The organism is Pseudomonas sp. 13B_2.1_Bac1, from assembly GCF_025466155.1.
In the GTDB taxonomy this organism is placed as follows: Bacteria; Pseudomonadota; Gammaproteobacteria; order Pseudomonadales; family Pseudomonadaceae; genus Aquipseudomonas; species Aquipseudomonas aylmerensis.
Genome location: NZ_JANLOH010000016.1, coordinates 1 through 81,570, shown reverse-complemented (window position 1 = coordinate 81,570; position 81,570 = coordinate 1). Strand labels below are relative to the sequence as shown.

The 81,570-nt window shown below is 61.3% G+C and carries 80 protein-coding genes and 1 tRNA gene; 51 read left to right on the top strand and 30 right to left on the bottom strand.

All coding sequences use genetic code 11. The features are described 5' to 3' along the window. Positions 1–549: 549 nt before the first annotated feature. Positions 550–2,667, bottom strand: coding sequence for a TonB-dependent receptor family protein (locus NTD80_RS03795; RefSeq protein WP_262132195.1), 2,118 nt, complete (start codon positions 2,665–2,667; stop codon positions 550–552). A gap of 249 nt (positions 2,668–2,916) precedes the next feature. Here NTD80_RS03795 and NTD80_RS03790 point away from each other — a divergent pair, with 249 nt between their 5' ends. Next, complete coding sequence (locus NTD80_RS03790) at positions 2,917–3,075, top strand: hypothetical protein (protein ID WP_168167070.1); 159 nt, start codon at positions 2,917–2,919, stop codon at positions 3,073–3,075. Between the two features lie 5 nt (positions 3,076–3,080). Beyond that, positions 3,081–3,707, top strand: a complete 627-nt coding sequence (locus NTD80_RS03785) for a helix-turn-helix domain-containing protein (RefSeq protein WP_106803462.1) — start codon at positions 3,081–3,083, stop codon at positions 3,705–3,707. A gap of 55 nt (positions 3,708–3,762) precedes the next feature. Here the strand turns inward: NTD80_RS03785 and NTD80_RS03780 are convergent, their stop codons facing one another. From NTD80_RS03780 to NTD80_RS03765, 4 genes are all read right to left on the bottom strand, one after another. Beyond that, positions 3,763–4,275, bottom strand: a complete 513-nt coding sequence (locus NTD80_RS03780; RefSeq protein WP_262132191.1) for a hypothetical protein — start codon at positions 4,273–4,275, stop codon at positions 3,763–3,765. Positions 4,276–4,544: 269 nt separating this feature from the next. After that, the gene (locus NTD80_RS03775; RefSeq protein ID WP_262132190.1) at positions 4,545–4,814 is read right to left on the bottom strand and encodes a hypothetical protein; all 270 of its coding nucleotides are present in this window, start codon (positions 4,812–4,814) and stop codon (positions 4,545–4,547) included. A gap of 130 nt (positions 4,815–4,944) precedes the next feature. After that, positions 4,945–5,421, bottom strand: coding sequence for a GAF domain-containing protein (locus NTD80_RS03770; RefSeq protein WP_065907414.1), 477 nt, complete (start codon positions 5,419–5,421; stop codon positions 4,945–4,947). A 79-nt stretch (positions 5,422–5,500) separates the two neighbouring features. Further along, positions 5,501–6,250 carry a hypothetical protein gene (locus tag NTD80_RS03765; RefSeq protein WP_213553219.1) on the bottom strand — a complete coding sequence of 250 codons (750 nt, stop codon included), beginning with the start codon at positions 6,248–6,250 and terminating at the stop codon, positions 5,501–5,503. An 893-nt stretch (positions 6,251–7,143) separates the two neighbouring features. Between NTD80_RS03765 and NTD80_RS03760 the strand changes: the two genes are divergently transcribed. From NTD80_RS03760 to NTD80_RS03745, 4 genes are all read left to right on the top strand, one after another. After that, positions 7,144–7,527 carry a DUF1090 family protein gene (locus NTD80_RS03760; RefSeq protein WP_262132189.1) on the top strand — a complete coding sequence of 128 codons (384 nt, stop codon included), beginning with the start codon at positions 7,144–7,146 and terminating at the stop codon, positions 7,525–7,527. Between the two features lie 305 nt (positions 7,528–7,832). After that, entirely contained in the window at positions 7,833–8,390 is a 558-nt protein-coding gene (locus tag NTD80_RS03755) for a hypothetical protein (RefSeq protein WP_201145130.1), read from the top strand. A 150-nt stretch (positions 8,391–8,540) separates the two neighbouring features. Next, positions 8,541–8,975, top strand: a complete 435-nt coding sequence (locus tag NTD80_RS03750; protein WP_315419418.1) for a hypothetical protein — start codon at positions 8,541–8,543, stop codon at positions 8,973–8,975. Positions 8,976–9,247: 272 nt separating this feature from the next. Continuing rightward, positions 9,248–9,487: a helix-hairpin-helix domain-containing protein gene (locus NTD80_RS03745; protein WP_262132186.1), complete on the top strand. Its 240-nt coding sequence runs from the start codon at positions 9,248–9,250 to the stop codon at positions 9,485–9,487. Between the two features lie 168 nt (positions 9,488–9,655). Here the strand turns inward: NTD80_RS03745 and NTD80_RS03740 are convergent. Next, a tRNA-Ser gene (locus NTD80_RS03740) sits at positions 9,656–9,746 on the bottom strand. 152 nt (positions 9,747–9,898) lie between these two features. Here NTD80_RS03740 and NTD80_RS03735 point away from each other — a divergent pair. Further along, positions 9,899–10,570 (top strand): Bax inhibitor-1/YccA family protein, encoded by a 672-nt coding sequence (locus tag NTD80_RS03735; protein ID WP_065907428.1) that lies wholly within the window; start codon positions 9,899–9,901, stop codon positions 10,568–10,570. Positions 10,571–10,633: 63 nt separating this feature from the next. Here the strand turns inward: NTD80_RS03735 and murB are convergent, their stop codons facing one another. The 8 genes from murB to NTD80_RS03695 form a co-directional block, all read right to left on the bottom strand. Beyond that, the gene (gene murB, locus NTD80_RS03730; protein ID WP_262132184.1) at positions 10,634–11,653 is read right to left on the bottom strand and encodes a UDP-N-acetylmuramate dehydrogenase; all 1,020 of its coding nucleotides are present in this window, start codon (positions 11,651–11,653) and stop codon (positions 10,634–10,636) included. Beyond that, positions 11,650–12,114: a low molecular weight protein-tyrosine-phosphatase gene (locus NTD80_RS03725; protein WP_106803449.1), complete on the bottom strand. Its 465-nt coding sequence runs from the start codon at positions 12,112–12,114 to the stop codon at positions 11,650–11,652. The genes murB and NTD80_RS03725 overlap by 4 nt, the downstream gene beginning before the upstream one ends. After that, positions 12,114–12,878, bottom strand: a complete 765-nt coding sequence (gene kdsB, locus NTD80_RS03720) for a 3-deoxy-manno-octulosonate cytidylyltransferase (protein WP_106803448.1) — start codon at positions 12,876–12,878, stop codon at positions 12,114–12,116. The genes NTD80_RS03725 and kdsB overlap by 1 nt, the downstream gene beginning before the upstream one ends. Next, positions 12,875–13,060: a Trm112 family protein gene (locus tag NTD80_RS03715; RefSeq protein WP_003174668.1), complete on the bottom strand. Its 186-nt coding sequence runs from the start codon at positions 13,058–13,060 to the stop codon at positions 12,875–12,877. The genes kdsB and NTD80_RS03715 overlap by 4 nt, the downstream gene beginning before the upstream one ends. 23 nt (positions 13,061–13,083) lie before the next feature. Then, entirely contained in the window at positions 13,084–14,094 is a 1,011-nt protein-coding gene (lpxK, locus tag NTD80_RS03710; protein WP_065907436.1) for a tetraacyldisaccharide 4'-kinase, read from the bottom strand. After that, the gene (locus NTD80_RS03705) at positions 14,094–14,522 is read right to left on the bottom strand and encodes an ExbD/TolR family protein (RefSeq protein WP_065907438.1); all 429 of its coding nucleotides are present in this window, start codon (positions 14,520–14,522) and stop codon (positions 14,094–14,096) included. The genes lpxK and NTD80_RS03705 overlap by 1 nt, the downstream gene beginning before the upstream one ends. Continuing rightward, positions 14,519–15,154 carry a MotA/TolQ/ExbB proton channel family protein gene (locus tag NTD80_RS03700; protein ID WP_065907440.1) on the bottom strand — a complete coding sequence of 212 codons (636 nt, stop codon included), beginning with the start codon at positions 15,152–15,154 and terminating at the stop codon, positions 14,519–14,521. Before NTD80_RS03700 ends, NTD80_RS03705 begins: the two co-directional genes overlap by 4 nt. An 87-nt stretch (positions 15,155–15,241) precedes the next feature. After that, positions 15,242–17,467, bottom strand: a complete 2,226-nt coding sequence (locus tag NTD80_RS03695; protein WP_262132182.1) for a DNA internalization-related competence protein ComEC/Rec2 — start codon at positions 17,465–17,467, stop codon at positions 15,242–15,244. Positions 17,468–17,602: 135 nt separating this feature from the next. Between NTD80_RS03695 and NTD80_RS03690 the strand changes: the two genes are divergently transcribed. Continuing rightward, positions 17,603–18,118 carry a DUF2062 domain-containing protein gene (locus NTD80_RS03690; protein WP_262132181.1) on the top strand — a complete coding sequence of 172 codons (516 nt, stop codon included), beginning with the start codon at positions 17,603–17,605 and terminating at the stop codon, positions 18,116–18,118. A 3-nt stretch (positions 18,119–18,121) separates the two neighbouring features. Here NTD80_RS03690 and NTD80_RS03685 read toward each other — a convergent pair whose 3' ends face one another. Together NTD80_RS03685 and NTD80_RS03680 are read right to left on the bottom strand one after the other, a co-directional pair. Continuing rightward, positions 18,122–19,492 carry a sensor histidine kinase gene (locus tag NTD80_RS03685; RefSeq protein WP_262132180.1) on the bottom strand — a complete coding sequence of 457 codons (1,371 nt, stop codon included), beginning with the start codon at positions 19,490–19,492 and terminating at the stop codon, positions 18,122–18,124. Further along, on the bottom strand, positions 19,479–20,207 hold the full coding sequence (locus NTD80_RS03680) for a response regulator transcription factor (RefSeq protein WP_262132178.1): 729 nt from the start codon (positions 20,205–20,207) through the stop codon (positions 19,479–19,481). Before NTD80_RS03680 ends, NTD80_RS03685 begins: the two co-directional genes overlap by 14 nt. Positions 20,208–20,412: 205 nt before the next feature. Here NTD80_RS03680 and NTD80_RS03675 point away from each other — a divergent pair, with 205 nt between their 5' ends. From NTD80_RS03675 to NTD80_RS03660, 4 genes are all read left to right on the top strand, one after another. Then, positions 20,413–23,166 (top strand): response regulator, encoded by a 2,754-nt coding sequence (locus NTD80_RS03675; protein ID WP_106803445.1) that lies wholly within the window; start codon positions 20,413–20,415, stop codon positions 23,164–23,166. 144 nt (positions 23,167–23,310) lie between these two features. Then, the gene (locus NTD80_RS03670; RefSeq protein ID WP_262132177.1) at positions 23,311–24,300 is read left to right on the top strand and encodes a 2-hydroxyacid dehydrogenase; all 990 of its coding nucleotides are present in this window, start codon (positions 23,311–23,313) and stop codon (positions 24,298–24,300) included. Between the two features lie 71 nt (positions 24,301–24,371). Then, a complete protein-coding gene (locus tag NTD80_RS03665) occupies positions 24,372–24,812 on the top strand; it encodes a hypothetical protein (protein ID WP_032880639.1) in 441 nt (146 codons plus the stop codon). After that, positions 24,809–25,213: an META domain-containing protein gene (locus NTD80_RS03660; protein WP_065907455.1), complete on the top strand. Its 405-nt coding sequence runs from the start codon at positions 24,809–24,811 to the stop codon at positions 25,211–25,213. The genes NTD80_RS03665 and NTD80_RS03660 overlap by 4 nt, the downstream gene beginning before the upstream one ends. Before the next feature lie 140 nt (positions 25,214–25,353). Here NTD80_RS03660 and NTD80_RS03655 read toward each other — a convergent pair whose 3' ends face one another. Beyond that, the gene (locus NTD80_RS03655) at positions 25,354–25,815 is read right to left on the bottom strand and encodes a TlpA disulfide reductase family protein (RefSeq protein WP_106803443.1); all 462 of its coding nucleotides are present in this window, start codon (positions 25,813–25,815) and stop codon (positions 25,354–25,356) included. A 115-nt stretch (positions 25,816–25,930) separates the two neighbouring features. Between NTD80_RS03655 and arsC the strand changes: the two genes are divergently transcribed. The 3 genes from arsC to NTD80_RS03640 are packed head-to-tail and all read left to right on the top strand — an operon-like array spanning position 25,931 to position 27,298. Then, positions 25,931–26,284 (top strand): arsenate reductase (glutaredoxin), encoded by a 354-nt coding sequence (gene arsC / locus NTD80_RS03650; protein ID WP_065907458.1) that lies wholly within the window; start codon positions 25,931–25,933, stop codon positions 26,282–26,284. After that, complete coding sequence (gene wrbA, locus NTD80_RS03645; protein WP_065907460.1) at positions 26,281–26,895, top strand: NAD(P)H:quinone oxidoreductase; 615 nt, start codon at positions 26,281–26,283, stop codon at positions 26,893–26,895. Before arsC ends, wrbA begins: the two co-directional genes overlap by 4 nt. Beyond that, on the top strand, positions 26,879–27,298 hold the full coding sequence (locus tag NTD80_RS03640; protein ID WP_065907462.1) for a DUF2069 domain-containing protein: 420 nt from the start codon (positions 26,879–26,881) through the stop codon (positions 27,296–27,298). The genes wrbA and NTD80_RS03640 overlap by 17 nt, the downstream gene beginning before the upstream one ends. 94 nt (positions 27,299–27,392) lie before the next feature. Here NTD80_RS03640 and NTD80_RS03635 read toward each other — a convergent pair whose 3' ends face one another. Both NTD80_RS03635 and ttcA read right to left on the bottom strand, forming a co-directional pair. Next, positions 27,393–28,064, bottom strand: coding sequence for a DNA-3-methyladenine glycosylase I (locus tag NTD80_RS03635; protein WP_010209632.1), 672 nt, complete (start codon positions 28,062–28,064; stop codon positions 27,393–27,395). Positions 28,065–28,131: 67 nt separating this feature from the next. After that, positions 28,132–28,956, bottom strand: coding sequence for a tRNA 2-thiocytidine(32) synthetase TtcA (ttcA, locus tag NTD80_RS03630; RefSeq protein ID WP_065907464.1), 825 nt, complete (start codon positions 28,954–28,956; stop codon positions 28,132–28,134). Between the two features lie 342 nt (positions 28,957–29,298). Here ttcA and NTD80_RS03625 point away from each other — a divergent pair, with 342 nt between their 5' ends. Further along, on the top strand, positions 29,299–29,901 hold the full coding sequence (locus tag NTD80_RS03625) for a Yip1 family protein (protein ID WP_065907465.1): 603 nt from the start codon (positions 29,299–29,301) through the stop codon (positions 29,899–29,901). Between the two features lie 128 nt (positions 29,902–30,029). Beyond that, on the top strand, positions 30,030–30,524 hold the full coding sequence (locus NTD80_RS03620) for a SprT family zinc-dependent metalloprotease (protein ID WP_065907486.1): 495 nt from the start codon (positions 30,030–30,032) through the stop codon (positions 30,522–30,524). A gap of 103 nt (positions 30,525–30,627) precedes the next feature. On the opposite strand, the gene NTD80_RS03615 is transcribed toward NTD80_RS03620, so the two are convergent. Beyond that, positions 30,628–31,809 (bottom strand): CaiB/BaiF CoA transferase family protein, encoded by a 1,182-nt coding sequence (locus NTD80_RS03615; RefSeq protein WP_262132173.1) that lies wholly within the window; start codon positions 31,807–31,809, stop codon positions 30,628–30,630. A gap of 157 nt (positions 31,810–31,966) precedes the next feature. Here NTD80_RS03615 and tusD point away from each other — a divergent pair, with 157 nt between their 5' ends. From tusD to NTD80_RS03585, 6 genes are all read left to right on the top strand, one after another. Next, positions 31,967–32,359 (top strand): sulfurtransferase complex subunit TusD, encoded by a 393-nt coding sequence (gene tusD, locus NTD80_RS03610; RefSeq protein WP_262132172.1) that lies wholly within the window; start codon positions 31,967–31,969, stop codon positions 32,357–32,359. 1 nt (position 32,360) lies between these two features. Further along, positions 32,361–32,711 (top strand): sulfurtransferase complex subunit TusC, encoded by a 351-nt coding sequence (gene tusC, locus NTD80_RS03605; protein WP_262132171.1) that lies wholly within the window; start codon positions 32,361–32,363, stop codon positions 32,709–32,711. Then, entirely contained in the window at positions 32,711–32,989 is a 279-nt protein-coding gene (gene tusB, locus NTD80_RS03600; RefSeq protein ID WP_106803439.1) for a sulfurtransferase complex subunit TusB, read from the top strand. The genes tusC and tusB overlap by 1 nt, the downstream gene beginning before the upstream one ends. Continuing rightward, the gene (locus tag NTD80_RS03595) at positions 32,986–33,321 is read left to right on the top strand and encodes a TusE/DsrC/DsvC family sulfur relay protein (protein WP_213553233.1); all 336 of its coding nucleotides are present in this window, start codon (positions 32,986–32,988) and stop codon (positions 33,319–33,321) included. Before tusB ends, NTD80_RS03595 begins: the two co-directional genes overlap by 4 nt. Before the next feature lie 14 nt (positions 33,322–33,335). After that, complete coding sequence (locus NTD80_RS03590; RefSeq protein WP_410017404.1) at positions 33,336–34,319, top strand: glycosyl transferase family protein; 984 nt, start codon at positions 33,336–33,338, stop codon at positions 34,317–34,319. Positions 34,320–34,407: 88 nt separating this feature from the next. Beyond that, on the top strand, positions 34,408–35,403 hold the full coding sequence (locus NTD80_RS03585) for a glutathione S-transferase family protein (protein ID WP_262132168.1): 996 nt from the start codon (positions 34,408–34,410) through the stop codon (positions 35,401–35,403). A 552-nt stretch (positions 35,404–35,955) separates the two neighbouring features. Here NTD80_RS03585 and cysG read toward each other — a convergent pair. Genes cysG through NTD80_RS03555 form a run of 6 tightly spaced genes read right to left on the bottom strand, consistent with a single transcriptional unit; the run spans position 35,956 to position 43,458 of the window. Next, a complete protein-coding gene (cysG, locus tag NTD80_RS03580; protein ID WP_106803435.1) occupies positions 35,956–37,350 on the bottom strand; it encodes a siroheme synthase CysG in 1,395 nt (464 codons plus the stop codon). Then, on the bottom strand, positions 37,351–38,631 hold the full coding sequence (gene serS / locus NTD80_RS03575; RefSeq protein ID WP_262132167.1) for a serine--tRNA ligase: 1,281 nt from the start codon (positions 38,629–38,631) through the stop codon (positions 37,351–37,353). It lies immediately after the preceding gene. Between the two features lie 16 nt (positions 38,632–38,647). Next, positions 38,648–39,022 carry a fluoride efflux transporter CrcB gene (gene crcB / locus NTD80_RS03570; protein ID WP_065907493.1) on the bottom strand — a complete coding sequence of 125 codons (375 nt, stop codon included), beginning with the start codon at positions 39,020–39,022 and terminating at the stop codon, positions 38,648–38,650. After that, the gene (locus NTD80_RS03565) at positions 39,022–40,344 is read right to left on the bottom strand and encodes a replication-associated recombination protein A (RefSeq protein ID WP_065907495.1); all 1,323 of its coding nucleotides are present in this window, start codon (positions 40,342–40,344) and stop codon (positions 39,022–39,024) included. Before NTD80_RS03565 ends, crcB begins: the two co-directional genes overlap by 1 nt. 27 nt (positions 40,345–40,371) lie before the next feature. After that, complete coding sequence (lolA, locus tag NTD80_RS03560) at positions 40,372–40,995, bottom strand: outer membrane lipoprotein chaperone LolA (RefSeq protein ID WP_065907498.1); 624 nt, start codon at positions 40,993–40,995, stop codon at positions 40,372–40,374. A gap of 54 nt (positions 40,996–41,049) precedes the next feature. Beyond that, positions 41,050–43,458, bottom strand: coding sequence for a DNA translocase FtsK (locus NTD80_RS03555; protein WP_065907501.1), 2,409 nt, complete (start codon positions 43,456–43,458; stop codon positions 41,050–41,052). Between the two features lie 496 nt (positions 43,459–43,954). Here NTD80_RS03555 and aat point away from each other — a divergent pair, with 496 nt between their 5' ends. From aat to infA, 3 genes are all read left to right on the top strand, one after another. Beyond that, the gene (gene aat / locus NTD80_RS03550) at positions 43,955–44,635 is read left to right on the top strand and encodes a leucyl/phenylalanyl-tRNA--protein transferase (RefSeq protein WP_065907502.1); all 681 of its coding nucleotides are present in this window, start codon (positions 43,955–43,957) and stop codon (positions 44,633–44,635) included. Between the two features lie 55 nt (positions 44,636–44,690). Further along, complete coding sequence (locus tag NTD80_RS03545) at positions 44,691–45,398, top strand: arginyltransferase (protein WP_065907503.1); 708 nt, start codon at positions 44,691–44,693, stop codon at positions 45,396–45,398. A 100-nt stretch (positions 45,399–45,498) separates the two neighbouring features. Then, positions 45,499–45,717: a translation initiation factor IF-1 gene (infA, locus tag NTD80_RS03540; RefSeq protein WP_002553999.1), complete on the top strand. Its 219-nt coding sequence runs from the start codon at positions 45,499–45,501 to the stop codon at positions 45,715–45,717. A gap of 705 nt (positions 45,718–46,422) precedes the next feature. On the opposite strand, the gene clpA is transcribed toward infA, so the two are convergent. Together clpA and clpS are read right to left on the bottom strand one after the other, a co-directional pair. Beyond that, the gene (gene clpA / locus NTD80_RS03535) at positions 46,423–48,693 is read right to left on the bottom strand and encodes an ATP-dependent Clp protease ATP-binding subunit ClpA (RefSeq protein ID WP_065907505.1); all 2,271 of its coding nucleotides are present in this window, start codon (positions 48,691–48,693) and stop codon (positions 46,423–46,425) included. A 29-nt stretch (positions 48,694–48,722) separates the two neighbouring features. Next, positions 48,723–49,091 (bottom strand): ATP-dependent Clp protease adapter ClpS, encoded by a 369-nt coding sequence (gene clpS / locus NTD80_RS03530; protein WP_010567912.1) that lies wholly within the window; start codon positions 49,089–49,091, stop codon positions 48,723–48,725. A gap of 219 nt (positions 49,092–49,310) precedes the next feature. On the opposite strand from clpS, the gene cspD reads away from it, so the two are divergent. Then, positions 49,311–49,574 (top strand): cold shock domain-containing protein CspD, encoded by a 264-nt coding sequence (gene cspD, locus NTD80_RS03525; protein WP_315974917.1) that lies wholly within the window; start codon positions 49,311–49,313, stop codon positions 49,572–49,574. A gap of 80 nt (positions 49,575–49,654) precedes the next feature. On the opposite strand, the gene icd is transcribed toward cspD, so the two are convergent. Beyond that, positions 49,655–50,911 carry an NADP-dependent isocitrate dehydrogenase gene (gene icd / locus NTD80_RS03520; RefSeq protein ID WP_201145170.1) on the bottom strand — a complete coding sequence of 419 codons (1,257 nt, stop codon included), beginning with the start codon at positions 50,909–50,911 and terminating at the stop codon, positions 49,655–49,657. Between the two features lie 493 nt (positions 50,912–51,404). Between icd and NTD80_RS03515 the strand changes: the two genes are divergently transcribed. From NTD80_RS03515 to nuoN, 23 genes are all read left to right on the top strand, one after another. Further along, complete coding sequence (locus NTD80_RS03515; RefSeq protein WP_262132162.1) at positions 51,405–53,630, top strand: NADP-dependent isocitrate dehydrogenase; 2,226 nt, start codon at positions 51,405–51,407, stop codon at positions 53,628–53,630. Between the two features lie 162 nt (positions 53,631–53,792). Then, positions 53,793–55,010 carry a serine hydrolase domain-containing protein gene (locus NTD80_RS03510; protein ID WP_065907510.1) on the top strand — a complete coding sequence of 406 codons (1,218 nt, stop codon included), beginning with the start codon at positions 53,793–53,795 and terminating at the stop codon, positions 55,008–55,010. A 70-nt stretch (positions 55,011–55,080) separates the two neighbouring features. Beyond that, positions 55,081–55,527 carry an NUDIX hydrolase gene (locus tag NTD80_RS03505; protein ID WP_065907512.1) on the top strand — a complete coding sequence of 149 codons (447 nt, stop codon included), beginning with the start codon at positions 55,081–55,083 and terminating at the stop codon, positions 55,525–55,527. 59 nt (positions 55,528–55,586) lie between these two features. Beyond that, positions 55,587–56,711: a tRNA 2-thiouridine(34) synthase MnmA gene (mnmA, locus tag NTD80_RS03500; RefSeq protein WP_106803428.1), complete on the top strand. Its 1,125-nt coding sequence runs from the start codon at positions 55,587–55,589 to the stop codon at positions 56,709–56,711. After that, positions 56,708–57,331 (top strand): high frequency lysogenization protein HflD, encoded by a 624-nt coding sequence (gene hflD, locus NTD80_RS03495; protein WP_058425015.1) that lies wholly within the window; start codon positions 56,708–56,710, stop codon positions 57,329–57,331. Before mnmA ends, hflD begins: the two co-directional genes overlap by 4 nt. 125 nt (positions 57,332–57,456) lie before the next feature. After that, positions 57,457–58,827 (top strand): adenylosuccinate lyase, encoded by a 1,371-nt coding sequence (gene purB, locus NTD80_RS03490; protein WP_010209589.1) that lies wholly within the window; start codon positions 57,457–57,459, stop codon positions 58,825–58,827. Positions 58,828–58,911: 84 nt separating this feature from the next. Continuing rightward, positions 58,912–60,078, top strand: coding sequence for a cupin domain-containing protein (locus tag NTD80_RS03485; RefSeq protein WP_065907517.1), 1,167 nt, complete (start codon positions 58,912–58,914; stop codon positions 60,076–60,078). Beyond that, positions 60,071–60,493 carry a GNAT family N-acetyltransferase gene (locus NTD80_RS03480; protein ID WP_106803426.1) on the top strand — a complete coding sequence of 141 codons (423 nt, stop codon included), beginning with the start codon at positions 60,071–60,073 and terminating at the stop codon, positions 60,491–60,493. The genes NTD80_RS03485 and NTD80_RS03480 overlap by 8 nt, the downstream gene beginning before the upstream one ends. Positions 60,494–60,724: 231 nt before the next feature. Then, entirely contained in the window at positions 60,725–61,462 is a 738-nt protein-coding gene (locus NTD80_RS03475; RefSeq protein ID WP_120448970.1) for a secretin N-terminal domain-containing protein, read from the top strand. 491 nt (positions 61,463–61,953) lie between these two features. Further along, positions 61,954–63,279: an isocitrate lyase gene (gene aceA / locus NTD80_RS03470; RefSeq protein ID WP_025858968.1), complete on the top strand. Its 1,326-nt coding sequence runs from the start codon at positions 61,954–61,956 to the stop codon at positions 63,277–63,279. 1,022 nt (positions 63,280–64,301) lie between these two features. After that, positions 64,302–64,715 (top strand): NADH-quinone oxidoreductase subunit A, encoded by a 414-nt coding sequence (locus NTD80_RS03465; RefSeq protein WP_003219575.1) that lies wholly within the window; start codon positions 64,302–64,304, stop codon positions 64,713–64,715. Positions 64,716–64,725: 10 nt separating this feature from the next. Next, positions 64,726–65,400 (top strand): NuoB/complex I 20 kDa subunit family protein, encoded by a 675-nt coding sequence (locus tag NTD80_RS03460; protein ID WP_003174719.1) that lies wholly within the window; start codon positions 64,726–64,728, stop codon positions 65,398–65,400. A 72-nt stretch (positions 65,401–65,472) separates the two neighbouring features. After that, positions 65,473–67,257 carry an NADH-quinone oxidoreductase subunit C/D gene (gene nuoC / locus NTD80_RS03455; protein ID WP_025858969.1) on the top strand — a complete coding sequence of 595 codons (1,785 nt, stop codon included), beginning with the start codon at positions 65,473–65,475 and terminating at the stop codon, positions 67,255–67,257. 2 nt (positions 67,258–67,259) lie between these two features. Beyond that, entirely contained in the window at positions 67,260–67,757 is a 498-nt protein-coding gene (gene nuoE, locus NTD80_RS03450; protein ID WP_003174721.1) for an NADH-quinone oxidoreductase subunit NuoE, read from the top strand. After that, entirely contained in the window at positions 67,754–69,109 is a 1,356-nt protein-coding gene (nuoF, locus tag NTD80_RS03445; protein ID WP_099587018.1) for an NADH-quinone oxidoreductase subunit NuoF, read from the top strand. The genes nuoE and nuoF overlap by 4 nt, the downstream gene beginning before the upstream one ends. 134 nt (positions 69,110–69,243) lie before the next feature. Beyond that, a complete protein-coding gene (gene nuoG / locus NTD80_RS03440; RefSeq protein WP_262132156.1) occupies positions 69,244–71,958 on the top strand; it encodes an NADH-quinone oxidoreductase subunit NuoG in 2,715 nt (904 codons plus the stop codon). Beyond that, entirely contained in the window at positions 71,955–72,962 is a 1,008-nt protein-coding gene (gene nuoH, locus NTD80_RS03435; RefSeq protein ID WP_003219563.1) for an NADH-quinone oxidoreductase subunit NuoH, read from the top strand. The genes nuoG and nuoH overlap by 4 nt, the downstream gene beginning before the upstream one ends. Before the next feature lie 11 nt (positions 72,963–72,973). Continuing rightward, positions 72,974–73,522 (top strand): NADH-quinone oxidoreductase subunit NuoI, encoded by a 549-nt coding sequence (nuoI, locus tag NTD80_RS03430; RefSeq protein ID WP_003174725.1) that lies wholly within the window; start codon positions 72,974–72,976, stop codon positions 73,520–73,522. A 9-nt stretch (positions 73,523–73,531) separates the two neighbouring features. Beyond that, a complete protein-coding gene (nuoJ, locus tag NTD80_RS03425; RefSeq protein WP_065907526.1) occupies positions 73,532–74,035 on the top strand; it encodes an NADH-quinone oxidoreductase subunit J in 504 nt (167 codons plus the stop codon). A gap of 2 nt (positions 74,036–74,037) precedes the next feature. Continuing rightward, the gene (gene nuoK, locus NTD80_RS03420) at positions 74,038–74,346 is read left to right on the top strand and encodes an NADH-quinone oxidoreductase subunit NuoK (protein WP_003219560.1); all 309 of its coding nucleotides are present in this window, start codon (positions 74,038–74,040) and stop codon (positions 74,344–74,346) included. Next, positions 74,343–76,196, top strand: a complete 1,854-nt coding sequence (nuoL, locus tag NTD80_RS03415) for an NADH-quinone oxidoreductase subunit L (protein ID WP_065907528.1) — start codon at positions 74,343–74,345, stop codon at positions 76,194–76,196. The genes nuoK and nuoL overlap by 4 nt, the downstream gene beginning before the upstream one ends. A 39-nt stretch (positions 76,197–76,235) precedes the next feature. Further along, positions 76,236–77,768 carry an NADH-quinone oxidoreductase subunit M gene (gene nuoM / locus NTD80_RS03410; RefSeq protein WP_065907529.1) on the top strand — a complete coding sequence of 511 codons (1,533 nt, stop codon included), beginning with the start codon at positions 76,236–76,238 and terminating at the stop codon, positions 77,766–77,768. Between the two features lie 7 nt (positions 77,769–77,775). After that, entirely contained in the window at positions 77,776–79,239 is a 1,464-nt protein-coding gene (gene nuoN, locus NTD80_RS03405; protein WP_003192122.1) for an NADH-quinone oxidoreductase subunit NuoN, read from the top strand. 90 nt (positions 79,240–79,329) lie between these two features. Here the strand turns inward: nuoN and NTD80_RS03400 are convergent, their stop codons facing one another. Then, positions 79,330–80,367 carry an AraC family transcriptional regulator gene (locus tag NTD80_RS03400; RefSeq protein ID WP_262132155.1) on the bottom strand — a complete coding sequence of 346 codons (1,038 nt, stop codon included), beginning with the start codon at positions 80,365–80,367 and terminating at the stop codon, positions 79,330–79,332. A 204-nt stretch (positions 80,368–80,571) separates the two neighbouring features. On the opposite strand from NTD80_RS03400, the gene NTD80_RS03395 reads away from it, so the two are divergent. Next, positions 80,572–81,513: a transporter gene (locus tag NTD80_RS03395; protein ID WP_262132153.1), complete on the top strand. Its 942-nt coding sequence runs from the start codon at positions 80,572–80,574 to the stop codon at positions 81,511–81,513. Positions 81,514–81,570: the final 57 nt, after the last annotated feature.

Here is an 81,570-nt window from a genome sequence, read left to right as displayed (position 1 = left end):
CTTCGCCACCCAACGCGGGGCAAGCCCGCTCACCACAACAAGCCTGGCAGCCACAACAAGCCAAGCACGTCATCACAATGAGCCTATGGCGGCGGTCGCTGCAGGTTGATGCTAGGTTCACGCTCCGCCTGTGCCACGGCGCGCTGCCGAGAGCAAGTGGGCCAGGCCCCGCCCCTTGTGGTGAGCGGGCTTGCCCCGCGTTGGGCTGCGAAGCAGCCCCTGTCACTGCTGGCGATGAGTGTCAGGTTTATTGCGTTGGGTCTTAATGGGGCGGCTTCGCCACCCAACGCGGGGCAAGCCCGCTCACCACAACAAGCCTGGCAGCTACAACAGGCCAGGGCCTTTATCACAATGAGCTCGGTCAGCACAACAAGCCCAACCTCCACAACAAGCCTGGCAGCTACAACAAGCCAAGCCCGTCATCACAATGAGCTCGGTCATCACAACAAGCTCGACCTCCACAACAAGCTCGACTTCCACAACAAGCCTGGCAGCCACAACAAGCCCATTCATCACGACAAGCTCACCACGGGGGGCGGTCGCGGCGGGTTAACGCCAGCTCCACGAGACGCCGGTGTAGATGCCGCGACCGTCTGCCGGGGTCGAGCGGGCCGTGTCCAGGCCTTTGTCGTCGTAGCCGGGGGTGACGGTGTTGGCGTAGCGCCGGTTGGTGAGGTTGCGCAGGTCGACCCAGGCTTGCCAGTCCTGCTTGGGCGCGTCGTAGCCGAACGTCGCCCCAAAGGTCGTGTAGGACGCGGCGTAGTACGAGTTGGCGTAGTCCACCGCCACACGCGAGGAATACTCGGTGTTGAGGCTGGTGTAGAAACCGGTCGGGTGGCTGTAGCGCAGTTGGGCCTGGTAGTAGTGCTTGGGAATGCCCGGCAAGGTGTTGTCGCCGAAACGGTCGTCGTCGCGGTAGTGGAAGTCACTGAAGGTGTAGGCCTGGCGCAGGGCCACCTGGCCGTTGCGGCCGCCTTCCCATAACGAGCTGAGCAGGCTCAGCTCCACGCCCTGGTGCACGGTGGGGCTGGCGTTGGATTCGGCAATGATGGCATTGCTGGAAGAGGTCTGGGCCTGGGTTTCCACACTGAGCAGCTCGTGGCGCACTTCTGAACGGTACAGCGCGAGGTCCCATTGGCCGATCCACGCCTCGCCCCGACTGCCGACTTCCAAGGTGGTCGCGGTCTGGTTTTTCAGGCTGACGCCTTCACGCTGCAGGCCAGTAGCCGGGCCGCTGCCTGGGCCGAAGTATTTGTTGGAACCCCAGATCATCGACCAGGCGTGCGGCGGCTCGACCGAACGGCTCAGGTTGCCGTACACCTGCAATTGCGGGGTGAAGTCATAACGCAGGCCGATGCGCGGGGCGTAGTCCCAGTCATGCTGGCTCAGCGGCGCCTGGCCTTCGGGGTAGGTCACCTGGGTTTCGCGGCGGGTGTAGATCGCCGCCAAGCCGGTGGTCAGCCAAAGGTCCGGGACCAGCTCCAGGTCGTTGCCGATATGCAGCACGGTGTCGGAGCCCAGGTAGCTGTAGTCGCGGGTCTTGGTTCCGGGTGCGTAGGTGGCCGTATTGCCGGCGGGCGTGCGTACATATTCCGACGCGCCGTTGTTGGGCATCGCCTGGGTGGTGCGCAGGCCGACTGTGGTGGTGCTGTCGTGGCCGAACAGCGTGTCTTGGCGGATGTAATTGAGGGTGCTGCTGATGTCGGTGTAGGCAACCTTCAGGCGGTTGGTGCCTTCACGCAGGTCCATCGGATAGTCGTGGTAGGCCAGTCCGACTTCGACGCGGGAGCTGTCGTCCAAGTGCAGGGTGGTCTTGTTGGCGATCCAGGTCGAGCCCGGTTGCAAGCGCTTGGAGTCGCGGGCGGCGTTAAGGCTGTTGGCCGCACGCGGGTCGTGGCTGATCTGCGCACGGGTAAGTTTGCCGGGGGTGTCGTTGGTGGTTTCGCGGTAGCGGAAATAGAAACGGGTTTCCAGGTCCGGGTTGAAGCGGTAGCCGAAGTTGGCCGCCACGCCCTTGCCCGTAGCGGCGCTCTGGCGTTGGTAGCCGTCGGACTCGGAGTCGGTGAGGCTGATGTAGTAGTCGGCATCCCCCAGCACTTGCCCGGAGCTGATCTCGCGCTGGGCGTAGCCACGGCTGCCGGCCTCATAGCGCAGCTGCAGTTTGGGCGCATCGTAGCCGGTGCGGGTCACATAATTGACCGCGCCGCCCAGGGCCAATGCGCCCTGGTCAAAGCCATTGGCACCGCGCAGCACCTCGACGCGGCTTTGCCACAAGGGGTCCTTGAGCTCATAGGGGGTCCCGCCGGGGCCGGTCAGCGGCAAGCCGTCGAACATTTCATACAGCCCCGAGGCATGCGAACCCGGGCTGCGATTGAGGCCGGAACCGCGAATCGACAGCTTCACCCCTTCATTATTCGCCGCCTTGGCGTACACCCCAGCCTGGTACCTGAACACATCTTCGTTGGTGCTCACCCGCCCCTGCTGCACGCTGTTCATGTCGATGAAATTGGTGCCGCCGGGCACGCTCTTGAGTTGTGCCTGGGCGACTTCACCAGCACTCGCCTCGCTGCTGGTGACTTCGACCGGGGCCAGTTGCAGGTCTTCGGCTTGCACCAGCGAACTTAAGGTCAGGGCGGCAAAAAAGAGCGGGGGTTGGCGCAGCAGCATCGAGGCAGATCCTTGGAATTCGGGGGCGTGGCAGGCTGGGCCTGGCACGCGAACAGTGTTGGGAAGGCAGGCGCGCCCGCCAGGTCACGCCTTATTAACGGACCAGACGCTTCCCACAACAGTGTCGGACCCAATTTATGGGTTAAGTCCAAAATCGAATTACCACATGCAAACTCAGTATTTAAAGAAATAACCGGCAGGCATTACTGTGGAGCCACTGAACCAACCACGCCGCACGAGACTGCCCCCATGCAAACATCCGCCACCGTCATCGACTTCACGCTCCACCGCAAACGCCGCCAGGCGCGTGCCGCGGCTGAGCTGATGTGGGCGATGTACGCGGCGCGTGCCGGGCTGGCGGTGTTTACCGCACAGGCCACGCCGTCCAGCGATACTCGCCGGGCGTAAGGCCGATGAATTTCCTGCACGTGCTCCCCGAACCACCCGAACCCCTGCCCAAACCCACTGTTGACGACGACGTGATCAGCTTGTGCGTCGCGCATAACCTGCAACGCCTGCGCAGCAAACGCCATCTGTCACTGGATGGCCTGGCGCGTGTGTGCGGGGTCAGCCGGGCGATGCTGGCGCAGATTGAATCCGGGCGCAGCGTGCCGTCGATCAAGGTGCTGTGCAAGATCGCCAAGGGCTTGAAGGTGTCGGTCGCGGCGTTCCTGGAGGACCGCGCGTTCGAAGGCGTCGAGGTGCTGCCGGCACACCAGAGCAAACGCCTGGTGAGTGCCGACGGCGCGTTTACCAGCCGCGCGTTGTTTCCCTACGATACGGCGCGCCAGTCGGAGTTCTACGAGATTCGCCTGCGTGCGCTTGGCGAGGAAGTCTCCGAAGGCCACGGCCCCGGCATCCAGGAGAACCTGGTCGTGGCGCAAGGTGTGCTGGAGGTCAGTGTCAACGATGAGCGCTACCTGCTCTCCACCGGCGACTCGATCCTGTTCTATGCCGACCAGCCCCACCGCTACCGCAACCCGGCGGACAGCGAAGCCGTGGCGTTCCTAGTGATCACCTACCCCGAACGCCTGGATTAATCCCGGCAAAAAAAAACGCCCCGAATCATCGGGGCGTTTTTTATTGCGCTACCTGTCAGCAGGTGCAGCACATCATCGGCATGCCGTTGCAGCTCATCATCATCGGCATGGCGCAGTCGTTCATCATTTTGCTCATGAGCATGCAGCAGTTTTTCATCATGTCCATGCTCATGCCCGGCATCGGCATCATTTTGCACATCATGCCGTCAGCCTGCAGGGTGCATTCCATCACGCACTTCATCATCGGCATCATCATGCCCATCGACATCATCGGCATGTTCATCGGCATATTCATGCCCGACATCATCGCCATGGTCTCGGCGGACATGCACATCATCGACATGTTGGCGCACTGCATCATCATCGGCATGCCGCAGTTCATCATCATCGCCATCATTTCGGCGTTGGTCTTGAACTGAGCCATGTCCATGCCCGCCGCCGGCTTCATGGTGCACATCATGGCGTCAGCGGCCATTTCGCATTTCATGGTGGCCATCATCATCGGCATGCCCATCATCGGCATCATTGGCATGGAAGTGTTCATCGGCATCTGCATTGCATTCATCATGTTCGAAACTCCGTAATCGACAGGAAATGAGTAAGTTCTGGGGCCGATTCTAGAGACGCCAGGCGGCGGCGCAAGACGGCGACAGAGCAGCAGGATCGGATGTTCGGAGGGAAGCTTAGTCGATCAAGACAGCTGTGCCGGCTGTGATCATGGGCATTTCGTTGCTATCGCGTCGTGGATGTCCGTGACACGCGCCAATTCGACGTCATGGATATTCGATCTATGCATGTCGTCCAATCTTATGGAAATAAACGGTCTAACCACGGCGTTCAATCGCTAGACTGCGCCAGTAAGTCCAGCAATTCTTGCGCTTCTGATCCCGGCGCAAACCTGAACCCGTACATTTCTTCGGCGCCGAGGATTTCAACCAGGGCGCCCAGCAGCTGCGCTTCGGTTGGCGAACCTTGCAGCAATGCGTGCGCGGGCAGTAACAGCTCCGCAGTAACACCCTGGACACTCGCGGCATCGATCACGGCAAAGAGCATAAAGCGCAGGCGTATTTCGCGGTCTGTCGGCCAAACCGTTTTTCGCTTACCCAAGGGAGGGCCTCATTTTTTCGGAAAAGTCCGAGGCTATTGCGCACTGAGGGGTGATTCAAGCGGCGGGATGCAAGACAGGCCGTTTCCTACAGAGAAAACAGACATAACCCAGCAAACCACCTTGATGGACTCAGGCTCTGCTGCGCTGCAATTCCAGTGTCGTGCCGATGAGCCGCGTGAAGATGCTCAGGATTTCGAGCATTTGGGTGTTTTCAAACTGCCTGGGCAACACGTCCAACGCGCACAAGGTGCCAAAAAAAGTGCCGTCGGAGAACACGATGGGCAACGAGATATAGCTCTCGAAACCATGCTCCTTGGGCAACGGGTGCTCCCAGAATACCGGGTCGCGACTGGCATGCTCGATGACGATCGATTTGCGATTGGCGCGTAACTGGTTGCACAACGTGGCCTCCACGAGCAACTCGTCGCCGGCCTCCAGCCCGAACTGCAACTCGTCATGAACCGCACACGCCACCCAGTGCGTGTCCGTCATCTTGGAAATGGCTGAAAAGCGCATTCCGGTCAAACGCGAAGTCAGTCGCAAGATATTTGAAGTGGTTTCGATCTCTGTGATCGCGTCCAGCTCTTCAATGGTTAGATGTTTGATGACACGCTCCTCACATGACAGGTCTCACCCCTGCATCGGCCATTGGCGATGAGGCTTAAATCCACGCCGACGAAATGCATCACTGCACCGGCAGGAAATTCATCAGCAACAGGCTCTGCGCGTAATTGAGTCCAATGCGCCGGTAGCGTTCATCCAGCATCTGGGTCAACAGGTCGAGGCGCGCGACGATCTTGCCGAACTCCACGGCGAAGCTGAGGTTGCTGCCCTCCTCCGAAATTTCGTTGGAAAACAGCAGCAGCACGCCATTCGCATCCTGGCGCTTGCCGAGCAGCCAGGTGGCCTTCTCGATATTGCGCGCGGCGTTGCTGACGAACTGCGGGTTGATCGAGTCGGTGATGTAGAACTCGGTGCGGCCACCGTGGGCCGTCACAATCATGCTGCCGATGGCATAGATAAAGGCGCCGACCCGGTCGCCTTTGAACTCCGGACTCAGGGAATAACTCAACGCGGCCAAATCGCGGCGGTCGCCAAGGGCCGGCAGTGTTCGACGCTGTTCAATGGCCTGGCGAATTTCCCGCGCGGCGCTCACCGCATCCGGGTAACCCGACTGGCGCCACTGGTTGGGGTTACGCAGGTAGAGCTTGTTCATCAGCAAATACAGGCTCTGCAAGTTGTCGCGCATGCCCAGGGTGGCCATGCGATCGACACTCGTCTGGAAAAACTCATCGGGTTTACCATTGCTGAACTGCTTGGCGATATCTTGCCCTTGCTGTTGCGTACACCCGCCAACACAGAGCATTAACACTGCCGCCAGCCACAGTGGCTGGCGCCTCCATCGAATCTTGAATAACAGTAACGTGCGATCCATCGGCACCCGATCTGGTTCTCATGCCCCGCGCGGGGGATCGGCGGGGCTGCGACAAAGATAGATAGGAGAAATGCAAAAAAGTGCAATAGGGGCCGGCAGATAGTTGTAAACCGTACGCCTGGGGATCAAACGTGAAGAATTCGGCGCAGGCACTATACTCAGAGGAACAGTTGCGAGTGATTTTGGCGAGCCAAGGAAGATTGACAACACCCATCTCTCTCTTAACAGCAACTGTACTGGAGGGTCGCGGCGATGAAACACCCCATTAGAGCTCAAATCTTTGTTCAGGTAATTTGCTTGCTTTCGGTGGCTCAGCTTTTCTGCTGAGCAGTGCGTCACTGCCTTTTAACTCTGCTGCCGGTGCGGCGTGGAGGGCTGTTGCCGTTTACCTGGAATCGCGCCGATTTCGCCCGCCAGGCAAACTGGCGCGTAGTGTGGCCCAAAGGATGTTAAGAACATGCACGCCAACCGCAGGCCCCGTTGAAGATTGCCCAATGGCGCTGGACTCAAACCAGCCCCGGGCAAGCGTAGACACCACTTTAGCGTCGCGGGGCTCGGAAGCCATGGTTTAGATAAATTGCCGGGGTTCCTCGGATGAAGCCGAAACCCTTTTCAGGCATCAAACTTCGAACGACTCCGTCACTGCGAGGAGAACTTTCTCCGCTTTGATAAGGCAGTCACAGGAGCCCTCTTTCGATAGTGGCGTAATGACACTCCTGCAGCCATGCGTCGTGAACAACGTGAAAGGATTCACACTTATGGAACTTCAGCGTTGAAGGCCAATAACCGACCCAATAGTATTTTCCCGCCCGGGCGCACCTCTTATACGGATATTGTTCTGCGCCAGCTCGGGACTTCTGCGTTGCGCAGGCAATAAAACATTGAGGTTTGCCATGCGTCTTTCCAAACTCGCACCCGCCGCCGCCCTGTTCAGCCTGTTCACCCTGCCCGCCCACGCCGCCGACCTGAGTGCCCTCACGGGTGCGCTGTCGTCTGCCCTCGGTGGTGCCAACAACAGCACCGTCAACGCCAATAACAGCAACAGTGCCTCCTGCCAGCAGCAGGTTCGCGACCTGCAGGCAAACATCAATGCCGCCAATGCCAAGGGCGACACCTTGCGCGCAACCGCTTACCAGGCGGCGCTCACGCAAACCAACAAAAGCTGCAGCAACTCGACCTACAATACCCAGGCGCAGGTCGACACCAACCCGCAACGCCAGCAGAACGTCAACAAGGCGGCGGATGCTATCAACGCCATTGGCGGATTGTTCAAGTAGTCCGTAACACACAATGAAAAAGGCCCGCGAATGCGGGCTTTTTCATATGTATCCGTCCACCCCAGGCACTGTTGGAAGCGATAAATCAGGCGCGCTGTAGTGCGATTTGGAAACTTGGCCTGCCGGCGACCAGCGTTCTGGGGCTGCGTAGATGCCTTGGCCAAACGGACGTGATCGGCGCATCCGTCACCCCTAGGTATCAACATGCCACTAGCACATCTGTTCTATGTTACTGCCCCCATCATGATGCTAGCTTCTTGACCCCTTAGATAGCCACTTCGCAAGTTCAAGGAGTTGAACAGCAGATGTCTTTTTATTCTGGGATCAATCAACGTCGTCTCCTATTGGTTGCGCTCCTATCAGTATTTACTTGCGCATGGGCCAATGACTCAAGTCCCACCGGAGATTGGTGGATCATCTACGGTGATGGCGCGCCCGGGAAGAATGTGACCTATGTCGCAGACCGAACTTCCGTGACGCCCTCTAAAAAAACCAAGGGAGCCCAGTTAGTCGCCGTTACTTTAGTTTATGAAGAACTGGGCAAGCCCATGATTGATGTCTACAACATGGAGGTCCAGTGCCCAACGCATAAGTTTCGATTTATCAATGGTCAATCTGTCTCGCGCATGGGTAGCCTACGGCACTTGAAAGTATCGGAAAAATGGCAGGACGTGAAAGACCCCTGGGTCCAGCGCAGTGCTGAGTTCGTCTGCTCGCCGAAGAGCAAAGATATGATTGCGATGGGCAAGATGGAATATATGCAGATGATTAATATTACCCAGCAGATGTTCTTTAAGCTGGCGCCCATCCGCGAGAAAAGTCAGATGATGGAGGACCTGGACTCGATACTTGGCAATAAATAGCAAATCGATCCGTACGCTGAGGGCGATGGACACTTAGGGATTGCGAGCGCGTCAACTTGAACGGGGCGTCGCGATGGATAAGTCTTCGCTCGACCCCAAGACATGCATCAGATGTGGTTTTTTACTTTTAGCGAGACAGAGGGCGTCAGGATGGAGAAGTTGGCTAAAGCAGTATTGCTGGGGGTAGTCATTTCATCAGTACTGCTTTTGAATGGTTGTAGCACTATTGCCCAGTCCCGCTGGGAAGGGCGAGACCTCCAAGAGGCACTGGATTTATTTGGCAAGCCCGATTCAATGAAAAAGCAAACAGGCCCGAACGGTGAGGCGCTCGCGGTACTGACTTGGTATAAGTCCTCAAGTTGGACCAATACTGAAGCAGCAGGAACCTCGATGAACCACACGGGCAATGGCATGGTGTACACGGAACACTATCAAACGGTCGGACATAGCTCTTCTTGCAAACTTGAGGCGACGGTCAACAAAGCCAAAAAAATCGTACTTTTCAGAATCGAGGATGGGCGTATCCTCCATGGCAAGTGCACGAACGTCCCTTACGTACCTGGGTATATCCCCCCAGGCTTTTAAAACTGAGCCATCCAATGATAGATGGCTCCCGCGAGCTTCTAAGCGCCTCACCCAATTTATAGAGTGTGAGTCTGTCGATCTGAATGAAGCCCTTACAAGCTTCCATAGAGAAGATAACTGCAACTGCGTTTGGGGTTTCGCCACCCACAGGTCCTGAGTATCCAAGCTAAAAATCCAGTCCGTCCTCCTTATAACGAGGATGCCGGCCTATTGAGGCACTCTCTAGCGTCGGGCACACTCACGTGGACTCATCGGTAAAAAAGGAATTTACAGTGCCGTTTTCATTGGATGAAAGAACCGCTCTGCTCGCACTCAAAGGTGTAGGGCCAACCGTAATGACTCGACTTGAGCAAATGGGTATCGAATCGCTCGCCGAACTTCGAAAATCAGATGTGGGTGACATCCTGGCTCGAGCATCCGCGGAATTAGGCTCGACTTGCTGGAAGAACAGCCCTCAAGCCAGAGCAGCCATCACCGCCGCAGTGGAGCTTGCGAAGAGCTCTACAGATTAAATCCCGGCCCGGTACAGACGTGTTGGGGGAGCCCCTGAAACCGACTCGCTGACATCGAGTTGCGGAAACTGCCTGAGACGATGCGCAAACGATCGGGGCTTTAACTAAAAGAGCCGCCAACCGCCAGAAACGCAAAAGCCCCGCATTGCGGGGCTTTCGTTTGAATCTTGGCGGGAAACCAGGGATTCGAACCCTGGAGACGCTATTAACGTCCGCCGGTTTTCAAGACCGGTGCATTCAACCACTCTGCCAATTTCCCTTGTGCATCACAGGATTATAGTAGCCTATCCCGTCTCAGCGGGCGCCATAATACCCGAATGAAACACACTGTCAAACTCTCGCCATCGCTTGTTACAGAGCGTCTGTTATGATCTTTGCGACTGAACGTTTCAAAACCGAAGGAGTGTCGCCATGCGCGAACAGAATTACGCAGTGAATGGTAACGCGCAGGCTGAGCAGCTTGAAGTCAGCCGCGTGTTGCGCAACACCTATGGCTTGCTTGCCCTCACCCTCGCCTTCAGCGGCGTGATGGCGTTCGTGGCCCAACAGATGCGCGTCGGCTACCCGAACATCTTTGTCGTGCTGATCGGCTTCTACGGTCTGTTTTTCCTGACCAACAAGCTGCGTGACTCGGCCTGGGGCCTGGTGTCGGCGTTTGCCTTGACCGGTTTCATGGGCTTTATCCTCGGCCCGATCCTCAACCGTTACCTCGGCATGGCCGGCGGTGCGGAAGTGGTCAGCTCGGCGTTTGCCATGACGGCCCTGGTGTTTGGTGGTCTGTCGGCCTACGTGCTGATTACCCGCAAGGACATGAGCTTCCTGGGTGGCTTCATCACCGCGGGCTTCTTCGTGCTGCTGGCGGCCGTGCTCGCCAGCATGTTCTTCCAGATCAGCGGCCTGCAACTGGCGATCAGCGCAGGTTTTGTGCTGTTCTCCTCGGTGTGCATCCTGTTCCAGACCAGCGCCATCATCCACGGCGGTGAGCGCAACTACATCATGGCGACCATCAGCCTGTATGTGTCGATCTACAACCTGTTTATCAGCCTGTTGCAGATCTTCGGCATCATGAGCCGCGATGACTGATTCACCCGCGCAATAAAAAATGCCCCGTATCGAAAGATACGGGGCATTTTTGTTTTCAGCGGTTCAGTACTGGTTGGGTTCCATTTCCAGGTCGACCTTGAAGCGCTCGGCGATATCCTGCTGGATACGCCTGGCCAGGTTGGCAATGTCTTGCCCCGACGCAGCGCCATAGTTGACCAGCACCAGCGCCTGCAACTTGTGCACGCCCGCATCGCCTTCGCGAAAGCCCTTCCAGCCTGCCTTGTCGATCAGCCAGCCGGCAGCGAGTTTCATCTGCCCATCGGCCTGGGGATACGCCACCAGGTCCGGGTACAGCTCCTGCAGCTCCGCAGCCAGCGCCTGGGACACCAACGGGTTCTTGAAGAAGCTGCCGGCATTGCCAAGCTCCGACGGGTCCGGCAGTTTCTCGCGACGAATGCTGCAGATTGCCCGGCTGACATCACTTGGCGTCGCCTCGGTGATGCCCTGCCCGGCCAGGCGCTGCTGCACCGGGCCGTAGTCGAGCTTGAGGTGGCTGGCGCGACTCAGGGCAAAGCGCACCCGCAGGATCAGCCAGCGCCCGGTCTCGTGCTTGAACAGGCTGTCGCGGTAGGCAAAGTTGCACTCTGGCAGGCTGAAATCGCGCAGCTCGCCCGTGTGCCGGTCCAGGGCAGTCAGGCCGGCGAATACATCCTTGATCTCTACACCGTAGGCACCGATGTTCTGCATGGGCGCAGCGCCCACCGTACCAGGGATCAGACTGAGGTTTTCCAGGCCGCAGAAGCCCTGCGCCAGGGTCCACAGCACGAACGGGTGCCAGGCTTCGCCCGCCTCGGCTTCAACCACCACCTGCACGCCGTCATCGCTGAGCACGCGGATGCCTTGGGTGGCCATACGCAGGACCAGTGCAGGAATATCCTGGGTCAGCAGCAGGTTGCTGCCGCCACCGATGACCAGCACCGGCAATGCCTTCGCGGCGCCGTAGGCCAGGGCCTCGCGCACGTCGTCATCACTGTGCGCTTCGGCGAACAGTTGGGCACGCACATCGATGCCAAAGCTGTTGAATGGCTTGAGCGATACCTGCGCAAGCACCTGCAAGGTCATAACCGCCCCTTCAATTCGATCACCAATAAGTCACAGGCGCGCTCGATCAGGTCCAGCACCCGCTCGAAGCCTTGCTCGCCTTCGTAGTAAGGGTCCGGCACTTCGTCGACTTCAGCCTCAAAGCGGCGCAGGAACAGGTCCAGCTCGGCCTTGCCCTGCGCTGGCTGCAGGGCCTTGAGGTTGCGCAGGTTGCTGTTGTCCATCGCGAGGATCAGGTCATAGCGCGCAAAGTCGGCACGTGATACTTGCTGGGCACGTTGCGCCGACAAGTCGTAGCCGCGAACCAACGCTGCACGCTGGCTGCGCTGGTCGGGCGGGTTGCCGATATGCCATTCACCGGTACCGGCCGAGGCCACTTCCACCTGCCCCGCCAGCCCGGCTTCGCGCAATTTATGGCGCAGCACACCTTCGGCAGTCGGCGAGCGGCAGATATTGCCCAGGCAGACAAACAGAACTTCCATCAAGCCCCCAGCAAGCGCCGGACGCGCTCAAGGTCTTCCGGGGTATCGACGCCGGCAGGAGGCGCTTCCAGGGCATCGCCCACGTGGATACGCACGCCGTGCCACAGGGCACGCAGTTGCTCCAGCGATTCGGTGTTTTCCAGCCAGCACGGGCCCCAGCTGACGAAGTCATGCAGGAAGCCGGCGCGATAGGCGTAGATGCCGATATGGCGGCGATACGGCACGCCTTGCGGCAACACGTCAGGCTGCTTGGCAAAGGCATCGCGGGCCCACGGCAAGGTCGAACGGCTGAACGTCAGCGCCAGGCCATTGATGTCACTGACCACCTTGACCACATTGGGGTTGAACAGTGTGTCGATGTCTTCGATCGGCTCGGCCAGCGTGGCCATGCGCGCTTCGCCATGGGCGGCCAGGTTGGCGGCCACCTGATCGATCACGCTCGGCGGGATCAGCGGCTCGTCACCCTGCACGTTGACCACGATCGCATCAGGGGCCAGGCCCAGCTGGGTGGCCACTTCAGCCAGGCGGTCGGTGCCGGAGTTGTGGTCCTCGCGAGTCAGCACCGCTTCGGCGCCGAAACCTTTGCAGGCGTCGATGATGCGTGGATCATCGGTAGCCACCACCACACGCTCGGCGCTGCTCTTGCAGGCCTGTTCCCACACCAGCTGGATCATCGGCTTGTGGCCGATCAGCTGCAGCGGTTTGCCCGGCAGACGGGTCGAGGCGTAGCGCGACGGAATGACAACGGTAAAGGCTGTGGTCATTTATCCAGACGCTCGTCGGTGGTCAGGGTGCGGGCTTCGCTTTCCAGCATCACCGGGATGCCATCACGGATCGGGTAAGCCAGGCCGGCGCCTTTGCTGATCAGCTCGGTTTTGTCGGCGCTGAGCTTGAGCGGGCCTTTGCAGATCGGGCAAGCGAGGATGTCGAGCAATTTGGTGTCCATGAATGTTTCCTGGATAGCAGCGTTTAAGGCAAGAGACGAGCGGGCAGCAGACGCATCAACTGCGTGTCGAACCAAGCGACGAACGCTGGCGACGGCACGGCATCCACTGCAAGGTACCACCAGTCTGGCCGGGCAAAGGCGCGGCACTTCACCGCGTCCTTCTCGGTCATGACCAGCGGCAATGACGGCGTAAAGTTCAGGACCTCGGCGCTGTAGGGCGCGTGGTCGGCAAAAGCATGGGGTATTGGCTGCCAGTGTAGCGTTTCAAGGGTATTGAAGAAACGTTGCGGGTTGCCGATGCCGGCGACCGCGTGCACCTGCTGGCCCGCCGGGAAGTAATCGACCGGCTGGCGCTCGCCGCTCTGCAGGTTGACCAATGCGCTGGGTTGCAGGCGAAAGGCGAAGCCGTCCTCACGGTCCGAGACGGCGCCGTTGTACAGCAACGCATCGACACTCTGCAGGCGCTCCACCGGCTCGCGCAACGGTCCGGCCGGCAGGCAGCGGCGGTTGCCCAGGCCACGGGCGGCGTCGATCAGTACCAGTTCCAGGTCACGGGCCAGGCGGTAATGCTGCAGGCCGTCGTCGGAGAGGATCAGGTCCAGGGTTTCACTCGCCAGCAGGGCCCGGACCGCGCGACTGCGGTCGGGGTCGATCATCAACGGGACACCGCAGCGCTGCACGATCAACAGCGGCTCATCACCTGCCACGTCGGCGCTGTGGCTGGCCTCGACCCGCCACGGCAGCTGCGGCGGCTTGGCACCATACCCACGACTGACCACGCCAACGCGCAAACCGCTGCGCCGGCAGTGTTCGATCAGCCACAGGATCAACGGCGTCTTGCCGGTGCCACCCACTGTGATATTGCCGACCACCACCACCGGCACAGGCGACTGGTAGATCTCGCCCTCGCCCGCCAGGAATCGCGCACGCTTGCGCTGCACCACGCGGCGATACAGGGATTCCAGCGGCCGCAACAGGGCGAGCGCCGGATGGCCGGTGTACCAGGCCTTGAGCAAACGATCGGACATGGCCATCAGGGTTGGCTCGCCGCCTCGACGGTGGTCATGCGCAGATGGCTGAAGCCGAGCTTGCCGGCCGCGTCCATGGCGGTGATCACGGCCTGGTGCTGGGTCTTGCCGTCTGCACTGATCGACAGCGGCATCTTGGTATCACCGCCGGATTCCTTCTGCAGCGCGTCCATCAGGCTGTTGAGGTCGTTTTTCTCAAGCAACTGGTTATTCACCGAGAACACCCCGTCGGCGCTGATGGCGATGTCGAGTTGCTTGACTTGCTGGTCTTCGGCCGGCGAACCGCTCACGGCTTCCGGCAGGTCGACACGCAGCTGGGTTTGCCGGGTGAACGTGGTGGTGACGACAAAAAACAGCAGCAGGATGAACACCACGTCGATCAGCGACGCGAGGTTGATATCGACATTTTCCCGTTGCTTGCGGCGAAATTTCACGCTCTGCCCTCGACCAGGTCCACATCACGGTCGCCCTGCACCACTTCCACCAACTTGATGGCTTCCTGCTCCATGCCAACTACCAGTTCATCGATGCGGCGTTGCAGGAAGCGATGGAAGAACACCGAAGGAATACCGACCATCAGGCCTGCGGCCGTGGTGATCAAGGCCTTGGAAATACCACCGGCCAGCACCGCGGCGTTGGTGGTCATGCCCGAGCCCATGAACGAGCTGAAAATATCGATCATGCCCAATACCGTGCCCAGCAGCCCCAGCAACGGCGCCATGGCGGCGATGGTGCCGAGGGCGTTGATATAGCGTTCCAGTTCATGGATGACGCGGGCCGCGGCTTCCTCGATGCACTCTTTCATGATCTCGCGACCATGCTTGGAGTTGGCCAGGCCTGCGGCGAGGATCTCACCCAGCGGTGAGTTGGCCCGCAGTTCCTTGAGCTTGTCCTTGTCCAACTGTTTGTTCTTGATCCAGCCCCAGACCTGCCCCAGCAGATGCTCGGGGGTGACGCGACTGGCGCGCAGGGTCCACAGGCGTTCGGCGACGATGCCGAGTGCGGCGATGGAACTCATGATGATCGGCAACATCATCCAGCCGCCGGATTTGACCAATTCCCACACAGTGAATGTCCCCTCGAAAAAGTGCGCCACTTTACCATATAGGTTCGCCGGCGGGGTCCGCCGGCCATGCAGCGGTCGACGGTACGATCAGGGTAACCACTCGCGCCAGAACCGGCGTTGACTGCGCGCAACAACCGGTGCTGCAAAGGCCCCCAGCTGCAGGCGCACGGCCCCCTGCTCGGCACTGTCGTAGACCTGGCTTCCCAGCGCCTGATAACGCTGCAGCACCTGCGGATGGGGATGGCCGAACGCGTTGCCACGCCCACGCGATATCAGCACCGAACCGGGCGACAATCGTTGCAGGAAGGCCTTCGACGACGAACTACGGCTGCCATGGTGGGGCGCTTGCAGCCAATCGGTCGGCACGGCCAGCGGCGAAACCAGGAAAGCCTGTTCGGCGGCGCGATCAATGTCGCCGGTGAGCAACAGGCGCTCGCCATTCGCCTGCACCTGCAGCACGCAGGACTTCGCATTACCGTTGTCGGCGCCTGGCCATTGCCACAGTTCGAATGAAACACCGTCCCACTGCCATTGCTCACCGCTGACGCAAGGCTGGGTGCCGAGGAACGCTGGCAGGCCTTCGACTTCACCGCCCACCACACGCTGGATCGGCATGCCCCTGGCAATCGCCGCCGCGCCGCCCGCGTGATCCGCATCGGCATGGCTGAGCAACATCATGTCGAGCCTGTCGACCCCGAACTTTCGCAGCGACGGCAGCACCACCCGCGCACCGAGGTCAAATGTTCCGGTACGCGGGCCGGCATCGTAGAGCAAGGTGTGATGGCGGGTTCGCAGGATCAGGGATTGCCCCTGCCCGACATCCAGCTGAATCACGTCCACCTGCCTATGGGGCACCCGCTCCTGCGGCGGAAAGACGGCAAGCAGCAGCATCGGCAACCCCAGCAGGCGCAACGGCACACCGTTGGGCAACAACAGCAGCACCGTGCCCAGCAGGCTCAACCACCAGTAACCCAGCGGCACCTCGGCCGGGACCCACGCCGGCTGCAGTCCGGCGAGCCAGGCAAGGCCCTCGAACAGCCCGGCCAATGCACCGCCGGCCAGCCACAACAGGCTCTCCCCCAACCACGGCAACGGCAGCAAGGCCGTCCCCAGCAAGGCCAGCGGCAATACCACCAGGCTGATCCAGGGCACCGCCACCAGATTGGCCAACGGTGCACTCAGGCTGATCGGCAACCCCAGCACCAGCAATACCGGAAACAGGCCGATGGCGATCAGCCACTGCGGTCGGGTCCATGCCTGCCACACACTCCAGGGCCCCAGCCGCCCGGCGAAGGCCAGGATCAGCACCGCCACCGCGGCAAAGGACAACCAGAAGCCTGGCTGCAAACTGGCCAACGGCTCCAGGATCAGCACGCCATTAAGCGCCAGCAACAATGGCCACCACACCCCCAGGTGACGAAAGCGCAAACGCCACACCAGCACCAATCCGACCATCACACAGGCACGCTGGACCGGTACGCCGAACCCTGCCAGCAGGCCGTAACCCAGGGCTGCGCCGAATGCCAGGCCGCACGCCCATGGCAGCCACGGCCAGGCGCGCGGCCAGCACCCGTAGCGCGCCAACCCGGCGATCAGTCCGTAGACCAGCCCCGCCAGCAGGCCGATATGCTGGCCGGAAATCACCAGCAGGTGCACGGTGCCAGTAGCCTGCAAGACCTGCCAATCTTCGGCCGCCAACCCCGAACCGTCGCCCAGCACCAACGCAGCCAGGCCCGCCTCGCGACCTTGGGCATCCACCGCCATCAGGCGTTGGCGCACGCTGTCGCGCCAGGCATTGCGCGCCGGCGCCAGGCGCTCGCCGTCCTTCACCGACGCGGTGGCACCGATGCGCTGGGCCAACAGCCAGGCCTCTTGATCGAACCCATGAAAATTCAGCAGGCCCGAGGGCCGCTTGAGGCTGACTGCCAGGCGCCAGCGCTCGCCACTGCGCACCTCGGGCCCGCCCCGCCAGGACACGCGGATACGCTTGGGCAGCCGCGCCTTTCGCGAGCGGCTGTCGGTCAGTTCAAAACGTACGCCCTCGCCGGTTCGTTGCGGTAACCCGGTGATCCGCCCTTCGACCCAGCGGGTCTGCCCGTCCAGCGCCGGGTCGAGACGATCATCCAGGGCCGATTGCGCGCTGAGGCAAGCCCAGCTCAAACCGAACAGCAAGAACGCCAGCGGGTAGGTGCGAAACGGCAACAGCATCAGCGCCACCACCAGCAGCGTCACCAGCCATCCCGTCGACGGCAACGCCGGTAACCAACGCAAGGCCAGTAACCCCAGCGCCAGCGCAAACATCCCTGTCTTCATGAATCATCCTTTGCAAGTGATCCACTCAGTCTTAGCGGGTTGCCGGGCAGCGCCTATGATGTTTTGTCACAAAGTCTGAATTTTCTGTTTATAGAATGCGGGCATACTTGCCCCTCGAACTGACCTGGACCCCTTATGCCCCGGCGCTTATTCAAACGGTACATGCCCGACCCGACCAGTATCAGGGAACACAAGTCATTACAGTTTCTCGGCACGCTGCTGCATGACCCGAACCTCTGGCACCTGAACCGGCACTCGGTGGCCCGGGCCATGGCGGTCGGCCTGTTCGCGGCCTTTATCCCGATCCCGTTGCAGATGCTGCTCGCGGCCATCCTGGCGATTAAGGTGCGCGGCAATATGCCCATCGCCGTCAGCCTGGTGTGGCTGACCAACCCGATCACCATGCCGGTGGTGTTTATCTGCACCTACCTGACCGGCGCGTGGCTGATGAATGTACCGCCACGCAGCCTGCCCGATGACCTCACCTGGGAATGGATCAGCAGCCAACTGAGTACCTTGTGGCAGCCCTTCCTGCTGGGTTCGGTGGTATTGGGGCTGGTGTTGGGGGCGCTGGCCTATTGCCTGACCATGCTCTATTGGCGCTGGTGGGTGGCGCACCAATGGAAGAAACGCAAACAGCGTCGCGCGTGAGGGTCAGCGCGCCCGCAGACGCAGGTGCACGCGCAGGCCGCTGCCGGTGTTTTCCGCCCACAGGCTGCCTTCCTGGCGCTGCACGGCGTTGCGCGCAATGCTCAAGCCCAGGCCGAAGCCACCGTCGCCGGGGCGTGAACCGTCCAGGCGGGTAAAGGGCGCGAAGATTCGCTCCAGGTCCTGCTCATCGATCCCCCCGCCCTGATCTTCCAGCCAAAGGTGCCAGTACTCGCCATCACGCAGCCCGTCCAGGCTGACAATACCGTCCACTGGCGAATGCCGGATGGCATTGCGCAGGATATTTTCCAGGGCCTGGGCCAGGGTATTCAGGTTGCCACGCACCCAGCAATCGGCGCCCAGCAGGCACGGCAGGCGCGACGGCGACCAGTCACTTTCAAAGCATGCGTTTTCGCGCAACATGTCCCACAGCGCCTGGAGCTGGATGTCTTCCTGCGGCAACGGCGCCCGCTCGGTGTCCAGCCAGGCCAGTTGCAGGCTGTCTTCCACCAGGCGCTGCATCGCGTCAATCTCGCGGCCGAGTCGCTCGCGCAGTTGCGCCAGGTCCTGCTCACTGTCACAGGCCACGCGCAGGCGGCTTAACGGGGTGCGCAGTTCATGGGACATGTCTCGCAGCAATTGCTGCTGCAGTAGCACGGTCCCTTGCAGGCGCTCGGACATCTGGTCGAAAGCCCGGCCCAACTCGCCCAGTTCATCCTGACGGCTGGTGGCCGCGTGGGACAACCGCGTATTCAACTGATCGGCACGCCAGGCGTTCGCCTGCTCGCGCAGTTGGTTGAGCGGCATGATCAACAGCCGGTACAAGCCCACACACAGCAACAAGGTAAACAGGCCGGGGATCACGCCGTTGGTCACCACCCGCCAGAACAGTTGATAACGCCCCGGCATGAAGCGCTGCGGCAACTCGATCACCAGCGAGCCAGCGTTGGGGTCCACGGGGAATGGGATCTTCAACCACGGCAGGCCTTTGACATGCCGGCTGACCGGCCATTCCAGGCCACGCAGGAAAGTCAGGCGCTGGCTTTCCTTGACCGCCAGCGGCTTGCTGCTCAGCGATTGCAAGTCGTTGCCGATCACACCGATCCAGGTCGACTCGCGCTTGGCCATGACCTGCAACCATGCGTCCACTCCGGCACGTCCCTGGGTACTCCACGCCAGCTCGGCGCCTGCCGCGTAGCCCTTGAGGATCTCGCGGGGTTCCTCGGCCAGATAGGCGTTCTGCTCTTCCATGTAGCGGCCCCAGGACCAACTGAGCCAGATCATCAGCAGACAGAAGGCGATCAGCAGGCAAGCCAGCTTCCAGAATAACGAGTGCTTGCCCGGCAACCGCTTCAACGGACGATCAAAGTCCGTCATCAAGAGCACTCAGCACATAACCCTTGCCCCACACCGTGCGCACTTCGCGCTCGGCATAGCCGATGGCCTTGAGCTTGCGGCGGATCTGGCTGATATGCATATCGAGGCTGCGGTCGTGAGGCGCATAGCCACGTTGCAGCACATGCTGGTAGAGGAAGGCTTTGCTGAGCACTTCGTCGCCATTGCGGTGCAGGGTTTCGAGCAGGCGGTATTCGCTGCGGGTCAGCCCGGCCCAGTGTTGCTGGTAGAAGACGTCGCACAGTTCATCGTCAAAACGCAGCGTGCGTGCGTCATCGCGCGCCAGGGTGAGGCTCGGCAATGGACGCCGATCCAGGGCCACTCGACGCAGGATGGCTTCGATGCGCACGCGCAGCTCGATCATGCTGAACGGCTTGGGCAAGTAATCGTCGGCGCCCAGGCGAAAACCACTGACGCGGTCGGCTTCGGCGCCCAGGGCCGACATCAGGATCACCGGGATCGAATGGCTCTGGCGCAGATGGGTCAGGATCGACAGGCCATCCAGCCCCGGCAGCAGGATATCCATCAACACCACGTCGAACGCCTGGTCGCGGGCCATCTGCAGGCCTTGCTGGCCGTTCTGGCACCAGGTGACCTGGAAACCATAGCGGCCCAGGTGCTCATGCACGTAGGCACCGAGCACGGGGTCGTCTTCGATGGTCAGGATACTGGGTAGGCCAACTGCTGCGGGATTCATTAGCGTCTGCAAGTCATTCTCAATGACTGATTATTCAAGATTACCCCGCGCCAGGCAATCGCCACCCGGCGCCAAATGGCGCGAAGATTGCCGTATGTCATTAATTTGCAAGATTCCTCGCCGTGCAAATGGCTACACTGCGCAAGTGGTGCGGGCCGGATGCCCGGGCAGAAATTCGATAACACTGTGGTAGCAGGAGAGTGGCGTGCTTAGAAGAATGGGGATAAAGGGTCGCGTACTGTTGCTGACCTTATTACCGACCAGCCTGATGGCCTCTTTGCTGGGGGGCTATTTCACCTGGATGCAGCTCTCGGAACTGCAGTCGCAATTGCTGCAGCGCGGCGAAATGATCGCCGAGCAGCTGGCACCGCTGGTGGCACCCGCCTTGAGCGCGCGCAACACGGATCTGCTGGAACGCATCGCCACTCAATCCCTGGAACAGCCGGACGTACGCGCCGTGTCCTTCCTCGCGCCAGACCGCGCGTCCCTCGCCCACGCCGGCCCGACCATGCTCAATCAGCCGCCGGTCGGCAACAGCTCGCACTTGCTGCAGCGCACCGGCAATGACGCCACGCGGTACCTGCTTCCAGTGTTTGGCCGCCATCGCAACCTCGCCGGCGACCTGATTCCCGATGAAGCCGACCGCCTGCTTGGCTGGGTCGAGGTGGAGCTGTCCCACAACGGCATGTTGCTGCGTGGCTACCGCAGCCTGTTCGCCAGTCTGCTGCTGATCGCCATCGGACTGATCTGCACCGCGGCCCTGGCGCTGCGGATCAGCCGCACGATCAACTCCCCGATCGGCTTGATCAAGCAAGCCGTGGCCCAGCTCAAGGACGGTAACCTGGAAACCCGTCTGCCCGCCCTCGGCAGCCAGGAACTGGACCAGCTCGCCTCGGGCATCAACCGCATGGCCGAGACCCTGCAGAACGCCCGGGAAGAGTTGCAACACAGCATCGACCAGGCCACTGAAGACGTGCGCCAGAACCTGGAAACCATTGAAATCCAGAACATCGAGCTGGACCTGGCGCGCAAAGAGGCGCTGGAAGCCAGCCGCATCAAGTCCGAGTTCCTGGCCAATATGAGCCATGAAATCCGCACGCCGCTCAACGGCATCCTCGGCTTTACCCACCTGCTGCAAAAAAGTGAATTGACCCCGCGCCAGCTGGACTACCTGGGCACCATCGAAAAATCCGCCGACAACCTGCTGGGCATCATCAACGAGATCCTCGACTTCTCGAAAATCGAAGCCGGCAAGCTGGTGCTCGATAGTATCCCGTTCAACCTGCGCGACCTGCTGCAGGACACCCTGACCATTCTCGCCCCCGCCGCGCACGCCAAGCAGCTCGAACTGGTCAGCCTGGTGTACCGCGACACCCCGCTGGCACTGGTCGGCGACCCGCTGCGCCTCAAGCAGATCCTGACCAACCTGATCAGCAACGCGATCAAGTTCACCCGTGAAGGCACCATCGTCGCCCGAGCGATGATCGAGGACGAGCAGGAAGACAGCGTGCAACTGCGCATCAGCGTGCAGGACACCGGCATCGGCCTGTCCAGCCAGGACGTGCGAGCGTTGTTCCAGGCCTTCAGCCAGGCCGACAACTCGTTGTCGCGCCAGCCCGGTGGTACTGGGTTGGGCCTGGTGATTTCCAAGCGCCTGATCGAGCAGATGGGCGGTGAAATCGGCGTCGACAGCACGCCTGGCGAAGGCTCGGAATTCTGGATCAGCCTCAACCTGCCCAAGACCCGCGACGATGTCGAAGACCTGCCGTGTGCGCCGCTGCTGGGCCATCGCGTGGCCGTCCTGGAAAACCACGAACTGGCGCGCCAGGCCTTGCAGCACCAACTCGAAGACTGTGGCCTGCAGGTCACGCCGTTCAACAGCCTCGAAAGCCTGACCAACGGCATCACCAGCGCGCATCAAACCGAACAGGCCATCGATCTTGCGGTGCTCGGCGTGACCGCCAATGACATTCCGCCGGAACGCCTCAACCAACACCTGTGGGACCTCGAACACCTGGGCTGCAAAGTGCTGGTGCTGTGCCCCACCACCGAGCAGATGCTGTTCAACCAGTCGGTGCCCAACCCCAACAGCCAGTTGCAGGCCAAGCCGGCTTGCACGCGCAAGCTGCGCAGGGCGCTGTCCGACCTGATCAGCCCGCGCCCTTCGCGCAGCGAACCTGGCGAGCCGCTGTCCAGCCGTGCACCGCGCGTGCTGTGTGTGGATGACAACCCGGCCAACCTTTTGCTGGTGCAAACTCTGCTCGAAGACATGGGCGCACGGGTGCGTGCCGTGGAAAGCGGCTATGCGGCCGTCGACGCGGTGAAGCAGGACACCTTCGACCTGGTGCTGATGGACGTGCAAATGCCCGGCATGGACGGTCGCCAGAGTACCGAGGCGATTCGCCAGTGGGAAAGCGAGCGGCACGGCACGCCGTTGCCGGTGGTCGCCCTCACCGCCCACGCCATGGCCAACGAAAAACGCGCGCTGCTGCAAAGTGGCATGGACGATTACCTGACCAAACCCATCAGCGAGCGGCAACTGGCGCAAGTGGTGTTGAAATGGACCGGCCTGGCCCTGCGCAACCAGGGCCCGGAACGCAGCGCCGATGGCCTCGGCCCTCGCGAGCAACTGCCGGTGCTGGACCACGAAGAAGGCCTGCGCCTGGCCGCCGGCAAGACCGACCTCGCGGCCGACATGCTTGCCATGCTGCTGGCGTCGCTGGAAGCCGACCGCCTGGCCATCAACGTCGCCCGTGATGCCAATGACAACAACGCCCTGATCGAACGCGTCCACCGCCTGCATGGCGCCACTCGCTATTGTGGCGTGCCACAGCTGCGCGCGGCCTGCCAACGTGCCGAAACCCTGCTCAAGCAGGACGACGCCAAAGCCATGCACGCGCTGGACGAACTGGACATGGCTATCGCCCGGCTCGCCAGTGAAGCGCGGGTCAGCGCCTGAACACCGCTGTAGGACCACGATTGCTGTGACAAGGGAGGTGGCGAGAGCGCTTGCTCGCCACGACACCCCCTCTGCAACACACTTGCTGCAGCAAGTCGCGCCTACTAGCAACGCAACCATTCTACGATCGCAGGGAGCTATTCAATGCGCGTGATTCTTTTCAGCAGCCAAACCTACGACCGCGACAGCTTTCTCGGCGAGCCCTTGCCCGATGGCCTGGAGCTGCAGTTCCAACCGGCCCGGCTCAACCTCGACACCGTGGCCCTGGCCGAACATCACGACGTGGTCTGCGCGTTTATCAATGACGACCTCAGCGCGCCGGTGCTGGAGCAATTGGCCAAGGGCGGCACACGGCTGATCGCCCTGCGGTCGGCCGGCTATAACCATGTGGACCTGCCGGCCGCCCAGCGCCTGGGCCTGACCATCGTGCGTGTGCCCGCCTACTCGCCCCATGCGGTGGCCGAACATGCAGTGGCGCTGATCCTCGCGCTCAATCGCCGCCTGCACCGCGCCTATAACCGCACCCGCGATGGCGATTTCAGCTTGCACGGCCTGACGGGTTTCGACCTGGTGGGCAAGACCGTCGGCGTGGTCGGCACCGGGCAGATCGGCGCCACGTTCACCAAGATCATGGCTGGCTTCGGTTGCCAGTTGCTCGCCTTCGACCCCTTCCCCAACCCGCAGGTCGAGGCCCTCGGCGCCCGCTACGTGAGCCTGCCCGAACTGCTCGCCGAAGCGCAGATCATCAGCCTGCATTGCCCGTTGACTGCCGACAGCAAACACCTGATCAACGCGCGTTCGCTGGCACAGATGCAACCCGGCGCGATGCTGATCAACACCGGTCGCGGTGGCCTGGTCGACACGCCGGCACTGATCGAGGCGCTCAAGGACGGCCAGCTCGGCTACCTCGGCCTGGATGTGTATGAGGAAGAAGCCCAGTTGTTTTTCGAGGACCGCTCTGACCTGCCGCTGCAGGACGATGTACTCGCGCGCCTGCTGACCTTCCCCAACGTGATCATCACCGCACACCAGGCTTTCCTCACCCGCGAGGCCCTGGCGGCGATTGCTGGCACGACCCTGGCGAACATTGCAGCGTGGGCCGATGGCCGCGCCCAGAACCGCGTCGAAGGATGATCAGCGGTCATATACCAGGCGCATGATCGGCAGGCACCCGTGATAGGATGCCGCGCCTATTTGGAGGATCCATGGCCGAACACGATTTCCGCTTCAGCTTGCTGAGCCCGCAACACACCCTGATCGAATGCCGCGCCCTGGTGCCGGGCCGTTACCAGGTCACCGGCAACGGTGGCTCGATCAAGCACGGCGACGTGCTGATCGTCACCCTGCGAGGCAGCAAAACCCTGTCGATGCGCCTGACCGTCGAAGGTGACGCGCGCTACTCCATCCGCCCGGCAGGCCAGTGGGTCGCCATGGCCCAGGGGCCGAAATTCGGCGAACTGGAAATTCACACCTGGAAGGTCAACTGCGACAGCTGCGACGCCGTGCTGGAGTTTGAATTCGCGGTGGAAACCAAGCTGACCAAAGAGCCGCTGCAACCGGCCGCCAATGCGCGCATCAAGGAACTGGGTTGGGCCAGCGAGGGCGACAAACACCGCTGCCCGAAATGCCAGCAGGCCGCGCAATGAAAGGCCTGCTTCTGCTCGCCGCCCTCGGTGCGGCCCTGACGGGTTGCGCCGGTGACGCGGTCCGGCTCAAGCAGGATCACAGCTACGTGGTGGAGTGGATTGGTGAGCGGCCGCTGATGGATTACGCGCACCTGACCGTCACCCTCGGTGCCGACGGGCGCGCCTACGGCAATGGCGGTTGCAACCACTGGTTTGCGCCGTACACCGTCGACGGCGACAAGCTCAGCTTCGGCAAGATCGGCAGTACCCGCAAACTCTGCGCCGAGGCGCTGATGGAGCAGGAACACCGCTTCTTCCAGGCCCTGCAAGGGGTGCAGCGCTGGGACATCTCGCCGATCGAACAGACGCGCTTCTGGCCAGCCGAGGGCCAGCCCATCCGCCTCTGGCTGGAAGAAGGCTGACCCATTCCATCCAGAGATGGCTGAGGTCTAAATGTGGGAGGGGGCTTGCTCCCGAAGGCAGTGTGTCAGTCAGCACGTGTATTGGCGGAGCCACCGCGTTCGGGAGCAAGCCCCCTCGCACATTTGATCGGGGCCCGCCTTTAGCCGCGCAGGGCCTTGAGCTTGGCCAAAACGCCTTCTGCAGTCTGCTCACCCATCAACTGCTCGCGCACCTTGCCCTTGTCATCGATGATGTAGGTCACCGGCAATGCTTCGCTGCGCGGAATATCGAAGATCCCGTCCGGGTTCTGCGCCAGCACTGTGAACTTGATGCCCAGCTTGTCGCTGGCTTCCTTCAGCTCTGCGCCTTGCACATTGTCGAAGTTGACCCCGAACACACCCACGCCCTGCCCCTTCAACTGCTCCGCCAGGGCGTTGAGTTCAGGGATTTCCGTGCGGCACGGGCCACACCATTCCGCCCAGTAGTTGACCACCAGCCATTGCTTGTCCAGGCGCTCGGCCGCCACCTTCTGGCCGTTCTGGTCAACGCCGTAGTCATTACCGCAGCCGCTGAGCAGCAGAGTTGTGATGATCGCCAATGCACCGATCAGTCGCCTAGTCATGGGGTAATCCTTCGCAAAAATGAACGTAGGCTGCGACCTATCGCCTCTAACGGTTTAAGGACCGGGCGCAGCGCAGGTAGAATACCTGCCACCTTACGCAAGATGCGACCCGCACATGACCGATCTGACGCTTTATCACAACCCGCGCTGCTCGAAATCCCGCGGTGCGCTCGAACTGCTGGAAGCCCGTGGCCTCGCCCCGACCGTAGTGCGCTACCTGGAAACCCCGCTTGACGCCGCGCAATTGCAGGCCTTGCTGGCCAAGCTCGGCATCAGCGCCCGGCAACTGCTGCGCACCGGTGAAGACGAATACAAGGCCCTCGGCCTGGCCGACGCCAGCCTCAGCGAAGCGCAATTGATTGCCGCCATCGCCGCGCACCCGAAGTTGATGGAACGCCCGATCCTGGAAACCGCCGACACAGCCATCATTGGCCGCCCGCCGGAAAACGTGCTGGAGATCCTGCCGTGACGTCGCCGTATGTGCTGGTGTTGTATTACAGCCGCAATGGCTCGGTGAGCGAAATGGCCCGGCAGATTGCACGGGGCATCGAGCAAGGCGGGATGGAGGCGCGCTTGCGCACCGTGCCGGCGATCTCCACCGAGTGCGAAGCCGTGGCGCCGAGCATCCCGGAGGAAGGCGCGCTGTATGCCAGCCTCGACGACTTGAAACACTGTTCCGGCCTGGCCCTCGGCAGCCCGACGCGCTTCGGCAATATGGCCGCGCCGCTCAAGTACTTCCTCGACGGCACCAGCAACCTGTGGCTCACCGGCGCGCTCGTCGGCAAGCCGGCCGGGGTGTTCACCTCCACCGCCAGCCTGCACGGCGGCCAGGAAACCACGCTGATGTCGATGCTGCTGCCGCTGCTGCACCACGGCATGCTGATCACCGGCCTGCCGTACAGCGAACAAGCACTGCTCGACACCCAGGGTGGCGGCACTCCGTATGGCGCCAGCCACCATGCCGGGCCGGATGGCAAGCGCCTGCTCGATCAACACGAAATCAGCCTGTGCCGCGCCCTCGGCCTGCGCCTGGCCACCACCGCCACGTTGCTGGAGAACGGCCGTGGCCAGAAAGCCTAAGGTCCTGCCGCCCCAGGCGTGGCTGGAGCCACGGGTCAAGCTCGCGCGCACGCTGAGCCTGCTGGCGTTTTTCGCCCTGGTAGGGTTGCTCTGCGTGTACTACCTGTTCATCGCCGACCTGCACGGCGCCCGCCCGTGGGTGATCCTGCTGATCGAACTGGTGCCGCTGCTGATCCTCGCGCCGGGCATGTTGCTGGGCAGCGCGCGCGGACATTCGTGGATGTGCTTTGTGGTGAACCTGTATTTCATCAAGGGCGCGCTGGCGGCGTATGACCCGAACCGCCAGTGGTTCGGGGTGCTGGAGATGCTCGCGAGCCTGGCGGTGTTCTGTACGGCGTTGCTGTATGTGCGCTGGCGGCATCAGTTGAATCGAAGACTGGCAGCAGAACCTGTGTCTACCTGAGGTCCGCTATCGCAGGCAAGCCAGCTCCCACATTTTGACCGCGGCGCCGATCAAATGTGGGAGCTGGCTTGCCTGCGATGGCCTCACCACAGCCTCAGTGATTCACGGTGTAAGCCAGCATCATCGACAACTGGCACATCGGCCGGCCGCTCTCGGCATGCCATTGGTTGAACGCGCCCTGCACCGTCGCCAGGTCCCGCAGGCTGGTCGGCGCCTTGTCGACGATCTTCTGCGCATTCAGCGCGGCCACCACGTCATAACTCGGCACAAACGTATCCTTGCCGACCATGCGCAAAAAGCGCGGCGCCGACAGGCCGCCCAATTGGTGGCCGTGCTTGCTCAGGTACTTCCACAACCCAACGATATCGGTCACCGGCCAGTCGGCGACAAACGCACCAAAGCTGCCCTTTTCCTGCTCGATGTCGAGGATCATCTGCGCGTTGCGCGGCACGCTCTTGAGCTTGCCCAGGTGGCGGATGATGCGCGTGTCCTGCATCAGCCGCTCCAGGTGCTCGGCGCCCATCAACACGACTTTTTCCGGATCGAAGCCGAAGAATACTTGCTCGAACGCCGGCCACTTGGCGTCGACCACGCTGTGTTTCAAGCCAGCGCGAAAGACCCGCAGCGCCAGGGTCGACAGGTAGCGGTCATCACTGATTTTGCGCAACTGCGCCGGGGTCTTGGGTACAGGCAGGTGGGCTTCCAACTCGGCCGCTGAACCGAAGCGGTTCAGACAATATTCGTGCAGCCACTTGTAATCGCGCATGCCCTCTCCTGGCAATGGAATTGAAAACGGCGCTCGCAAGCGCCGTGTGTCAGAGCGTTGAATCGGCTCAGAGGTTCACAACATTGACGAAGCGCGACGCGGCGGTTTCATCAATCTTCAGGCTGGTGAAGTCAAACAGGTTGCGGTCGGCCAGCTGTGACGGGATCACGTTCTGCAGGCTGCGGAAGATGCTCTCGGTACGGCCTGGGGTCTTGCGCTCCCAATCCACCAGCATCTCCTTGACCACCTGGCGCTGCAGGTTTTCCTGGGAGCCACACAGGTTGCACGGGATGATCGGGAATTGCTTGAAGTCGGAATAGGCCTGGATGTCCTTCTCATTGCAATACGCCAGCGGGCGAATCACCACGTTGCGCCCGTCATCGGCACGCAGCTTGGGCGGCATCGCCTTGAGAGAGCCGTTGAAGAACATATTCAGGAAGAAGGTCTCGACGATGTCGTCACGATGGTGCCCCAGGGCCATCTTGGTCGCGCCGATCTCATCGGCGAACGTGTAGAGCGTGCCACGGCGCAGGCGCGAGCAAAGCGAGCAAGTGGTCTTGCCTTCCGGGATCAGCTCCTTGACCACCGAGTAGGTGTCTTTCTCGACGATGTGGTACTCGACGCCCAGCTCCTTGAGGTAGGCCGGCAGCACGTGCTCAGGGAAACCCGGTTGTTTCTGGTCCATGTTGACGGCGACGATCTCGAACTGGATCGGCGCGACCTTTTGCAGGTGCAGCAGCACGTCAAGCATGGTGTAGCTGTCCTTGCCGCCGGAGAGGCAGACCATGACCTTGTCGCCGTCCTCGATCATGTTGAAATCGGCGACCGCTTCACCGGCCAGGCGACGCAGGCGTTTTTGCAGTTTGTTCTGATTGACCGTAAGAGTGCCCATGGCGCTTGGATCCGCTAGAGGTGTGTGACGAAAAGCGCGGTATTTTACCGATAAGCACCACCGAGTTCCATTGTAGGCGCTGGCTTGCCGGCGATAGCGGTGGTTGCCGTTCCGTGGCAGCCCGTTATAGCGCAATCGCCGGCAAGCCTACGCCTACACAGACCTCACCGCGATTAGGGCCAATGTTTACAGCGCGATTTGCTCTAAAGCCCTACAGTTTTTCCGGTCATCCCTTCCTATACTGCGACTTGAGGTCGCACATCACTATCCAGACCTTTCAGGCCAATTGGCCGGTGGGCGCTCCGATGGGGGGCGATGGTAATAACGACAGGAGTGACTGGCATGATCCATCACGTCGTGGGGCTGTTTACCCATCCCGACCAGGAATGGCGGGAAATTCGTGGCGATAAAGAAGAAAGCATCAGCCACATGTACCTCACTCACACCTTGATTCTCGCGGCGATCCCCGCCGTGTCCGCCTTTATCGGTACCACCCGGGTCGGTTGGGTGATCGGCAGCCGCGCGCCGGTCATGCTGACCCAGGAAAGCGCGTTGTGGATGACCATCATGTCGTACGCGGCCATGCTCGGCGGCGTGGCAGTGATGGGCGCGTTCATTCACTGGATGGCCCGCACCTACGACGCCAACCCCAGCATGGCGCGGTGCGTAGCCTTTGCCACCTACACCGCGACCCCGCTGTTTATCGGCGGGCTGGCGGCGCTCTACCCACATATGTGGCTGGGCATGGTGGTCGGGACGGCGGCGATTTGCTACACGGTGTACCTGCTGTATGTGGGGCTGCCCACCTTCATGAGCATTGATCCCGACGAGGGCTTCCTGTTTTCCAGTTCGGTACTGGCCGTGGGCCTGGTGGTCCTGGTGGCAATCATGGCGTTTACCGTGATTGTCTGGGGGCTGGGCGTCGGCCCGATCTATACCAACTGACCGGTCAAAGGGGTAGGCAAAGCCGCCGCAAGGTGGCTTTGTGCGTTATGCATGACCATTCGGCGCCTGACAGATTCGGAAACACCCGGTTTTGCGGCATACTGGACGTCTCTGGAGATATGGTCAGCATGCCCGAGCAACTCAATACCCGCGTCGAAGATTGTTTCCTGCAAGCCGAATCCTTTTTCAAACGAAGCTTCAAACGCCCCCAGGTCAGCCTCAAGCTGCGGGGCCAGAAGGCCGGTGTCGCGCATTTGCACGAGAACCTGCTGCGCTTCAACCCACAGCTCTACCGCGAAAACAGCCAGCACTTCCTGAAGCAGACCGTGGCTCATGAAGTGGCGCACCTGATCGCCCACCAATTGTTTGGCGAGCGCATCCAGCCCCATGGCGAGGAATGGCAACTGATCATGCGCGGGGTCTACGAACTGCCGCCGGACCGTTGCCACACCTATGCAGTCAAGCGCCGCCAGGTGATGCGCTACATCTACCGTTGCCCGTGTGCGGACAGTGATTTTCCGTTCTCGTCACAGCGCCACGGGATGGTGGCCCAGGGGCGGCGGTATTTGTGCAGGCGGTGCCGGCAGACTTTGGTGTTTACCGGCGAAACCCGGGTGGAGTGAGGGCCTCTTCGCAGGCACGCCCACCCCCTCATTTGAATGCATTACGAGGATAGTGCGCGGTCAAAATGTGGGAACGGGCTTGCCCGCGAAAGCGCCTGTTCAGTCACCCCACAACTTTGGCCTGCCGCAAATCGGCTATCCGCTGCGCACTCAAGCCCAGCTCCGCCAGCACTTCATCACTGTGCGCCCCTACGGCGGCGCCAATATGCCTAGGCTGCGGCAACGCCTCGGAGAACTTCAACGGGCAGGCAATCTGCGCCTGGGTCGAGCCATCGCCCCGTGGCACCTGGGTGACCAACGCCCGTGCCTTCAACTGCGGATGCTGCACCGCCTCACTCAAAGCGAGGACAGGCTCCACACACGCGTCCACCCCGGCAAACAACGCGCACAGCTCATCAAAACTACGCTTTTCGAACTCGACCTGCAGCGCCAGCTTCAAGGCTTGCTGCGCCTGCGGCTGGGGTGACAAGCCTTGCGCCGCCAGCTCCGGGCAACCCAATGCCGTGCAGAGTTGTTGCATAAACCCGGGCTCCAGGCTGCCCACTGACATCCAGCGCCCATCCCGCGAGCGGTAATAATCGTAGAAACTGCCGCCATTGAGCACATGCCCCTCCCACGCCGGCTCGACGCCACAGGCCAGGTAACCGGCGCCAGCCATGGCATTCAGGCTGAACGAACAGTCGGTCATGCTCACATCCAGGTACTGGCCGAGGCCACTGGTTTGCCGGGCAATCACTGCCGCCAGCAGCCCCACCACCGCATGCAGCGAACCGCCGCCCACATCCGCCAATTGCACGCCCAAGGGCAGCGGCCCGCTGTCCTGGCGACCGGTGTAGCTGGCGACGCCGGCCAGGGCGAGGTAATTGATGTCATGCCCGGCACGATCCTTGTAGGGGCCGGTCTGCCCGTAACCCGTGATGGAAACGTAGATCAGCCGCGGGTTGATCGCCTTCAACGCTTCATACCCCAGGCCCAGGCGCTCCATCACCCCGGGGCGGAACTGCTCGAGCACGATGTCGTACTCCTTGACGAGCGCGTGCACGATCTCCAGCGCTTCGGCTTGCTTGAGGTCCAGCGCCAGGCTGCGTTTGTTGCGATTGAGGTAGGCGTGGCTCGCCGATGTGCCGTGATCGTGCGGCGGCAATACCCGCAGCAGGTCCATGCGCGTGGGCGATTCGATACGCAGCACCTCGGCGCCCATGTCGGCGAGCATCAATGACGCAAACGGGCCGGGCAGCAAGGTGGAAAAATCCAGCACTTTGAGGGACGCCAAGGGACCTGACATGAACACTCCAGTTGTGTTTCGGGTTCCCACAGACTAGGCAGCCTGGCGCCGACCGGCAATCGTCAGAACGATCAGCGGGGGTGACCGTTTTGATCACGGCGGGCTTTTTCGTGCAGGCGGCTTTATCATTGGCCCACGTTTGCTTGCAGAGTGTTCCATGAAGTTTGCGATTGCAGTGTTTTCCGCCGCCCACGCGCCCTCCTCGCGCCGCGCCCTGCGCTTTGCCCAGGCGGTGCTGGCCGGTGGGCATGAGATTGTGCGGCTGTTTTTCTATCAGGACGGCGTCTACAGCGCTGCCAATAACATCGTCGCGCCCCAGGACGAGCAGGACATCGCCCGCCAGTGGCGCGAGTGGGTCAGTCAGCACCAACTCGACGGCGTGGTCTGCATCGCCGCCGCGTTGCGCCGTGGCGTGCTCAACACCGAGGAAGCCACGCGCTATCAACGCAGCGCAGTGAACCTGGGTGCGCCGTGGGTGCTGTCGGGCCTGGGGCAATTGCACGACGCCGCCCAGGCCGCCGACCGCCTGATCTGTTTTGGAGGGCCGTGAGATGTCCAAATCCTTATTGGTGATCAGCCGCCAGGCACCGTGGTCCGGGCCGGGCGCGCGCGAAGCACTGGATATCGTGCTGGCCGGCGGCGCGTTTGATCTGCCGATCGGCCTGCTGTTCCTCGATGACGGCGTGTTCCAGCTGGCGCCTCATCAAGACGCCAAGGCCGTGCAGCAGAAGGACCTCAGCGCCAACCTGAAGGCACTGGGCCTGTTCGGCGTCGATGATGTGTTCGTCTGCAGCCACAGCCTGGCCGAGCGCGGGCTTATCTCCCCGGCCAGCGCCCAGCCATTGGACAGTGCCGCCATTTCCACGCTGATTGAGCGTTACGACCAGGTGATGACCCTCTGATGTCGACTTTACATGTGGTTTCCCACTCGCCGTTCACCGACAGCCGCCTCGCCAGTTGCCTGCGCATCTGTGGCGCCGACGATGCAATCCTGCTCTGCGGCGACGGCGCCTACGGGCTGCACAACCCGGCCCTGCAGGCCAAGGGTGTGAAGGTCCTGGTGCTGGCCGAAGACCTGCTGGCGCGCAATCTGCCGCTGCCGGATTGGGCCGACAGCGTCGACTACCCGGGTTTCGTGCAACTGTCGATCGACTACGACAAGGTCAACACCTGGCTATGAACACCCTGACCGTCGGCGCACGCACCCTGGAACTGGACAAGGACGGCTACCTCGTCGACCTGAACGAGTGGTCGACGGAGGTGGCCCACGCCCTGGCCGTCGCCGAAACGCTGGAGTTGACTCCGGACCATTGGGAAATCCTCACGCTGCTGCGCCAGTTCTATGCCGAATTCCAGCTGTCCCCCGCCACGCGCCCGCTGATCAAGTACACCGCCTTGAAGCTGGGCCCGGAAAAGGGCAATAGCCTGCACCTCAACAAACTGTTCAACGGCACTCCCGCCAAACTCGCCGCCAAGCTGGCGGGCCTGCCCAGGCCGACGAATTGCTTATGACCGATTTTGCCCCGCTGACCCTTGAAACCCCTGCCGAGCACCCATTTGCGCAATTCGTGCGCATCCTGGGTAAAGGCAAGCGCGGCGCGCGCAACCTCACCCGTGAAGAAGCCCGCGAAGCCATGGGCATGCTGCTCGACGAAAAAGTCGAAGACACCCAGCTCGGCGCCTTCCTGATGCTGCTGCGCCACAAGGAAGAAAGCCCGGAAGAACTCGCCGGCTTCACCGAAGCCGTGCGCGAGCGCCTGCACGCCCCGGCCTTGAACGTGGATGTAGACTGGCCGACCTATGCCGGCAAGAAGCGCCACCTGCCGTGGTACCTGCTGGCGGCCAAGTGCCTGGCGCAGAACGGTGTGCGCATCCTCATGCACGGCGGCGGCGCACACACCGCCGGCCGCCTGTACACCGAGCAGTTGCTGGAGGGCTTGCAGATCCCGCTGTGCCGCAACTGGCAGCAGGTCGGCGCCGCGTTCGAACGAGGCAACCTGGCATTTATTCCCCTGGGCGACTGGGCGCCGCAACTGCAGCGCATGATCGACCTGCGCAACACCCTGGGCCTGCGCTCGCCGATCCACTCCCTGGCACGCCTGCTCAACCCGCTGAATGCACGCTGCGGCCTGCAAAGCATCTTCCACCCCGGTTATCAGGGCGTGCACCGTGATGCCAGCGGCCTGCTCGGCGACAATGTGATTGTGGTCAAGGGGGATGGCGGTGAAGTCGAGATCAATCCCGACACCATCAGCCACCTGTACGGCACCACCGGTGGCGAAAGCTGGGACGAAGAATGGCCCGCCCTCTCCGCCCAGCGCCACGTCAAACCCGCGAGCCTTGAGCCGCAACATTTAAAAGCCGTGTGGCGCGGCGACGCCGAAGACAGCTACCCGCAACTGGCGCTGATCGCGACCATGGCCCTGGCGCTGCGTGGCCTGGGCCACTCACGGGAACAGGCGTTCACATTGGCCCAGCAGTACTGGGATGCGCGAGATAAATCGATTTAATCGATGATTCACGCCCGGTCTTTGCGCTTTTAGTTCGAACTCATCCCTTTAGACTGGGCTCCAACGCTTATTAGCCAAGGAGCCAGTCATGGGTTTGCTGATCGAAGGGCACTGGAAGGACCAGTGGTACGAAAGTAGCGCCGACGGCGCTTTCCAGCGTGAACAGGCGCAACGCCGAAACTGGGTGACCGCCGATGGCGCGCCCGGCCCCAGCGGCGAAGGCGGCTTCAAGGCCGAAGCCGGTCGCTATCACCTCTACGTCTCCCTTGCCTGCCCTTGGGCGCATCGCACGCTGATCCTGCGCAAGCTCAAGGGCCTGGAAAGCCTGATCGACGTGTCAGTAGTCAGCTGGTTGATGCTGGAAAACGGCTGGACCTTTGACAAGACCCACGGCTCCACCGGCGACACGCTGGATGGCTTCGACTTCATGCACCAGCGTTACACCGCCGACACCGCCGACTACACCGGGCGCGTCACCGTGCCGGTGTTGTGGGACAAGAAACTGCAGCGCATCGTGAGCAATGAGTCAGCGGAAATCATCCGCATGTTCAACAGCGCCTTCAACGAGCTGACCGGCAATACCCTGGACTTCTACCCGCAGGCACTGCGCCCGAGCATCGACGCGCTGAACGAGCGGATCTACCCGGCCGTGAACAATGGCGTGTACCGCGCCGGCTTTGCCACCTCGCAAAAGGCCTACGAAAGCGCATTTGATGATGTGTTTGCCGAGCTGGATCACCTGGAGCAGCACCTGCAAGTACATCGCTACCTGGCCGGTGAGTACCTGACCGAGGCAGATGTGCGCCTGTTCACCACGCTGATCCGTTTTGATGCGGTGTATTACAGCCACTTCAAATGCAACCTGCGGCGGATTGCCGATTATCCGAACCTGTCGAATTGGTTGCGGGAGATGTACCAGTGGCCGGGCGTGGCCGAGACGGTGGATTTCGCGCATATCAAGGGGCATTACTATGCGAGCCACCGGACCATCAATCCGACGGCAATCGTGCCGAAGGGGCCGTTGCAGAGGTTTGATGCCGCCCATGATCGGGCTCGCCTTGCCGGGAAAGGCGTCTTGAGCTGAGGCGACCCGGTGTCTGTGGGGCGGGGCTTGCTATGGCTGGCAAGCTTCTCGGAGCCAGTGGGCATCTTGAGGTTAGTGGGCTTCTTGTGGTCAGCGGGTATCTTGAGGTCAGCGGGCATCTTGAAGTCAGCGGGCTTCTTGTGGCGAGCGGGCTTGCCCCGCGTTGGGGCGCGAAGCGGCCCCAAAACCTGCCTACACGGTCTTCCTGAAACTGCGCAGCGAGTGTACTGGGGCCGCTTCGCGCCCCAACGCGGGGCAAGCCCGCTCGCCACAGGAATCTCACTGACCACAGCAATTTCACTGGACTCTGGAATCTCCACTGGCCTCAGGAATCTCCACTGACCACAGTAATTTCACTGGCCTCTGGAATCTCCACTGACCACAGGAATCTCACTGGCCTCTGGAATCTCCACTGACCTCAGGAATCCCACTGGCCTCAGAAATCCCACTGACCTCAGGAATCCCACTGGCCTCAGAAATCTCCACTAACCACGGTAATCCCACTGGCCACAACAACTGCGCAGCCTCAAGAAGCCCGGCAATCACACAGACCTAAACCTGCGACTGCGCGCCCTCAAACCACTTCAGCTTCTCGCGCAACACCACCACTTCACCGACGATCACCAGTGTCGGTGCATGCACTTCATGCTCCGCCACCATGCGCGGCAGGTCCGCCAGGGTGCCGGTGAATACGCGCTGGTTGGAGGTGGTGCCCTGCTGGATCAACGCCGCGGGGGTGTCCGCCGCGCGGCCATGCTTGATCAGTTGTTCGCAGATGATCGGCAAGCCAATCAAGCCCATGTAGAACACCAGGGTCTGCGACGGTCCCACCAGGTCATGCCAGGGCAGGTCCGAGGTACCGTCCTTCAGGTGCCCGGTGATAAACCGCACCGACTGCGCATAGTCACGGTGAGTCAGCGGAATCCCGGCATACGCCGCGCAACCGCTCGCCGCCGTGATGCCGGGCACCACCTGGAACGGAATGCCATGGGCCGCGAGTTCCTCGATCTCTTCGCCACCCCGGCCAAAGATGAACGGATCGCCACCCTTGAGCCGCAATACACGCTTGCCCTGCTTGGCCAGGTCCACCAGTTGCTGGTTGATCTGGTCCTGCGGGACGGCGTGATCGGCGCGACGCTTGCCGACATAAATACGCTCGGCATCGCGGCGGCACAGTTCGAGAATCGCCGGGGCCACCAGGCGGTCGTACAGCACCACGTCGGCCTGCTGCATCAGGCGCAAGGCGCGGAAGGTCAACAGGTCCGGATCACCCGGCCCTGCCCCCACCAGGTACACCTCGCCCGGTGCATACGGCGGCGCGCCGTTGACCTTTTCGATCAGCAGGCGCTCGGCCTCGTCACCCTGCCCGGCCAATTGACGGTCGGCAATCGGGCCCTGGAACACCTCTTCCCAGAACGCACGGCGTTGCTGCACATCCGGGTACAGGCCTTTGACCTGGGCGCGAAAACGCGCCGCGAGCCCGGCCAGTTGCCCGTAGGTGGACGGAATCCAGGTTTCCAGCTTGGCCCGGATCAAGCGTGCCAGCACCGGCGCATCGCCGCCGCTGGACACCGCGATCACCAACGGTGAACGGTCGACAATCGCCGGGAAGATCACGCTGCACAAGGCCGGCGCATCCACCACATTGACCGGCACGCAACGACGCTTGGCATCGCTGGACACTTGCGCGTTCAGCGGCTCGTCATCGGTGGCGGCGATGATCAGGGTGCAGCCGTCGAGGTCGGCCTCCTGATAACCGCGCAAAATCAATTCCCCGCCACTGCCCAGCACCAACACACGCAGCTGGTCTTCGATCTGGGGAGCAACCACCCGCAGCACTGCACCGGCGTCGGCCAGCAGCCGGGACTTGCGCAAGGCAATCTCCCCACCACCGACGACCAATACACGGCTGCCGCGCAGGTTATGAAACAGCGGCAGAAACTCCATTTAGCGGATGACCTCGACGCCCGCCATGTACGGCTTGAGTACTTCCGGCACACGGATCGAACCGTCGGCCTGCTGGTAGTTTTCCAGCACGGCCACCAACGTACGGCCTACCGCCAGGCCCGAACCGTTGAGGGTATGGACCAGTTCCGGCTTGCCGGTTTCCGGGTTGCGGAAGCGCGCCTGCATGCGACGAGCCTGGAAATCGCCACAGTTGGAGCACGACGAAATCTCGCGGTATTTGTCCTGGCTCGGCACCCACACTTCGAGGTCGTAGGTCTTCACGGCACTGAAACCCATGTCGCCGGTGCACAGCGCCAGCACGCGGTACGGCAGCTCCAGCAGTTGCAGGACGCGTTCGGCGTTGGCGGTCAGGCCTTCCAGGGCTTCCATGGAAGTCGACGGCTCGACCACCTGCACCATCTCGACCTTGTCGAACTGGTGTTGGCGGATCATGCCGCGGGTGTCACGGCCCGATGCACCCGCCTCACTGCGGAAGCACGGGCTGTGGGCGACAAATTTGATCGGCAGTTGCTTGGCGTCGAGGATCTCGCCGGCGACGATGTTGGTCAGCGACACTTCGGCGGTCGGGATCAGGTACAGATCGGCTTCGCCATCGCGGCTGATCTTGAAGAGGTCTTCCTCGAACTTCGGCAACTGGCTGGTGCCCATCAGCGCCGGTGCTTGCACCAGGTACGGGGTGTAGGCCTCTTCGTAGCCATGCTCGCCGGTGTGCAGGTTGATCATGAACTGCGCCAGGGCGCGGTGCATGCGTGCGATCGGGCCGCGCAGCAAGGCAAAGCGCGCGCCGGACATCTTCGCAGCGGTTTCGAAATCCAGGCCGCCGGTCAGTTCGCCCAGGGCGACGTGGTCCTTGATCTCGAAATCAAAAGTCGTCGGCGTGCCCCAGCGGCGCACTTCGACGTTGCCGTCTTCGTCTTCGCCGACCGGTACGGACTCATGGGGAATGTTGGGAATGCCCAGCAGGATCGAATCCAGCTCGGACTGAATCTTTTCCAGCTCGACTTTACCGTTAGACAGCTCGGTGCCCATGCGCTCGACATCCGCCATCAGCGGCGCGATGTCTTCGCCGCGCTGCTTGGCCTGACCGATGGATTTGGAACGCGCATTACGCTCAGCCTGCAGTGCTTCGGTGCGGGTCTGGACGGTCTTGCGCTGTTCTTCCAGCGCTTCGATGCGCGCAACATCCAAGGCAAAGCCACGGGATGCCAGGCGGTCCGCTACGTCCTGAAGGTTGCTACGTAACAGTTTGGAATCGAGCATGTCGGTCTCTCGTTTATCAAAGTTTGGTCAAGGACAGGCCGGCCCAGGTGGCGAGCAGCCCGCCGAACACGCTGATGCCCAGATACCCGAAGGCGACCAGGGCCTGCCCGCTTTCCAGCAGTCGCAGCGTGTCCAGTGAAAAGGATGAAAAGGTCGTCAGACCGCCTACAAAGCCGACAATCAAGCCGGCGCGAATTTCAATCGGCACTTCCGGACGCAACAGGAACCAGCCGTACAACAACCCGATGATCAAACAGCCCACCAGGTTGACCGCCAGGGTCGCCGCATAAAAATGCTTGGGCCAGTTAGCGCTGACCCAGTTACCGGTGGCGAAACGCAATAATGTACCAGCGATGCCGGCTGCGGACACGGCAAGAATCGTCTTGAGCACTACTTTCTCCGCTGTTTAGGGCTGAGGCGATCGAGTTGGGCCAGGTGATTGAGCTTTTCGCCGATCTTCAGCTCCAGTCCACGCGGCACCGGCTGATAGAGCGGCAGCGGCTCAAGCTCATCGGGAAAGTAATCTTCGCCAGCGGCGTAGGCGTCAGGCTCATCGTGGGCATAGCGGTATTCGTCGCCGTAACCCAGTTGTTTCATCAACTTGGTGGGCGCGTTGCGCAGGTGCAGCGGCACTTCGAGGGAGCCGTATTCGGCGGCGGCGCGCAGTGCGGACTTGAAGCCCATGTACACCGCGTTGCTCTTGGGCGCACAGGCCAGGTAGGTAATGGCCTGGGCCACGGCCAATTCACCTTCGGGGCTGCCGAGGCGCTCCTGCACGTCCCACGCGGCCAGGCACAGGCTCAGTGCACGCGGGTCGGCGTTGCCGATGTCTTCGCTGGCCATGCGCACCACGCGGCGGGCCAGGTACAGCGGGTCGCAGCCGCCGTCGATCATCCGCGCAAACCAGTACAACGCGCCGTCCGGGTTGGAGCCGCGCACGGATTTATGCAGCGCCGAGATCTGATCGTAGAAAGCTTCGCCGCCCTTGTCGAAGCGCCGACGCGTATCGCCGAGCAGGCTTTGCAGGAGGTCGACGCCAATTTCGCTGCCGTCTTCGGCCAGGTCGGAGGCGTTTTCCAGCAGGTTGAGAAAGCGCCGGCCATCGCCATCGGCGGCAGTCAGCAAAATCTTGAAGCCTTCGTCGCTCACGCTCAGTTGGCGCTTGCCCAGCCCCTTGTCTTCGTTCAAGGCGCGGTGCAGCAGCTTTTGCATCGCCGCTTCGTCGAGGCTCTTGAGCACATAGACCCGCGCCCGCGACAGCAAGGCGTTGTTGAGTTCGAACGAAGGGTTTTCGGTGGTGGCGCCGATAAAGATCAGCGTGCCGTCTTCGACATAGGGCAAGAACGCATCTTGCTGCGACTTGTTGAAGCGGTGCACTTCATCGACAAACAGGATGGTGCGCTTGCCGTATTGCCCGGCCTGCTGCTTGGCGACCTCGACCGCCTGGCGGATCTCCTTGACCCCGGCCAGTACCGCCGAGACCGTTTCGAAGTGCGCATCCGAGACTTTTGCCAGCAGCCGCGCCAGGGTGGTCTTGCCCACGCCCGGCGGCCCCCAGAAAATCATCGAGTGCAGCGCACCCTGCTCCAGGGCTTCGCGCAAAGGCTTGCCGCGAGCGAGCAGGTGTTCCTGCCCGACATACTCATCCAAGTTGGTCGAGCGCAAGCGCGCGGCCAGTGGCTGAGCAATCGGGTCACTTCGAAACAGGTCCATGGGCAGCGTTTGAAACCTCTTGGCAGATTATTCCTGGATCACGTCGGCACCCTTGGGGATGTCGAACTTGAACTTGGACGCCGGCACCGGCTCATTGGCCTTGACCCCGGAGAACAGGATATCGGTGCGCTGGCCGACGCTGTCGACCAGGCGCATGTTGTTGATCACGCCATTGCCAAACGACAGGGACAGCGTGTCAAACAGCGTGTCCTTGGATTTGGGCTTGAGGGTGAACTCGATCACGTTACTGGTTTGCTTGGAGGTGATGTCGAAACTCTCGTTGATTTTCGACACATCACCCGACAGCAGCAGCGCTGGAGTCTGGTTCAGGCGCGGGTCAAGCTTCTTGATGGTCGCCTGCTCCAGGTCCGGGTCCCACAGCGTGACTTTCTGGCCGTCGGAGACGATGGTCTGCTCGGCCTTGCCTTCGGTGTGCCAGTAGAACAGCCCAGGGCGCTGCACGGCCATTTCGCCGGCGGTTTCCTGCAACTGGGTGCCGCCCGCGTCCAGGGTCAGCTGGGAGAAGCGCGCGGTCAGGGTCTTGGATTTGTCCAGCAGGTTGGTCAGGCTGGCCACGGAGGCCGGGTCGGCGTGGGCCGAAACAGCAGTCAGGGCCAGTGCTGGCAACAACAGCATGCGGATAAGACGCATGGGAGTCCTCATTGAGTCGTTAGGGCGCGCCGCGTGCTGCCACGCGGCACGTGATCAGTCGCGCATCTGCCCGGGGGCGATGACTTCGCGCGAGCCGTTGGTGTTCATTGCGGTCACGACGCCGGCCATTTCCATGGCTTCGATCATGCGCGCGGCGCGGTTGTAGCCGATTTTCAGCTTGCGCTGCACCGCGGAAATCGAGGCACGGCGACTTTCCAGCACAAACGCGACGGCCTCGTCGTACAGCGCGTCGGTCTCGGCATCATCGTCGCCACCGCTGCTGCCGCCGTCGAAGCCGCTGCCGGCTTCCTCGACGCCCGCGAGGATGTCGTCGTTGTATTCCGGAGCGCCACGCAGTTTCCAGGCTTCCACCACGCGGTGCACTTCGTCATCGGAAACGAAAGCGCCGTGCACCCGAATCGGCAGGCTGGTGCCCGGCGGCATGTAGAGCATGTCACCGTGGCCGAGCAGCTGCTCGGCGCCACCCTGGTCGATGATGGTCCGCGAGTCGATCTTGCTCGACACCTGGAACGCCATACGCGTCGGAATGTTGGCCTTGATCAAGCCGGTGATCACATCCACCGACGGACGCTGGGTCGCGAGGATCAAGTGAATACCCGCCGCCCGCGCCTTCTGGGCGATACGCGCGATCAGTTCTTCGACCTTCTTGCCGACGATCATCATCATGTCGGCGAATTCGTCGACCACCACCACGATGGTCGGCAGCTTGCTCAGCAGCGGCGCTTCGTCGTGGATGCTCTCGCGCTTGTACAGCGGGTCGGTCAGCGGCGTGCCGGCGTCCTGGGCTTCCTTGACCTTGGCATTGAAGCCCGACAGGTTGCGCACACCCATCTTCGCCATCAGCTTGTAGCGGCGCTCCATCTCGGCCACGCTCCAGCGCAGGGCGTTGGCGGCGTCCTTCATGTCGGTGACGACCGGGCACAGCAGGTGCGGAATGCCTTCGTAGATCGACAGCTCGAGCATCTTCGGGTCGATCATGATCAGCTTGGCGTCTTCCGGGCCGGACTTGAACAGGATCGACAGGATCATCGCGTTCACACCCACCGACTTACCCGAACCGGTCGTACCGGCAACCAGCAAGTGAGGCATTTTCGCCAGGTCGGTGATCACCGGCTTGCCGCCGATGTCATGACCCAGGGCCAGGGTGACCGGCGATTTGAAGTTGTCGTATTCCGGCGTCGAGAGTACTTCGGAGAAGCGCACGATCTGGCGGTCCTCGTTGGGAATCTCGATACCTACGGTGGTCTTGCCGGGAATCACTTCAACCACGCGCACACTGGTCACGGCCAGGGAGCGCGCCAGGTCTTTGGCCAGGTTGGCGATACGGCTGACCTTGACGCCTGCCGCCGGCTGGATTTCGTAACGGGTAATCACCGGGCCGGGGTGGATCGAGTCCACCGACACTTCGACGCCGAACTCCTTGAGTTTGATTTCCAACAGGTGGCCGACAGCCGCCAGGGACTCGGGGGAATAGTTGAGTTGCTTCTTTTCGGCCGGATCGAGGATCGAGATCGGCGGCAAGGTGCCTTCGACGGCGCTGTCGACAAACAACGGTGCCTGTTTCTCTTTCTGCACGCGATGGCTTGGCTCGGCGGGCTTGGGCGGTGCCGGAGCGATCACCGGCGGCACCTGCTTCTCGCGGTCCGACATGTGCTTGCTCAGGGCCTGCTCGCGCTCGATCAGGCGCTCCTTGACCTTGGCCTGCTCGCGGCGGTCCGGCGTGCTCGGGGCGACCACCTCGTTGACGCGGGTGTCGACCTCACGCAACTGGGCGACCATGCGCTTGCGCTCGACCCGGGCCGCCCACCAACGGTTGGCAGCGCCCTGGAACAGCTCCAGCAGGTCGAGGGTGATCTTGCCGGTCACGTCCATCACCTTGAACCACGACAGGTCGGTGAACACGGTGAGGCCGAACAGGAACAGCGCGATGAACATCAAGGTGCTGCCTTGGATATTCAGGGTCCTGCGCGCCAGGTCGCCCAGGCTTTCGCCCAGCGCCCCGCCCGCGCCCGCCGGCAGGCCGGTCGGCGCATGAAAGTGGATATGCGCCAGCGCCGCGCCGGACAACACCAGGAACACCAGGCCGATCAGGCGCCAGGAAAACAGCCAGCCGCTCCACTGCCACGGCTCATGCCGCTGGCGGAAGATCTGCCAGGTCTTGATCGCCAGCAGCAAGGGGAAGATATACGCGAAGTAACCGAGCACCATGAACAGGATATCGGCGCTGTAGGAGCCGGCAGGTCCACCGAAGTTCTGCACGTCTTCGATCTTGCTGTTGTGGCTCCAGCCCGGATCGTCCTTGCCATAGGTGAGCAAGGCCATCATCAGGAACAGGCACAGCGCGCCGATAGCGATCAGCGCACCTTCCTTGAGTCGGTAGTGCAGGTGCTGGCGCCAGGCCGGCACGACTGCTGCTTTGGGTGTTGCGGCGGATTTCTTCAAAACGGGTCTTTTCCTGCGCCTTTAGCGCGTCCATCTGTTGAATAACTGTAAATACTGCCCAATCCGAGCAGCTGAAAAATGAACGAACGTCGTTGAATCTACTTTTAACACTGGGCGATTGCTGGATGAAATGGCGATAACGCCACAATCGCCGCATTGTACGGGTTTGTGCCCCTGATGCCACACCACTTGGCGCTCTTCAAGCAGCATAGCCAATTGTGTGTCACAAGATGTTCAATTTGAGCATGCATTGTCTTTGCTGACAAAGGCTTATGAGCTGTTTTTACCAATCCAGGCAAGCTTGGCAAATGGCCTGCATCGGCCAGACCCGATTACGACCACGCCTCAGGCACAGAGTTGCAGAAACACGCGCTCACGCTAATGCGCGCCGATGGCCGATTCGGGCTGGCCCCACAGCGCTGTGTCGACAATAATCACGCTCTCGGTGCAGGCGACACTCCTGCCACTCCCCTCCCCTTCCGTAAGCCTGGATGCCATGCTGACCTGGTTACAACGCGACACCCTGACATTCCCGCCACTGGCCAAAGCCATGCGCGAACCTAACGGCCTGCTCGCCGCCGGCGGCGACCTGTCGGCCGAACGCCTGGTCCAGGCCTATCGCCACGGTTGCTTCCCGTGGTTCTCCGAAGGCCAGCCGATCCTCTGGTGGTCGCCCGATCCGCGCACGGTGATCTTCCCCGACGAGCTGCACGTCTCGCGCAGCCTGGGCAAATTGTTGCGCCAGCAGCGCTACAGCGTGACATTCGACCAGGATTTCGCCGCTGTCATCCAGGCCTGCGCCGCGCCGCGCGCCTACGCCGATGGCACCTGGATCACCGAGGGCATCCAGAGCGCCTACCTGGAGCTGCATACGCGCGGCTATGCGCACTCGGTCGAGGTTTGGGACGACGGTGAACTGGTAGGCGGCCTGTATGGCCTGGCGATGGGCCAATTGTTCTTCGGCGAATCCATGTTCAGTCGCGCCGACAACGCCTCGAAATTCGGCTTTGCCACACTGACTCGGCAACTGCAGGCCTGGGGATTTGTGCTGATCGACTGCCAGATGCCCAACGATCACCTGCACAGCCTGGGCGCCCGCGCCATCCCCCGCAGCGAATTCGCGGGCCTGCTGCGCGACCATCTGGATCAACCCAACACTGGACCGTGGGTTTCCTAGGCGACTTGCGCGCACCTGGCTTACACTTATTTCAAAGCTTACCCGAGGGTTGATCATGACCGAGTTGGCGCGTTTGAAGTTTTATGCCACTCAACCCCACTCTTGCAGCTATCTGCCCGACGAGCAGGCCACCACGCTGTTCCTCGATCCCAGCCAGCCAATGGACGTGCATGTGTATGCCGATCTCTCGGAAATGGGCTTTCGGCGCAGCGGCGACCACCTGTACCGGCCCCATTGCCAGAACTGCAATGCCTGTGTCCCGGCGCGCATCCCTGTGGCGCAGTTTGTACCGGACCGCAACCAGAAACGCATCCTCAAGCGCAACGCCGACCTGACGGTGACCTCGGCCAAGCCGAGATTCAGCGAAGAATATTTCGACCTTTACCAGCGCTACATCGAGCAACGCCATGCTGACGGCGACATGTTCCCGCCCAGCCGCGATCAGTTTTCCACCTTCCTGGTGCGTGAGCTGCCGTTCTCGCGATTCTACGAGTTTCGCCTCGATGGTCGCCTGGTGGCCGTCGCTGTGACCGATTTGCTGCCTAACGGCCTGTCGGCGGTCTACACCTTCTACGAACCAGCCGAAGAACGCCGCAGCCTTGGGCGCTTCGCGATCCTCTGGCAAATTGGCGAAGCCATGCGCCTGGAACTCGAGGCGGTGTACCTCGGATACTGGATCAAGAACTGCAAAAAGATGAACTACAAGACCCAATATCGGCCTATTGAACTGCTGATTAATCAAAGATGGGTCACGCTTAACTAGAACCCCTTGGCTTAAACACCCTTTTTCGGGCACAATGCACGCCGCTTTTGCCTGGCGCAGTTGCACCGGGCCATTCACTGGATACCGAGGGCTTTACTGCATGTCGAAAGAAGACAGCTTCGAAATGGAAGGCACTGTCGTCGACACCCTGCCCAACACCATGTTTCGTGTGGAGTTGGAAAATGGGCACGTCGTAACCGCGCATATCTCCGGCAAGATGCGCAAGAACTACATTCGTATTCTTACCGGTGACAAAGTGCGCGTCGAGCTGACGCCCTATGACTTGAGCAAAGGGCGCATCACTTACCGCGCTCGTTAAGCAAGTCAATACAAAACGCCCGGTTATGCCGGGCGTTTTTGTGTGCGCGCTATTTATGCAGGACTCATGTGGGAGCTGGCTTGCCTGCTCCCACCTCTGAGCTGCGTAAACCCGGGCATAGGCCTCACCCCCAATCCCCTGTGGGAGCGGGCTTGCCCGCGAAGGCGGCCTGGCAGTTGATGCATTTGGTGGCTGACCCACCGCTTTCGCAGGCAAGCCAGCTCCCACATTTGATCTGCGTGCACCCGGGAACCTAGGCCTCATCCCCAACCCCCTGTGGGAGCGGGCTTGCTCGCGAATGCGGTGTGTCAGTTAATGCATTCGGCGACTGACCCAGCGCTTTCGCAGGCAAGCTAGCTCCCACATTTGATCTGCGTACATCCGGGGTCTCAGGCCCCACCCCAATCCCCTGTGGGAGCGGGCTTGCTCGCGAAGGCGATCCGTCAGTTGATGCATTCGGCAACTGACCCACCGCTTTCGCAGGCAAGCCAGCTCCCACATTTGATCTGCATACATCCGGGGTCTCAGGCCCCACCCCAATCCCCTGTGGGAGCGGGCTTGCCCGCGAAGGCGATCCGTCAGCTGATGCATTCGGTGGCTGACCCACCGCTTTCGCAGGCAAGCCAGCTCCCACACTTGATCTCCACCAACATCAAGACAGCAAAAAGGCGCCTTTCGGCGCCTTTGCTTTAGTACAGTCAACGATCAGGCCATTTCCGCCGTGGTCTCGAAGTCGAAGGTCAGCTCGCCATCCTTCAGGTCGATATGCACCACGCCGCCATGGTCGGACAGCTCGCCGAACAGGATCTCTTCGGCCAATGGCCGCTTGATCTTGTCCTGGATCAGACGCGCCATCGGGCGAGCGCCCATTGCCGCGTCGTAACCACCTTCGGCCAGCCAGTTGCGCGCCGCGTCCGTCACGTCCAGCTGCACGCGCTTGTCTTCCAACTGCGCCTGAAGCTCGGTGAGGAACTTGTCCACCACGCTCTTGATAACCTCATGACTGAGGCGACCAAACTGGATAATGGTGTCCAAGCGGTTGCGGAACTCCGGCGTAAAGCTCTTCTTGATCACTTCCATGGCATCGGAAGAGTGATCCTGATGGCTGAAGCCGATCGAAGCCCGCGCGGCCGTTTCGGCACCGGCGTTGGTGGTCATGATCACGATCACGTTGCGGAAATCCGCCTTGCGCCCGTTGTTGTCGGTCAGGGTGCCGTGGTCCATCACCTGCAGCAGCAAGTTGAAGACTTCAGGGTGCGCCTTCTCGATTTCATCGAGCAGCAATACGCAATGCGGCTGCTTGGTGATCGCTTCGGTCAACAGGCCGCCCTGGTCGAACCCGACATAGCCCGGAGGCGCACCGATCAGGCGCGACACAGTGTGACGCTCCATGTATTCGGACATGTCGAAACGCACCAGCTCAATGCCCATGGCCTTGGCCAACTGCCGTGCAGCTTCGGTCTTGCCGACGCCGGTAGGACCGGCGAACAGGAACGAACCCACAGGCTTGTCCGGCGACTTGAGGCCCGCACGCGACAACTTGATTGCGGTGGACAGCGAGTCGATGGCCGCATCCTGGCCGAACACGGTCAACTTGAGGTCACGCTCCAGGTTACGCAGCAGTTCCTTGTCGGAACTGGTGACGTGTTTTGGCGGAATCCGCGCGATCTTCGCCACGATGTCCTCGACCTGAGGTACGTCGATGCGTTTCACACGCTTCTCGACCGGCTGCAGGCGCTGGTAGGCACCCGCCTCGTCGATCACGTCGATGGCCTTGTCCGGCATGTGCCGGTCATTGATGTAGCGCGACGCCAGCTCAGCGGCCGAACGCAGGGCTTCATCGGTGTACTCGATGCCATGGTGCGCTTCGAAACGCCCCTTGAGCCCGCGCAGGATGCCAATGGTGTCTTCCACCGAAGGCTCGGACACGTCGACTTTCTGGAAGCGACGCGCCAAGGCGCGGTCTTTCTCGAAAATGCCGCGGAATTCCTGGAACGTGGTCGAACCGATGCAGCGGATATCACCCGACGACAGCAGCGGCTTGAGCAGGTTCGAGGCGTCCATTACCCCACCGGATGCCGCACCGGCACCAATGATGGTGTGGATCTCATCAATGAACAGGATCGCCTGCGGGCGTTTTTTCAGCTCACCGAGCAACGCCTTGAAGCGCTTCTCGAAATCGCCACGGTACTTGGTCCCGGCGAGCAAGGCGCCCAGGTCAAGGGAGTAGACGACACTGTTGGCCAGCAGGTCAGGCACCTGATTGTCGACGATGCGCTTGGCCAGGCCCTCGGCAATCGCGGTTTTACCCACGCCAGCCTCACCCACCAGCAACGGGTTGTTCTTGCGGCGACGCGCGAGGATCTGCGCTACACGCTCGACCTCAAGCTCACGCCCCACCAGCGGATCGATCCGCCCCTGGCGCGCCAGCTCATTGAGGTTACTGGCATAGGCATCCAGTGGATTGCCCGAAGAAGAAGACTCACCGCCCTCGTCGTCCTGCATATCCTGTTCACCCTCGGAATGATCGCCGTGCCCAGGCACCTTGGAGATACCGTGGGCGATGTAGTTGACGACATCAATACGGGCAACGCTCTGCTGCTTGAGCAGGAACACTGCCTGGCTTTCCTGCTCGCTGAAAATTGCCACCAGCACGTTGGCGCCTGTGACTTCACGCTTACCGGAGCTCTGTACGTGGAAAACAGCACGCTGCAATACCCGCTGGAAGCCCAGGGTTGGCTGGGTCTCGCGGTCCTCGTCATGCACGGGGATCAGTGGCGTGGTGGAGTCGATAAACTCCTGCAGGTCATGCTTGAGTTTGTCGAGGTTGGCGCCGCACGCACGTAGAACGGTGGCGGCAGCTTCGTTATCCAAAAGTGCCAGCAGCAGGTGCTCGACGGTCATGAATTCATGACGCTTCGAACGGGCCTCCTTGAAGGCAAGATTGAGGGTGACTTCGAGCTCGCGGTTTAACATAGCTTCACCTCATACCCAAGTGGTCGGCGTTAACCGTCCTTCTCGATTTCACAGAGTAGCGGATGCTGGCTTTCCCTGGCGTACTGGTTGACCTGCATGGCCTTTGTCTCGGCGATGTCGCGGGTAAACACTCCACATACTGCCCGTCCTTCTGTGTGAACGGCCAGCATTACCTTGGTCGCCAACTCGCGGTTCAGGTTAAAAAACACCTCGAGTACTTCGACCACGAAATCCATCGGTGTGTAGTCATCATTGAACAAAACCACCTTGTACATCGGCGGCGCCTGTAAAGCAGGCTTGGCCTCCTGAACAGCAATGCCTGCAGAACCGTCGTCATCGTGTTCGTGATCCGGTCGATCCTGATTGAATGTTAGTCGAATCTGGCTGATTGCATGCATGGAAAGAAAGGTTCGTCAGTGGTTCAAATACAGTGGTGGGGGCGACCTGTCAGAATTTCAACTGCTGACCGGCCAGTCGCCTTGACTATCGGCAAAACGGTGTTACAACCAATAGAACCCACAGTGGGTAAAAAAGGTCCGCGCAGTCAACCTTATTTATTCGGGTTAGGACGGATAAACTGGATGATACTCCAGTGATGGAGTCTGGTGCAGAGGGATATGGGCATGGCTAGTGGTAAGGTCAAGTGGTTCAACAATGCCAAAGGTTACGGCTTCGTCGTAGAGGACGGTAAGTCCGAGGATCTCTTTGCGCATTACTCAGCGATCAAGATGGATGGCTACAAGACGCTGAAAGCGGGCCAATCTGTAAGTTTCGAAATCATTCAAGGACCGAAAGGGTTGCATGCCGTGGAAATCGCCGCCATGGCACCTGAAACCCCCGCGGTGTCGACCGCTCATAACGAAAACAAGCAAACGGCCTGATCCGCCGTCGAGCGCGCAAACGCAATAAAAAACCGGCCACCCCAGCAAGATTGGGACGGCCGGTTTTTTATGCCTGCGCCTTACATATGCGAAATCAGCGCATCACCAAAGCCCGACGACGACACCAACTTCGCGCCGTCCATCAGGCGCTCGAAGTCATAGGTCACGGTCTTGGCCGAAATCGCGCCATTGGTGCCCTTGATAATCAGGTCAGCCGCCTCGGTCCAGCCCATGTGGCGCAACATCATCTCCGCCGACAGGATCAATGAACCCGGATTGACCTGGTCCTTGCCCGCATACTTGGGCGCGGTGCCATGGGTCGCCTCGAACATGGCCACGGTGTCGGACAGGTTGGCCCCCGGCGCAATGCCGATACCGCCCACCTCTGCCGCCAGCGCGTCGGACAGGTAGTCGCCGTTCAGGTTGAGTGTCGCAATCACGTCATATTCGGCCGGACGCAGCAGGATCTGCTGGAGCATGGCGTCGGCAATCGCATCCTTGACCACCACATTCTTGCCGGTTTTCGGGTTCTTGAACTGCATCCATGGACCGCCGTCGAGCAGGGTCGCGCCGAATTCCTGCGCCGCCACTTCGTATGCCCATTCCTTGAAGGCCCCCTCGGTGAACTTCATGATGTTGCCTTTGTGCACGATGGTCAGCGAGTCGCGGTCGTTATCCACTACATATTGCAGGGCTTTACGCGCCAGGCGCTGGGTCCCCTCCTTGGAGACCGGCTTGACGCCGATGCCGCAATCCTGGTCGAAACGGATCTTGGTCACGCCCATTTCTTCCTTGAGGAACTTGATCACCTTGATCGCTTCGGGCGAGCCGGCTTTCCACTCGATCCCGGCGTAGATGTCTTCGGAGTTCTCACGGAAGATGGTCATGTCCACATCGCCTGGCTTCTTGACCGGGCTCGGCACGCCTTCGAACCAGCGCACCGGGCGCAGGCACACATATAAGTCGAGTTGTTGGCGCAGGGCCACGTTCAGCGAACGGATGCCGCCACCGACCGGGGTGGTCAGCGGGCCCTTGATGGACACCACGTAATCCTTGACCGCATCCAGGGTTTCCTGGGGCAGCCAGGTGTCCTGGTCGTAGACTTGAGTGGCTTTCTCGCCGGCATACACCTCCATCCAGGAGATCTTGCGCTTGCCGCCGTAGGCCTTTTCAACAGCCGCGTCGACCACCTTGATCATCACCGGGCTGATGTCGACGCCAATACCGTCACCTTCGATATAAGGGATGATCGGTTGGTCAGGAACATTGAGAGAATGGTCTGCATTGACGGTGATTTTGTCGCCGACTGCCGGAACCTGAATCTTCTTGTATCCCATGCTGAACTCCATCTATGGATTGAACATCTGGCTGCGTTCGAGCCTACTCCAGATAAATGGCGACTGAAACCTCACGCCATGCTCATTTGCATCGAAAACAGCATAAATTGTCGCCTACAAGCCTGAAAGCAAAGGCAAAATCGCCAATCTTGAGCACTGCATGCGACCTTGGTAGCATGTTGGGCCCTGCGACCTTTAGACCAATGGACGACACACCTTTTGTATGAAGGCTCGGCGTAAGCATAGCGACCTATGTATAATGCCGCCGCTGACCAAAGAGTCACGACGGCGGACCGCTCTAGAACACAGCCTTCCGCTACAAAGCAGGACTAATACAATAGTCCACCCGCTTGACGCTCGACTGATGCAACCCAACATCACCGCGAAGAAACCTCGACATTTCGCTCATGGATGACTTTGAACGAACGCGCTCCACCCGGCGCATCTCGAGTTTCTGCGCACGCTTTCAGCAAAGAAGAGAGTTAATCCGAATATGCCCACCCGCTCGAAGATCATCTACACCTTCACCGACGAAGCCCCAGCCCTCGCCACCTATTCACTGCTGCCTATCGTAGAGGCCTTCACCGCTTCCGCTGATATTGCCGTGGAAACCCGCGACATCTCCCTCGCCGGGCGCATCCTCGCAAGCTTCCCTGAGCAACTGGGTACCAAGGCCATCCCGGACCACCTCGCCGAACTGGGCGACCTGGCCGTTACGCCTGAAGCCAACATCATCAAGCTGCCTAACATCAGTGCCTCGACGCCTCAGCTGCAAGCTGCGATCAAGGAACTGCAGGCCCAGGGCTACGCCCTGCCGGACTACCCTGAAACCGTAACCACCGACGCGGAAAAAGAAACCCGTGCACGTTACGACAAGGTCAAGGGCAGCGCCGTGAACCCGGTCCTGCGCGAAGGCAACTCCGACCGCCGCGCCCCGCTGTCGGTCAAGAACTACGCGCGCAAGCACCCGCACAAGATGGGCGCCTGGGCCGCCGACTCCAAGTCCCACGTGGCTCACATGAGCAGCGGCGACTTCTACGGCAGCGAAAAAGCCGTTCAGATCGAAGCCGCCGATGCTGTCAAAATCGAGCTGATCGCCAAGGACGGTACCGCGACCGTCCTCAAGGAAAAGACTTCCGTACAGGCTGGCGAGATCATCGACAGCGCCGTACTGAGCAAGAACGCCCTGCGCAGCTTCATCGCCGCTGAAATCGAAGACGCCAAGAAGCAAGGCGTGCTGCTGTCGGTTCACCTGAAAGCCACCATGATGAAGGTCTCCGACCCGATCATGTTCGGCCAGATCGTTGCCGAGTTCTACAAAGACGCGCTGGCCAAGCACGCCACCGTGCTGGAGCAGATCGGCTTCAACCTGAACAACGGCATCGGCGACCTGTACGCTCGCATCAAGGCCCTGCCGGCCGACCAGCAAGCACAGATCGAAGCCGACATCCAGGCGGTCTACGCCGCTCGCCCTTCCCTGGCGATGGTCAACTCCGACAAAGGCATCACCAACCTGCACGTGCCGAGCGACGTCATCGTCGACGCCTCGATGCCAGCCATGATCCGTGACTCCGGCAAGATGTGGGGCACCGACGGCCAGCTGCACGACACCAAGGCCGTGATCCCGGATCGCTGCTACGCCACCATCTACCAAGCGGTCATCGAAGACTGCAAGGCCAATGGCGCTTTCGACCCAACCACCATGGGCAGCGTGCCAAACGTTGGCCTGATGGCGAAGAAAGCCGAAGAGTACGGCTCCCACGACAAGACCTTCCAGATCAAGGCTGACGGCGTCGTCCGCGTCACCGACAGCAAGGGCAACCTGCTGATGGAACAGAACGTCGAGGCCGGCGACATCTTCCGCATGTGCCAGACCAAAGACGCGCCGATCCAGGATTGGGTCAAACTGGCCGTCAACCGTGCCCGCGCCAGCAACACCCCAGCCATTTTCTGGCTGGACCCGAAGCGCGCACACGACGGCGTCGTGGTCGAGAAAGTTCAGGCTTACCTGAAAGACCACAACACCGAAGGCCTGGACATCCGCATCATGTCGCCGGTCGACGCGATGAAGTTCACCCTGGAGCGCACCCGCAAGGGCCTGGACACCATCTCGGTGACCGGTAACGTACTGCGTGACTACCTGACCGACCTGTTCCCGATCATGGAACTGGGCACCAGCGCCAAGATGCTCTCGATCGTGCCGCTGATGAACGGTGGCGGCCTGTTCGAAACCGGCGCCGGCGGTTCGGCTCCCAAGCACGTGCAGCAGCTGCTGGAAGAAAACTTCCTGCGCTGGGATTCCCTGGGCGAGTTCCTGGCCCTGGCCGCTTCCCTGGAACACCTGGGCGTCACGTACAACAACCCGAAAGCCCTGGTGCTGTCGAAAACCCTGGACCAGGCGACTGGCCAGTTCCTCGACAACAACAAGTCGCCATCGCGCAAAGTCGGCAACATCGACAACCGCGGCAGCCACTTCTACCTGGCGCTGTACTGGGCTCAAGCCCTGGCCGCCCAGACCGAAGACACTGCACTGCAAGCGCAGTTCGGCGAACTGGCCAAGACCCTGACTGCGAACGAAGCAACCATCGTTGCCGAGCTCAACGCCGTACAGGGCAAGCCAGTGGACATCGGCGGCTACTACGCGCCGAACCCTGAGCTGACCAGCAAGGCCATGCGTCCAAGCAACACCCTAAATGCGGCGATTGCTGCACTGGTGTGATGCGCTGATGTGACGATGCTTGATTGATCGTCACACCACAGCAAAATCCGGAACCTGAAAGGGTTCCGGATTTTTTTTGCGCTTTTTTCCGCAAGTGGGCGCAGGACTTGCTTTGTGTTTTTGCTCAAGCCATTCCAGAAAACAACAAATAAGGAAGTTTTTATGCAAAGAGCTCACTTCCAGGCCCTGGCCTGGGCCTCGGCAATCGCCCTGCTGACCGCCTGCGCGAGCCACTCGCCACCCTACCCGCATGCACAGGAGCCGATTGGCGACGTGCAGACCATGTACGACGGCAAACTCAGCCCCGACGCCGCCGTCAGCACCTTTCGCAATATCGACCGCTTGTTTCCGGTGCGCACCATCAAGGCCGGCGGCCACCCTTTCCCACTGCCGCACAGCAGCCGGGCGCTGGGACCGGTTGCATTCGATTACGAAGGCAAACGCTATAGCCTCGATGACTACGTCACCCTCAACCGGGTAACAGGCCTGTTGGTGATCAAGGACGGCCAAGTCGTTACTGAACGCTACGAAAAAGGCAATACCGCCGAAACCCGCTGGATGTCGATGTCGGTGGCCAAGTCGATTACATCGACCCTCGTCGGCGCGGCCTTGCAGGACGGTTCGATCAAGAGCCTGGATGACAAAGTGACCGAGTATTTGCCTGCACTCGCCGGCAGCGGCTACGACCAGGCCACCGTGCGCCAAGTGCTGGCGATGCGTTCGGGGGTCAAATGGAGTGAGAAATACGCCGACCCGACGTCGGATCGACGCATGATGCTCAAGCTGCAGACCGAACAAGTGCCCGGCTCCGCCCTCAAGTTCATGGCGAGCCTGCCCAGCGCCGCGCCGCCTGGCACCCGCACCAACTACAGCACCGGCGAGACACAAGTGCTGGGCCAACTGGTCAGCGCCGCCGTGGGCAAGCCCCTGGCGAACTACCTCAGCGAGAAAATCTGGGCGCCTTATGGCATGCAGACCGATGCGAACTGGTGGCTCGACGGCCCGAACGGCAACGAAGTGGGCGGCAGCGGCATCAGCGCAACATTGGAAGATTACGGGCGCTTCGGACAGTTCGTACTCAGTGGCGGCAAAGCCGGCGACAAGCAAGTGCTACCCAAAGGCTGGATGAGCTTTGCCAGCGCCACCACCGGCACCGATGCCGCCTACGGCGACTTTGCCTCCATGTGGTGGCCGGCCTGGACTGCCGCGTCCAAAGCCGACAAAGCCTTCACGGCTGCCGGCATTTTCGGCCAGTTCATCTACATAAACCCTACGCAAAACGTGGTGATCGTCGTATGGCAAGCGCAGACCAAAGCCACCGGCGGTGAAGTCATTGACGACATGGTCGCCTTCGACGCCATCACCAAGGCCGCCCGGTAACCGAGCGCAACACTCGGCGGGCGCCCCTGTATGATGGGCGCCTGCCCCACTGATCGCTTGAGAGCCCTCCATGACCTGGCAACCCCACATCACCGTCGCCACCCTCGTAGAAGACAACGGCCGCTTCCTGATGGTCGAGGAACTCAAGGGCGGGCGCGCCGTGCTCAACCAGCCTGCCGGCCACCTCGACCCGCACGAAACCCTGACCGAAGCCGCCGTGCGCGAAACCCTCGAGGAAACCGGCTGGGACGTGGAAGCCACCGGCATCGTCGGCATCTACCTGTACACCGCCCCCAGCAATGGCGTGACCTATCAGCGGGTGTGCTTTATCGCCAAGGCGCTGAAACACCATCCCGACTATCAACTCGACGAAGGCATCCTGCGCGCCCGCTGGATGACCCGCGACGAACTGATGGCCGTGCGCAATGACTGGCGCAGCGAGCTGATCATCCGCTGTATCGATGATTATTTGGCCGGCCAGTGCCACAGCCTCGAACTGATCCGCCCTTCTCTTTAGCCTTGCGGGCCCAGGCCTGCTAGAATCGCGTCCTTTTTCAAGACACCCGTTGAAATCCTATGCGTGATCCAGCCCCTTCTGACACACAAAAGAAGCGCGTCATCGTCGGCATGTCCGGCGGCGTGGATTCTTCCGTTTCCGCCGTTCTGCTCATGGAGCAGGGTTATGAGGTGGAAGGCCTGTTCATGAAGAACTGGGAAGAAGACGATGGAACGGAATATTGCACCGCCATGGACGACCTGGCGGATGCCCAGGCCGTCTGCGACAAGATTGGCATCAAGCTGCACACCGCCAACTTCGCCGCCGAGTACTGGGACAATGTGTTCGAGCACTTCCTGGCCGAATACAAGGCCGGCCGCACGCCGAACCCGGACATCCTGTGCAACCGCGAGATCAAGTTCAAGGCGTTCCTCGACTACGCCATGATGCTCGGCGCCGACCTGATCGCCACCGGCCACTATGTGCGCCGTCGCGACGTTGATGGCCGCACCGAACTGCTCAAGGGCCTGGACCCGAACAAGGACCAGAGCTATTTCCTGCACGCCGTCGGCGGCGAACAGATCGCCAAGACCCTGTTCCCGGTGGGCGAGCTGGAAAAACCCGAAGTCCGCAAGATCGCCGAGAAACACGGCCTGGCCACTGCCAAGAAGAAGGACTCCACCGGTATCTGCTTTATCGGCGAGCGCCGCTTCAGCGACTTCCTCAAGCAGTACCTGCCCGCGCAACCCGGCGAGATCAAGACCACCGAAGGCGAAGTGATCGGCCGCCACCATGGCCTGATGTACCACACCATCGGCCAGCGCCAGGGCCTGGGCATCGGCGGTTTGAAAGACGCCGGCGAAGAGCCGTGGTACGTGCTGGTCAAGGACCTCGAGCACAACGTGCTGATCGTCGGCCAGGGCAATGAGCACCCGTTGCTGTTCTCCGGTGCACTGCTGGCGTCGGAGATCTACTGGGTCAACCCGATCGACCTGAGCACCCCGCGCCGCCTGACCGCCAAAGTGCGCTATCGCCAGAGCGACCAGCCCTGCACCCTGGAAAAAACCGCCAGCGGCTACCGCGCCACCTTCGATGACCCGCAACGCGCGGTCACGCCGGGCCAGTCCGTGGTGTTCTATGACGGCGAGATTTGCCTCGGCGGCGGCGTGATTGAAGTCGCCGAGCCCTGGAGCAACCCGGCATGAGCCCGACCCAGGAGCAATTGACCGCCCTCGGCGGGGTATTCCTCGCCGCGGTGCTGGTCGACAAGATCGCCAAGACCGGCCAGGTCACCGAGGCAGGCCTGACCTGCATGCTCGGCAGCCTGCTGATCCGCGACCCCAAGGACACACTGGAAGTGTATGGCGGCGACGACCTGGCGCTGCGCGAAGGTTACCGCGCGCTGATCGGCGCCCTGGAGCGCGACCCGAGCACCTTGCAGCGCGAGCCGCTGCGCTACGCCCTGTCGATGCTCGGCCTGGAGCGCCAACTGGCCAAGCGTGAAGACATGCTGGAAGTCATCGGCAAGCGCCTGCCGCAGATCCAATCCCAGGTAGAGCACTTCGGCCCGGCCCACGAAAACGTGATTGCCGCCTGCGGTGCGCTGTACCAGGACACCTTGAGCACCTTGCGCCAACGGATTCAGGTGCACGGCGACATGCGCAACTTGCAGCAACCGAACAACGCCTCGAAAATCCGCGCCCTGCTCCTGGCCGGTATTCGTTCGGCACGGTTGTGGCGCCAGTTGGGTGGTCATCGTTGGCAACTGGTGATCAGCCGACGCAAATTGCTCAAAGAGCTTTACCCGTTGATGCGCAACGAATAAGTCGCAACAGCCACGTTTTTTTATAGCCTCACGCGTAATACGCCGGTCAGTTGGCAACGGACCGGCGGATTTTTTCATGTATGATACGCGCCCCATTTCGTTGCCCGACTGTCCGAGAACACCCCATGCAGCTTTCTTCGCTCACTGCGGTTTCCCCTGTTGACGGCCGCTACGCCGGCAAAACCCAGGCCCTGCGCCCTATTTTCAGCGAATACGGCCTGATCCGTGCTCGTGTACTGGTTGAAGTGCGCTGGCTCCAGCGCCTGGCCGCTCACCCCGCCATCAGCGAAGTGCCGGCGTTCTCCGCCGAAGCCAACGCTGTGCTCAACACCCTGGCGGAAAACTTCTCCCTGGAGCACGCCGAGCGTGTGAAAGAGATCGAGCGCACCACCAACCACGACGTCAAGGCCATCGAATACCTGCTCAAGGAGCAGGCGGCCAAGCTGCCGGAATTGGCCCAGGTCAGCGAGTTCATCCACTTTGCCTGCACCAGCGAGGACATCAACAACCTGTCCCACGCCCTGATGCTGCGCGAAGGCCGTGATGACGTGATGCTGCCGCTGATGCGCCAGACCGCCAACGCCATCCGCGAACTGGCCATCCGTTTCGCCGACGTGCCGATGCTGTCGCGCACCCACGGCCAACCGGCGTCGCCGACCACCCTGGGTAAAGAACTGGCCAACGTGGTGTACCGCCTGGAGCGCCAGATCGCTCAAGTGGCTGCCGTCCCGCTGCTGGGCAAGATCAACGGCGCTGTCGGCAACTACAACGCCCACCTGTCGGCCTACCCCGAGATCGACTGGGAAGCCAACGCCCGCGCCTTCATCGAAGACGAACTGGGCCTGGGCTTCAACCCGTACACCACGCAGATCGAACCGCACGACTACATCGCCGAGCTGTTCGACGCCATCGCGCGCTTCAACACCATCCTGATCGACTTCGATCGCGATATCTGGGGCTACATCTCCCTGGGCTACTTCAAGCAGCGCACCATTGCCGGTGAAATCGGTTCGTCGACCATGCCGCACAAGGTCAACCCGATCGACTTCGAAAACTCCGAAGGCAACCTCGGCATCGCCAACGCGCTGTTCCAGCACCTGGCCAGCAAGTTGCCGATCTCCCGCTGGCAGCGCGACCTGACCGACTCCACCGTACTGCGTAACCTCGGCGTGGGCTTTGCCCACAGCGTGATCGCGTACGAAGCCAGCCTCAAGGGCATCAGCAAGCTCGAGCTCAACGAGCAGAAGATCGCCGCTGACCTGGACGCGTGCTGGGAAGTATTGGCCGAGCCGATCCAGACCGTGATGCGTCGCTACAATATCGAAAACCCTTACGAGAAGCTGAAAGAATTGACCCGCGGCAAGGGCATCAGCCCCGAGGCGTTGCAGACTTTCATCGACGGCCTGGACATGCCAGCCGCGGCCAAGGCCGAGCTGAAACTGCTGACCCCGGCCAACTACATCGGTAACGCTGTAGAGCAAGCCAAGCGCATCTGATCCACGCACGACCCTTTGAGACGCCCGGCCGCGCCGGGCGTTTTTATTCCAGTCTGAAAAGTGCTTTTTTTCAATAGGTTACACATGAATCCTGATATCCCTCTTCAACTTCTGGGCGGCATCACGGCACGGGAATTCCTGCGCGACTACTGGCAGAAAAAACCACTGCTGATCCGCCAGGCCATCCCTGACTTCGAAAGCCCGATCGACGCCGACGAACTCGCAGGCCTCGCGCTGGAAGAAGAAGTCGAATCGCGCCTGGTGATCGAGCACGGCGAGCGCCCGTGGGAACTGCGTCGCGGCCCGTTCGCCGAAGACGCTTTCAGCACCCTGCCCGAGCGCGAGTGGACCCTGTTGGTACAGGCCGTCGACCAGTTCGTGCCGGAAGTCGCCGAATTGCTCGAACACTTCCGTTTCCTGCCTAGCTGGCGCATCGACGACGTGATGATCAGCTTCGCCGCACCGGGCGGCAGTGTCGGTCCGCACTTCGACAACTACGATGTGTTCCTGCTGCAGGCCCAGGGCAAGCGCAACTGGAAGATCGGCCAGATGTGCAACGCCGAAAGCCCGCTGCTACAACACGCCGACCTGCGCATCCTGGCCGAATTCGAAGAGAGCGCCGAATGGGTGCTGGAACCGGGCGACATGCTCTACCTGCCGCCGCGCCTGGCGCATTTCGGCATTGCCGAAGATGACTGCATGACCTACTCGGTCGGCTTCCGCGCGCCGAGCGCAGCCGAAGTGCTGACCCACTTCACCGACTTCCTCAGCCAGTACCTGACCGACGAAGAGCGCTACACCGACGCCGATGCCCAGCCGGTCAGCGATCCGCATCAGATCCAGAGCGATGCACTCGACCGCCTCAAGAGCCTGCTGGCCGAGCACATGAGCGACGAGCGCATGCTGCTGACCTGGTTCGGCCAGTTCATGACCGAACCGCGCTACCCGGAACTGGTAGCCGGCGAAGAGCTGGGCGAAGACGACTTCGTCACCAGCCTGCAAGACGGCGCGATCCTGGTGCGCAACCCGAGCGCGCGCCTGGCCTGGTCCGAAGTCGACGACGACGTGCTGCTGTTCGCCAGCGGCCAGAGCCGTTACCTGCCGGGCAAATTGCGTGAGCTGCTGAAGCTGGTGTGCTCTGCCGATGCGCTGCACAGCGAGAACCTTGGCGAATGGCTGGCCGACGAAGATGGCCGCGACCTGCTGTGCGAGCTGGTCAAGCAAGGAAGCCTGGGGTTTGCCGATGAATAAGATTCACGTAAGTGTCGCGGACTGGCAAAAGGATATCGCCGAGATTCGGCGCATTCGTGAAGCGGTCTTTATCGCTGAACAATCGGTCCCACCTGAGCTGGAATGGGACGCGGACGACGCAGACGCAGTGCATTTCCTAGCCTTCGAAGGCGACTTTCCGATCGGTACTGCGCGCCTGCTGCCCAGCGGGGAGATCGGCCGCGTGTCGGTACTCAAGGACTGGCGCGGCCTGAAGGTCGGCGACAAGCTGATGGAAGCGGTGATTGGCGCGGCCGAGCAACGCGGCCAGACCCGGCAATTTCTCAGCGCACAGGTGTATGCGGCGCCATTCTACGAGCGCCTGGGTTTCAAGATCGTCAGTGACGAGTTCCTTGAAGTCGGGATTCCGCATGTGGATATGGTGCGCGGGGACTGATCCAAAACCGCGCCGCTGCTATCGCCGGCAAGCCAGCTCCCACATTTTGACCCAGTACATCCTTTGAAATGCGGTCAAGTGTGGGAGGGGGCTTGCCCCCGATAGCCAATTCAGCAACACCAACAATGCCCTGGCCTGCCAGGGCATTTTGCCGTCTACGATTCAACTTGCGCCCTGCCAGGCCGACAAACTGGCACTATCACGCCTAAATGACTCGCAGAGATAACGGACATGTCCCTACGCACCCTGCTCACCGCCCTCCTCCTGGCTGCCAGCTGTTCGGCCATGGCCGACACCGAAGTCGTCAACCTCAGCAATCGCACGAGCGCCGACCTGCTGCCGGTGGCGCAGAATTTCATCGGCAAGGACGGCACCGTCAGCGCCTACGGCAACCAGCTTATTGTTAACGCCGACCCCGGCAAGATCCAGGACCTGCGCGCCCTGCTCGCGCAGCTGGACACGCCGGCCAAGCGCCTGCTGATCACGGTCGACAGCAATGAAAACAACCAGCAGAACAGCGGTGACAGCCAGACCCGCATCATCAGCTACGGCACTGCCAGCCGCGACGGTGGCATCCAGCAGATCCAGGCGAGCGAGGGTGTGCCCGCGCTGATCCAGGTCGGCCAGAGCGTCCCCCTGACCACCACCCAGCCGGATGCCTACGGCCGCCCGCAAAACCAGACCCAGTACCGCAATGTCACCCAGGGTTTCTATGTCACCGCCAGCGTTACCGGCGAGACCGTACACCTGGCGATCAGTACCAACCGTGACCGCATGAGCCAGGAACGTCCCGATGTAGTGAACGTGCAAAGCACCGACACAACCATCAGCGGCCGCCTTGGCGAATGGATTCCACTGGCCGGCATCAATCGCGAGACGCAGGCCGACAAATCCTCTACAACCCGCAGCTACTCTACTCAAGGCCGCGATGACCTGACTGTGCGGGTCAAGGTCGACACCCTGAACTGAAGCACCAAAAACTGACTGATGAGTCGTATTAGACTAAAGATGTAGTGCTTGAAAAAAAGCACTACAAAACATTTGACGATCCAAAAAAGCATGGGCATGATGGCCTCGCTCCCGCTAATCAGGGGCCCTGGCAAGGGCCTTCGGATCGCCGCTCTAAGCTACCCACCTGAGCCGATTCGTGTCTGTACCGCCCACAAGGTGTGTTTGACGAGGTTGCGACTGGAACGAAGTTGTCCCGAGGGACGGAAGCTAACCAGGTAACCCGGCAACACGCTGTTGGATCGTACAAAGGCCCACGACGCCCGAAGACCGTTCGCAGTTCGCCCTTACCTGCTCAACTCTCCCTTGAGCCCCATCGTTCATCCCGTCGCCTTCTCCGTCGAACCTGTCTTGAGCGCCTACGCTTCTGATCAGCGAGCAGCCCTGCCCACGCAATGAATGCATGGCTGGCAAACGGATACTTCAAACAAGACGCGACGAGGTTTTTCCCCATGGCACTGACACGCGAACAGCAAATTGCAGCCCTTGAAAAAGATTGGGCTGAAAACCCACGCTGGAAAGGCGTGACCCGCGCTTATTCCGCTGCTGACGTCGTCCGCCTGCGTGGCTCGGTTCAACCTGAGCACACCTTTGCAAAACTCGGCGCCGAGAAGCTGTGGAACCTGGTCACCCAGGGCGCCAAGCCGTCCTTCCGTCCCGACAAAGATTTCGTCAACTGCATGGGCGCCCTCACTGGCGGCCAGGCAGTCCAGCAGGTAAAAGCCGGTATCCAGGCGATCTACCTGTCCGGCTGGCAAGTGGCAGCGGACAACAACTCCGCTGAATCCATGTACCCCGACCAATCGCTGTACCCGGTGGACTCCGTGCCAACCGTGGTCAAGCGCATCAACAACTCGTTCCGCCGCGCCGACCAGATCCAGTGGAAAGCCGGTAAAGGCCCGGGCGACGAAGGCTACATCGACTACTTCGCACCGATCGTGGCTGACGCCGAAGCCGGTTTCGGTGGTGTACTGAACGCCTACGAACTGATGAAGAGCATGATCGAGGCAGGCGCTGCCGGCGTGCACTTCGAAGACCAACTGGCCTCGGTGAAGAAATGCGGCCACATGGGCGGCAAGGTACTGGTTCCTACCCAGGAAGCTGTACAGAAGCTGACCGCTGCGCGCCTGGCTGCTGACGTCGCCGGTACCCCGACCATCATCCTGGCCCGTACCGACGCCAACGCCGCTGACCTGCTGACCTCGGACTGCGACCCGTACGACCAGCCGTTCGTGACAGGCGAACGCACCCAGGAAGGCTTCTACAAGGTGCGCGCCGGTCTCGACCAGGCCATCGCCCGTGGCCTGGCCTACGCGCCGTACGCCGACCTGATCTGGTGCGAAACCGCCAAGCCGGACCTGGACGAAGCGCGCCGCTTTGCCGAAGCGATCAAGAAGGAATACCCGGACCAACTGCTGTCCTACAACTGCTCGCCTTCCTTCAACTGGAAGAAGAACCTGGACGACGCGACCATCGCCAAGTTCCAGCGCGAACTGTCCGCCATGGGCTACAAGCACCAGTTCATTACCCTGGCCGGCATTCACAACATGTGGCACAGCATGTTCAACCTGGCGCACGACTACGCCCGCAACGACATGACTGCCTACGTGAAGCTGCAGGAGCAGGAATTCGCTGACGCCGCCAAGGGCTACACCTTCGTGGCGCACCAGCAGGAAGTGGGCACTGGCTACTTCGACGACATGACCACAGTGATCCAGGGCGGCACCTCGTCCGTGACCGCGCTGACCGGTTCGACCGAAGAAGAGCAGTTCCACTAAGCACCGCGTACACGGCCACTGCGGCCCCAAGGAAGACCTAACCGCAGTGCCGCACCACAATCACGCCCCGACTGGTTCGGGGCGTTTTTTTTATTTGAAGAACACCAAAATCCAAGGTGGAACTGGCTACAGGGAGTTGGGGATGAGGCCTTAGTCCCCGGGTGTATGGAAATCCAATGTGGGAGCTGGGGATAAGGCCTAGGTCCCCGGGTGCATGGAGATCAAATGTGGGAGCTGGCTTGCCTGCGAAAGCGCTGGGTCAGTCGCCGAATGCACCAACTGACGGATAGCCTTCGCGGGCAAGCCCGCTCCCACAGGGGGATTGGGGTGGAGCTCAGGTGCCCGGGCATATGGAGATCAATGTGGGAGCTGGCTTGCCTGCGAAAGCGGTGGGTCAGCCGCCGAATGCATCAGCTGACACGCCGCCTTCGCGGGCAAGCCCGCTCCCACAGGGGATTGGGGTGGGGCTCAGGTGCCCGGGCATATGGAGATCAATGTGGGAACTGGCTTGCCTGCGAAAGCGGTGAATCAGTCACCGAATGCATCAACTGACGGATCACCTTCGCGGGCAAGCCCGGCTCCCACAGGGAATGCTGGCAACCTGGGGATTTTGCGCAAAACATTGATCCAGAGCGGTATTTACTCGACTCAAATCAGTTAAAAGATCCCCTCCACCAACTAGCACCACTCCAGCAAGTAACGGCAACTTCCCCCGCCACATGAGAAACAATCGCTTAAACCCCACGCAAACAATATTCATTATCATTTAGCGCATGAAAACTTCGTTACAGGTTAAACAAAACATAATTGGTGAAAAGCCCGCTAATGCCCACACCGCAAGGGCTGCAGCCCCACAAAGGTGCACTATGTCCTTATTCCATCGAATAATTTCGCTATAGGAATTTTACTTGCCCGGTGTTTAGCCATAAAATCACCGCGATTGATTGCAGTGCGACATATCGTCACTGCATCGTTACTTTTTCGAGCTCAGAGACCTTTGCTCTCTGTTAAGGATTTCCAGCATGACCGAAGCGACAGGACTCATGGCCCACAACTGGGGCTTTGCCATTTTCCTCCTCGGTGTTGTCGGCCTGTGCGCCTTCATGCTCGGCGTCTCCAGCCTCCTCGGGTCAAAAGCCTGGGGCCGCAGCAAAAACGAACCGTTCGAGTCCGGCATGCTCCCTACAGGTGGCGCCCGCTTGCGGCTCTCAGCCAAATTCTATCTGGTCGCGATGCTCTTCGTGATCTTCGACATCGAAGCCCTCTTTCTCTTTGCCTGGTCTGTGTCCGTCCGCGAAAGCGGCTGGACCGGATTCGTCGAAGCCCTCGTTTTCATAGCAATTCTGTTGGCAGGCCTTGTCTACCTATTCCGAGTGGGCGCCCTTGACTGGGCTCCGGAAGCTCGTCGTAAGCGGCAAGCGAAGCTGAAACAATGAGGCTTTGGCGATGCAATACAATCTCACCAGGATCGACCCGGATGCTCCTAACGAGCAGTACCCCATCGGCGAACGGGAAACCGTTTCCGACCCGTTAGAAGACCAAGTCCACAAAAACATCTACATGGGCAAGCTGGAAGACGTGCTTAGTGGCGCGGTCAACTGGGGGCGTAAAAACTCCCTGTGGCCGTACAACTTCGGTCTTTCGTGCTGCTACGTGGAAATGACCACCGCCTTCACGGCGCCCCACGACATCGCGCGCTTTGGCGCCGAAGTTATCCGGGCATCGCCGCGCCAGGCGGATTTCATGGTTATCGCCGGAACCTGCTTCATCAAGATGGCGCCGATCATTCAGCGTCTCTACGAGCAAATGCTCGAGCCGAAGTGGGTTATCTCCATGGGTTCGTGCGCCAACTCCGGTGGCATGTACGACATCTACTCCGTGGTTCAGGGGGTGGACAAGTTCCTGCCCGTGGACGTCTACGTGCCCGGCTGCCCGCCTCGCCCTGAAGCTTTCCTGCAAGGCTTGATGCTGTTGCAGGAGTCGATTGGCAAGGAGCGTCGCCCGCTTTCCTGGGTCGTCGGCGATCAAGGCGTGTACCGCGCCGAGATGCCTTCGCAAAAGGAACAGCGCCGCGAACAGCGAATCGCAGTCACCAACCTGCGCAGCCCCGACGAAGTCTGATCCAGCCCCGCTTCTTTTATAGAACGAAAACCTGGCTTCATTCTTTACGTTGACCGAAAGCGATAAAAAACCATGACTACAGGCAGTGCTCTGTACATCCCGCCTTATAAGGCAGACGACCAGGATGTGGTCGTCGAACTCAATAACCGTTTTGGCCCTGACGCCTTCACCGCCCAGGCCACACGCACCGGTATGCCGGTGCTGTGGGTGGCGCGTGCCAAGCTTGTCGAAGTCCTGACTTTCCTGCGCAACCTGCCCAAGCCGTACGTCATGCTCTATGACCTGCATGGCGTGGACGAGCGTCTGCGCACCAAGCGTCAGGGGCTGCCGAGCGGCGCCGACTTCACCGTGTTCTATCACCTGCTGTCGATCGAACGTAACAGCGACGTGATGATCAAGGTCGCCCTGTCCGAAAGCGACCTGAGCGTGCCGACCGTGACCGGTATCTGGCCGAACGCCAGCTGGTACGAGCGTGAAGTCTGGGACATGTTCGGGATCGACTTCCCGGGCCACCCGCACCTGACGCGCATCATGATGCCGCCGACCTGGGAAGGTCACCCGCTGCGCAAGGACTTCCCTGCGCGCGCCACCGAATTCGACCCGTTCAGCCTCAACCTCGCCAAGCAACAGCTTGAAGAAGAGGCTGCGCGTTTCCGTCCGGAAGACTGGGGCATGAAGCGCTCCGGCACCAACGAGGACTACATGTTCCTCAACCTGGGCCCGAACCACCCTTCGGCTCACGGTGCGTTCCGCATCATCCTGCAACTGGACGGCGAAGAAATCGTCGACTGCGTGCCGGACATCGGCTACCACCACCGTGGTGCCGAGAAGATGGCCGAGCGTCAGTCCTGGCACAGCTTCATCCCGTACACCGACCGTATCGACTACCTCGGCGGCGTGATGAACAACCTGCCGTACGTGCTCTCGGTCGAGAAGCTGGCCGGCATCAAGGTCCCGGACCGCGTCGACACCATCCGCATCATGATGGCCGAGTTCTTCCGGATCACCAGCCACCTGCTGTTCCTGGGTACCTATATCCAGGACGTCGGCGCCATGACCCCGGTGTTCTTCACCTTCACTGACCGTCAGCGCGCCTACAAGGTCATCGAAGCCATCACCGGCTTCCGCCTGCACCCGGCCTGGTACCGCATCGGCGGTGTCGCCCATGACCTGCCTAACGGCTGGGAACGCCTGGTCAAGGAATTCATCGACTGGATGCCCAAGCGTCTGGACGAGTACCAGAAAGCCGCGCTGGACAACAGCATCCTCAAGGGCCGCACCATCGGCGTCGCCCAGTACAACACCAAGGAAGCCCTGGAATGGGGCGTCACCGGTGCTGGCCTGCGCTCCACCGGTTGCGATTTCGACCTGCGTAAAGCGCGCCCGTACTCCGGCTACGAGAACTTCGAATTCGAAGTCCCGCTGGCGGCCAATGGCGATGCCTACGACCGTTGCATCGTGCGCGTCGAAGAAATGCGCCAGAGCCTGAAGATTATCGAGCAGTGCATGCGCAACATGCCGGCCGGCCCGTATAAAGCGGATCACCCGCTGACCACGCCGCCGCCGAAAGAGCGCACGCTGCAGCACATCGAAACCCTGATCACGCACTTCCTGCAAGTTTCGTGGGGCCCGGTGATGCCGGCCAACGAATCCTTCCAGATGATCGAAGCGACCAAGGGTATCAACAGTTATTACCTGACGAGCGATGGCGGCACCATGAGCTACCGCACCCGGATTCGTACCCCAAGCTTCGCGCACTTGCAGCAGATCCCTTCGGTGATCAAAGGCGAGATGGTCGCGGACTTGATTGCGTACCTGGGTAGTATCGATTTCGTTATGGCCGACGTGGACCGCTAAGCATGAACAGCACGCTTATCCAGACAGACCGTTTCACCCTCAGTGAAACCGAGCGCTCGGCCATCGAGCACGAGCTGCATCACTACGAAGACCCGCGCGCGGCGTCGATCGAAGCCTTGAAGATCGTCCAGAAGGAACGTGGCTGGGTGCCGGACGGCGCCCTCTACGCCATCGGCGAGATCCTCGGCATCCCGGCCAGTGATGTTGAAGGTGTGGCAACGTTCTACAGCCAGATCTTCCGCCAGCCCGTGGGCCGCCACATCATTCGCGTGTGCGACAGCATGGTCTGCTACATCGGTGGCCACGAGTCGGTGGTCAGCGAAATCCAGAACAAGCTGGGCATCGGCCTTGGCCAAACCACCCCGGACGGCCGCTTCACGCTGCTGCCGGTGTGCTGCCTGGGCAACTGCGACAAGGCGCCGGCGTTGATGATCGACGACGACACATTCGGTGACGTGCAGCCTGCTGGCGTGACCCAATTGCTCGAGGGCTACCCATGACCCTTACATCTTTCGGCCCGGCCAACCTGATCAAGCGTTCGCCTGAGACCCACCCACTGACCTGGCGCCTGCGTGACGATGCCGAGCCGGTATGGCTCGACGAGTACCAGGCCAAGAACGGCTACGCCGCTGCGCGCAAAGCCTTCGCCGACATGGCCCAGGACGATATCGTCCAGACCGTGAAAGACGCCGGCCTCAAAGGTCGCGGCGGTGCAGGCTTCCCCACTGGCGTGAAGTGGGGCCTGATGCCCAAGGACGAATCCATCAACATCCGCTACCTGCTGTGCAACGCGGATGAAATGGAGCCGAACACCTGGAAAGACCGCATGCTGATGGAGCAACTGCCCCATCTGCTGATCGAAGGCATGCTGATCAGCGCCCGCGCGCTGAAAACCTACCGGGGCTACATCTTCCTGCGTGGCGAATACACCACCGCCGCCAAGCACCTCAACCGTGCCGTGGCAGAAGCCAAGGCCGCCGGCCTCTTGGGCAAGAACATCCTCGGTTCGGGTTTTGACTTCGAACTGTTCGTGCACACCGGCGCCGGGCGTTACATCTGCGGTGAAGAAACCGCACTGATCAACTCCCTCGAAGGCCGCCGCGCCAACCCGCGCTCCAAGCCGCCCTTCCCTGCCGCCGTGGGCGTGTGGGGCAAGCCGACCTGCGTGAACAACGTCGAGACCCTGTGCAACGTGCCGGCGATCATCGCCGACGGCGTCGACTGGTACAAATCGTTGGCCCGCGAAGGCAGCGAAGACATGGGCACCAAGCTCATGGGCTTCTCCGGCAAGGTCAAGAACCCGGGCCTGTGGGAGCTGCCTTTCGGCGTGACCGCCCGCGAGCTGTTCGAGGACTACGCCGGCGGCATGCGCGACGGCTACACCTTGAAAGCCTGGCAGCCAGGCGGTGCCGGTACCGGCTTCCTGTTGCCCGAGCACCTCGACGCACAGATGTATGCCGGCGGCATCGGCAAGGTGGGCACCCGGATGGGTACCGGCCTGGCGATGGCGGTGGACAACACCGTGAACATGGTCTCGCTGCTGCGCAACATGGAGCAGTTCTTTGCCCGTGAATCGTGCGGTTTCTGCACCCCATGCCGCGACGGTCTGCCGTGGAGCGTCAAGCTGCTGATGGCCCTGGAAAACGGCGAAGGCCGCGAGGGTGACATCGAGACCCTGCTGGGTCTGGTCGGTTTCCTCGGCCCAGGCAAGACCTTCTGTGCTCACGCACCGGGCGCCGTGGAGCCATTGGGCAGCGCAATCAAATACTTCCGCTCGGAGTTCGAAGCCGGCATCGCGCCTACCAGCGCCGCCGTCCCGCCTCTGGCGAGGCCGATCGTAGTCGGCGCGTAACGCTTAAAGAGCGAAGGGTCCGTGCCCTTCGCTTTCTCATGTGCTGACGCCGTCAAGGCTGTGTAGATGCACATGAATAACAAGATTCCATTAGCCACGCCCGCTGACAACGGGCCAACGAAGAACTTTGAACCATGGCCACTATCCACGTAGACGGCAAAGCGCTCGAAGTCGATGGGGCGGACAACCTGTTACAGGCGTGTCTGTCACTAGGCCTCGACATCCCTTATTTCTGCTGGCACCCCGCGCTTGGTAGCGTCGGTGCCTGTCGCCAGTGTGCGGTCAAGCAATACACCGACGAGAACGACACCCGTGGTCGTATCGTCATGTCCTGCATGACCCCAGCCACCGACAACACCTGGATTTCCATCGACGATGATGAATCCAAGGCGTTCCGCGCCAGTGTTGTCGAATGGCTGATGACCAACCACCCCCACGACTGCCCGGTCTGTGAGGAAGGCGGTCACTGCCACCTGCAAGACATGACGGTGATGACCGGCCACAACGAGCGTCGTTATCGCTTCACCAAGCGTACCCACCAGAACCAGGACCTCGGCCCGTTCATTTCCCACGAGATGAACCGCTGCATCGCCTGCTATCGCTGCGTGCGCTTCTATAAAGACTACGCCGGCGGCACCGACCTGGGCGTCTTCGGCGCCCACGACAACGTGTACTTCGGTCGCGTTGAAGACGGCGTGCTCGAAAGCGAGTTCTCCGGCAACCTCACCGAGGTCTGCCCGACCGGTGTGTTCACCGACAAGACTCACTCCGAGCGCTACAACCGTAAATGGGACATGCAGTTCTCGCCGAGCATCTGCCATGGCTGCTCCAGCGGTTGCAACATCTCCCCGGGCGAGCGCTACGGCGAACTGCGTCGGATCGAAAACCGCTTCAACGGTTCGGTCAACCAGTACTTCCTGTGTGACCGTGGCCGCTTCGGCTATGGCTACGTCAACCGCGAAGACCGCCCACGCCAGCCGCTGCTGGCCGGTGGCGCGAAGCTGAGCCTGGACGCGGCGCTGGATAAAGCCGCCGACCTGCTGCGCGGGCGCAACATCGTCGGTATCGGTTCGCCACGCGCCAGCCTCGAAAGCAACTACGCGTTGCGCGAGCTGGTCGGTGCCGAGCACTTCTACTCCGGTATCGAAGCCGGTGAACTGGAGCGCATCCGCCTGGTGCTGCAAGTGCTGAACGACAGCCCGCTGCCCGTGCCGAACATGCGCGACATCGAAGACCACGACGCCATCTTCGTGCTCGGTGAAGACCTGACCCAGACCGCTGCTCGCATCGCCCTGTCGCTGCGCCAGTCGGTCAAGGGCAAGGCTGAAGACATGGCCGAGGCCATGCGCGTACAGCCATGGCTCGACGCCGCCGTGAAAAACATCGGCCAGCACGCGCTGAACCCGCTGTTTATCGCCAGCCTGGCTGAAACCAAGCTCGACGACATCGCCGAAGAATGCGTACACGCAGCCCCCGACGACCTGGCCCGCATCGGTTTCGCCGTGGCCCACGCCCTTGACGCCAGCGCGCCTGCCGTCGACGGCCTGGACACTGAAGCCGTCGAACTGGCCCAGCGCATCGCCGACGCCCTGCTCGCGGCCAAGCGCCCGTTGATCATTGCCGGTACCTCGCTGGGTTCCAAGGCGCTGATCGAGGCGGCTGCCAACATCGCCAAGGCCCTGAAGCTGCGCGACAAGAACGGTTCCATCAGCCTCGTCGTGCCGGAAGCCAACAGCCTTGGCCTGGCCATGCTCGGTGGCGAATCGCTGGACGCGGCGCTGCAAACCGTGATCGACGGCAACGCCGACGCGATCGTGGTGCTGGAAAACGACCTGTACACCCGCACCGATGCCGCCAAAGTTGACGCTGCGCTCGACGCCGCCAAGGTGCTGATCGTTGCCGACCACCAGAAGACCGCTACCAGCGACCGTGCCGACCTGGTTCTGCCAGCCGCCACCTTCGCCGAAGGCGACGGCACCCTGGTCAGCCAGGAAGGCCGCGCCCAGCGCTTCTTCCAGGTGTTCGATCCGAAGTACATGGACGCCAGCATCCTGGTTCACGAAGGCTGGCGCTGGCTGCATGCCCTGCGTGCGACCCTGCTGAACCAGCCGATCGACTGGACCCAGCTCGACCACGTCACCGCTGCTGCCGCCGCAAGCGCACCGCAGCTGGCACGTATCGTCGATGCTGCACCGTCCGCCTCGTTCCGCATCAAGGGCTTGAAACTGGCCCGCGAACCGCTGCGTTACTCCGGTCGTACCGCCATGCGCGCTGACATCAGCGTGCACGAGCCGCGTACCCCGCAAGACCCGGACACCGCGTTTGCCTTTTCCATGGAAGGTTACTCGGGTTCGGTCGAGCCGCGTCAGCAAGTGCCATTTGCCTGGTCGCCGGGCTGGAACTCGCCGCAGGCCTGGAACAAGTTCCAGGACGAAGTCGGTGGTCACATCCGTGCTGGCGACCCGGGCACCCGCCTGATCGAAAGCACGGGTGATTCGCTGAACTGGTTCGCCGCGGTACCGCGTCCGTTCAACCCGGCCCAGGGCACCTGGCAGGTTGTGCCGTTCTTCCACCTGTTCGGCAGTGAAGAAACCTCTTCCAAAGCCGCGCCGGTACAAGAACGCATTCCAGCCGCCTATGTGTCCGTGGCCAAGTCCGAAGCCGACCGCCTGGGCGTCAACGACGGCGCCCTGCTCAGCCTCAGCGTGGCTGGCCAGACCCTGTGCCTGCCGCTGCGCATCAACGAAGAGTTGGGTGCCGGCCTGGTTGCACTGCCCAAAGGCTTCGCCGGTATTCCAGCGGCGATCTTTGGCAAAACCGTTGACGGTCTGCAGGAGGCAGCGCAATGACATGGTTCACCCCTGAAGTGATCGACGTGATCATCGCGGTCGTCAAGGCCATCGTGATCCTGTTGGCCGTGGTCGTCGCGGGCGCCCTGCTCAGCTTCGTCGAACGTCGCCTGTTGGGCTGGTGGCAGGACCGTTATGGTCCGAACCGCGTTGGCCCATTCGGTATGTTCCAGATCGCCGCCGACATGCTGAAAATGTTCTTCAAGGAAGACTGGACCCCGCCGTTTGCCGACAAGGTGATCTTCACCCTGGCACCCGTCGTGGCCATGAGCGCCTTGCTGATCGCCTTCGCGATCATCCCGATCACCCCGACCTGGGGCGTCGCGGACCTGAACATCGGCTTGCTGTTCTTCTTCGCCATGGCCGGCCTGTCGGTCTACGCGGTGCTGTTCGCCGGTTGGTCGAGCAACAACAAGTTCGCCCTGCTGGGCAGCTTGCGGGCCTCGGCCCAGACCGTCTCCTACGAAGTGTTCATGGGCCTCGCGCTGATGGGCATCGTGGTGCAGGTCGGCTCGTTCAACATGCGCGACATCGTCGAGTACCAGGCGCAGAACCTGTGGTTCATCATTCCGCAGTTCTTCGGCTTCTGTACCTTCTTCATCGCTGGCGTGGCCGTGACTCACCGTCACCCGTTCGACCAGCCGGAAGCGGAACAGGAACTGGCCGACGGTTACCACATTGAATACGCCGGCATGAAATGGGGCATGTTCTTCGTCGGTGAGTACATCGGCATCATCTTGATCTCGGCCCTGCTGGTCACGCTGTTCTTCGGCGGCTGGCACGGTCCGTTCGGCATCCTGCCGCAGTTGGCGTTCTTCTGGTTCTTCCTGAAGACCGCGTTCTTCATCATGTTGTTTATCCTGCTGCGCGCTTCCATCCCGCGTCCACGGTATGACCAGGTGATGGATTTCAGCTGGCGTTTCTGCCTGCCGCTGACCCTGATCAATTTGCTGGTGACGGCTGCCGTTGTGTTGTTGAACACGCCAGCCGGCGCGGTTCAGTGAGGATTTGACCCATGTTCAAATATATTGGCGACATCGTTAAGGGTACCGGTACCCAGTTGCGAAGCCTGGTGATGGTTTTCGGCCATGGCTTCCGCAAACGCGACACCCTGCAATACCCGGAAGAAGCGGTGTACCTGCCGCCGCGCTATCGCGGCCGCATCGTGCTGACTCGTGACCCCGATGGCGAGGAGCGTTGCGTAGCCTGCAACCTGTGCGCCGTGGCGTGCCCGGTGGGTTGCATCTCCCTGCAGAAAGCTGAAACCGAAGACGGTCGCTGGTACCCGGACTTCTTCCGCATCAACTTCTCGCGCTGCATTTTCTGCGGCCTCTGCGAGGAAGCTTGCCCGACCACCGCAATCCAGCTGACACCGGATTTCGAGATGGCCGAGTTCAAACGTCAGGACCTGGTGTACGAGAAAGAAGATCTGCTGATCTCTGGTCCCGGTAAAAACCCTGATTACAACTTCTATCGTGTTGCAGGTATGGCCGTTGCCGGTAAGCCGAAAGGCGCCGCACAAAACGAAGCCGAGCCGATCAACGTGAAGAGCTTGCTGCCTTAAGGAAGAAAGATGGAATTCGCTTTCTATTTCGCATCGGGTATTGCAGTGGTGTCCACGCTTCGCGTGATCACCAACACCAACCCCGTGCACGCCCTGCTCTACCTGATCATTTCGCTGATCGCCGTGGCCATGACCTTCTTCAGCCTCGGCGCACCGTTCGCCGGTGTACTGGAAGTGATTGCCTACGCCGGCGCCATCATGGTGCTGTTCGTGTTTGTGGTGATGATGCTCAACCTGGGGCCGGCCTCGGTCGCCCAGGAACGCGTCTGGCTCAAGCCCGGCATCTGGCTCGGCCCGGTGATCCTGGCAGCCCTGCTGCTGGCTGAACTGCTGTATGTGCTGTTCGCTCACCAGAGCGGCCAGGCCATCGGCCACACCACCGTGGACGCGAAAGCCGTGGGCGTCAGCCTGTTCGGCCCGTACCTGCTGGTGGTCGAACTGGCTTCGATGCTGCTGCTCGCTGCAGCCATCACTGCCTTCCACTTGGGCCGCAACGAAGCCAAGGAGCAATGACGATGCCTGCTATCCCTTTGGAGCATGGTCTGGCGGTTGCCGGCATCCTGTTCTGCCTTGGCCTGGTCGGCCTGATGGTCCGCCGTAACATTCTGTTCGTGTTGATGAGCCTGGAAATCATGATGAACGCCGCTGCACTGGCATTCATCGTGGCCGGTAGCCGTTGGGGCCAGCCGGATGGACAAGTGATGTTCATCCTGGTGATCAGCCTGGCAGCCGCCGAGGCCAGTATCGGCCTGGCGATCCTGCTGCAGCTGTATCGTCGCTTCCACACGCTTGATATCGACGCTGCCAGTGAGATGCGCGGATGAACATGATCTTTCTGACTTTCGTATTTCCCCTGATCGGTTTCCTGCTGCTGTCGTTCTCCCGTGGACGCTGGTCGGAAAACCTGTCTGCCCTGATCGGCGTGGGTTCCATTGGCCTGTCGGCGATTGTCGCCGCCTACGTCATCTGGCAATTCAACGTGGCACCGCCGGAAGGCGGCCACTACACCCTGGTGCTGTGGCAGTGGATGTCGGTGGAGGGCTTCAAGCCCAACTTCGCCCTCTACATCGACGGCCTGTCGATCACCATGCTCGGCGTGGTCGTCGGCGTGGGCTTCCTGATCCACCTGTTCGCGTCCTGGTACATGCGCGGTGAAGCCGGTTACTCGCGCTTCTTCTCGTACACCAACCTGTTTATCGCCAGCATGCTGTTCCTGGTGCTCGGCGATAACCTGTTGTTCCTGTACTTCGGCTGGGAAGGCGTGGGCCTGTGCTCGTACCTGTTGATCGGTTTCTACTACAGCAACCGCAACAACGGTAACGCGGCACTCAAGGCCTTTATCGTGACCCGGATCGGCGACGTGTTCATGGCCATCGGCCTGTTCATCCTGTTCCAACAGGTGGGCACGCTGAACATCCAGGAATTGCTGGTGCTGGCACCGCAGAAATTCCAGGTCGGCGACTTCTGGATCACCCTGGCGACCCTGATGCTGCTGGGCGGCGCCGTAGGTAAATCGGCGCAACTGCCGCTGCAAACCTGGCTGGCGGATGCCATGGCCGGTCCTACCCCGGTTTCCGCACTGATTCACGCGGCAACCATGGTGACCGCCGGTGTCTACCTGATCGCACGTACCCATGGCCTGTTCACCCTGGCGCCGGAAATCCTGCACCTGGTGGGCCTGGTCGGCGGCGTGACCCTGGTACTGGCCGGCTTCGCCGCGCTGGTGCAGACCGACATCAAGCGCATCCTCGCCTACTCGACCATGAGCCAGATCGGCTACATGTTCCTGGCCCTGGGCGTCGGTGCCTGGGACGCGGCGATCTTCCACCTGATGACCCACGCCTTCTTTAAAGCCCTGCTGTTCCTTGCTTCCGGTGCGGTGATCGTTGCCTGCCACCACGAGCAGAACATCTTCAAGATGGGCGGCCTGTGGAAGAAACTGCCACTGGCCTACGCCAGCTTCATCGTCGGTGGTGCCGCACTCGCAGCCCTGCCACTGGTGACCGCAGGTTTCTACTCGAAAGACGAAATCCTCTGGGAAGCCTTTGCCAGCGGTAACCAGAACCTGCTGTACGCAGGCCTGGTCGGTGCCTTCATGACCTCGCTGTACACCTTCCGCCTGATCTTCATCACCTTCCACGGTGAAGCCAAGACCGAAGCACACGCAGGCCACGGCATTTCCCACTGGTTGCCACTGTCGGTGCTGATCATCCTGTCGACCTTCATCGGCGCCATGATCACTCCGCCACTGGCCGGCGTCCTGCCGGAAAGCGCTGGCCATGCCGGCGGTGCTGCCAAGCACAGCCTGGAGATCGCCTCGGGCGCCATCGCCATCGCCGGTATCCTGCTGGCCGCGCTGCTGTTCCTCGGCAAGCGCCGCTTCGTCACGGCCGTTGCCAACAGTGGCATTGGCCGCTTCCTTTCGGCCTGGTGGTTCGCCGCCTGGGGCTTCGACTGGATCTACGACAAACTGTTCGTCAAGCCCTACCTCGCCATCAGCCATGTACTGCGCAAAGACCCGCTCGACCAGACCATCGGTTTGATCCCGCGCGCCGCCAAGGGTGGTCACACTGCCCTGAGCCGCAGCGAGACTGGCCAATTGCGTTGGTATGCAGCTTCCATGGCGGCTGGTGCCGTCCTGGTGATCGGCGCCATTGTTGTGGTAGCGGTCTGATATGAACTTTGCGAACTTGCGAAAGGAAACGAGCCCGTCATGATTCTGCCCTGGCTAATCCTGATCCCCTTTATCGGCGGCCTGCTCTGCTGGATGGGTGAACGCTTCGGCGCCACCCTCCCCCGCTGGATTGCGTTGCTGACCATGTCCCTGGAACTCGCTCTCGGCCTTTGGCTGTGGGCCCACGGCGACTATTCATTTGCTCCGGCGCCTGGCGCCGATCCGACCTGGGCGCTTGAGTTCAAGCACGTCTGGATCCAGCGCTTCGGCATCAACGTGCACCTGGCCCTCGACGGCCTGTCGCTGTTGATGATCCTGCTGACCGGCCTGCTGGGTATCCTCTCGGTACTCTGCTCCTGGAAAGAGATTCAGCGTCACGTGGGCTTCTTCCACCTGAACCTGATGTGGATCCTGGGCGGTGTGGTCGGCGTGTTCCTCGCCCTCGACCTGTTCATGTTCTTCTTCTTCTGGGAAATGATGCTGGTGCCGATGTACTTCCTCATCGCGCTCTGGGGGCACAGTTCTTCGGACGGCAAGAAAACCCGGATCTACGCGGCGACCAAGTTCTTCATCTTCACCCAGGCTTCCGGCCTGATCATGTTGGTGGCGATCCTGGGCCTGGTACTGGTCAACTTCAACAACACCGGCGTGATTACCTTCAACTACGCCGACCTGTTGAAAACCAAGATGTCGCTGACCACCGAGTACATCCTGATGCTGGGCTTCTTCATCGCTTTCGCGGTGAAGCTGCCGGTGGTGCCGTTCCACTCCTGGCTGCCGGATGCGCACGCCCAGGCGCCAACCGCAGGTTCTGTGGACTTGGCCGGTATCCTGCTGAAGACCGCTGCTTATGGCCTGCTGCGTTTCGCCCTGCCGCTGTTCCCGAATGCCTCGGCCGAGTTTGCGCCGATCGCCATGACCCTGGGTCTGATCGGGATCTTCTACGGTGCATTCCTGGCCTTCGCACAAACCGACATCAAGCGCCTGATCGCCTTCTCGTCCGTTTCCCACATGGGCTTCGTACTGATCGGCATCTACTCCGGCAGCCAACTGGCGCTGCAAGGCGCAGTGATCCAAATGTTGGCCCACGGTGTTTCGGCCGCTGCCCTGTTTATCCTGAGTGGCCAGCTGTATGAGCGCCTGCACACCCGTGACATGCGGGAGATGGGTGGCGTGTGGTCGCGCATCGCGTACCTGCCGGCGATCAGCCTGTTCTTCGCCGCCGCGTCCCTGGGCTTGCCGGGTACCGGTAACTTCATCGGCGAGTTCCTGATCCTGATGGGGTCGTTCGTCCAGACGCCTTGGATCAGTGCCATCGCGACGTCCGGCCTGGTGTTCGGTTCGGTCTACTCGCTGATCATGATCCACCGCGCGTACTTCGGCCCGGCCAAGTCCGACACCGTCCTGCAAGGGATGGATGCTCGCGAACTGATCATGGTGCTCGGCCTTGCGGTACTGCTGATCTACATCGGCGTGTACCCGCAACCGTTCCTGGACACTTCTGCCGCAACGATGCATGGCGTGCAGCAGTGGTTCGGCACCGCCTTCTCTCAACTCGCTTCGGCCCGGTAAGAGCGCTATGGAATTCACGATCCAACACTTTATCGCGCTTGCGCCGCTGCTGATCACCAGCCTCACCATCGTGGTGGTGATGCTGGCGATCGCCTGGCGCCGCAATCACTCGCAAACGTTCCTGCTGTCCTGTGCCGGTTTGAACCTGGCCCTGCTGTCGATCATCCCGGCCCTCAAGGTCGCGCCACTGGCGGTCACCCCGCTGATGATGGTCGATGACTTCGCGCTGCTGTATATCGCGTTGATCCTGGTGGCGACACTGGCCTGCGTCACCCTCGCCCACGCCTACCTCGGCGAAGGCGGCACCGGCTACCCAGGCAACAAGGAAGAGCTGTACCTGCTGATCCTGCTGGCTGCGGCCGGCGGTATCGTGCTGGTCAGCGCGCAGCACCTGGCTGGCTTGTTCATCGGCCTGGAACTGCTGTCGATCCCGACCTACGGCCTGGTCGCCTACGCCTTCTTCAACAAGCGCTCCCTGGAAGCCGGCATCAAGTACATGGTGCTGTCGGCGGCCGGTTCCGCGTTCCTGTTGTTCGGCATGGCCCTGCTCTACGCCGAAGCCGGCAGCCTGAGCTTCACCGGTATCGGCCACGCCCTGGCCGCCACCAACAGCCCGGCGCCGATTGCCCAGTTGGGCCTGGCGATGATGCTGATCGGCCTGGCGTTCAAGCTATCGCTGGTGCCGTTCCACCTGTGGACCCCGGACGTGTACGAAGGCGCCCCGGCGCCAGTGGCCGCGTTCCTGGCGACCGCGTCGAAAGTGGCGGTGTTTGCGGTGATGGTGCGTCTGTTCCAGATCTCGCCAGCGGCCAACACCGGGGTGCTGAGCAACGTGCTGACCGTGATCGCCATCGCGTCGATCCTGTTCGGTAACCTGCTGGCCCTGACCCAGAATAACCTCAAGCGTCTGCTCGGTTACTCGTCCATCGCCCACTTCGGCTATCTGCTGATCGCCCTGGTGGCGAGCAAAGGCCTGGCCGTGGAAGCCATCGGCGTGTACCTGGTCACCTACGTGATCACCAGCCTCGGCGCGTTCGGCGTGATTACCCTGATGTCCTCGCCGTACAAAGGCCGTGACGCCGACGCCCTGTACGAATACCGCGGCCTGTTCTGGCGCCGTCCGTACCTGACCGCCGTACTGACCGTGATGATGTTGTCCCTGGCCGGTATCCCGCTGACTGCAGGTTTCATCGGCAAGTTCTACATTGTCGCTACCGGTGTCGAAGCCCACGAATGGTGGCTGGTTGCCTCGCTGGTGCTGGGCAGCGCCATTGGCGTGTTCTACTACCTGCGCGTGATGGTCACCCTGTACCTGATCGAGCCAAACCTGCGCCGTGTGGACGCCGAGCTGCATTGGGAACAGAAGGCAGGCGGCGTGATGCTGCTGGCCATCGCCCTGCTCGCGTTCTTCCTGGGCGTGTACCCACAACCGTTGCTCACCCTGGTGCAGCACGCGGTACTGGGCGTTTGATCGCTTAGCAGGATGCAGTCAACAAAAACGGCACCTTCGGGTGCCGTTTTTGCGTTCTGGGCAATCGCCAGGCAAAGGTTACGCGACAGACTACGCCGCCCCTCCCCCGTCACCGCGAAACGCACTGGGGCTCACCCCCGTCCAGCGCTTGAACGCCCGCCGAAAACTGCGCACATCGCTGTAGCCGACTTCCTCGGTGATGCGCTCGATAGACAACCCCGGATTGCCCAGCAGCCCCATGGTCCGGGCGCGACGAACCTGCTCCAGCAAGGCCTCGAAGGTCAGCCCGTGTTCGGTCAGGCGCCGACGCAGGGTACGCCCGCTCATGTTCAGGTCACTCGCGACCTTCTCCAAGTGGCTGCCCTGCAAGTCGCGGGAAATTGCGCGCTCCACCGCCTGGATCAGGTCCATCTTCTGGTGCAACTGGGCACTCTCCAGCTCCAGCAACTCCAGGGCCTGGCGCAGCGCCAGGGCATGGTGATTGGGCAGACGCACATCCAGCCAATGGGGCGCCAGCACCATGCGGTTGTGCAGGCAGCCAAAACGCACATCGGCGCCAAACAGCTGCGGGTACTGCGCCGCATAAGGCGGTGCGGCATGCACGAACTCCACGCGCAGCGGCATGAACTCAGCCCCCACGAGCGCGCGGCCGTACACCATCAGGCTGGCGAAGAACTCCTCGGCGGCAAACACCTGGACCTCGGCATACGGCAGCAGGCACTCGACGTCGATAAACACCTCGTGGGGCCCTTCATGCGTGCGGGTGGTGGCGATGCCCCCGGAGGTGTGCTGATGGCGCTCGCCGATGGCAAACGCATCGCGCAAGGTCTTGCACAAGGAAATCACGTGGCCGAGCAAGCCGAGGGTGCCGAGCACATTCTGATGGCCCACCCACAGCCCCAGGCCCTGGTCGGGCAACATCCTCAGCGCACGCTGGATCATCGCCACCGCCTGGCGATAGGAAATGCGTTGGGCCGGGTCATCCAGGTCAGCCAGGGTGAACCCCAGGCCACGGCACAGGGCCTCGGCATTGGCGCCTTTCTGCGCCACCACCTGCCCGAGCGTCTGCAACAGGAACGGCGACACAAGCGCCAACTCGAAGTGCGGGTCTACGGCTTTCCTTTGCATGGCTCACGGGTTCCTGACTGAGTGCTTCAGTTCTTGTTTTGGAAACATCCTGTTAATCATAGGCGCTTGCAAGAGCCGCTGCACCATGAGTGAAAACTGTCCGGCAAAGTCCCCCTATCTGGCCGCCAAAACCCTGCCCTGCCGGGCGTCCAGGGCTTATTTCTATGGGCCAGCGGTGCCCTAACAATAATAAAGAGGCCAGACATGAACCCCACCCGTGCGTTTCACCCACTGCCGTTCGCCCTGTTGAGCCTGATCAGCCTGCCGGCCCTGGCCACCGAAGGCGGTGTCGACAACATCGGCCCCGGCACTGACGGTTTCTACATCCTGCCCCTGGATGTGAACAACCTGCCGGACCATATGTTCGCCTTCAACCTGTACTACAACCACTACGAAGCGCGGAAATTGGACATCAGCTCCCTGGGCGGCAAGGTGCCGGACGTGCGCATCAAGTCCGACGCGATCATCCCGCGCCTGGACTACCTGAGCCCGGTGCGCATTTTCGGCGGGCGCCTGGGCGGCTACATTGCCCAGCCCTACCTCAAGCAACAGGTGGCGCTGTTCGGTATGTCGGACCAGCGCGAAAGCATGGGCGACACCACGGTGGCGCCGATCATCCTGTGGGACATGGGCCCCCGCCTGACCTTGGCCACCGCCGTGGAGATCACACTGCCCACCGGCGAATACGACGCCTCGCGTTTGGCCAACACCAGCAACAATTTCTACACCTATAAACCGTTGGTCTCGGCGACCTGGATGCCTGACGATCGCACTGAACTGTCGATCAAGGCTACTTACAGCTTCAACAAGGAAAATCACGACACCGACTACCGCTCCGGGCAGATTTTTCACTTCGATTATTCGGCCAGCTACAAGGTCACTGACAACCTGAGCCTGGGGATGAATGGTTACTACCTCAAGCAGACTACCGACGATAAGCAGTACGGGCACACTGTGGTGAATATCTTTGGTGAGGAGGTGAACGACGGGGTGCGCGGACAGGTTTTTGCGGTGGGCCCGGCGGTGTATTTCACCTTTCTCAAGTACGCCAGCGCAGAGGTGCGGTGGGCCAAGGAGTTTGATGTGGAGAATCGGCCGGAGGGGGATATGTTGTGGGCCAAGGTGACGATTCCGTTTGCTTTGTGAGGGGTGGTGTACATATCCGATGTTGCGGTAATGGCTGACATTGGTTCCGCTCTTACA

Excerpts from the sequence above, each read along its gene's own strand:
- NTD80_RS03795 (WP_262132195.1), bottom strand. The coding sequence starts at position 2,667 with ATGCTGCTGCGCCAACCCCCGCTCTTTTTTGCCGCCCTGACCTTAAGT.
- NTD80_RS03790 (WP_168167070.1), top strand. The coding sequence starts at position 2,917 with ATGCAAACATCCGCCACCGTCATCGACTTCACGCTCCACCGCAAACGC.
- NTD80_RS03785 (WP_106803462.1), top strand. The coding sequence starts at position 3,081 with ATGAATTTCCTGCACGTGCTCCCCGAACCACCCGAACCCCTGCCCAAA.
- NTD80_RS03780 (WP_262132191.1), bottom strand. The coding sequence starts at position 4,275 with ATGATGAATGCAATGCAGATGCCGATGAACACTTCCATGCCAATGATG.
- NTD80_RS03765 (WP_213553219.1), bottom strand. The coding sequence starts at position 6,250 with ATGGATCGCACGTTACTGTTATTCAAGATTCGATGGAGGCGCCAGCCA.
- NTD80_RS03760 (WP_262132189.1), top strand. The coding sequence starts at position 7,144 with ATGCGTCTTTCCAAACTCGCACCCGCCGCCGCCCTGTTCAGCCTGTTC.
- NTD80_RS03755 (WP_201145130.1), top strand. The coding sequence starts at position 7,833 with ATGTCTTTTTATTCTGGGATCAATCAACGTCGTCTCCTATTGGTTGCG.
- NTD80_RS03750 (WP_315419418.1), top strand. The coding sequence starts at position 8,541 with ATGGAGAAGTTGGCTAAAGCAGTATTGCTGGGGGTAGTCATTTCATCA.
- NTD80_RS03735 (WP_065907428.1), top strand. The coding sequence starts at position 9,899 with ATGCGCGAACAGAATTACGCAGTGAATGGTAACGCGCAGGCTGAGCAG.
- murB (WP_262132184.1), bottom strand. The coding sequence starts at position 11,653 with ATGACCTTGCAGGTGCTTGCGCAGGTATCGCTCAAGCCATTCAACAGC.
- NTD80_RS03725 (WP_106803449.1), bottom strand. The coding sequence starts at position 12,114 with ATGGAAGTTCTGTTTGTCTGCCTGGGCAATATCTGCCGCTCGCCGACT.
- kdsB (WP_106803448.1), bottom strand. The coding sequence starts at position 12,878 with ATGACCACAGCCTTTACCGTTGTCATTCCGTCGCGCTACGCCTCGACC.
- NTD80_RS03715 (WP_003174668.1), bottom strand. The coding sequence starts at position 13,060 with ATGGACACCAAATTGCTCGACATCCTCGCTTGCCCGATCTGCAAAGGC.
- lpxK (WP_065907436.1), bottom strand. The coding sequence starts at position 14,094 with ATGGCCATGTCCGATCGTTTGCTCAAGGCCTGGTACACCGGCCATCCG.
- NTD80_RS03695 (WP_262132182.1), bottom strand. The coding sequence starts at position 17,467 with ATGAAGACAGGGATGTTTGCGCTGGCGCTGGGGTTACTGGCCTTGCGT.
- NTD80_RS03690 (WP_262132181.1), top strand. The coding sequence starts at position 17,603 with ATGCCCCGGCGCTTATTCAAACGGTACATGCCCGACCCGACCAGTATC.
- NTD80_RS03685 (WP_262132180.1), bottom strand. The coding sequence starts at position 19,492 with ATGACGGACTTTGATCGTCCGTTGAAGCGGTTGCCGGGCAAGCACTCG.
- NTD80_RS03680 (WP_262132178.1), bottom strand. The coding sequence starts at position 20,207 with ATGAATCCCGCAGCAGTTGGCCTACCCAGTATCCTGACCATCGAAGAC.
- NTD80_RS03670 (WP_262132177.1), top strand. The coding sequence starts at position 23,311 with ATGCGCGTGATTCTTTTCAGCAGCCAAACCTACGACCGCGACAGCTTT.
- NTD80_RS03665 (WP_032880639.1), top strand. The coding sequence starts at position 24,372 with ATGGCCGAACACGATTTCCGCTTCAGCTTGCTGAGCCCGCAACACACC.
- NTD80_RS03660 (WP_065907455.1), top strand. The coding sequence starts at position 24,809 with ATGAAAGGCCTGCTTCTGCTCGCCGCCCTCGGTGCGGCCCTGACGGGT.
- NTD80_RS03655 (WP_106803443.1), bottom strand. The coding sequence starts at position 25,815 with ATGACTAGGCGACTGATCGGTGCATTGGCGATCATCACAACTCTGCTG.
- arsC (WP_065907458.1), top strand. The coding sequence starts at position 25,931 with ATGACCGATCTGACGCTTTATCACAACCCGCGCTGCTCGAAATCCCGC.
- NTD80_RS03635 (WP_010209632.1), bottom strand. The coding sequence starts at position 28,064 with ATGCGCGATTACAAGTGGCTGCACGAATATTGTCTGAACCGCTTCGGT.
- ttcA (WP_065907464.1), bottom strand. The coding sequence starts at position 28,956 with ATGGGCACTCTTACGGTCAATCAGAACAAACTGCAAAAACGCCTGCGT.
- NTD80_RS03625 (WP_065907465.1), top strand. The coding sequence starts at position 29,299 with ATGATCCATCACGTCGTGGGGCTGTTTACCCATCCCGACCAGGAATGG.
- NTD80_RS03620 (WP_065907486.1), top strand. The coding sequence starts at position 30,030 with ATGCCCGAGCAACTCAATACCCGCGTCGAAGATTGTTTCCTGCAAGCC.
- NTD80_RS03615 (WP_262132173.1), bottom strand. The coding sequence starts at position 31,809 with ATGTCAGGTCCCTTGGCGTCCCTCAAAGTGCTGGATTTTTCCACCTTG.
- tusD (WP_262132172.1), top strand. The coding sequence starts at position 31,967 with ATGAAGTTTGCGATTGCAGTGTTTTCCGCCGCCCACGCGCCCTCCTCG.
- tusC (WP_262132171.1), top strand. The coding sequence starts at position 32,361 with ATGTCCAAATCCTTATTGGTGATCAGCCGCCAGGCACCGTGGTCCGGG.
- tusB (WP_106803439.1), top strand. The coding sequence starts at position 32,711 with ATGTCGACTTTACATGTGGTTTCCCACTCGCCGTTCACCGACAGCCGC.
- NTD80_RS03595 (WP_213553233.1), top strand. The coding sequence starts at position 32,986 with ATGAACACCCTGACCGTCGGCGCACGCACCCTGGAACTGGACAAGGAC.
- NTD80_RS03585 (WP_262132168.1), top strand. The coding sequence starts at position 34,408 with ATGGGTTTGCTGATCGAAGGGCACTGGAAGGACCAGTGGTACGAAAGT.
- cysG (WP_106803435.1), bottom strand. The coding sequence starts at position 37,350 with ATGGAGTTTCTGCCGCTGTTTCATAACCTGCGCGGCAGCCGTGTATTG.
- serS (WP_262132167.1), bottom strand. The coding sequence starts at position 38,631 with ATGCTCGATTCCAAACTGTTACGTAGCAACCTTCAGGACGTAGCGGAC.
- NTD80_RS03565 (WP_065907495.1), bottom strand. The coding sequence starts at position 40,344 with ATGGACCTGTTTCGAAGTGACCCGATTGCTCAGCCACTGGCCGCGCGC.
- lolA (WP_065907498.1), bottom strand. The coding sequence starts at position 40,995 with ATGCGTCTTATCCGCATGCTGTTGTTGCCAGCACTGGCCCTGACTGCT.
- aat (WP_065907502.1), top strand. The coding sequence starts at position 43,955 with ATGCTGACCTGGTTACAACGCGACACCCTGACATTCCCGCCACTGGCC.
- NTD80_RS03545 (WP_065907503.1), top strand. The coding sequence starts at position 44,691 with ATGACCGAGTTGGCGCGTTTGAAGTTTTATGCCACTCAACCCCACTCT.
- infA (WP_002553999.1), top strand. The coding sequence starts at position 45,499 with ATGTCGAAAGAAGACAGCTTCGAAATGGAAGGCACTGTCGTCGACACC.
- clpA (WP_065907505.1), bottom strand. The coding sequence starts at position 48,693 with ATGTTAAACCGCGAGCTCGAAGTCACCCTCAATCTTGCCTTCAAGGAG.
- clpS (WP_010567912.1), bottom strand. The coding sequence starts at position 49,091 with ATGCATGCAATCAGCCAGATTCGACTAACATTCAATCAGGATCGACCG.
- cspD (WP_315974917.1), top strand. The coding sequence starts at position 49,311 with ATGGGCATGGCTAGTGGTAAGGTCAAGTGGTTCAACAATGCCAAAGGT.
- icd (WP_201145170.1), bottom strand. The coding sequence starts at position 50,911 with ATGGGATACAAGAAGATTCAGGTTCCGGCAGTCGGCGACAAAATCACC.
- NTD80_RS03515 (WP_262132162.1), top strand. The coding sequence starts at position 51,405 with ATGCCCACCCGCTCGAAGATCATCTACACCTTCACCGACGAAGCCCCA.
- NTD80_RS03510 (WP_065907510.1), top strand. The coding sequence starts at position 53,793 with ATGCAAAGAGCTCACTTCCAGGCCCTGGCCTGGGCCTCGGCAATCGCC.
- NTD80_RS03505 (WP_065907512.1), top strand. The coding sequence starts at position 55,081 with ATGACCTGGCAACCCCACATCACCGTCGCCACCCTCGTAGAAGACAAC.
- mnmA (WP_106803428.1), top strand. The coding sequence starts at position 55,587 with ATGCGTGATCCAGCCCCTTCTGACACACAAAAGAAGCGCGTCATCGTC.
- hflD (WP_058425015.1), top strand. The coding sequence starts at position 56,708 with ATGAGCCCGACCCAGGAGCAATTGACCGCCCTCGGCGGGGTATTCCTC.
- purB (WP_010209589.1), top strand. The coding sequence starts at position 57,457 with ATGCAGCTTTCTTCGCTCACTGCGGTTTCCCCTGTTGACGGCCGCTAC.
- NTD80_RS03485 (WP_065907517.1), top strand. The coding sequence starts at position 58,912 with ATGAATCCTGATATCCCTCTTCAACTTCTGGGCGGCATCACGGCACGG.
- NTD80_RS03480 (WP_106803426.1), top strand. The coding sequence starts at position 60,071 with ATGAATAAGATTCACGTAAGTGTCGCGGACTGGCAAAAGGATATCGCC.
- NTD80_RS03475 (WP_120448970.1), top strand. The coding sequence starts at position 60,725 with ATGTCCCTACGCACCCTGCTCACCGCCCTCCTCCTGGCTGCCAGCTGT.
- aceA (WP_025858968.1), top strand. The coding sequence starts at position 61,954 with ATGGCACTGACACGCGAACAGCAAATTGCAGCCCTTGAAAAAGATTGG.
- NTD80_RS03465 (WP_003219575.1), top strand. The coding sequence starts at position 64,302 with ATGACCGAAGCGACAGGACTCATGGCCCACAACTGGGGCTTTGCCATT.
- NTD80_RS03460 (WP_003174719.1), top strand. The coding sequence starts at position 64,726 with ATGCAATACAATCTCACCAGGATCGACCCGGATGCTCCTAACGAGCAG.
- nuoC (WP_025858969.1), top strand. The coding sequence starts at position 65,473 with ATGACTACAGGCAGTGCTCTGTACATCCCGCCTTATAAGGCAGACGAC.
- nuoE (WP_003174721.1), top strand. The coding sequence starts at position 67,260 with ATGAACAGCACGCTTATCCAGACAGACCGTTTCACCCTCAGTGAAACC.
- nuoF (WP_099587018.1), top strand. The coding sequence starts at position 67,754 with ATGACCCTTACATCTTTCGGCCCGGCCAACCTGATCAAGCGTTCGCCT.
- nuoG (WP_262132156.1), top strand. The coding sequence starts at position 69,244 with ATGGCCACTATCCACGTAGACGGCAAAGCGCTCGAAGTCGATGGGGCG.
- nuoH (WP_003219563.1), top strand. The coding sequence starts at position 71,955 with ATGACATGGTTCACCCCTGAAGTGATCGACGTGATCATCGCGGTCGTC.
- nuoI (WP_003174725.1), top strand. The coding sequence starts at position 72,974 with ATGTTCAAATATATTGGCGACATCGTTAAGGGTACCGGTACCCAGTTG.
- nuoJ (WP_065907526.1), top strand. The coding sequence starts at position 73,532 with ATGGAATTCGCTTTCTATTTCGCATCGGGTATTGCAGTGGTGTCCACG.
- nuoK (WP_003219560.1), top strand. The coding sequence starts at position 74,038 with ATGCCTGCTATCCCTTTGGAGCATGGTCTGGCGGTTGCCGGCATCCTG.
- nuoL (WP_065907528.1), top strand. The coding sequence starts at position 74,343 with ATGAACATGATCTTTCTGACTTTCGTATTTCCCCTGATCGGTTTCCTG.
- nuoM (WP_065907529.1), top strand. The coding sequence starts at position 76,236 with ATGATTCTGCCCTGGCTAATCCTGATCCCCTTTATCGGCGGCCTGCTC.
- nuoN (WP_003192122.1), top strand. The coding sequence starts at position 77,776 with ATGGAATTCACGATCCAACACTTTATCGCGCTTGCGCCGCTGCTGATC.
- NTD80_RS03400 (WP_262132155.1), bottom strand. The coding sequence starts at position 80,367 with ATGCAAAGGAAAGCCGTAGACCCGCACTTCGAGTTGGCGCTTGTGTCG.
- NTD80_RS03395 (WP_262132153.1), top strand. The coding sequence starts at position 80,572 with ATGAACCCCACCCGTGCGTTTCACCCACTGCCGTTCGCCCTGTTGAGC.